At 51.4% G+C, this 115,343-nt stretch carries 105 protein-coding genes, 1 pseudogene and 1 riboswitch (1 of these 107 running past the window's edge); of the genes and pseudogenes, 18 read left to right on the forward strand and 88 right to left on the reverse strand.

Annotated elements, in window-relative coordinates:
* Positions 1-365: 365 nt before the first annotated feature.
* On the reverse strand, positions 366-1,247 hold the full coding sequence (locus RSX24_RS23890; RefSeq protein ID WP_236420579.1) for a nucleotidyltransferase-like protein: 882 nt from the start codon (positions 1,245-1,247) through the stop codon (positions 366-368).
* Positions 1,248-1,368: 121 nt separating this feature from the next.
* Between RSX24_RS23890 and RSX24_RS23895 the strand changes: the two genes are divergently transcribed.
* Positions 1,369-1,764 carry a DUF2614 family zinc ribbon-containing protein gene (locus RSX24_RS23895; RefSeq protein WP_236420578.1) on the forward strand — a complete coding sequence of 132 codons (396 nt, stop codon included), beginning with the start codon at positions 1,369-1,371 and terminating at the stop codon, positions 1,762-1,764.
* Between the two features lie 150 nt (positions 1,765-1,914).
* On the opposite strand, the gene RSX24_RS23900 is transcribed toward RSX24_RS23895, so the two are convergent.
* The 17 genes from RSX24_RS23900 to uptA all read right to left on the reverse strand — a co-directional run bounded on the left by RSX24_RS23900 (position 1,915) and on the right by uptA (position 15,405).
* Positions 1,915-3,675, reverse strand: a complete 1,761-nt coding sequence (locus RSX24_RS23900) for a glycosyl hydrolase family 18 protein (RefSeq protein ID WP_438286880.1) — start codon at positions 3,673-3,675, stop codon at positions 1,915-1,917.
* 87 nt (positions 3,676-3,762) lie between these two features.
* The gene (gene perR, locus RSX24_RS23905) at positions 3,763-4,188 is read right to left on the reverse strand and encodes a peroxide-responsive transcriptional repressor PerR (RefSeq protein ID WP_236420576.1); all 426 of its coding nucleotides are present in this window, start codon (positions 4,186-4,188) and stop codon (positions 3,763-3,765) included.
* Between the two features lie 165 nt (positions 4,189-4,353).
* On the reverse strand, positions 4,354-5,766 hold the full coding sequence (locus RSX24_RS23910; RefSeq protein WP_236420575.1) for a DUF4097 family beta strand repeat-containing protein: 1,413 nt from the start codon (positions 5,764-5,766) through the stop codon (positions 4,354-4,356).
* 24 nt (positions 5,767-5,790) lie between these two features.
* The gene (locus RSX24_RS23915; RefSeq protein WP_236420574.1) at positions 5,791-6,384 is read right to left on the reverse strand and encodes a hypothetical protein; all 594 of its coding nucleotides are present in this window, start codon (positions 6,382-6,384) and stop codon (positions 5,791-5,793) included.
* A gap of 153 nt (positions 6,385-6,537) precedes the next feature.
* On the reverse strand, positions 6,538-7,248 hold the full coding sequence (locus RSX24_RS23920; RefSeq protein WP_236420573.1) for an MgtC/SapB family protein: 711 nt from the start codon (positions 7,246-7,248) through the stop codon (positions 6,538-6,540).
* 30 nt (positions 7,249-7,278) lie between these two features.
* Complete coding sequence (locus tag RSX24_RS23925; protein WP_236420572.1) at positions 7,279-7,746, reverse strand: GNAT family N-acetyltransferase; 468 nt, start codon at positions 7,744-7,746, stop codon at positions 7,279-7,281.
* 104 nt (positions 7,747-7,850) lie between these two features.
* Positions 7,851-9,290, reverse strand: a complete 1,440-nt coding sequence (gene gatB, locus RSX24_RS23930; protein WP_236420571.1) for an Asp-tRNA(Asn)/Glu-tRNA(Gln) amidotransferase subunit GatB — start codon at positions 9,288-9,290, stop codon at positions 7,851-7,853.
* 26 nt (positions 9,291-9,316) lie between these two features.
* Positions 9,317-10,774 carry an Asp-tRNA(Asn)/Glu-tRNA(Gln) amidotransferase subunit GatA gene (gene gatA / locus RSX24_RS23935; RefSeq protein ID WP_236420570.1) on the reverse strand — a complete coding sequence of 486 codons (1,458 nt, stop codon included), beginning with the start codon at positions 10,772-10,774 and terminating at the stop codon, positions 9,317-9,319.
* Positions 10,775-10,802: 28 nt separating this feature from the next.
* Entirely contained in the window at positions 10,803-11,090 is a 288-nt protein-coding gene (gatC, locus tag RSX24_RS23940; protein WP_236420569.1) for an Asp-tRNA(Asn)/Glu-tRNA(Gln) amidotransferase subunit GatC, read from the reverse strand.
* Positions 11,091-11,266: 176 nt separating this feature from the next.
* On the reverse strand, positions 11,267-11,650 hold the full coding sequence (locus RSX24_RS23945; protein ID WP_236420568.1) for an ATPase: 384 nt from the start codon (positions 11,648-11,650) through the stop codon (positions 11,267-11,269).
* A gap of 149 nt (positions 11,651-11,799) precedes the next feature.
* Positions 11,800-12,018, reverse strand: a complete 219-nt coding sequence (locus tag RSX24_RS23950) for a sigmaY antisigma factor component (protein ID WP_236420567.1) — start codon at positions 12,016-12,018, stop codon at positions 11,800-11,802.
* Positions 12,011-12,352, reverse strand: coding sequence for a YxlC family protein (locus tag RSX24_RS23955; protein ID WP_236420566.1), 342 nt, complete (start codon positions 12,350-12,352; stop codon positions 12,011-12,013). The genes RSX24_RS23950 and RSX24_RS23955 overlap by 8 nt, the downstream gene beginning before the upstream one ends.
* Positions 12,349-12,882 carry an RNA polymerase sigma factor SigY gene (sigY, locus tag RSX24_RS23960; protein WP_236420565.1) on the reverse strand — a complete coding sequence of 178 codons (534 nt, stop codon included), beginning with the start codon at positions 12,880-12,882 and terminating at the stop codon, positions 12,349-12,351. The genes RSX24_RS23955 and sigY overlap by 4 nt, the downstream gene beginning before the upstream one ends.
* Positions 12,883-13,025: 143 nt before the next feature.
* Positions 13,026-13,289: a hypothetical protein gene (locus RSX24_RS23965; RefSeq protein ID WP_236420564.1), complete on the reverse strand. Its 264-nt coding sequence runs from the start codon at positions 13,287-13,289 to the stop codon at positions 13,026-13,028.
* A 291-nt stretch (positions 13,290-13,580) separates the two neighbouring features.
* Entirely contained in the window at positions 13,581-14,213 is a 633-nt protein-coding gene (locus RSX24_RS23970; RefSeq protein WP_236420563.1) for an MBL fold metallo-hydrolase, read from the reverse strand.
* 6 nt (positions 14,214-14,219) lie between these two features.
* The gene (locus tag RSX24_RS23975) at positions 14,220-14,789 is read right to left on the reverse strand and encodes a thioredoxin family protein (protein ID WP_236420562.1); all 570 of its coding nucleotides are present in this window, start codon (positions 14,787-14,789) and stop codon (positions 14,220-14,222) included.
* A gap of 1 nt (position 14,790) precedes the next feature.
* Positions 14,791-15,405 (reverse strand): undecaprenyl phosphate transporter UptA, encoded by a 615-nt coding sequence (uptA, locus tag RSX24_RS23980; protein ID WP_236420561.1) that lies wholly within the window; start codon positions 15,403-15,405, stop codon positions 14,791-14,793.
* A gap of 161 nt (positions 15,406-15,566) precedes the next feature.
* Here uptA and RSX24_RS23985 point away from each other — a divergent pair, with 161 nt between their 5' ends.
* Positions 15,567-15,914, forward strand: a complete 348-nt coding sequence (locus RSX24_RS23985) for a dehydrogenase (RefSeq protein WP_236420560.1) — start codon at positions 15,567-15,569, stop codon at positions 15,912-15,914.
* Positions 15,915-16,168: 254 nt separating this feature from the next.
* Here RSX24_RS23985 and RSX24_RS23990 read toward each other — a convergent pair whose 3' ends face one another.
* The 5 genes from RSX24_RS23990 to yyaC form a co-directional block, all read right to left on the reverse strand.
* Positions 16,169-18,502 (reverse strand): O-antigen ligase family protein, encoded by a 2,334-nt coding sequence (locus RSX24_RS23990; protein WP_236420559.1) that lies wholly within the window; start codon positions 18,500-18,502, stop codon positions 16,169-16,171.
* 187 nt (positions 18,503-18,689) lie between these two features.
* The gene (locus tag RSX24_RS23995) at positions 18,690-19,946 is read right to left on the reverse strand and encodes a class I SAM-dependent methyltransferase (protein ID WP_236420558.1); all 1,257 of its coding nucleotides are present in this window, start codon (positions 19,944-19,946) and stop codon (positions 18,690-18,692) included.
* Between the two features lie 210 nt (positions 19,947-20,156).
* On the reverse strand, positions 20,157-20,846 hold the full coding sequence (locus RSX24_RS24000) for a DUF6483 family protein (RefSeq protein ID WP_236420557.1): 690 nt from the start codon (positions 20,844-20,846) through the stop codon (positions 20,157-20,159).
* A gap of 153 nt (positions 20,847-20,999) precedes the next feature.
* Positions 21,000-21,791 carry an alpha/beta fold hydrolase gene (locus RSX24_RS24005; protein ID WP_236420556.1) on the reverse strand — a complete coding sequence of 264 codons (792 nt, stop codon included), beginning with the start codon at positions 21,789-21,791 and terminating at the stop codon, positions 21,000-21,002.
* 107 nt (positions 21,792-21,898) lie between these two features.
* Positions 21,899-22,441, reverse strand: coding sequence for a spore protease YyaC (yyaC, locus tag RSX24_RS24010; RefSeq protein ID WP_343261989.1), 543 nt, complete (start codon positions 22,439-22,441; stop codon positions 21,899-21,901).
* 154 nt (positions 22,442-22,595) lie between these two features.
* Here yyaC and RSX24_RS24015 point away from each other — a divergent pair, with 154 nt between their 5' ends.
* Positions 22,596-22,820: a DUF1128 domain-containing protein gene (locus RSX24_RS24015; protein WP_236420554.1), complete on the forward strand. Its 225-nt coding sequence runs from the start codon at positions 22,596-22,598 to the stop codon at positions 22,818-22,820.
* A 187-nt stretch (positions 22,821-23,007) separates the two neighbouring features.
* Here RSX24_RS24015 and RSX24_RS24020 read toward each other — a convergent pair whose 3' ends face one another.
* Complete coding sequence (locus RSX24_RS24020; RefSeq protein WP_343261990.1) at positions 23,008-24,018, reverse strand: asparaginase; 1,011 nt, start codon at positions 24,016-24,018, stop codon at positions 23,008-23,010.
* Positions 24,019-24,186: 168 nt separating this feature from the next.
* On the opposite strand from RSX24_RS24020, the gene RSX24_RS24025 reads away from it, so the two are divergent.
* The 3 genes from RSX24_RS24025 (at position 24,187) to RSX24_RS24035 (ending at position 25,932) form a co-directional block, all read left to right on the forward strand.
* Positions 24,187-24,870 carry a phosphatase PAP2 family protein gene (locus RSX24_RS24025; protein ID WP_236420552.1) on the forward strand — a complete coding sequence of 228 codons (684 nt, stop codon included), beginning with the start codon at positions 24,187-24,189 and terminating at the stop codon, positions 24,868-24,870.
* Positions 24,871-25,049: 179 nt separating this feature from the next.
* Positions 25,050-25,457, forward strand: coding sequence for a YtxH domain-containing protein (locus RSX24_RS24030; protein ID WP_236420551.1), 408 nt, complete (start codon positions 25,050-25,052; stop codon positions 25,455-25,457).
* 103 nt (positions 25,458-25,560) lie between these two features.
* Positions 25,561-25,932 (forward strand): DUF5665 domain-containing protein, encoded by a 372-nt coding sequence (locus RSX24_RS24035; protein ID WP_236420550.1) that lies wholly within the window; start codon positions 25,561-25,563, stop codon positions 25,930-25,932.
* Between the two features lie 26 nt (positions 25,933-25,958).
* Here the strand turns inward: RSX24_RS24035 and RSX24_RS24040 are convergent, their stop codons facing one another.
* The 11 genes from RSX24_RS24040 to RSX24_RS24090 all read right to left on the reverse strand — a co-directional run bounded on the left by RSX24_RS24040 (position 25,959) and on the right by RSX24_RS24090 (position 38,415).
* Positions 25,959-26,969, reverse strand: a complete 1,011-nt coding sequence (locus RSX24_RS24040) for a magnesium transporter CorA family protein (RefSeq protein WP_236420549.1) — start codon at positions 26,967-26,969, stop codon at positions 25,959-25,961.
* A 129-nt stretch (positions 26,970-27,098) separates the two neighbouring features.
* Positions 27,099-27,869, reverse strand: a complete 771-nt coding sequence (locus RSX24_RS24045; RefSeq protein WP_236420548.1) for a sigma-70 family RNA polymerase sigma factor — start codon at positions 27,867-27,869, stop codon at positions 27,099-27,101.
* On the reverse strand, positions 27,866-28,318 hold the full coding sequence (gene rsbW, locus RSX24_RS24050; protein WP_236420547.1) for an anti-sigma B factor RsbW: 453 nt from the start codon (positions 28,316-28,318) through the stop codon (positions 27,866-27,868). Before rsbW ends, RSX24_RS24045 begins: the two co-directional genes overlap by 4 nt.
* An 18-nt stretch (positions 28,319-28,336) precedes the next feature.
* Positions 28,337-28,672, reverse strand: coding sequence for an STAS domain-containing protein (locus RSX24_RS24055; RefSeq protein ID WP_236420546.1), 336 nt, complete (start codon positions 28,670-28,672; stop codon positions 28,337-28,339).
* Positions 28,673-28,757: 85 nt separating this feature from the next.
* Positions 28,758-30,434 (reverse strand): hybrid sensor histidine kinase/response regulator, encoded by a 1,677-nt coding sequence (locus RSX24_RS24060; protein ID WP_236420592.1) that lies wholly within the window; start codon positions 30,432-30,434, stop codon positions 28,758-28,760.
* Between the two features lie 17 nt (positions 30,435-30,451).
* On the reverse strand, positions 30,452-31,324 hold the full coding sequence (locus RSX24_RS24065) for a CheR family methyltransferase (protein ID WP_236420545.1): 873 nt from the start codon (positions 31,322-31,324) through the stop codon (positions 30,452-30,454).
* A 73-nt stretch (positions 31,325-31,397) separates the two neighbouring features.
* Positions 31,398-35,138, reverse strand: a complete 3,741-nt coding sequence (locus tag RSX24_RS24070; protein ID WP_343261991.1) for a response regulator — start codon at positions 35,136-35,138, stop codon at positions 31,398-31,400.
* The gene (locus tag RSX24_RS24075) at positions 35,135-36,307 is read right to left on the reverse strand and encodes a PP2C family protein-serine/threonine phosphatase (RefSeq protein ID WP_236420543.1); all 1,173 of its coding nucleotides are present in this window, start codon (positions 36,305-36,307) and stop codon (positions 35,135-35,137) included. Before RSX24_RS24075 ends, RSX24_RS24070 begins: the two co-directional genes overlap by 4 nt.
* Before the next feature lie 376 nt (positions 36,308-36,683).
* The gene (locus RSX24_RS24080; protein ID WP_236420542.1) at positions 36,684-37,028 is read right to left on the reverse strand and encodes a YflT domain-containing protein; all 345 of its coding nucleotides are present in this window, start codon (positions 37,026-37,028) and stop codon (positions 36,684-36,686) included.
* A gap of 280 nt (positions 37,029-37,308) precedes the next feature.
* A complete protein-coding gene (locus tag RSX24_RS24085; protein WP_343261992.1) occupies positions 37,309-37,845 on the reverse strand; it encodes a hypothetical protein in 537 nt (178 codons plus the stop codon).
* A gap of 63 nt (positions 37,846-37,908) precedes the next feature.
* Positions 37,909-38,415, reverse strand: coding sequence for a DUF948 domain-containing protein (locus RSX24_RS24090; protein WP_339274662.1), 507 nt, complete (start codon positions 38,413-38,415; stop codon positions 37,909-37,911).
* Between the two features lie 218 nt (positions 38,416-38,633).
* Between RSX24_RS24090 and RSX24_RS24095 the strand changes: the two genes are divergently transcribed.
* Positions 38,634-38,804, forward strand: a complete 171-nt coding sequence (locus RSX24_RS24095; RefSeq protein WP_236420539.1) for a DUF1328 domain-containing protein — start codon at positions 38,634-38,636, stop codon at positions 38,802-38,804.
* Positions 38,805-39,146: 342 nt separating this feature from the next.
* Positions 39,147-39,659 (forward strand): hypothetical protein, encoded by a 513-nt coding sequence (locus tag RSX24_RS24100; protein WP_236420538.1) that lies wholly within the window; start codon positions 39,147-39,149, stop codon positions 39,657-39,659.
* 133 nt (positions 39,660-39,792) lie between these two features.
* On the opposite strand, the gene RSX24_RS24105 is transcribed toward RSX24_RS24100, so the two are convergent.
* Positions 39,793-40,680 (reverse strand): cation diffusion facilitator family transporter, encoded by an 888-nt coding sequence (locus RSX24_RS24105; RefSeq protein WP_236420591.1) that lies wholly within the window; start codon positions 40,678-40,680, stop codon positions 39,793-39,795.
* Positions 40,681-40,977: 297 nt separating this feature from the next.
* Here RSX24_RS24105 and RSX24_RS24110 point away from each other — a divergent pair, with 297 nt between their 5' ends.
* Positions 40,978-41,169 carry a hypothetical protein gene (locus RSX24_RS24110; RefSeq protein WP_236420537.1) on the forward strand — a complete coding sequence of 64 codons (192 nt, stop codon included), beginning with the start codon at positions 40,978-40,980 and terminating at the stop codon, positions 41,167-41,169.
* 127 nt (positions 41,170-41,296) lie between these two features.
* Here the strand turns inward: RSX24_RS24110 and RSX24_RS24115 are convergent, their stop codons facing one another.
* The 6 genes from RSX24_RS24115 to RSX24_RS24140 all read right to left on the reverse strand — a co-directional run bounded on the left by RSX24_RS24115 (position 41,297) and on the right by RSX24_RS24140 (position 50,031).
* Entirely contained in the window at positions 41,297-42,922 is a 1,626-nt protein-coding gene (locus RSX24_RS24115; protein ID WP_339274664.1) for an ABC-F family ATP-binding cassette domain-containing protein, read from the reverse strand.
* 219 nt (positions 42,923-43,141) lie between these two features.
* A complete protein-coding gene (locus tag RSX24_RS24120; protein WP_343261993.1) occupies positions 43,142-44,239 on the reverse strand; it encodes an MBL fold metallo-hydrolase in 1,098 nt (365 codons plus the stop codon).
* Positions 44,240-44,296: 57 nt separating this feature from the next.
* Positions 44,297-44,458 carry a cytochrome bd oxidase small subunit CydS family protein gene (gene cydS / locus RSX24_RS24125; RefSeq protein ID WP_236420534.1) on the reverse strand — a complete coding sequence of 54 codons (162 nt, stop codon included), beginning with the start codon at positions 44,456-44,458 and terminating at the stop codon, positions 44,297-44,299.
* Positions 44,455-45,489 carry a cytochrome d ubiquinol oxidase subunit II gene (locus RSX24_RS24130; RefSeq protein ID WP_236420533.1) on the reverse strand — a complete coding sequence of 345 codons (1,035 nt, stop codon included), beginning with the start codon at positions 45,487-45,489 and terminating at the stop codon, positions 44,455-44,457. The genes cydS and RSX24_RS24130 overlap by 4 nt, the downstream gene beginning before the upstream one ends.
* The gene (locus RSX24_RS24135; RefSeq protein WP_343261994.1) at positions 45,486-46,832 is read right to left on the reverse strand and encodes a cytochrome ubiquinol oxidase subunit I; all 1,347 of its coding nucleotides are present in this window, start codon (positions 46,830-46,832) and stop codon (positions 45,486-45,488) included. The genes RSX24_RS24130 and RSX24_RS24135 overlap by 4 nt, the downstream gene beginning before the upstream one ends.
* A gap of 352 nt (positions 46,833-47,184) precedes the next feature.
* The gene (locus RSX24_RS24140; protein WP_343262051.1) at positions 47,185-50,031 is read right to left on the reverse strand and encodes an ATP-binding protein; all 2,847 of its coding nucleotides are present in this window, start codon (positions 50,029-50,031) and stop codon (positions 47,185-47,187) included.
* 417 nt (positions 50,032-50,448) lie between these two features.
* On the opposite strand from RSX24_RS24140, the gene RSX24_RS24145 reads away from it, so the two are divergent.
* Complete coding sequence (locus RSX24_RS24145) at positions 50,449-51,153, forward strand: response regulator transcription factor (protein WP_236420531.1); 705 nt, start codon at positions 50,449-50,451, stop codon at positions 51,151-51,153.
* Between the two features lie 27 nt (positions 51,154-51,180).
* Here the strand turns inward: RSX24_RS24145 and RSX24_RS24150 are convergent, their stop codons facing one another.
* The gene (locus RSX24_RS24150) at positions 51,181-51,588 is read right to left on the reverse strand and encodes a hypothetical protein (RefSeq protein ID WP_343261995.1); all 408 of its coding nucleotides are present in this window, start codon (positions 51,586-51,588) and stop codon (positions 51,181-51,183) included.
* 207 nt (positions 51,589-51,795) lie between these two features.
* Here RSX24_RS24150 and RSX24_RS24155 point away from each other — a divergent pair, with 207 nt between their 5' ends.
* Both RSX24_RS24155 and RSX24_RS24160 read left to right on the forward strand, forming a co-directional pair.
* Positions 51,796-52,938 (forward strand): virulence factor, encoded by a 1,143-nt coding sequence (locus tag RSX24_RS24155; protein ID WP_343261996.1) that lies wholly within the window; start codon positions 51,796-51,798, stop codon positions 52,936-52,938.
* 140 nt (positions 52,939-53,078) lie between these two features.
* Positions 53,079-53,294: riboswitch (Lysine riboswitch) on the forward strand.
* 114 nt (positions 53,295-53,408) lie between these two features.
* Positions 53,409-54,881 (forward strand): amino acid permease, encoded by a 1,473-nt coding sequence (locus tag RSX24_RS24160; protein ID WP_438286882.1) that lies wholly within the window; start codon positions 53,409-53,411, stop codon positions 54,879-54,881.
* A gap of 89 nt (positions 54,882-54,970) precedes the next feature.
* Here RSX24_RS24160 and RSX24_RS24165 read toward each other — a convergent pair whose 3' ends face one another.
* From RSX24_RS24165 to xylA, 6 genes are all read right to left on the reverse strand, one after another.
* The gene (locus tag RSX24_RS24165) at positions 54,971-56,098 is read right to left on the reverse strand and encodes a transglutaminase domain-containing protein (protein ID WP_343261997.1); all 1,128 of its coding nucleotides are present in this window, start codon (positions 56,096-56,098) and stop codon (positions 54,971-54,973) included.
* A gap of 144 nt (positions 56,099-56,242) precedes the next feature.
* On the reverse strand, positions 56,243-58,651 hold the full coding sequence (locus RSX24_RS24170) for a YcdB/YcdC domain-containing protein (protein ID WP_343261998.1): 2,409 nt from the start codon (positions 58,649-58,651) through the stop codon (positions 56,243-56,245).
* 182 nt (positions 58,652-58,833) lie between these two features.
* Positions 58,834-59,799, reverse strand: a complete 966-nt coding sequence (locus tag RSX24_RS24175) for an alpha/beta hydrolase (RefSeq protein ID WP_343261999.1) — start codon at positions 59,797-59,799, stop codon at positions 58,834-58,836.
* Between the two features lie 83 nt (positions 59,800-59,882).
* Positions 59,883-60,521 carry a bifunctional 4-hydroxy-2-oxoglutarate aldolase/2-dehydro-3-deoxy-phosphogluconate aldolase gene (locus tag RSX24_RS24180; RefSeq protein WP_343262000.1) on the reverse strand — a complete coding sequence of 213 codons (639 nt, stop codon included), beginning with the start codon at positions 60,519-60,521 and terminating at the stop codon, positions 59,883-59,885.
* Between the two features lie 319 nt (positions 60,522-60,840).
* Entirely contained in the window at positions 60,841-62,334 is a 1,494-nt protein-coding gene (xylB, locus tag RSX24_RS24185) for a xylulokinase (RefSeq protein ID WP_236420525.1), read from the reverse strand.
* A gap of 79 nt (positions 62,335-62,413) precedes the next feature.
* The gene (gene xylA, locus RSX24_RS24190) at positions 62,414-63,730 is read right to left on the reverse strand and encodes a xylose isomerase (protein WP_236420524.1); all 1,317 of its coding nucleotides are present in this window, start codon (positions 63,728-63,730) and stop codon (positions 62,414-62,416) included.
* 197 nt (positions 63,731-63,927) lie between these two features.
* Between xylA and RSX24_RS24195 the strand changes: the two genes are divergently transcribed.
* Both RSX24_RS24195 and RSX24_RS24200 read left to right on the forward strand, forming a co-directional pair.
* Entirely contained in the window at positions 63,928-65,094 is a 1,167-nt protein-coding gene (locus tag RSX24_RS24195; RefSeq protein WP_339274680.1) for an ROK family transcriptional regulator, read from the forward strand.
* Positions 65,095-65,239: 145 nt separating this feature from the next.
* On the forward strand, positions 65,240-65,437 hold the full coding sequence (locus tag RSX24_RS24200; RefSeq protein ID WP_236420522.1) for a hypothetical protein: 198 nt from the start codon (positions 65,240-65,242) through the stop codon (positions 65,435-65,437).
* A gap of 136 nt (positions 65,438-65,573) precedes the next feature.
* On the opposite strand, the gene RSX24_RS24205 is transcribed toward RSX24_RS24200, so the two are convergent.
* Both RSX24_RS24205 and trxB read right to left on the reverse strand, forming a co-directional pair.
* On the reverse strand, positions 65,574-65,804 hold the full coding sequence (locus RSX24_RS24205; protein ID WP_236420521.1) for a glutaredoxin family protein: 231 nt from the start codon (positions 65,802-65,804) through the stop codon (positions 65,574-65,576).
* An 86-nt stretch (positions 65,805-65,890) separates the two neighbouring features.
* Entirely contained in the window at positions 65,891-66,832 is a 942-nt protein-coding gene (trxB, locus tag RSX24_RS24210) for a thioredoxin-disulfide reductase (protein WP_236420520.1), read from the reverse strand.
* A gap of 260 nt (positions 66,833-67,092) precedes the next feature.
* Here trxB and RSX24_RS24215 point away from each other — a divergent pair, with 260 nt between their 5' ends.
* Positions 67,093-67,824 (forward strand): ZIP family metal transporter, encoded by a 732-nt coding sequence (locus tag RSX24_RS24215; protein WP_236420519.1) that lies wholly within the window; start codon positions 67,093-67,095, stop codon positions 67,822-67,824.
* Between the two features lie 133 nt (positions 67,825-67,957).
* Here the strand turns inward: RSX24_RS24215 and RSX24_RS24220 are convergent, their stop codons facing one another.
* The 26 genes from RSX24_RS24220 to RSX24_RS24345 form a co-directional block, all read right to left on the reverse strand.
* Entirely contained in the window at positions 67,958-69,904 is a 1,947-nt protein-coding gene (locus tag RSX24_RS24220; RefSeq protein ID WP_343262002.1) for a heavy metal translocating P-type ATPase, read from the reverse strand.
* Positions 69,905-70,256: 352 nt separating this feature from the next.
* Complete coding sequence (locus RSX24_RS24225) at positions 70,257-71,564, reverse strand: homocysteine synthase (protein ID WP_339274686.1); 1,308 nt, start codon at positions 71,562-71,564, stop codon at positions 70,257-70,259.
* Positions 71,565-71,818: 254 nt separating this feature from the next.
* Positions 71,819-72,664 (reverse strand): sugar phosphate isomerase/epimerase family protein, encoded by an 846-nt coding sequence (locus tag RSX24_RS24230; RefSeq protein ID WP_339274687.1) that lies wholly within the window; start codon positions 72,662-72,664, stop codon positions 71,819-71,821.
* Positions 72,665-72,709: 45 nt separating this feature from the next.
* A complete protein-coding gene (gene kduD / locus RSX24_RS24235; RefSeq protein WP_290371493.1) occupies positions 72,710-73,462 on the reverse strand; it encodes a 2-dehydro-3-deoxy-D-gluconate 5-dehydrogenase KduD in 753 nt (250 codons plus the stop codon).
* A 97-nt stretch (positions 73,463-73,559) separates the two neighbouring features.
* Positions 73,560-74,318, reverse strand: coding sequence for a DeoR/GlpR family DNA-binding transcription regulator (locus RSX24_RS24240; protein ID WP_236420515.1), 759 nt, complete (start codon positions 74,316-74,318; stop codon positions 73,560-73,562).
* Between the two features lie 60 nt (positions 74,319-74,378).
* Positions 74,379-75,218, reverse strand: a complete 840-nt coding sequence (gene kduI / locus RSX24_RS24245) for a 5-dehydro-4-deoxy-D-glucuronate isomerase (RefSeq protein ID WP_343262003.1) — start codon at positions 75,216-75,218, stop codon at positions 74,379-74,381.
* Between the two features lie 145 nt (positions 75,219-75,363).
* Positions 75,364-75,693, reverse strand: coding sequence for a cytochrome o ubiquinol oxidase subunit IV (cyoD, locus tag RSX24_RS24250; protein WP_236420513.1), 330 nt, complete (start codon positions 75,691-75,693; stop codon positions 75,364-75,366).
* Between the two features lies 1 nt (position 75,694).
* The gene (gene cyoC, locus RSX24_RS24255) at positions 75,695-76,315 is read right to left on the reverse strand and encodes a cytochrome o ubiquinol oxidase subunit III (RefSeq protein WP_236420512.1); all 621 of its coding nucleotides are present in this window, start codon (positions 76,313-76,315) and stop codon (positions 75,695-75,697) included.
* Positions 76,315-78,288 carry a cbb3-type cytochrome c oxidase subunit I gene (locus RSX24_RS24260; RefSeq protein ID WP_343262004.1) on the reverse strand — a complete coding sequence of 658 codons (1,974 nt, stop codon included), beginning with the start codon at positions 78,286-78,288 and terminating at the stop codon, positions 76,315-76,317. Before RSX24_RS24260 ends, cyoC begins: the two co-directional genes overlap by 1 nt.
* A gap of 21 nt (positions 78,289-78,309) precedes the next feature.
* Complete coding sequence (cyoA, locus tag RSX24_RS24265; protein ID WP_236420510.1) at positions 78,310-79,299, reverse strand: ubiquinol oxidase subunit II; 990 nt, start codon at positions 79,297-79,299, stop codon at positions 78,310-78,312.
* Positions 79,300-79,663: 364 nt separating this feature from the next.
* Positions 79,664-79,927: a hypothetical protein gene (locus RSX24_RS24270; protein WP_339274692.1), complete on the reverse strand. Its 264-nt coding sequence runs from the start codon at positions 79,925-79,927 to the stop codon at positions 79,664-79,666.
* Between the two features lie 324 nt (positions 79,928-80,251).
* Positions 80,252-81,595: a GH1 family beta-glucosidase gene (locus RSX24_RS24275; RefSeq protein ID WP_343262005.1), complete on the reverse strand. Its 1,344-nt coding sequence runs from the start codon at positions 81,593-81,595 to the stop codon at positions 80,252-80,254.
* The gene (locus RSX24_RS24280) at positions 81,592-83,994 is read right to left on the reverse strand and encodes a glycoside hydrolase family 95 protein (protein WP_343262006.1); all 2,403 of its coding nucleotides are present in this window, start codon (positions 83,992-83,994) and stop codon (positions 81,592-81,594) included. Before RSX24_RS24280 ends, RSX24_RS24275 begins: the two co-directional genes overlap by 4 nt.
* A 286-nt stretch (positions 83,995-84,280) precedes the next feature.
* Positions 84,281-85,987 carry an ABC transporter substrate-binding protein gene (locus RSX24_RS24285; protein ID WP_438286883.1) on the reverse strand — a complete coding sequence of 569 codons (1,707 nt, stop codon included), beginning with the start codon at positions 85,985-85,987 and terminating at the stop codon, positions 84,281-84,283.
* A 327-nt stretch (positions 85,988-86,314) separates the two neighbouring features.
* Positions 86,315-88,015, reverse strand: a complete 1,701-nt coding sequence (locus RSX24_RS24290; RefSeq protein ID WP_343262007.1) for an ABC transporter substrate-binding protein — start codon at positions 88,013-88,015, stop codon at positions 86,315-86,317.
* Positions 88,016-88,401: 386 nt separating this feature from the next.
* Positions 88,402-90,087, reverse strand: a complete 1,686-nt coding sequence (locus tag RSX24_RS24295) for an ABC transporter substrate-binding protein (protein WP_343262008.1) — start codon at positions 90,085-90,087, stop codon at positions 88,402-88,404.
* Between the two features lie 219 nt (positions 90,088-90,306).
* Positions 90,307-91,209 carry a carbohydrate ABC transporter permease gene (locus RSX24_RS24300; RefSeq protein WP_236420504.1) on the reverse strand — a complete coding sequence of 301 codons (903 nt, stop codon included), beginning with the start codon at positions 91,207-91,209 and terminating at the stop codon, positions 90,307-90,309.
* A 15-nt stretch (positions 91,210-91,224) separates the two neighbouring features.
* Positions 91,225-92,205: an ABC transporter permease gene (locus RSX24_RS24305; protein WP_339274695.1), complete on the reverse strand. Its 981-nt coding sequence runs from the start codon at positions 92,203-92,205 to the stop codon at positions 91,225-91,227.
* Between the two features lie 381 nt (positions 92,206-92,586).
* Positions 92,587-95,481 carry a glycoside hydrolase family 2 protein gene (locus RSX24_RS24310; RefSeq protein ID WP_343262009.1) on the reverse strand — a complete coding sequence of 965 codons (2,895 nt, stop codon included), beginning with the start codon at positions 95,479-95,481 and terminating at the stop codon, positions 92,587-92,589.
* A gap of 262 nt (positions 95,482-95,743) precedes the next feature.
* The gene (locus RSX24_RS24315) at positions 95,744-97,315 is read right to left on the reverse strand and encodes a response regulator transcription factor (RefSeq protein WP_343262010.1); all 1,572 of its coding nucleotides are present in this window, start codon (positions 97,313-97,315) and stop codon (positions 95,744-95,746) included.
* Positions 97,308-99,098 carry a sensor histidine kinase gene (locus RSX24_RS24320; RefSeq protein WP_343262011.1) on the reverse strand — a complete coding sequence of 597 codons (1,791 nt, stop codon included), beginning with the start codon at positions 99,096-99,098 and terminating at the stop codon, positions 97,308-97,310. Before RSX24_RS24320 ends, RSX24_RS24315 begins: the two co-directional genes overlap by 8 nt.
* Before the next feature lie 154 nt (positions 99,099-99,252).
* The gene (locus RSX24_RS24325; protein WP_236420499.1) at positions 99,253-99,675 is read right to left on the reverse strand and encodes an OsmC family protein; all 423 of its coding nucleotides are present in this window, start codon (positions 99,673-99,675) and stop codon (positions 99,253-99,255) included.
* 33 nt (positions 99,676-99,708) lie between these two features.
* On the reverse strand, positions 99,709-100,455 hold the full coding sequence (locus RSX24_RS24330; RefSeq protein WP_236420498.1) for an amino acid ABC transporter ATP-binding protein: 747 nt from the start codon (positions 100,453-100,455) through the stop codon (positions 99,709-99,711).
* A gap of 14 nt (positions 100,456-100,469) precedes the next feature.
* On the reverse strand, positions 100,470-101,114 hold the full coding sequence (locus RSX24_RS24335; protein WP_236420497.1) for an amino acid ABC transporter permease: 645 nt from the start codon (positions 101,112-101,114) through the stop codon (positions 100,470-100,472).
* 30 nt (positions 101,115-101,144) lie between these two features.
* Positions 101,145-101,981 carry a substrate-binding periplasmic protein gene (locus RSX24_RS24340; protein ID WP_236420585.1) on the reverse strand — a complete coding sequence of 279 codons (837 nt, stop codon included), beginning with the start codon at positions 101,979-101,981 and terminating at the stop codon, positions 101,145-101,147.
* Between the two features lie 168 nt (positions 101,982-102,149).
* Entirely contained in the window at positions 102,150-102,782 is a 633-nt protein-coding gene (locus tag RSX24_RS24345; RefSeq protein ID WP_343262012.1) for a TetR/AcrR family transcriptional regulator, read from the reverse strand.
* 189 nt (positions 102,783-102,971) lie between these two features.
* Between RSX24_RS24345 and bacA the strand changes: the two genes are divergently transcribed.
* Complete coding sequence (gene bacA, locus RSX24_RS24350; protein WP_236420495.1) at positions 102,972-103,814, forward strand: undecaprenyl-diphosphate phosphatase; 843 nt, start codon at positions 102,972-102,974, stop codon at positions 103,812-103,814.
* 84 nt (positions 103,815-103,898) lie between these two features.
* Here bacA and RSX24_RS24355 read toward each other — a convergent pair whose 3' ends face one another.
* The 5 genes from RSX24_RS24355 to RSX24_RS24375 all read right to left on the reverse strand — a co-directional run bounded on the left by RSX24_RS24355 (position 103,899) and on the right by RSX24_RS24375 (position 107,403).
* Entirely contained in the window at positions 103,899-104,081 is a 183-nt protein-coding gene (locus RSX24_RS24355) for a hypothetical protein (protein ID WP_339274704.1), read from the reverse strand.
* Between the two features lie 173 nt (positions 104,082-104,254).
* Positions 104,255-104,581 (reverse strand): thioredoxin family protein, encoded by a 327-nt coding sequence (locus tag RSX24_RS24360; protein WP_236420493.1) that lies wholly within the window; start codon positions 104,579-104,581, stop codon positions 104,255-104,257.
* 94 nt (positions 104,582-104,675) lie between these two features.
* Positions 104,676-105,584, reverse strand: coding sequence for an aldo/keto reductase (locus RSX24_RS24365; RefSeq protein WP_236420492.1), 909 nt, complete (start codon positions 105,582-105,584; stop codon positions 104,676-104,678).
* Between the two features lie 419 nt (positions 105,585-106,003).
* Complete coding sequence (gene gpmA / locus RSX24_RS24370) at positions 106,004-106,747, reverse strand: 2,3-diphosphoglycerate-dependent phosphoglycerate mutase (RefSeq protein WP_236420491.1); 744 nt, start codon at positions 106,745-106,747, stop codon at positions 106,004-106,006.
* 71 nt (positions 106,748-106,818) lie between these two features.
* The gene (locus RSX24_RS24375; RefSeq protein WP_343262013.1) at positions 106,819-107,403 is read right to left on the reverse strand and encodes a DUF420 domain-containing protein; all 585 of its coding nucleotides are present in this window, start codon (positions 107,401-107,403) and stop codon (positions 106,819-106,821) included.
* A 376-nt stretch (positions 107,404-107,779) separates the two neighbouring features.
* Between RSX24_RS24375 and RSX24_RS24380 the strand changes: the two genes are divergently transcribed.
* Together RSX24_RS24380 and RSX24_RS24385 are read left to right on the forward strand one after the other, a co-directional pair.
* The gene (locus RSX24_RS24380; RefSeq protein WP_236420489.1) at positions 107,780-108,976 is read left to right on the forward strand and encodes a cation:proton antiporter; all 1,197 of its coding nucleotides are present in this window, start codon (positions 107,780-107,782) and stop codon (positions 108,974-108,976) included.
* A 315-nt stretch (positions 108,977-109,291) separates the two neighbouring features.
* Positions 109,292-109,944: pseudogene (locus tag RSX24_RS24385) on the forward strand (transcriptional regulator).
* Between the two features lie 294 nt (positions 109,945-110,238).
* On the opposite strand, the gene RSX24_RS24390 reads toward RSX24_RS24385, so the two are convergent.
* From RSX24_RS24390 to RSX24_RS24415, 6 genes are all read right to left on the reverse strand, one after another.
* The gene (locus tag RSX24_RS24390) at positions 110,239-110,724 is read right to left on the reverse strand and encodes a DedA family protein (protein ID WP_339274710.1); all 486 of its coding nucleotides are present in this window, start codon (positions 110,722-110,724) and stop codon (positions 110,239-110,241) included.
* Between the two features lie 13 nt (positions 110,725-110,737).
* A complete protein-coding gene (gene pssA / locus RSX24_RS24395; protein WP_236420487.1) occupies positions 110,738-111,292 on the reverse strand; it encodes a CDP-diacylglycerol--serine O-phosphatidyltransferase in 555 nt (184 codons plus the stop codon).
* Between the two features lie 19 nt (positions 111,293-111,311).
* Positions 111,312-113,075, reverse strand: a complete 1,764-nt coding sequence (locus tag RSX24_RS24400) for a sensor histidine kinase (RefSeq protein ID WP_236420486.1) — start codon at positions 113,073-113,075, stop codon at positions 111,312-111,314.
* Entirely contained in the window at positions 113,072-113,752 is a 681-nt protein-coding gene (locus RSX24_RS24405; protein ID WP_236420485.1) for a response regulator transcription factor, read from the reverse strand. The genes RSX24_RS24400 and RSX24_RS24405 overlap by 4 nt, the downstream gene beginning before the upstream one ends.
* A 227-nt stretch (positions 113,753-113,979) precedes the next feature.
* Positions 113,980-114,795: a bifunctional hydroxymethylpyrimidine kinase/phosphomethylpyrimidine kinase gene (gene thiD / locus RSX24_RS24410; protein WP_236420484.1), complete on the reverse strand. Its 816-nt coding sequence runs from the start codon at positions 114,793-114,795 to the stop codon at positions 113,980-113,982.
* 104 nt (positions 114,796-114,899) lie between these two features.
* On the reverse strand, positions 114,900-115,343 hold the 3' portion of the coding sequence (locus tag RSX24_RS24415; RefSeq protein ID WP_236420483.1) for an ABC transporter permease. The gene runs 255 nt beyond the window's last position; only the last 444 of its 699 coding nucleotides appear in the window; its start codon lies beyond the right edge, outside the window — the gene reads right to left on this strand; it ends in the stop codon at positions 114,900-114,902.

Here is a 115,343-nt window from a genome sequence, read left to right on the forward strand (position 1 = left end):
CGGTTTTCATACAGTCATACGACATGTACCAAAAACCTTCGCATTACTCACTCGTTGTTCAGTTTTCAAAGATCAAATCATTGATATGTTTCTCATTTTCCTCACCGCTCATTTTCGGCGGCGACTTAAATAATATATCATATCTTCTGTTTTTTTGTCAACAACTTTTTTTTCAGGAGTTGTTTTTTGATTCTGTTTCGCTCACTTGTTTTCAGATACAAGCTTTTAGCGGAACGAGATATAATGTATCATATCCGACTAATTTGAGTCAATACTTTTTATTAAAATATTTAACCACGTGTAAAACATACAAAAAAGGAAGGGTCTCCCCTTCCTTTTCATACGTTATGCAGTCCGGTAAACGATCAAGTTTCGACCCAATAACGAATCTCCCGACCATTGCCTTCAACGATCGAAGGCCATCCGGCCGACTCTTTGACCATGGACCGGAACACGAGCTTGCGCAAAATTAACGGAAGGTCCTCAGCTACAAATTTAAGTTCCGGGTGATGCAGCAGCTCATCCATGCACCAGGGTTCCCTGCGGCTTCGCAGTACCCGCAAAAGCAAAGCCGAACAATCCATCATTTTGGACATGACGGAAAATTCGCACGCCAGCAAAGCCAACTCCACACGTTGCTCCAGCGTTTCAGAGCTGACCGTCATTTCCTCATACAGTTTCCAAAGAGCCCGATCCAGATTGCGGACTTGCGTCCATACCGCATGGTCAGGATACAACCCTTGTTCAATCAGCACGATTCTGGCCCAGTTACCAAGAGCTTCAAGGACGTTATAATACGCATCAACCACATGACCTTCCTGAATGTACCGTTTGGCTTCAACATACATCCGTAAAAAACAGGCGAACTCATGAAGCAGCTTCTGCTCCTGTAGTTTCGGACCGAAAGCCAATAATTCCTCCCTTAATGCACTCAATGTACCGTCCGATTCCCAAATGATGTCTCCATCAGTCAAACATTTCAGCAGATTGTTGTTCTCTCCCGTAATGATACTGCTTTTAAGTTCATGCAGCCCTGCATATACGATTTGGTAACGAAGATCCCCCGATTTGTAATGGCCGATTCTGGAAGCAATCTCTTCCGTATCGCACACAACCAATACTACCAATTCGAAATCCTGAATCAGGGAGCCGTGGAATCGCTCTCCCGAGCGTGAATAGGCGATGGCCCCCACTGCTGCCGTCCCTTCCGATTGACCGGACAATAAATCCATGTTCTTTAATTCCACGATTCCCTCCATACATTCATGGCGGACTAGCGCCAAGTCAGTTATAATGTAATTCTACATCCAGACTGAAGTTTCCTTCTTTTCCAGGTACGATACTACTCATACGATGGGAGCATTTTTTATGGTTTTTAAAACGGCTAAAATTAATGCTTTTCGCACTTGGGGGCTGCTGCTTACCATGTTAGGCATGGGACTAATGGTACTGGGAACCGCCGGCATCGTATTCTGGGGACATGCAGGCAAAATCGTGGCAGCCGTGGGTCTCGTCATCGGGCTTGTTGCGATGGTTGCGAGCGTGGCCATCTACTTTTGGGCAGGAATGCTCTCCACAAGCGCCGTTCAATTGGAATGTCCCGAATGCGGCAAACTTACCAAAATGCTTGGCAAGACGGATCGGTGCATGTTTTGCCACACCATCCTCACACTCGATCCGGCGAAGGCCAATACTCACCCAGTACTGAAAGCGCCTTCCACAATGAGCTCAGGCAGCCATTCCCACACGGAGCCACACACCTGAGCCGTCCGATTTCCAATCAGCTGACAACTTAGATATGCATACAAAAAGCCCGGCTGTTATGCCGGGCCTTCCTTTTTCTCATGCCGCAACTCTGCCAAGCGGCGCAGTACATCTCGGTTCAGATTAAATGATAAATGATTCCAACAGACTTTATTTCGTATAACCCGCCTTTTGAAGGGTCTCCCAAGCCGATGCATTTGCAAAACTTCGGTTCCATGCAGCCACGCCGCCAAGCTTCAGTTCGGCAATCAAATCCACCCGGGCCTGAAGGGAAACTTGATCCTCGATCCATATTTTCTTGGTTGCATCCTCTTCTTGATACTCCACATAGTTCTGCCCGCTCTCTTTGTCGAGCTTAGGTTTAAGCTTCTTTTCCTTGATCAGTTCCTGCACGGTATCCATGCCAACAGCCTTGGACGAAACTTTAACCTCTCCGTTCTCGTCCTTCTCCTCGGTCCAAATGCGCGTATATAAAGGAACTGCCATAATCAGTTTTTTCGAAGGAACTTCGTCTTCTTCAAGAATGCGTCGCATCGAGGCTTCCGTCCACGGAAGCGAAGCAACTGAACCTGCCTCCGGACTTGCAGCCCAATGCTCGTCATAGGCCATAACGACAATGTAATCCGCGTATGCGCCAAGCGCACGGCGATCCAGGAAGGCAGACCACATTTCGCTATTGGATTTTGGCGTTACGTCGACGGACAGCATCAACCCATGAATTCGAGCCATCGCTTTGATTTCCCTTACGAACTGGGTCACGTTAGGTCCGTCCACCGTCTGCACGTTTTCAAAATCGATGTTGATTCCATCAAGGTGATACGTTTGCGCGTATTCCAACATTTGCTTAATGATATGAGTGCGTGTCTCGTACGTGGCCAGAGCCTTTTTCGTGATCTCGGGGTCAAAGCTGTTGTCCATCAATCCCCATACTTCCATCCCTGACCGGTGAGCCCAGTTGACATAGGTCTTGTCCGCTTTGCTGCTTACGCTGCCTTCGCCATCCGTAATATGGAACCATGTCGGACTGACCACATTAACCCCCTGCATCCTGCCGATCGAGCCAACGTCAGGTTGGCGATTGTACACTGCTTCCCACACCAAATTGACGGGTTTGGTCTTCCACTTTTTCTCCGCCGCCGTCGGAGTTGACTTCGGCTCATCCACCGTCTTTTTCTCCGTTAGCGAGACATGATCATTATCGACATATCCGGCATATCCATTATCCGTTTGTACAAAGCTCTGTTCTGTTCCGGTGCGCCATACGCGCACGCGAATGCCGTTCTGCAGATCCGCAATGATCGGAGATCGCTCTTCATCGCGTTTGTACATCGGAACCGTTGGGTCTGCCTTGGACGACTTTGCATCGATCGTGGCATATTGGATCGTTTCTCCTCCACGCATCAGCAGTACCGCACCAGTGGAGGAATCCTCCTGCACAGCAATGCCGTACACTTCCTTCAATGGTTTTAGCGGAATATACACTTCATTACCTTCCGCCTCCGGAGCAACCGTCAGGGGGTAGTTTTTGTGGTTCAGCTCCGCCTGAGTGCTGCCTTCCTTCATATGCAGAACGCGTTCTGGCGATGCAATGATGATATCTCCCGTGTCCGCTTCGTAACGAATGCCCGGATCCACAGCTTCCTGCAGAACCGTGAGCGGCAGCTTGAGCTGATCTCCCGCACCCGAAGCCTCTTCATCCATCAGCTGCCCTTCGACAAATATAGGCTGCTTCATGCCGACCCAATCCGGATCTTCGTGAAGCTGATTTAACCATAGATTTGTAATCAACCAATATGCGCCTCCAGCGACCAAACAAATCCCCAACAAAACAGGCAAGACTGAGCCCCGCCTTTTTCGACGTGTATAGCTGTTTCTTCTACTCAAACGTTTACCTCCGTTAGTGTAACTCATTCCTATGTCATGCATGAATCGTCCGTGAACAAACAAAAAACGTGTAGAATCCAATCGAATTCTGCACGTTCATATTGTAATTCATCTCTATTGTGCCCTGCAACTCTTACAAACCCCATATACTTCCAGCCGATGCCCGTGGACTTCAAATCCCGTGCTGGCTTCAGCCTGACGCTCGACACTGTCCAGATATGGATGGCTGAAATCTTCTATCTTGCCGCATTTATCGCAGATGACATGGTAATGATCCGTCACGTTGGCATCAAAGCGACTTGAATTGTCGCCGTATGTCAACTCTCGGACCATGCCCGCTTCCAAAAACATCTTCAAATTATTATATACAGTCGCCACGCTCATACTGGGAAATTGGGGTTCAAGCGCACGGTAAATTTCATCGGCTGTCGGATGCCCCATCGATTCCATCAAATAATTCAATATGGCATGACGCTGGGGTGTAATACGGACACCGGTCGTTTTCAGATGCTCCAACGCATGTTGGACTCGTGTTCCCATAAAACCCACCGCCTTACCTTTCGTTCTCTCAGAGAGAAACGAATTTCGCCGTTTCCTCATTCAGAGTTGATTCTTGGCCAGTTGAACGGCCACGATCTCTCCAGCCATGTTAACTTGCCTTATTTTCATTGTACGGCGATACCAAGTTTATTGTCAACGCGACGGTTACAGAACTTCGGACGAATCACCTTGGGAATTTTGCCCGTTTTCCCCGTTCGAATGGCCTTCGTTATCCGAGGTATCCTCTCCTCCGAGATCAGGCTCATCTTCTCCCGGCAATGGAAGACTAGGGTTACGATTAATGGCGAGGTCGCTATTGCCCTCGATTTTGACCGTATATTCCCCTTCGCCAAGCTGCCCTTCAATCGTCTTGTTCCGCACCTTGAACGGCAGGTCTGTCCGTAATTCTCCATAGCTGCTTGATCCGCTAAGGCTGTAATCGCCTTGATGAGGCAGCAGAATATTGATGGCCCCCACCGCGCTGTAAACGTCCCAATCCCCGCCGATCTTCGTCGAAACGATATTGATGCTGCCGTTCAGCGATTGCGCTTTGACGCCCAGATTGGCCCCGTCCATCGTGATGTTCCCGTTCCGAGTATCCGCGATAAAGCTGCCCGTTGAATTCGTGATGCTAATGCTCCCGACTTGCGTGGTCAAGTCCACGTCCCCCGTAATGTCGCGGGCCTTCATGTCCCCCCGGTTGCTGTCCAGATCGACATTGCCGATGGCTCCTGCCACGATCACGTCCCCATTCAATGTTTTTCCGGAAATATCGCCTACTGCGTTGTTAATACGAATTCGACCATTCCCCGTTTCGGCCGAAATGGTGCTGATGGCTTCCGCACGGTTCAACAATATCGCCCCGTTGGATGTCCGGATATCCAGATTGAATCTCCGATCTTCCGGAATCGTAACGGTCAAGTTCATTCGCGGCTGGGTCTTTTCGTTCTCTCCATAAGCTTTCCCCGTTGCCGTAATATGAATAACCTGTGTACCTTCCGCCGTGACGAAAGAAGCATCGGCCACCGCCTTGGCCTGTACCTCCGTCGTTTGATCGACCCAAACTACCGTGCGAATTTCGATCGAATCGGTATCGCCCCGCTGCAGCGAAATATCCCCGTTCACGCCTTGAACGACGACATCGGACGTCTCCATGCCTACCGGGACCCGGATGGTCCCTTTATCCTGCATATACCCTGCTGCAGCGCTGTAATCCATGGAAGCCGCTCCCAGGTTCAGGCTGACCCTGTTCCACAAATGCATGTAATGGTCCTGCTCAGTAACGATGAACACCACTGCAGCCAAAAGCAGCGACGACAAAATACCCTTCGCATCCGGCCGAAACCGCATTTTGGCCTTCACTGCATTCTCCGCGCCCGACACGGATCGGCTTCGTCCCCGCATAAGCAAAAACAGCAGTATGTATTCTAAGCCTAAGGCCACCAGCAGCAGCGGCCACCAGTCTACCATGCCGTAGAGATAATCCGTTCCCGATTGTTTATCCATAATCAGCAGTACGCCCACGACAATGAGCAAAGCGGCGGCCGTATAGCGGCCGACCCGAATTTTGCGGTTCATTTCATTCCCTCCTTGCCCTGCCTGCTACAATTTCTTTCTCTGCAGCGTGGTCCAGATCTCGCGCCCAAACAGATTCAGCCCGGTCACGATCATCAATACGGCAAATGCATACCCACCGTACATGCCAATCAAATCTTGAAACCAGCGAGGCCTGCGAAAAAACATGACCATAAGCGCGCCGCCAACGACCAGCAGCAGGCCAAACGATATGCCTTTTTCCCACATCATCAATGCTTCGACTGCGGTTCGCTCCTTACTCCCGGCTTGGTCCAAATCCGGCGGGACACTTCCCTTGCGCTTGCGTAACATCACCCGATCCGCAGACTGCAGCACGTCAAACACGTTGTAGAAGTAAAGGACGGGAATGAAGAGCGCGAGCAGAATCAGCAGAGGAACATTGATTTGTATGCCGACGGACGAAAAATACACCAGCGCCGACAGGTCGAGCATCACCAGCATCATATACGTCAGTCCCCTTAAATAGAGCCGCAAATACAAATGGCCCAGTCCTGGAACGATTGCACTCATCAGTCCGGCCACAAATTTGTGGGTTCTCACCCGAACCGCTCTTGTCGGCCGTCTTTTAAGCACCATTTTTGCCCGATGCTTTTTCTTCAAACGATCTAGCTCCTTTCGCGATGGAGTGTCCGGTTTCTTTTTTCAAGCGTTTGGTTAGATAGTACCCTAAACCGACATTCGAGTAACTGGCAAAAATATGGATGAATCCCAAAAACCCCTGTGCCCATAAGGCCTGAAGGGGTTCGATTTTATTTATTCCACGGAAACTTTGGTCATATGTTCCCACCGTCTCAGTTTCGTCACCAGCTGCACCGTATCCAAATCATGCGGCATGTAAACATGCAGCACAATTTCGATTTTGCGCTCCACCGATACCACCTCGGAAAAGGCCAGCTCCTGCTCATTGACCGTGATCTTGCGTATTTTGATTTTTTCCTGTTCCAAGAACGAGGAAATCTGCTCGAGGCATCCGGGCTCGGATAAAGTATGGAGCGTAATGACATGCAGCTTGTTTCCCCGAATATACCTGAGCTCCAACTTGTTAAATACCCAAAGGTTCAACAACACCAGAACCGTGGAAATGATGGAGGCAAAAAAGAAGCCCGCTCCCGCAGCCAGCCCGATGGCTGCCACGACCCAAATCGAAGCTGCCGTGGTCAGACCGGTAATGGACTTACCGGTAAACAGGATCGTTCCCGCTCCCAGAAAACCGACGCCCGTAATCACGGCCGTTGCCAAACGCGCCGGATCGATGCGCACGTTTATTTCATTCGCAAAATCTTTAAAGCCATAAATGGAAAGCATCATAATCAGCGCCGATCCGAGGCAAACTAAAATATGAGTTCGCAGGCCGGCGGCATGATTGGAGCGCTCGCGTTCCAATCCGACGAGGCCGCCCAGCAGCATGGCAAGCAGCAGCCTCAGCAAAATGTGCCATTCGTCAATAATCCAGGGATTGCCCAAAAGCGATAGTCCTCCTCCATGTCATTAATGTCATTCATCTTTATTCCTGTGAAAGGTCTTTAATTCCACGCCTGGGGCAAGCTGTACACGATCCACGGGGACAAAACCAAACTTGCTGTACAGCTGCACCGCAGGTTCATTCAACGTTCCGGTAGATACGATGTAGCGCGGATATTCCGGATACGTTTCAAAAATATGCGCAATCAGGGCAGAGGCGATTCCTTTGCGAAAATAATCCGGATGAACCATCATCCGCGTAATCGTAAGGGCATCTTTTTCCTCCTCGGCCACAGCGATCGCCCCGATCAACTCCCCATCGGAATCCATGTATCCGTAAAAACTCTCCCCACACTGCTGCAGCGTTTCAAGCGTATCCATTAACGGCGGAATTTCCTTAAATCCGATCATTTCCGCTTCCAGCCGGTAAGCCACATGCTGTAAACGCCATAACTGACCCAACTTGTCCGGGTCATTCAATGATATCGATTCGATGGTCATGTGAAGCTTCTCCTTTCGCATTAACGAGTGAGCGATGCCTGCAATACAAAAAAAGAAGGCTGTCACAGGGACGAGCCTCCTTCTGTTTGACCTCTCCCGAAGGATTAACGGTTCAGTACGTCTGTAAGCAGTTTGTTCGCCAAGCCAGGGTTGGCTTTGCCCTTGCTCTCTTTCATGACCTGTCCGACCAGGAAGCCGATGGCCTTCTGTTTGCCGGCCTTATAGTCCTCTACCGATTGGGGATTATTCGCAACGACCTGTTCCACGATGGCAAGAATAGCACCTTCGTCGCTGATCTGCACGAGCCCTTTCTCTTCAACGATTTGCTGTGGAAGCTTGCCGCTTTCCAGCATTTCCTTGAATACGGTTTTGGCAATTTTGCTGCTGATCGTGCCCTTTTCCAGCAAGCCGATCATTTCTCCGAGCCCTTGGCCCGTAAGCGGGACCTGGGATAACTCCAGATTGTTCGTGTTCAGGTAACCGAGCAGATCGCCCATGATCCAGTTCGAAACGGATTTGGCGTCTTTGGTGTAGTTAAGGCTGTCTTCGAACAAGTCCGCAACCGCTTTGGACGAGGTAATGACCTCAGCATCGTAGCTCGGCAAACCGTAATCTGCCGCATAACGCGCTTTGCGTTGGTCCGGCAATTCGGGAATCGAAGCCCGGATGCGCTCTTTCCACGCTTCGTCGATGTGTATTTTCACCAAATCCGGGTCCGGGAAGTAGCGATAATCATGCGCTTCTTCTTTGCCGCGCATGGTCAGCGTTTTTCCTTGGGCTTCGTCCCAACGGCGAGTCTCCTGCACCACTTCGCCGCCATCGTCCAAAATTTCCGCCTGGCGGTATTCTTCGTATTCCAACCCGCGCTGCACGCCTCGGAAGGAGTTCATGTTTTTCAATTCCGCACGGGTTCCCAATTTTTCCTGACCGTGAGGGCGCAAACTGATGTTGGCGTCGCAACGCATGGACCCCTCTTCCATTTTCACGTCGGACACTTCGCAATATTGCATGATTGCACGCAGTTTCTCCAAATACGCGCGCGCTTCTTCCGGGGAAGAAATTTCAGGCTCGGAAACGATCTCGACGAGCGGGGTTCCCACGCGGTTGAAGTCGACCAACGATGCATAACCGCCGTCCACGTGGGTCAATTTGCCTGCATCTTCTTCCAGATGGAGACGCGTGATGCCGATTCGTTTCGTTTCGCCGTTCACTTCGATATCGATCCACCCGTTCTCGCCAATCGGCTGATCGAATTGGGAAATTTGATACGCCTTCGGCGAATCGGGATAGAAATAGTTTTTGCGGTCGAATTTGCTGACATCGGCAATGGTGCAGTTCAGCGCCATCGCTGCTTTCATCGCATAGTCGACCGCCTGGCGGTTCAGCACAGGCAATACGCCTGGATGTCCGAGACACACCGGACAGGTGTGCGTATTCGGCGGAGCCCCGAATTCCGTGGAGCAGCCGCAAAAAATTTTGGATTGCGTGTGCAATTCTACGTGGACTTCAAGTCCAATGACGGTTTCGTATTTTGATGCGGGCATTTCTCTATTCCTCCGTTCCGGTCAGTCTACAGCTGCGGACGCTGTTTGTGATATTCCGTATGTTGTTCAAACGCATGTGCAACGCGCAAAACGGTCGTTTCGTCAAACGCTTTGCCGATGATCTGCAATCCAACAGGCAGCCCCTCGGAGAAGCCGCATGGGATGCTGACGGCAGGCACGCCAGCCAGGCTGACAGGAATGGTCAAAATGTCGTTGAGGTACATGGTCAACGGGTCGTCCACCTGGGTACCCAGTTTGAACGCCGGCGTAGGAGCCGTAGGTCCGATCACGACGTCGTATTTTTCGAACACGTTGTCGAAATCCTGTTTGATCAGGGTACGCACCTTTTGCGCCTTCAAATAATACGCATCGTAATAGCCGGAGCTGAGCGCATACGTGCCCAACATAATCCGGCGCTTCACTTCCGGACCGAAGCCTTGGCTGCGGGATTGGTGGTACAGGTCCAGCAGGTTGTCCGGATTGTCGGCGCGAACGCCATAGCGAACGCCGTCGAACCGCGCCAGGTTGGAGGAAGCCTCGGAGGAAGCCAGCAAATAATACGTGGCTACCGCATATTCGGTATGAGGCAGCGATACCTCTTCCCAAGTTGCGCCGAGCCCTTCCAGCACCTTCAACGCCTCAAGCACGCGTTCCTTGACGTCAGGGCTTACGCCTTCGCCGATGTATTCTTTCGGCACCGCGATGCGCAAACCTTTAACGTCGCCGGTCAAGGCGCTCAAATAGTCGGGAATGTCCACGTTCGCGGAGGTTGAATCTTTCGGGTCATACCCCGCAATCGCTTGGAGCACATAAGCGGAATCCTCGACGTTTTTGGTGATCGGTCCGATCTGGTCCAGCGATGAAGCAAACGCCACCAGCCCGAAACGGGATACCAGCCCATAGGTAGGCTTCAATCCGACCACGCCGCAATACGATGCAGGCTGACGGATGGAGCCGCCGGTGTCCGACCCCAGCGTAAAGTAGGCTTCTCCCGCAGCCACGGCAGCAGCCGATCCGCCGCTGGAACCGCCGGGCACGCGATCCAGCGCCCACGGATTGCGCACAGGAGCGAAGCTGGAGTTTTCGTTGGAACCTCCCATGGCGAATTCGTCCATGTTCAATTTTCCGAGCGTTACGGTGTCGGCCGCTCTCAATTTTTCGACAACGGTCGCGTCATATACCGGGTCGAAATTGCGCAGGAATTGGCTGGCACACGTCGTGCGCAGTCCGTTCGTCACGATGTTGTCCTTGATGCCCACAGGCAAGCCAAACAGCAGACCTCTTTCCCCGCCGCTGACGAGTTGATCGTCCAGCTGGCGTGCACGGGAGCGAGCGCGCTCTTCGTCCAGCGTCAGGTATGCCTTGACCTTTTCGTCATGGGCACCGATGTTTTGATAAGCCTGTTCTACCAGATCGCTGACGGACAACTCTTTCGCGTTCAGCTTGTTATGTATTTCAGGCAACGATTGTTGAAATAAACTCACGTCATTTTTCCTCCTTCCGGTTTATCCGCTATTCCATCACGGCAGGCACTTTGAATTGCCCGTCTTCTTCCTCAGGTGCGTTGTGCATAACCTTCTCGATCGGCAAGCTACCCTGCACCTCATCTTCGCGCATCACATTGCTGACATGCAGAACGTGGGTTGTTGGTTCAATGTTGTCCGTATCCAACTCATTCAGCTTCTCCGCATATTTCAAGATGGCATTCAGCTGTCCTGTCAGCAGCTGTTCTTCTTCTGCCGTCAAGTTAAGCCGGGCCAATCTGGCCACATGCTGAACGTCGTTATTCGAGATACTCATGTTTCGGATGCCTCCTTCATTCGCTCAACTTTCCGGAACCGCCGATGCGGCTCGCCCGTTTAACGGGCTAAAGTCCCGTGATAACTTTTTTCATTATAGGTGAGTTGGTTCGACAATTCAATGCAAATGCCCGGACTTTGGAGCTAATCAAAAAAGAGCCAGCTTTCGCCGGCTCCTTAAATCCATGCACGCAGGTTAACCTGCTTTATAAAATCCGCCTGTGACATCGTTTCCTTCGCGGTTTCTTCTTCCTCTTCCACAGCTTGAACGTCTCCGTTCATCAAATAACGGAACAGCTTCTCGTTGTGTGTCGCAAGGGCGTAATCGATCAACGCTTCACGCTCAACCTTCTCCGCTTCCTGTTTCAGCAGAACTTCTTCCAGATCTACGTCGCCGGAAGGAACGAAAAAGTTCCGGTTCACCTGAGGCACGCGAAGCACGTAGTCAAACGCATTGTCCGGGTTCCGGTCATAAGCGATGATGAATCCATATTCCCCCACAGGAAGATTTTGCTCAAACGTATCCGCGACAATGATTACCTTTTCTCCCAATCGCAGCATCGTCTAACCTCCTGGTAGTCTATCTTTATATATTGTGGTCTGTCTAGTCTACTAGAAAAGAATAGCGATGTCTACGATTAACGGCATGAAACAAATCATTTGTGTAAAATCAATATGCTTCCTTTGTTACCGTGCAAACCATAACCATGTCATCTTTTACGTGTTTTCTCTTTCCGGACAACCACAAACCAGTAAACAACAAGCGGGGTCGGAACCCCCGTAATCCCCCACAATCCCCACAGCCACGGGAAACGTCCCCGTTTCCTTGCATCGGTGAACATCCACGTGCCCTGAAGCAGCAAAACCAAACCAATCAGGCCAAGCCATATTGGCGGCACTTCGTTCAATGAATAATGCAGATCATTCATGACGCATCTCCTTCCGTTGTCGGCGCACAGCCCAGATGATGACGATCCCGATAGCCAAACCCGTTCCGACAGCCTGAATGCCCAGATAGAAAATCGGTGCGGATTGGAACAACATGACCCCGGCAGCAAGTACAAGCAATGCCAAGATCCAGAACATGATCAACTCCAGCCGGTTTGCCCGTTTTCTCATTTGTCGCCGTTCCTTGACCTGAGCTGCCAACGAGGCGATTGAGGGAATATTCGTAGGCTCATATGCATCATCCAATATTTTCAACTGCTGCTGCAGCTGCTGCACCAGTTCGAGCTCTTCCTTTTCACTCGATCCACTGCTCATGATCCCTCCATCTCCTTCCTCAATTGACGAAGTCCGTAAGCTGTACGCGACTTGGCCGTCCCAGACGGAATACCCAGCATATCCCCGATTTCATCGTATCCGTACCCGTAATAGTGCTTCAACAGCACGGCGATCCGATGCTCCGGCGATAACCGGGTCATCGCTTCCATGACATCCGTCCACGTCTCGTTACGACTCTCGAACTGCCATCGCAATTGTCTCGCAACCTGGTCTTTGGCCAATTTCAGCCAGTTCTTCTCCCTTTCCCTGCGCCTCGCCTTGTCGATATAAATCCGGGTGGCAATCGTAATCATCCAGGATGAAAAGGCTGACGTACCATCATAACGATGAATGTTTTCCATGCAACGAATCATCGTATCCTGAACCACTTCTTCTGCCGCATGCGGATCCATCGTCACTTTGATGATATATTTGTACACAAATGCATAGTGGCGCTGCAATAGTGACGCAAGGGCAGCGTCATCGCCTTGTGCGGCTCGGAGCGCTTCCTCCAGTTCCGCTGTTTTCATCCGGCATTTCACCTGCTTCCCGTTCAATCTGAAAGATAATACGATGGACGTACTCCAAACGTTCAAATGAAAAAAACTCCATGCCGCATCAAAATAAAGCGGAAGAAGGTCATCATGCGACAATTTCCCGGGCAATCAGACGGCTATCTCCTGTGCTGCTGCAGCCTGTCGAACCACGGCTGACCGTGCGCTCCTTTATGCAGCAATCGACTTTTCCAAATATTATGTCTGAATTCAAAATGCTCATTCTCTTTCTGAATACGCTCAAGGTTATGTAAGGATGTTGTTTCTAAATATGCCTGTCTCTCGATATTTTCCATACGCCTTTGATCGACGGTCTGCCGCTTGCCCTTGAACTCCAACCGTTCTTCTCCATTGGACGACGGAATGAAACGTATGATCTCCACCTCCCGCTCCCTCCCCTTGCTCATTTTTGAATGAATGCAAATGATTGCTGCCCCGGATACCGACTCTAAGTCTCCCCAAAAATCGCCATAAACAAAAAAAGAACGCAAACCGGGTAAAAACCACAGTCTGCGTGCTTCGCGAGTTAGGGTGCTGCATATTCAAATACTTCAGTGAAGTGATGCCTTAACGCTTGTAACAACTAATAGCTATTCTAATGAAAAACATGTCGTTTGTCCAGACTTTCTTGCCTATTTTGTCCGATTTTTTTCAAACGGTACAAAACAATCCTTTCATCTTGCGGACACGTAAGGATTAAGCTGTTTCTCGTATCCGATCGTCGTTTTGGGACCATGGCCGGGAAATACGACAACCTCATCGGGAAGGGTGTACAGCTTGTTCTGGATGGAATCGATCAGGTCCCTCTCACGCCCGCCGGTCAGGTCGGTTCTGCCAACGCCCATTCGGAAGAGCGCGTCTCCGGCAAACAGGTCATTACCGCACAACAGGCTGACACTGCCGGGCGAATGGCCAGGCGTGTGATACACCCGGAACGTATGGCCAATCAGTTTCAATTGCTGGCCCTCAGCCAGTGCGTATTCAGCAGGCTCTGCAGAAATGGGCGGCGTGACCTGCGGCCAATTCAGTGATCCGTTTAATTTCGGAGTCGTCAGCCACTCGCTCTCCAAGTCGTGCAAATAAACCGGGCAGCCCTTCGCTTGGCGAATCTCTTCCACGCCGCCGATATGGTCGAAATGTGCATGCGTCAGCAAAATGGCTTCAATTTCAAGATCCTTGATCGCTTTGACCAAGGGAGCAGGATTCATGCCGGGATCAATGATGACCGCCTTCTGCGGATCTTCTCCCTGCAACAAATAGGCATTGGTCTGGAGCGGACCAAGGTTAAATGTACGGATGTTTAACATATCGGCTCAGAAACCCGAAATCAGTTCACGCAGCTCACGCAAAATGGCTGGGTGCGACTCCGATCCTTCCCCGTAACGTTTGACCATTTCCTGACGGGCCACGGCCATCTTCTCCTGGTAATCCGCCGCTTCGCGATCCGGATTGTTGCGTTTGAACTCCACCATCACTTCTTGAACATGCTGCGGGCGGGGACCCCACTGTCCGAGCACATGCCCACCGGTATCGGCAAAAATGACCACAGGCACGGATCGGCCGCCCATCGTCAGAAATTCGTCCATCACTTCCGGATGGTTTTCCATAATCAGCACCTCGGTCGGCACGCCGGAAATTTCGAGCGCCCTGAAAACGACCGGAATGTTGCGAACGACGTCACCGCACCAATCCGCGGCCAAAATCAATACACGAAGATCGTCCCGATGGTTGAGACTTTCAAAAAACTCGCGGTCCTCCTCGCTCGGCCATGCAAAATGGTCGTAATTCGCCTGGAATTCGCTTTGATTCTTGGTCATTGCGTCAATGAACTCCTGAGGTGACAGGCCTTTGCCAAACTTGTGAGACAGGTTAGGTTTTGCCATGTTAGACACTTCCTTTCTTTTTGCGTGTATTCATCCATTTGATCAGGAAATAAACAATCATAAGACCCAGGGCAACGAGCAGAATTGGAGTCACATAAGGCGCTGCCGTTTCATCGATATCCTTCCATTTGTCGCCAAGGACCATTCCCAAATATATAAACAGTACGGACCAAGGTATAACAGCCAGCGTGGTGAGCAGGATAAATTTGCCGACCGGCATTTTCGATATGCCTGCCGGAATGGAGATCGCATGTCGTACGACAGGCACAAACCTTGCCGTAAAGATCACGCCCGTGCCGTACTTGCGGAACCATTCCTCGGAATGGTCGATGTGTTTTTTCTGAATCAGTATGTATTTGCCATAGCGTTCAAGTACGGGTCTACCGCCATAACGACCGATCCAGTAGATAAACAGCTGTGCCACCACGCCGCCAACCGTGCCAAAAATGACGGCTCCCAGGAAATTGATTTGCCCCTGCGACACGAGGAATCCCCCGTAGGCCAGAACGATTTCGCTCGGGATGACTTCCAGCATCAGCCCCAGCATGATTCCGAAATATCCAAGACCTTGAATCCAGTCGAATAATTGACCGACAATGTTATGAATTACGTCCATCTCGACCCTCTTTCTTTATTCAGTATGGCGGTGCCTCAGACACCATGAACGACTCGTTCCTATCTTATCACAGGGTCGTGTCCTCTTGCCATATTGCCGGCTGCCGGTTGTGTCCCATGAGGAACGATCCGCATATGGTATCGTGAAAGGAGCGTGGAGCGATGCAAGCCAGAACGAAACCCGGACATCCGCCTGTCAAACATCGTACACCCGGCAAGCAGCTGCCTTCCGCAAGAGGAATCCGCAGAGCATGCAGCAAAGAGCTGTACCGGACCGCCAAACGGTTGAAAACATATATCTCTCCCGATCTGATGCAGCAGGCCGAAGAACTCTACTACAAAAAGGTCATCGAGAATTTGCTGTGGATCGGAGAAAACAAGGATAACCGCAAATTGTTATGCGAGTGGTGGAATGAAAACGTCTGCCCCGATATCGCCGCCCTATGGGAAACGGAGGAGGCGCCGCTGCAGGAAGCCTTTCGCCAGGCATTCGGAGGATATCGCCTATAAGCGATACACACAGCCAAAAAAACTTGCGGGTGTTGCGAACCGCACTTCGCATTCCCGCAAGTCAGTTAAAGAGAGCACTTCGTGATCATGTCTTTGCCGTCAAAAACAAAACTTGCATCGTTGATAGAGTACACTTACATAAGCTTTCAATTTCTATCCATAGGGGCTCAGGAAGAAGTAACTGCCCCACTCTCGCTAATTTGGAAACGTTCGATCCAGCGTTCTGATGCTCTTTATGGCAACGACGATAATACCTAGCGCATGTCTGCCATTTTCCAAGTCGAATATTGATTCGCTGCCAGCTGCCGCAGCTGCTCTCCATACATCCGCGCGACTGGTGTCACTGCGAACGAGCGATCGTTTCGTCCTCCTTTTTCCTTCACCTTCTCGACCTGCCATAGATAATGCTCGTACATTCGAACCCCCATGGCCGCACTGTGCCTTGAACGATCCTCCAGACCCAGTGCACGTTCCTGCTTTGCGGCCTGATCCATCCAACGCAAAGCGGATGTCCGAAGCACGGAATCGTACCGGTTGTTTGCAATGGCCCGGGCGAAAAACGAAGCTGCCCTTTCCCCCTCCCCGGAAACAGCGGCGCATCTCCCTAACTCGTAAAGCAGCCGCCAGTCGCCCGAAGCATGGGACAGGCTGTATTGCAGTATATCTTCTGCCTGGCGGACTGGAACGCTTCTGGCCAGCTCCAGGGCAAGATCCGGCATGAACGGGTTAAGGCGCAATGCCGAGAGCAGCGCCTCCCGGCGCATCCCCGCATCGTCTTGGTCCAGTGAAGACCATGCTTGACGATACTGCTGCCCGGCCGAGATATGCCGACCGACAAGCATGCCCGTACCGCCAAGCCACAGCAGCAAGGCGAGCAAGGACGCGACCGCCGGCAACAACGGCTGGCCTGTGCCTGGTCGTCCGCTAACGCTCCGAGACTGCCCGTTTCTCATATCTGGCGCTGCGCTCTTGCGTTCAGCTGCACTCGCCCAAGCCCCAAGCCAAATAAACAGCATCCAGGGCAGCGCATAACTCCAGTCGAAGTCCATGGCTCCATGCAGGATAAAGACCATGAAGGGCGGCACCCAACGGGCCGCGCTGCCCCGAACGCTGCGCAGGGTAAGGCATATCCAGCCGAACACGAGCAGCAGTCCGATCAAGCCCGTGTCGAGGGCAAGATCCAGGGGACCGCTATGCACCTCGCCGCCCACGTACGGCGAGGTCTGGATGGCGCGATATCCGTAGCGCCACGTCTCTCCGCCGTGGCCGGCCCAAGGGGCCGCGGCCCAGTGTTTCAGGGCATCCCGCCACATTTCCAGGCGGGACAAGCCCGTGCCCGCGCCGGCGGCGAATCGCCCGGCGACGGAGCCTGCGGCCAGCGCTGCGGCGGATGCGCACGCCAGCGCCGTGGCCGCCAAGGCGGCAGCGCGCGCCCGTGCGCCGCTATGCCGCAGGCGGTGCAGCAGCAGCGTGCCCAGCAGCGCTGCCGCCCACGCCCCGGCCAGCGCGAGCAGGCCGGGCAAAGGCGCAGGCGCCAGCTGCGCGGCAGCCAGCTGGCGGTACAGCCAGGCCGCGCACGCGAAGGGCGCGGCTGCGGCCAGCAGCAGCGGCAGGCGGGCACCGCGCCGCTGCAGCCCCCAGGCGGCGACCGCGGCGCAGCCGGTCGCCAGCCAGGCGCCGCGCGACTCGCTCAGCAGGAGCGCGAGCAGCGCGGGCATAAGCGGCAGCGCTGCCGCGAGAAGCCGCCCGGCCCGGACAGGCCGGGCGAGCACCGCAGCGGCGGCAGCCAGCCGCTCAAGCGCGTACATGCCGACGACGGCACCGTACGCGTTCGGGTACTGCAGCAATCCGCCGAGCCGGGCGCCGGCGAAGCTTAGTTCGGGGTCAGCGGTGCGCATGACCCCGCCGGGCAGCGGCAGCATGCCGCACACGGCCAACAGGCCGCTTAGCACAAGCACGCCGCCTGCCAGCTGCCAGCCGCAGGCAAACCAGCGCGCGCCGTGCGGCTGTCTGGCCAACATGGCGGCCAGCAGCGCAAAGGCGGCCAGCAGGCTCCAACGGAACATCTCTTCCACGCTCCCCTGCCTGTTTCCGGGGCCTAACCATGCGTGCAGCCCGAACAGCATCGCCAACGCCAGCGGCCAGAGAGAAGTGCGCAGTTCCGCAGAATACATCCACGCCATGCACTGCTGAGCAAATGCAGTCCATTTCAGCTTGCGTCCAGTCCGCTGTCCGCAGCGTCGCATTTTTATCATGCCTTCGTTCACCGAAGTGGCAGCCATGCAAATGATCGTGCCGGCAAGTATAACGATCAACAGCTCATTCACATCTGCCGAAAAAAACAATCCATGCTTCAGGCAAGCAGCCACCAATATTGCGCAGGTCATCCCTCCCAGCAACCATAGGTTAAAATGCTGCAGCACTCCCCGATCCCGTCCCATAAAGAGCCTTCTTCTCTCATCAGCCCCCGGCCGCATCCCCGTCACCTCCTTTTCTGCCCTCATCCAACGCCTGCTCCAAAACCAAAAAGGCGGAAGCCCTGATACAGGGTCTCCCGCCTTATGTCGATAAGATTTTGCTGCGTCCATAAGACGCGTCTGCTTTAACATGCCAGATGGCCAACAAACGATGCTCATTTTTCGCGATGCAGGACCCTTTTCCCAAGTATGCCCGCATTATCGCCGCGATAGACGATGACCGATAAGATTCACCGCTTCTCCATCCTCGCCCCGGCTCATTCCAATGAGATTCCAATCGGCCGAATGCCTTGATGGTCTAACAGTGGTCGCAGCTTCCCGCCTCGGGTTTGCGCTTGCCGGATTCCGCGTCGTCCGTAATCTTTCCCGGTTTATTCCCACCGTCACCGGGCAACAAATCGGCGCAGGCACGCTCCAAATACGGGTCTGCATGAATGAAATCGCGGAATGCCGTATACTCGCTCCACAACGCCTCCGTCTGGCCGGCTTGTCCGCGGACGGCGCGAATCAAGATGTTTTTCGGCGTATGCTCCATATCGATGAATTCGAGCAGCTGCGTTTTGTACCCAAGCAGGTCGAGCAGTTTGGCCCGAATGGCATCAGTCGCCAGCGCCGAGAAACGTTCCTTCAGGATGCCATGCGACAGCAGCGGCTCCATAACGGGAGCTTCGATCTGGTTAAACAATTCATGCTGGCAGCAAGGCACCGACAGAATGACTGAAGCGCCCCAGCGAACCGCCTTTTCGAGCGCAGCATCCGTAGCCGTGTCGCAGGCATGGAGCGTGACGACCATATCGACTTCCTGCAGTTCGTCATAGTCGGCAATATCGCCCACCAGAAACTTCAAATCGCCGTAATGCAGACGTTTGGCCAAATCATTGCAGTGCTCGATTACGTCCGCTTTCAAGTCGAGGCCGATGATGCGCAGCGACCTGCGCTGCTGAATCGACAGATAATGGTACAGCGCAAATGTCAGGTACGACTTGCCGCAGCCGAAATCGACGATCGTCAGCGGCCGTCCTTCCGGCAGATGCTGGATCACGTCCTGCACCATTTCGAGAAAACGGTTGATCTGCCGGAACTTGTCATACTTGCGGGCCAGCACGCGCCCTTCTTCGTTCATGATGCCAAGCTCCACCAGGAACGAAACGGGAATGCCTTCCTCCAGCACATACTGTTTCTTTCGGTTATGCGACAGGTTCGCCGCTGTTTTGGACGGGGATTTGGTCAAAATGGATACCTTATATTTTTTGCTGATCAAAATCTGATAGTCCGCCTCCACCGTGCAGAGCATCCCTTGGCGGAACGTCTCCTCGCACAGTTGAATCATGCGTTCCTCCGCCTCGTCCGGCGTCAAATTTTCATGCAGCACTTTATTGCTATGATGAAATGCGAATTGATAATGCAGCTGATTTTTAATCGACACCGGCTTGACCTGCACTTTGGTAAACGACACGTTGTCTCGTCTGCGCAGCTGGCTCCAGGTCGCCGTGATCAGCGAATTCTGCTCAAAGATGTCATGTATTAGATTTCGCAACGAATCCACGGGGTACATCTCACTTTCGGTTTGGTTTGGTCAACCGTTACCATACCATAATTCCGTTTCCTCTCCAAGTGAAGACCGCTAACAGCCCGCCATGGCAAAGCATTCCGTTTCATCAAGGATGCTCAGGGCGCCATGAACGGTTGTATAGCTCGGGTCGGCCCGTTTCAAGCTCGCTTGATCCAACTTGGGCAGTCGTTCATTTCTCCCGCATAACCTTCCTTACTTGTGCAGCTCGGCGAGTCCCTCTTCCACTTCGTCCCGCGGCAAACCTCCGTTCGCCAATTGTTCATCCTCAAGCTGAATCAAGCGCTCATAAAATGCGATCACGTCGCCACGATAATCCTGCGGCAGTTGTTCCTGGGAACGAAGAATGCGATACCAGCTGTTCTCGGCCAGATCAAACTTTCCCTGATGTTCCCGATATAATGCCAACTGTTTTTCTGTCTTTGGCGGAAGTGCATATTCCTTCGTTTGCTCCAGAATGGCCTCAACCCGTTCAGGTGCGTCCAGCAGCTTTTTGTCCGCACCATGATTCAAGGCATACAGATAAAAATGGAGAACTTTCATGAAACGGATCCATTGTTCATCCTCCGCATCCCGCCGCTCCTGATCATCGATGCCCTCCACTTTGGCCTTTTCCCCGAAAATATGGGCTTCTTCTTCGATCAGCCGTGCCGCTTGTTGCAAATTATCGACTTCTATGACACCGCGAAAGCGGAACATTTCGATCACGTCATCCACCGGAAGGGAGTTCAGCAGCGAAGAGTTCATGCCAAACTGCCTCCGCAGCAATTCATCCAGTTCGGTCAATGCCTCCGTATGTTTGCGCTGTTGTCTAAGCGTAAATGCTTTGCCGATTGCCTCGGTCATTTCCTCCATCATACGGAGCAGATAGTCTTTCCTGAACATCGCGCAGCCCCCTCGTCCATCCCTTGTTCATAATCCGAACCCGACAGGATCGGTCCTTGGTCATTATTGTAATTCATGATTTGCCAAAAAGCCAAAGCCCCCGCAAACCCTTCAAGGGGCTGCGGGGGCTAAGTCAAGCAAATAGTTGCTATTTTATCGGGAAAGCCCTGACATAAATTGTTTAATGACCTGAATCAATGATTCGGGGGCTTCGTACATGCTCATGTGCCCGGCTTCGGCAATGACGTGCTGAACGATATTAGGCTTATCGCTCGTAAACATCCGCTCGGGCGGAACGACGGCATCCTTCTCGCCGGCGACCAGCAATACCGGAAGCGACGCAGCCGACAGCACATCCCTTCGGTCCGGACGCTCCCTCATCGCCATCGCGGCTCCGGCTGCGCCTTGGGGAGGGGTTCGATAACCGATTTCTTTAACGCGCTGAACTTTCTCCGCAAACGACTTGACGTGCTCTGGCGCAAAGAGCCCGGGAACAAGCCCGTCCACGAAGCTTACAATCCCGTCGTTCCGAATCGTCGAGACGGCGCGCAGCCGCTTCTCTTTGGCCTCTTCCCCGTCCGGATATGCGGTGGAATGAACCAGCCCGAAGGCTTGCAGCCTCTCCGGATGCTGCTCGGCAATGGCCAAGGTGACATAACCGCCCATGGAATGGCCAAGCAGGACCGCTTTCTCAATATGCAGCTCGTCCATCAGGCCAAGTACATCGTTACCCATTTGTTCAATCGTATAGGGCCCTTCGGGAGCATCGGTTGCGCCATGTCCACGAAGATCGGGTACAATACAACGATATTGGCGTGCCAGCTCGGGCACCACTTCTTCCCAATAGGATGAGCTGCCGCAGAAGCCGTGCAGCAAAATAAGAGCCTCGCCTTCTCCCTGATCGGCATAACTTATCTTCGTCCCATGACATATCACTTGTTCCAATGTTCGTTCCTCTCCTTCTGCGCGTATCGTTTATGACATCCATTATAACCCATTTCCATGTATTCAAGCTGTTAATCATTAAGCCCCTGAAGGAACGGATGAAACAGCTAACGCCGTCTCGCAGCATCGGCTGCCGCTTCGGCAATCATTTGGGCCATGCCCATGACCAGGTGAAGCGAAGTCATCTGCAGAATTGAATAGGGCCTGGGACCATTCGCATTGACGACGGCCGCAATGCTGTATTGCCCAACCGGTGGCAGCTTTCCGCCAACCGACTCGGCCGGAAGCAGCGGTTGATCCGAAAGAAAATAGGTATTTATCGCCTCTCTTGGTCCCAAGCAGGCGTCAATCGCAACGATGGCATGATTGGCCGGAATCAGAGCCAGTCTTTTTTCCAGCGTATCGGCATCACAAGGAGATGCCAACGTTCCCACGACATGAGCCATCCCGCGTTCGGCGAGATAGGTTCCGGTCAACGGCCCGAGAGCATCCCCTGTGGAACGATCGGTTCCGATGCACGCAAAAGTGACCTCATCCGGTGGATGCTGCTTATAAATATCGCTGAAAAAGAAGAACAGCTCGTTCCCGGGCACTCCCTTGCGGGGATTCCGGCCCTGTCCGCGAATCCATTCCCTTTTATACGTAGGCACTACGCTTCTCTCCTTTGCACATGCATGTTCCGCGATGTTTGTTCTGCCATCCATTGTAACCGAAGCCCGGTTTCGCCGCAAAAGCATTGGCCTCCGTCAGCACGTCATGATACAATGACAAGAGCTTTCGATACGGAAGGGATGAACAATAACGATGGATCTGACGCAAGCGAGTGCGGAAAATATCGAATATATGATTGAAGCGATCAAAAACAAACTGCGGATGGCCAGCGGAGCTGCCATGCAGGCCTCTGCCTTCCCGCTGGACAAGTATGAAGATTTGTTTGACCTGTACGAAATGGTCATGGGCAAGGAGCATTTGAGCATCTCCGAAGTGGAGGCCGTTGCGTCCGAGCTCGGAAAACTCCGCAAAGCCTGATCGTACCGCACCATTTTCTCACACGATCACAAAATGAGGACCTGTTCGCCCCTTTTATGGGCAAACAGGTCCTCTTGGCATGCAGCGGGGTGCTCAAAAGCAGGAGCATGCTGCTGCGATCAGCAAAAATTTGAACGTTCGTCCGGTGTTTCAACCCTCCCCGCCAAGCCAGCTTTCGATTCTTGCCTTATTTCAGGCCAGTCAGCACAAACTCGGCTTCCGCTCTGCCAACGATAGTCCCGGCGTCATTGCGGATGTCTAATGGGTATGCTTCTGACAGACGGTCGAGCAGCTTAGTGTTGGCATAGCCGATTTGCCGCAGGATGGACTGGACAATCCATGCCCATTCTTCCTCGGAGCCGTCCAGCACCTTAAACGTGATGCCCAGTCTCTCCTTCTTAAGCGCAAAGCCAAATACGCCTTTGAATCCGCCCTTGGCTACGATGTTCTCGTCTTCCAGCAGTACCGAATCCACGCGATCGGTTCCACCCACCATCAATGGATGCTGGTGCATGGCCAACGTGATGGTTTCCACGGCGCGCCGGGTCGCTTCATCCTTGATCAGGTCGGGACAGGCCAGCTTCAAGTATGCTTGGCCGAGTGCCGACAGCGGCAGCGAAAATACCGGAAAGCCGCAGCCATCCGTCCCCAATTTGATGTCATGCTGTTCAATGCCGGCCAACTCGGACAGCGTCTGCAAAATTTCGCGCTGCACAGGATGTTCGGGCTCGGCATAGGTGCCCAGATCCACTTGTTTCATCTGGCTGTACCCCAGAATTCCCAAATGCTTGCCTGAGCAATTATGCAAAATCCGCCGTTTTTCTCCCTGATTCCGCAACCATTGATTCCGGCTCTCTTCATTCAATGGATAGCTTGGGGCGCAAATCAGGCATTCCTCGCCCAGACCGATTTTGTGCGACAATTGCCCCAACACCTGGATGTGTTCAGGCTCTGAGCGATGGGAAGATGCCATGATGGCGATCTCGCGGCCACTCAGCCCATAGTGTTCGGCCATTCCCGCCCGGATTCCCGGAATCGCCTGAAACGGCTTCGCCGACGAACGGGTAAATGCTCTGAAATGAGGATCGCCCGCCGAGTAAACGACCCGGCCATTCTCATCCGTGATGCTTATGTGTCCATAATGGGCGCATTCCATGACGCCGGCCCGATATTCTTTAATCAACAAAGCACTCTCCATGCGAGTCTCTCCTTTATGCTTTCGTTTCATCTCTGCTTTGCGTCTAAACGCCGCATGGGATATCTTTAGATAGTATAGTACAAATGCGCCGTTTTTACAGTTTTTTTGCGATACCGCACCCCGGTGCCGGGTAACATTTCTCCATTCGACATCAAAGGAGGCGTCACCATGCTCCGCAAAATGTATGCATTTCCGTCAGGCTCTTCGTTTCCGCTGCTTCTATGGGGCGTTTACGCCATTGCTGCCAGCTCGCTGTCCGTCATCTTGATCGCCGCGATCGGAGCCTTGTTGGGAACCGAAACCATTATGAGCTGGGACAATCGCATCCAGCAGCTTTTGTACTTGCATTCGGAATCCCGCCTGCGGCTGCTTCCAACGATTTCGTTGATCAGTTCCCTTGGTTCATTCAAGATCACGACCGTGATCGCAATCGTGTTATTTCTGCTGTTCTTTGGAAAACGCACAGCCCGGTTCCTCATTTATGGATATGCGGTGTTAGGCAGCTTTGCGATGATGTGGATTTTAAATACGGGGCTCAAGTCCATATTTCGGAAAGACAGGCCGGAGCTTGAACATCTGTCGACCGTAACCGGATTCAGCTTTCCGAGCGGACATGCCATGATCGCCATGGGATTTTACGGCATGCTGTTCATCATCTGGGCCATTGAACGCCAGAGGCAGTCCAAAAGCATCCTCCTGCCCATCGCCTGCGGAACGACCTTCATTGCATTGCTTGGATGTAGCCGGATTATGCTGGGTGTTCATTTTCCGACAGACATCATGGCCGGTTATGCTGCCGGACTGGCATGGATGTTGTGCATGACGCAAGGGATCAAGCGGTCACTGTCCTAATCCATTTCGCGGAGGAAGCCTATTTCAGGTAAAGGAGACTCCCTCCGGCTGTTTCATCCCGCCTTCCCCGTGTTTATATACGAGTAAGCCAACGTTGATAGACGATTCGTTGCAATGTCAGACAAGATTGGTTCGTCCCTTTAACGTTATCGTTCAATTTCGAAGAAGGAGTGATTGACATGAATAAAGCTGAAGAACAATATCCTGTACAGAGCGGTTCGACCTTTGCCAAAGGTTTGTTCATCGGGGGCCTGTTGGGCGCGGCGGCTGCGCTCCTGTTCGCGCCAAAACCAGGACGCGAGCTGCGCGGCGAACTCAGCGAAAAAGTCGGTATCGTGACCGACCGTACGAAGGAAGTTGCCGCGGTTGTCAGCGACAAGGCAACCGAGCTGGCCAAAACCGTTTCTTCCAAAACGTCGGACTTGGCCAAAACGGTCAGCCAAGGACGCGACGAGGTCATGGACTCCGTTCGCAAGGCTTCTGCCGACGTTGCCGAGGAAGCAACCAAAGCTACCAGCCAGGTGGCAGCCGCTGCGGAGGATGCGAAGGAAGATACGCGCAAGGAGCTTAATTCGACCAGCATGTAATAATCCTGGAACGAAAGCTACCTCAGCCAGCTGGACTCCAGCTGGCTTATTTCCGTTGCGGAATGCGAAGAAACGATTCGTTGTAGGATGAGGAGGATTAGCGATGAACAAAGTTACGATTAACGGAAAGGCTCCTCGCCATCAGGAGCCAGGCAACGCGCCACGGCTGTATGACACGGCAGATCACCCCTTTGAGCTGAGACATGAAGTCAAGAAGCTGAACACACGGTTGGACCAAATTGCGGACAGTCTCGAAAAGTCCCAGATCAAAGATATCATTGAAAACTACTCCAATCCGAAAAAACGCATCATCACCAATTTTACCGCCGGTTTATCCCGGGGGCTCGGGCTTACGCTCGGCACGTTTGTGTTTCTGGGTCTGCTTGGCTTGATCCTGAGCCAGTTTGTGAACATGCCGATTATCGGGCAATACATTGCCGATCTTCTCAGTTACATCGACGATTACAAAAAGTAATTGCAAACCTCCTGCTCCTCCCGACCTTAACGGCGTTTATCGGTATCCTCCGCCGTGGGCCGGGAGGATTCCCCTTTCAGCAAATCTCCCGTCCATCCTCTCATCATCATCCATCCGTACATCCCTGCCATGCTCGCCAAAATGAGCGCAATGATCAGAACGACTCCCCAAGTTTTATCGATGAAAGGCAAATTTTCAAAGTTCATGCCCCACACAGCTCCCGCTACGGTTGCCGGCGTGCAAACCGAAGTCACGATCGTCAGCGTTTTCATAATTTCATTTCCGCGTATGCCTGAAGCCGCATTGTCGATGGAAATCAAGGTGTCTATCTCCTTTTCGTAATGCTTGAACAGGCCATCCATTCGTTCGACCCGGTATGCCAATTGGCGAAAGAATCGACTCTCTTCCAGCTCCTCCAGAAAGGCCTCCCTGGATGCAGCGATCAACTCCGCAAAAGGGATAAAATGGTTGCTCCAATATAGCAGCTCAAAACGGGCAGCAAGGATCTGGTCCATTAAAGTTCGGTTGTTGCGCGATTCCATTTTGCGTTCCAACCCGCGCAGGTTCATTTCGAATTGATCCATCCCGACATGGTAATAATGCAGGATCGCCCTGAACAAAATGAACATGCCTTCCCGTGCATCCTTGGCTTGCTGCAGCATCGCTGCACGTTCGCCGGTGCACATGATTCCCCTGGTGTTATCGTCCAAATTGAGCGTAAACAGCCTGCCCCGATCCATATAAAAATACATTTGGTACTCCTGACGCTCGCTGGCTCTCTCATTCTTGACCGCATACAACAACGATCCGAAAATGACCGGTACTGTTCCATTCATGAAACGGACGGACAAATAGTTGGATTTTACTTCGGGAATTTTGCGCAGCCAGTGCTGCATCTCGGGATATATTTCAATGAGATCGTCCAATGCATCCCGCAAGCCGTCCTCGTCAGTAGCAACCCAATCCCACCACTCCCAGTTGTTCGAAAAAAATTGCCTGTCCCGCCTGAATTCCGGCTTTGCCTTCTCCTTGTTCATACAATCACTCCCGTATCGCATTCCTGTTCGTTCATCGGTTCCCAGCTCCAAAAAGGACACGCTTCCATGATGCGGAATGACGTGTCCTTTTTTATACCCTCCATCTCGCCAACTGTGCAAACGCTCTGGTCACAGCGGTGTGTTGGACATGATTTGTTTTAATTTTTCGGTCGCCCTCTTCTGGATCCGAGAGACGCTCATCTGGGATACACCCAGCTTCTGCGCAATGGCCCGCTGCGACTGTCCATCCTGGAATGCCAATATCAATACTTTCTGCTCCTGCTCTTTCAGTTGTCCCAGTGCCTGCTGCAGGTCCATGCGTTTCTCCACGGAATCGAAGTCATTGGCATCCGTGCTGATCAGTTCGCCCAACGTTGCCGCGCTCTCGTCTTGGGACAACGGGGAATCGAGAGATACATAGTGGTAACATTCCCGGCCTGCCAACACTTCGATGGTTTCCTCGGGAGACAAATCGAGATACTCCGCAATTTCCTCCACGCTTGGCGATCGCTCCATCTTGACGGTCAACTCATCGATTGCATGTTGGACCAAGGCACCTTTCTCCTTAATCCGCCTTGGAACCTGGATGTACCACGACTTGTCCCGCAAATAGTTTTTCATGTGCCCGATCATGCTCTTCATGGCATACGGTTCGAAAGGCACGCCCAAATTGATATCGTATTGCTGCAGCAACCGAATTAAAGCCATTTGTCCCGTCTGATACAGATCCTCATACAGATCAGGGCGGTTTCGCGCGATTTTTCCGGCCGCCATTTTGACCATCGGTTCGTATTTGCGGACAAGGACGGTTGCGATCTCGTTATCCTTGGTCTGCTGATATTCCCAGATCAAACCGACGGATTCAGACATGGACTCTGGAGGAGTCACTTTTTCGCTCATACTTTCTCCTCACTTCTTGCAAGGCGTTTGACAAGGATGACCTTGGTGCCTTTCCCCGCTTCGCTTTCCACGCTTACGTCATCCATTAGGGCCTGCATCAAATAAAAGCCGAGGCCCCCTACCTGAGCATCCTCCAGATGCGTGTTGTGAAGGCCTGCGCGCGAAACAGCCGGGTTTACGTGAGTAAAGCTTTCTCCTTCGTCTTTGACCGTTATGGCCAGCTTTTCCTGATCCACTTCAAACACAACTTCGACCATGCCGCCCTCATGCGCGTAGGCATACAATACGGAATTGTTGCACGCCTCGGATACGGCTACCTTCATATCTTCAATATCCTCGTACGAGAAACCCATTTTGGACGCCACGCCATAAAGATTCAACCTTACGATATCAACATACTCAGCCGTCGCAGGCAAATTTAAAGTAATTCTCTGAACTTCTGCATTCATTCCTTTTTCGATCCTTTCCTATTGGAGATTCTTCTGGGAAACAAAGAACTTGGCAATGCCCGTCATATCGAACAGCTTCTGAATCTGCGTCGGAACGTCCCGTACCTCGAAACAACCTTTGCCGTGCCGTGCCTTCAATACCGATAACAGGATACCGATCCCCGTACTGTCGATGTAGTTCAAATCTTTCATGTTGATGATCAAGTCCTGATCCTGGTTCACGACCAGCGGTTCCATCACCAGGCGAAATTCAGGAGCAACCGACAAATCCAGTTCACCCGTCAAATAAACGGTGCATACGCCATCCTGTATCTCGGTTCTTGCATTAAATTTCTCGTTTTTATTTGTATTCATTAGACATCTCTCTCCTGATTAATGGTTTCCTTACCTAATAACCGAATTGCGGCCGGATGAAACAACCTGTCCAATGGAAAACAATTCAATTCGCTTGGTTCATCGCCGATGCGGCTGTTTCGATCTTCAAACGTTGTTCCTGAAATCGGGACAGCTTCGTTCTCACGCTCCCCAGTTTGACAGGCTTGCTGATATAATCGTCCATGCCGGCATTGAAACAGCGCTGCTGAACTCCTTCCATCACGTTGGCCGTCATGGCAATGATGATCGGCTGTTTATCCCGTGGCACCGTTTCCCGGATCCTTCGGGTGCATTCCAGCCCGTCCATAACAGGCATCTGCAGATCCATGAAAACGTAGTCGTATCGGGGAGAAGCCTGAATCATGTCCAGCGCCTTCTGCCCATTCTCGGCCACTTCGGATCGCAGGCCTATTTTACTGAGCATAACGGACATCAACTTCAAATTGATCGGATGGTCGTCGACGATGAGCACAGCGGGATGCATCTCATCCTTTCGTACATCTTCCATCCGGTCTTCGCCGCCTGCCACGAACGATTCGTCTTCTTCATAACGACGCGCGCTAATCGTGAATACGAACGTAGCTCCCCGTTTCTCGGCCGTGTCCAGATAGCGGATGCTGCCGCCCATCATTTCTACCAGCGTTTTGCAAATGGCAAGGCCAAGTCCCGTCCCCCCATATTTGCGCGTCATAGACGTATCCAGCTGCGAAAAAGGTTGGAAGAGCAGCTCGGCCTTATTCGGTGCTATGCCGATTCCAGTATCCTTCACTGCAAACTCCAGCGTAATCCCTTGGTCTGACTCTTCATTGACTGACACGATGAGGTAGATGCCGCCTTGATCGGTGAATTTGACCGCATTGGCGATGAGATTCATCAACACCTGGCGAAGCCGGGCCATATCGCCTTGAATCAGTTTGGGTACGGCGTCGTCTATGAAGTAATCCAGCTCCAGATTTTTTTTGCCGGCTTCCGCAGTGAAAAATTCAAACACTTCGCGCACGCAGGAAAGCAGCTCGAACGGGTGCTCCTCCAGCTCCATTTTGCCGGAATCCATTTTCGTAAAATCAAGAATGTCATTGATGACGGTGACGAGGGTGTCGGCGCTGCGCCGTATAATCCCCGCATATTCCTTCTGATCTTCCTTCAACTCGGTTTCCATCAACAGATCCACCATGCCAATGACTCCGTTCATGGGGGTGCGAATTTCATGGCTCATCATCGCGAGGAATTCCGTTTTGGCTTTCGCGGCGATTTCAGCCTCCTCTTTGGCGCGAACCAGCTCTTGGTTCATTTGTTCGAGTTCCATCGTTTTCTGGTGCAGCAGCATCGTCTGTGTTTTCAACCTTTTGTTCGAAATGAACATTTCTACGAATCCGTCAATTTTGGACTTCAAAATTTGCGGGATGAACGGCTTCACCATGTAATCGATCGCTCCGGCAGAGTACCCTGCAAACAGATGCTCGGCTTCCCTGCTGTTGGCGGAAATGAAAATAATCGGCACATCCTTGGATTTATCCCTGGCTTTAATCAGCCGGGCCGTCTCGATCCCGTCCATCCCAGGCATCTGCACATCGAGCACGATGACCGCGAATTCGTCCTTTAGCAAGCAGCGAAGGGCTTCTTCTCCGGAAGTTGCCTTAACCAGGCTATACCGCTCCGACTCCAGAACCGCCTCCAGCGCGAGCAAATTCTCGGGGCGGTCATCTACCAATAAGATATGGATTGGTTCTTTGAGCCCCATCGTCAAAACCTAACCCCCTATTTTATCTTCCGATATATTTTTTCTGTTCGGTCCAACGGCTCGTAGGCCTCGCTGAATTCCGTGAAATGCACGGACTCCTTGGAACCCAAAACAAGAATGCCGAAATGGCTCAGGCTTTCGTGAAACAACCCGTGCACGCGATTCCGCAATTCATCGTTGAAGTAGATCATGACGTTCCGGCAAAAAATGACGTTAAACTCGTTAAACGAGCGGTCCGTCGCCAAGTTGTGTTCGGCGAATATGATGTTTTTCCGCAAGAACGGGTGGAACATGACCGAATTGTATTTGGCCGTATAATACTCGGAGAAAACCCCTGTCCCGCCGGCCTCCAAATAATTCGTCGTATACAGCTTCATTTTTTCAATCCCGTATACTCCTTCCTTAGCCTGCTGCAAGGAGCGGTCGTTCATGTCCGTAGCATAAATTCTGGCCTTGTCGTACAGTCCTTCCTCATGCAGCATGATGGCCATGGAATATACTTCTTCTCCCGTCGAACACCCCGCATGCCATATCCGGATATATGGATACGTGCGCAGCACGGGAATGATCTGTTCGCGGAACAGCCGGAACAATGACGGATCTCGAAACATTTCGGTTACAGGAATGGACAGGGTATGGACGAACCGATCGAACGAGGAACGGTCATGGAGAATGCGTTCCTGCAACCCCGATATCGTTCCGACGCCCTCGGCATGGGCATAATGCCATATTCTTCGTTTGAGGGATGGCAGCGCGTAATTTCTGAAATCGTATCCGTACAATCGGTGCATCCCTTCCAGCAGCAGCTGGATTTCGATCAGTTCCCGCTCTTCTTCCTGAGGCATATTTGAAGGGCCCGTTTCCTTCTCCCTTGATTCCCACGATGTCATAATTTTTCTCCACTTCTATGTTTATGGTTGCACGTCATGGTACTGTTGTTTCTTCATTACCCCGTCCTGAGGCCTACGAATACAACCATACCCGCATTAATGACAATAATTGATCGGTCTGGATCGGTTTTTTCACATAATCGGAAGCCCCTGCCTCGATGCATTTGCCGCGGTCGTCCTTCATGGCTTTGGCCGTAAGGGCAATGATCGGCAGCTTCTCGAATCTCGGCATCTGGCGGATTCGCGTCATCGCTTCATAGCCGTCCATTTCCGGCATCATCATGTCCATCAGGACCAGGTCGATGTCTGGATTGGCTTCCAGAATGTCCAAGGCCTCCCGTCCGTTTTCGGCGAAAATGACCTCCATCCGATAGCCTTCGAGAACGCTGGAAAGCGCGAACACATTGCGGATATCGTCATCGACCAGCAATATTTTTTTGCCTTCGAACAATGTCTCCTTGTTATGCAGCTTCTGCAGAATCTTGCGTTTGTCTTCCGGCAGATTGGCCTCGACCCGATGCAAGAACAGCGTTGTCTCATCCAACAGCCGTTCCGGCGATTTCACGTCCTTGATAATAATCGATTCGGCGTATTTGCGAAGTCTCGTCTCTTCTTTGGTATCCAGATCTTTTCCCGTATAAATAATGATCGGCAGGTCATTCAGACCTTCATCGTCCCGAATTCGATCCAGCAGCTCAAAGCCGGTCATGTCGGTCAGCATCAAATCAAGCACCATGCAGTCGTACCGTTGACCATGGAGTTCATTCAACGCATCCTGCCCGGTGGAAACGGCCGTGATCGCTACATCGTCATGACCGATCAGCTCGATGATTGACTTCCGCTGCACCTCGTCGTCCTCAACGATCAGCAATCGTTTCAATTGTTGTTCCGTATAGGATTCAATATGGGAAAAAGCTTTATCCAGCGCTTCCTTGCTCGAAGGTTTTCGCAGGTAAGCAATGGCTCCCATCATTAAACCTTGTTTGACATCATCGATGACGGAAATGACATGTACCGGAATATGTCTTGTTGCGGAATTGCTTTTCAGCTCTCCCAGAATGGACCAGCCGTCCATAATCGGCAATTGTATGTCCAGAATGATGGCGTCCGGCAAATAGTGACGGGCCATTTCGAGCCCTTTGTCCCCCTGCAGCGCGACGATCGCCTTGAATCCGCGTCCTCTCGCCATATCCATCAAAATATGAGCAAATTTCACATCATCCTCGATGATCAGCAATACCTTGTCGCCTGCCGTGATATGCTGTTGATCATCGTCGATGGCCGTCTCGGCTGGCGGGTGTGGAACGTTCCTGCTGATGACAGGGCTTCCTTGTGTCCCCATCAGGCGGTTGTCCACGTTGTTCATCGCGGAGGTCCGGTGCTCGAAAAGCCTTGTTTCGCTTTCCCCCGCCTCCTGTAACGCACTCTCGGCGGAAGGCGCTGCCTCAGCCAATGCCCGATGATCAATCGACTCTGCATTGTTGTCGGGAAGATACAGCGTAAAGGCGCTGCCAACGCCTTCCGCAGATTCCACCTTGATGGCTCCGCCCAGCAAACGCGCCAGTTCCCGGCTGATGGATAGCCCAAGTCCCGTGCCGCCGTATTTGCGGCTTGTAGTGCCGTCCACTTGCTGGAAAGCTTCGAAGATCAGGTCGGTCTTGTCCGGTGCGATGCCGATCCCTGTATCCTGCACGGTGAAGCTGACGTAATCTTGGTTCGCGTTCAAATATTCCGGAATTTCTCCGGCTTTCAGTTTTTTGGCGATCAGACTGACTTGGCCGCGATTGGTGAACTTGAAGGCATTCGACAGCAGATTCCGCAAAATTTGTTTCACGCGATGGCCGTCCGTATAAATCCAATCCGGCAGATTGGCGTCGAATTCGACGTTCAATCCGAGTTCCTTTTTGCTCGCGACCGGCCCGAAATTTTGTTTGGTGAACAGGGCCAAATCCTCCATGTGGACGGTCTCGTAGTTGATATCCATTTTGCCGGCATCCACTTTGGACAGATCCAGTATTTCATCGATCATCTTGAGCAAGTCCGCACCGGACATGTATATCGTATGTGCATATTCCCGCTGCTTTTCGGTCAGATTGCCGTCCTTGTTCTCGGACAACAACTGCGACAAGATGAGCAAACTGTTTAACGGGGTGCGAAGCTCGTGCGACATGTTTGCCAAAAACTCGGATTTGTACTTGCTTGTCATCGACAATTGCATCGCTTGCTGCTCCAGCTGCACCTTGGTCTGTTCGATCTCGTCGTTTTTCTCTTCCACTTCCCGAACCTGCTCTTCCAGCGCGCGCGTCTTGGCAATCAGTTCGGTATTAAAGTGCTCCAGCTCTTCCTGCTGCCGCTGCAGCAGCTCCTCCGAACGTTTCAGCGCGGCCGCCTGTTCCTCCAGGTTTTCGTTCGATCGGCGCAATTCCTCTTGCTGGGTCTGCAATTCCTCGGATTGCACCTGCAGTTCCTCGGTCAACGCCTGGGACTCGCGCAGCAGTTCTTCGACCCGCAGCCTTCTGCGGACGTTATTCAGGATAACTCCCAGATTGGAAACGAGCTGCGTGAACAGATTTTTTTGAAGGTCGCTAAAACCGTTAAAGGAAGCCAGTTCCACCACCCCGATCAATTCATCCTCAAACACGATGGGATGGATCATGATGCTTGTTGCTTGGGAATGGCCGGTCGCCGACGTGATGCGCACGTAATCCCCCGGGGCTTCTTCAAGCTGGATCGGCCGTTCGTCCAAAGCCACCTGACCAATGAGCCCTTCGCCGATCCGGTACGCTTTTTTGCCTGCTTCGCTCGTTTCTTCAAGCGCATAGACTCCGTAACGCCGGATTTCGTCGGGATGTTTCTCCTCGTCTATCAAATAAACGGCACCTGCCTGGGCACCGAGAACCGGGGCGAATTCGCTGATAAACATCTGCGAGATCTGGCGGATGGATCCGATGCCGCGCAGCAGCTCGGGAACCCTCGCGATGTTTGAGTTCGTCCAGTTCAAATCCTTCTGGGCCTGTAAATAGGCTTTCTCCACTTCCAGCTTCTCTTCCAGATCGCCGGATACGGCCTTGAGCACTTCGGCGACCTGGCCGATCTCGTCGCTGGATTTCACCCGAATGCGCCGGACCGTCCGGTAATGCCCCTTGCCCAAACTGGCGATCATCATATTAACGGTATTGAGGCCTTTGGTTATGCTGGGCAGCACCCAAAGGATAACTCCCAGAGCCAGCAGCAAACCGGCGATCGTAATCCCCGACGTGATCTGGACCGCGCGGGTATACTGTTCATTGGCCTGCGTAATTTGCGTATCAATCTCCTGATCCTGGTACCGGGAGAGGGCATTCATGCTGTCCATTGCTTCTTGCTGGACCTGCAGCCCGGTCGTATTGCGATATTGGTTCGCTTCCTCCACGCGTCCTTGGGACAACAGGTTGATCTGCCTTTCGGCGTACTTCTCGAACGCGTTCCAAGCCTCCTCCACCCGGTCGACCAGTTGGTGCTCATACGCACTGCCTGCCCGTTCACGCACTTGCGCAAGAAACCGTTCGGCGTCCTCCACCATTCCACCCAGCTGATTGTTGGCCGTACTAACCGAATTGCTAGGGTTGAGCAGCAAATTCGCCAGCACTTTGGCCACTTCGTTCACTTCGCCTCTTATCCCGGTCGAATACCTTACTTTCAGATAACGCTCTTGGTACATCTGGTCCAACTGCTGGTTGCTGTTGTGCAACCGTTCATAACTGACAAACGTCAACACGATCAAAATGGCCATAAGAGCGGTGAATCCGATCAGCAATTTGTTCCTGATTTTCATTCTGTCTCCGCTCCTTTATTTTTCAATGTGATCCATACCAGGCATTTGTCGTCGTCCCGCTCGGGCGGAGCTTCGGTTTCGAAAAACAAGGATTGCATGGCCGGCTCATCCCATTGGTGCGCACCCTTTAGGCGGGTTTTGAGAAACTCAAGCTGTGTGTCCTGGTCTCCCTGTACCGTCTCCAGCAGCCCGTCCGTATATAAAGCGATATGCCCTTCCCCCTCGTAATGGACCGTCTGCGGGTCAATTTCCATCTTGTCGAACAAGCCCACAGGGCAGCATACGCTGTCGAACGTATCCACAGTCCCGTCTTCCCGGAAAAAAAGCGCCGGCGGATGCCCTGCATTCACGTAATCGATCCGCTTCATCCGCGTATCCACGACCAGATAGATCGCGGTAAAATAGTACTGCACAAGCTGTTTTTCCAAATGCAGTTGATTGAATCTTCGGTTCAGCTCTTGAATGACTTTTTCCGGATCCACATACGTCGTTACGGTATCTTTTAACACGGATGCGATAAACATCGTAAACAAGGACGATGAGATGCCGTGCCCCATCATGTCCAGAAGCAGCACGCCGTAACGTCCTTCTCCCAACGGGTACCAGGAGTACAAATCTCCCGCCAGCTCGAACGAAGGTTTGTAGATCGCATTGACGTGAAATAAAGGATCTTCGATCGCAGGGCTCAAAACAGCATTCTGGACCATCGCTGCCAGCTTCAGCTCATCCTGAATTCGCTGATCGCGCTCCTTGTGCCAGTCCTTCTCCTGCTTCAACCGCAGCGCAAGCCGGATGCGGGCCATCAATTCGACTTTGTTAATAGGCTTGGTTACATAGTCGGACGCCCCGGCGTCAAGCGCTTCGGCCAGCTTTTTGGAATCGCCGATCGCGGTGACCATAATAATCGGAATATCTTTCAGATTATCGTATTTTTGCATGATCCGGCATGCCTCGATGCCATCGATCTCGGGCATCATCATATCCAGCAAAATCAGGTCGATATCCGATGGTTTGGAACGAATCTCGCCTCTCTCTTCGCCAATTCCCAGCACGTCGAACATTTCCATGGCGGAACTTGCGGCAACGACGTCACGATAATTCTCTTTTTTCAAAATCTCTCGAATGATGATGATATTTGTCGGATTGTCGTCAACAATAAGTATGCTCATTAGGATCTCCTTATCTGTGGCGTTCCGTATTTGTCGTTTCGAATCAGGTTATGCAAAGGTCCAAAACATGCATGATTCCACATTTTTCGGGATGGTCAACATAACATTTCCTACTATAACCATAAGCCAAAATGAAGGAAAGTGCATGGAGTGAAACGTTGCCAATCAACATTTTCCAGTCAAAAGAGTGCTTCTATGGAGCAGCTCTTCTCTCTCTATTAATGATATTTTGCGCTATCATGGGCCGCAACCCATATACTCGCAAAAACATAGCTAAGGAATGAGGATACCCCCATTCCTTAGCTATGTTTTTGATAAAGTCCGCTGCAATACCGCTAACAAACTTATGTTTACGTATCGATGCGGCAGAGCGATCCTACTCTTCCTTTTTAGCGATGACGAGCACCTTGCCTTTGTCCAGCTCGCTCTCGTAGAAGTCGGCCTCTGCTTGGGTGAAGCCCATCGACTCGATTTTCGCTCGAAGTTCATCGCCCCGGGATCTGAACAGATTGGCAATGGAGTCAAACAGACCTTCTTGCTTCATGCCGATTTCTTTGGCGTCCGCCGTATCGGCAATGCGGTCCGTGCGGTCCTCTTCATGGGCGAGAACGAAGATTTGATCAGCAAGGTAGCCGGCGCGCTGCAGTTCTTTCACTGCTTCTACCGCTTGAACTCCGTTTTCCACCACTTTGGCATATGCTTTTGCGTTGGTTGAATTCATCGTTTCCACTCTCCTCTGAACATCTTCATTTTCGGCCTCTAAGTTGAACCAATGATTTTTACACGGAGTTACTACGTGGTCAGAACCATCTTCCGATCGCTGTTATCCCCAGATTTTTTGAATCCCCTTATTTAAGGGGAACATCCGGTGATAAATGCGAACGCTTTGCTTCTCCAGATTCTTTTTGCCCTCTCCGTTAACGTGTAAATGTCTAGTTCAACATATATAGTATATAAACATGCCATCTTGTATTGAAACATATCATTCGATTCCAAAAAAATCAGGTAACGGATTCATCAAATAAATCAATGCCCATGATGCGTTCAGTTCCGGGAGCCATATACACTTTTAACGCCCGGTCTCCCCGCACAAACACCTCGCCGTCCTGCGCCTTGAAATAGGGCTGCCCCAGAGCATTCCGAATGGAGTCGATATCCATGTCAATCCATTGTTGATTTAGCATGAAGCGCTTCATGCGGCCTTCGACATGGATGTATTGAATGACATCCTCGTCCTGGCACACCCCGATGCGGGCATCCTCAAAATCAAATTCCGGGCAACCCAGATAAGGATCGTCCAAGCGTTTCAGCGGTTGTCCCTTTCGGGCCATGACGTCGGCCAGTCCGTAATCCAGCGAGATGCCGTTCAACGTCCTGAACGACCCGAACTGCCCGGACCTTTCATCCGCAACGGTAACAACCTCTGTCACCTGCGGCTCCACTGCCGTCCATGACGTTTCGGGGGCAACCGGAAGAGCTGCCACCTGAACGGAAAAGGGAGAAATCACGCCAAACATCAGAAGCATCAGTTTCATCATTATTCTCACCCTCCATCGGTTTCGCTGGTTCACCGTCCTGACGAGTTACCCGAAATCAAAAATTTATTTTCTTATGCGCTGCCATATGCTTGCTGCAAGGTCGACGTATTTGAGCCACTCCTTACCGCCCTTTGCCCCTTGGTTATATGTAGCATCATAACTGTTCACCGTCCGGTCGACAGGCGTTGATGGCTGCTGGGCGGGATGCACGACGGACTTTTGTTCCCGTTCCTTCTCTGCGCGCTTGGTTTGAAACCGCGAAATCATCGTGGTCGACACCTGCTTTGCCGCAGCACTGACTTCATTCAATACGTCTCCCAGGTTTTGCACCGACTCCATGACCGGATCGATCTGCTTCATTTTGTGCTGTACGTCCGCAGTGATGTCATTGGCATGCCTTACCGTTTGTTTTACCTCGTAGCTCAACTCATCAATCGTTGTTCGTACCTCTTGCAGCGTTTGCGAGACATTGTCAAGCGAAGCCTGAGCGGACTTCAATGTACGAATCAGAAAAAACACAAGCACAGCAAATGCCACGGCAATGATCGCCACGCTAATTTGGTAGATCATAATCCAACCTCTCTTTCCTAATTGCATATCGATTTGTTAATGCTTTAGTTACCCGGCCGTTTCTGCGGCGAAACAATGGCATACGGCCGTTTCTTATCACATCTGCCGCTGCTCGCGTCGTGTGATTCAAGCGCTCTGGGCCCGGTTAAAGACAACTACACAAGGGCAGGGAGAGACTAAACGGCCCTTCCCATTCCAAAATGAAAGGATGATGACTTATGCTGAAATGGTCGGTCGTTTTTCTGATTATTGCTCTGATTGCAGGCATTTTCGGTTTCTTCGGCATCGTTGAAGCTGCAGCTTCCATTGCCAAGGTCCTGTTCTTCGTTTTCGTGGTATTGTTCATCATTTCCCTGATTACGGGACGAAGCGGCATGCGACGAAGCTAAACGGAATACCCGTTTCACTCGCTGTTCATTGTACGCACAAGGCCTGCCATGCTTGGAAAAGCGGCAGGCTTTTGCTGTGCTGCTTCATATGTATTTCCCTCCTTTTCGCTCTATTCCGCTGCCGCTGACCCCATTTGCAAATAGGACCTTTTTGTCATAGCCATCCCGGTTTTATGCCTCTCTGGTACGATAAAGATTCGGACCCACTTCTACCCAAATTTGACCAAAATGACTCTAGAGAATAAAAGAAAGTATTGCTAAAATTGTGATTCACAGGTGACCTTGCTTGGTTACTTTTATCACAGACAACATACTACATATCTAACCGAGGAGGAGTAACAAATGAAAAAAATCGTAAGTTTCGCTGCTGCCCTGACGCTGATGGGTTCCATGGCTGCCGCTGCGGGTGCCGAGGAAGCGGTTACCGGCACAACGACTCCGACAAGTTCCGAAGCAACGACTTCCCCTGCGATTGAGGTGAATGCCCCTGTCGTGGAAACGATCCAAGGCACCGTCGAAACGGCTCCGGGCTCACAAACCGCTTCCGAAGAAAGCGAGGGTGTAACCGGCCAAACTGCGGAGGGTACAACAACGGAAGCATCCACGTCTACGACAGACAAAATGTTCGACGAACCACTTGTTAAACCCGGCGACGAGGTTCAAGCGCCTACGATGCTGCTGAAGCTTCTGGAGCGCACATGGTTCTATGACGCCCCTAATGGCAAGCCGATCGGAGCGTTGGGCACCCAAATTGTCGACACCACAGGCGAAGTCGTGAATGGGTTCGACGGCGGCGAATGGGTTCAGATTTACACATGGAAAGGAAAAGGCTGGATTCACGTCTCCATTCAATAGTATCGTATTATCGTTGGAACGATAAGTCAAAAAGAGGATAGCCGCGAATGCGGCTATCCTCTTTTTTCATCATGTATGCGAACCCCATGAAAAAGGGGTTTCAGTTATAGTAAACATCGCTTTGGAATGCCGGTTAGGTTCCCTGGGGAAGATTGTCCATTTTGGGTTCTACATGCACGTGAACATGCATGATATTATGCTTGTGTTTCAGACGTTCCTCGACCCGGTCACAGATTTGATGGCCTTCGATCAAACTGAGCCCGCCGTCCACTTCAATGACGACATCCACGAGCACATGGCTTCCATGAACGCGCGCCTTGACGTCCTTGATCAATTCCACGCCCGGCACGCGCGATACCGTCGTGCGAAGGTCTGTGAGCTGGTCTTGATCGAATCCGTCGGTCAGGCTATGCGTCGCATCCCTGAAAATATCCCATGCGGTTTTGCATATCATTAAACCAACCACGATGGCGGCGACCTTATCGAGCCATGGCAAGCCGAATTGCGCGCCGACGATGCCCACGGCGGCCCCGATGCTGACCAGGGCGTCCGAGCGATTATCCTGGGCGGCAGCCAAGAGCGCCTGGCTGTTGATTTGCCGGGATAACCGGTAGTTGTAGCGATACACGCCCATCATCACCAGCGCACACACTGCCGCCACTCCGGCGGCCCACAGATTAGGCGCGGTGAACTCCCCCTGATACCAGGACCGAACCGCTTCGAAGAGTACTTGCAGGCCGACCATGGCCATGATGAAGGAAGCAATCAGTGCGGCAACCGTTTCTGCGCGAAAATGACCGTAAGCATGGTCGGAATCGGGCGGCTTTTGGGATATGCGCAATCCGATCAATACAGCCACGGAGGCCACGATATCGGTAAGGTTGTTGAAACCGTCCGCGAGCAAGGCGCTGGAAGCAAATATATATCCACAGATCAGCTTGAAAGTGGACAGCACGAGATAAGCAGCGATGCTAACCCAGGCTCCCCGCTCTCCCTTGCGTATTTCATCATAAGCGTTCAACTTCAACGACACTCCTTTAACTTTCATAATACGTTGTTCCATGTTATCAAACGAAACTCGTGTGGGTCTACAGAAACAGTGTTGCCAAGCCGCAGTGCTGTAGGGATACCGAAAAAAAGTTGCAAAGCGTCATGGCTGTAAGCTTTGAGAAACAAAGTTTCATTAAGGAAAAATGGACACGTTCCGAATGATCACGCATTTTAACAGGTTGCCCTTGTACAGGCTTCGCAAAACGTATAAAATGGGAGCATCCCGTCCTTATTCGGACGGCTTATTGCAAGACCGGGAGGGATTCACATGAGCGACAATACGAACGAACCGCGCAAGATCAGTTTGCAGGATGCCATACGCCAAAAGCTGGCACAAAAAAAGGAGCAGGCCAAGAACGGCAATCAGGCCGGAGCTTACTTCGAGGGCGGAACCAAAACATTGAAAAGCCAAAACAACAAAAAGCCGAACAATCAGCGCCGCCGGACAGGCGGGTCCTAGCCTCAAAATTCACATTGAACGTTGCTTTTATGGCAAACAAAAAGAAGCGCCATTCTCCTTTCGGAGATTTGGCGCTTCTTTTATTATAAGGCAGAACAGAAATCAATTCCGTTGAAAGACCGATTGTTTACGCTTCGGCAGGGTACAGCTTTTGACGAAGCTCTTTGATTTCATCGCTTTCCAGATACTCGTCATAGCTCATTTGACGGTCAATAATGCCATTCGGCGTAATTTCGATAATGCGGTTCGCGATCGTCTGAATGAACTGATGGTCATGGGACGTAAACAGCATCGTGCCGTCGAAATCGATCAATCCGTTGTTCAATGCCGTGATCGATTCGAGATCCAAGTGGTTCGTAGGCTCATCAAGAATCAGCACGTTTGCGCCGGTTTGCATCATTTTCGCCAACATGCAGCGAACTTTCTCGCCCCCGGACAATACGTTTGCTTTTTTCAGCGCCTCTTCGCCGGAGAACAGCATGCGACCAAGGAAACCGCGCAGATACGTTTCATCCTGATCCTTCGAATACTGACGCAGCCAGTCCACCAAGCTCAATTCCACGCCATCGAAATACTTGGAGTTGTCTTTCGGGAAATAGGCTTGGGAAGTCGTAACGCCCCATGTATACTCGCCGCTGTCCGCTTCCGTTTCGCCCATCAAGATATCGAAAAGAAGGGATTTCGGAAGGCCGTTGGGTCCAACAAACGCAATTTTGTCGCCTTTGTTCACTACAAAGCTTACATCGTTCAACAATGGCTCGCCTTCCACCGCTTTGCTGATGCGATCGACGGTGAGCAGCTGCTTCCCGGCTTCGCGTTCCGGCTTGAAGTTGATGAACGGATATTTACGGTTCGACGGACGGATGTCGTCCAGCGTAATTTTATCGAGCTGTTTCTTCCGGGAAGTGGCCTGCTTCGATTTCGAAGCGTTCGCGGAGAAACGCTGGATGAATGCCTGCAATTCCTTGATTTTTTCTTCTTTCTTCTTGTTCGCGTCGCGTTGCAGGGCGATCGCCAACTGGCTGGACTCGTACCAGAAGTCATAGTTTCCTACGTACAACTGGATTTTGCCGAAATCGATATCCGCGATATGCGTACACACTTTGTTCAGGAAGTGACGATCGTGGGATACCACGATAACGGTGCCTTCATAATCCATCAGGAAGTTCTCGAGCCATTGGATGGACTCCAGATCCAAGTGGTTGGTAGGCTCATCGAGCAACAGGTTGTTCGGACGGCCGAACAGCGCCTGAGCCAGCAGGACACGGACTTTTTCGTTACCGCTCAGCTCTGCCATTTTTTTGTCATGCATGTCGCGGTCAATGCCAAGGCCAATCAGGAGTGCAGCCGCATCCGGCTCGGCATCCCAGCCGTTCAATTCCGCGAATTCACCTTCCAGTTCACCCGCACGCAAGCCGTCTTCCTCAGTGAAGTCCGCTTTGGCGTAAAGCGCATCTTTTTCCTTCATGATGGAGTACAGACGGCTATGACCCATGATTACCGTTTCAAGAACCGGGTACTCATCGTATTCGAAGTGGTTTTGCTTCAATACGGCCATGCGCTCGCCTGGGGTGATGTGCACCTCTCCCTGGTTTGCTTCGATTTCGCCTGACAAAATTTTGAGGAACGTTGATTTGCCGGCCCCGTTGGCGCCGATCAGGCCATAGCAGTTGCCTGGCGTGAATTTGATGTTCACGTCTTCAAAAAGTGCACGTTTTCCGTAGCGGAGCGTGATGCCGCTTGTACTGATCATTAAGCATTACCATCCTTTTTATTTGTTAATCTGCATATTGCATGAATAGCAGCTCGTATACTTATGGATTCAATGACCCTAAGCCTATTCCGGCACCATATTATAACACAAAAAAACGGCTAATTCGAAGATTGGCCGCTTTTTTACGCATTAAATATTTGGCATGGGACTGTTTCCGGTTCAGATGAACCATAAATCCATGTTGATGTGGAAAGAAAATCAGGTTTGCTCCTCCTCGCCATGGCGAATGCGCAGCGTCTCGCCGTGACCGAGAACCTGAATGCGCTCGGCGGCGATGCCAAGGCGCTGCCGTTCGGCTTCCAGGCGATCCAGCGCCTCCCGCGGCGTATCGTCTGCCAGCCTGAACGTGCCGTAATGCATCGGCACCATCAGTTCGGAACCCGTTTCAACGAACCCCTGCAGCGCTTCTTCCGGCGTCACGTGCTGGGACGTCATGAACCATTCGGGTTCATAGGCCCCGATCGGCATAAGAGTGATGTCGATGTCGAAACGTTCTCCGATCGTTCGAAAACCGGGGAAATATCCGGTATCCCCGACGAAATAAACGGTGGGCGGAGATACGGAAAAGTGGTGGGCCGCTCCGCCTTCCGGTTTGCGAATGCCGCCTTTATTCCGGTGCTCTCTTGAACCCGATCCCGCTGACGTTCGAGGGCTCCCCTCATTCGAAGCTTTAGCAATCGCGCTTTCCGCTGCTGCAGGCGAAACCGTCGCAGCGCTCTCCAGAACATACCCGCCCCAATGGGAAGTATTCGTGTCGAACAACGTGCGGCGCGTCCAGTGCTGGGCAGGCACAAACGTAATTTTCACGCCGCCGACGGACAGATGCTCCCACCATTTCAGTTCGTGGCAGCGGTGAAACCCCTTGCGCACCATTTTTCTTTTGAGTCCGTCCGGCACGATCAGCAGCGTTTTGGCGGACACCAGTTTGCGCAAGGATGCCAAATGCAGGTGATCATAATGAGAATGGGAGATCAGCACCACATCCAGCGGCGGAATGTCCCGGATCGGAATGCCCGGAGGTCCAAGCCGACGCTGGAACCCCATCTTTTCGGCCCAAACCGGATCGGTGACGATGTTCAGACCGTTATATTGAATGAAAAAGGTGGAATGCCCCACCCACGTCACCGTTGTCTCTTCCCGGTTGGCATGCAGGAAATCCAGGTCAGGCGGGTGATGCGGCACCTTGAACGTATAATCCTTCGACTTTCTGCGCCGTTCCTCCCTCCACTGCCTGAATTCCTTCAACGTTTTGTCTGTGCTTACATTATCCAGATTGTTATAGCGGATTTTAGGCATGAAAGGACCTCCTCCCTTCACCTATTTTAACCCATATTTCGCCGAATTGAAAAAAGGCTAGTCCTTCGGATTGCCGCTTGCCGCCATATAGATGAACAAAAAAGCGATCGCTGCGACGATAATAAGCGGCGGAGCGTACATGATCGTGAACGTTTCGAAAAAACTTAATCCCGTTACGCCCGGAATGCCGGATACGCCTTCTGCATACATCGTATTCATCCTTTCTTTTTCCCCGCTCGGCCTCGTACATAATCGGCATCGAACAGGAACAATCTCATGATCAGCACCAGCGACGGAATCAGCACCAACAGCCCCAGACTGAACGCGGTAATCAGCGCGATTCCCATCGTGCGGTTCGTGAAGCTGTCGTAAATGTTAACGTACGGATACAGGATGTAGGGCAAATGCGAGCGGCCATACCCGTACCAGGCAAAAGCAAACTGCAGCATGACAGCTACGAAGCACCACCCCATGTACTTGCGTTTCCATACGAGTGATACCGCAATGACGAAGCAGACGAAGGAGGCAATAAACATCCATGAAATGCCCAGCATGTTCTGAAAATGCTGCGGGTTCTGCTTGTTGATTTGCAAAAACGCCAGAAAGCTGGCAAAGATGGTAGGCAGGCTCCATAGCAAGGCATATTCCCTCAATACTTCAAACGCTGTCTCATCTTCCGCTCTCTTGGCGTAGTAGGACAGGAACATGGCGGAAATATAAAGCACGCTCACCAATGCCAACAGCACGACAGACCATGTGTAAGGATTGGTCAAAAATTCGCCCCAGCTAAACAAAACCCTCTCTCCCGACTGCTCGATAATGCCCCCTTCGGAGATCGCCAAAATGGTGGAGAACACGGCGGGAATCAGCAGCCCTGTCGCCCCATACAAGGCCATGTATATCCGGCTGTTCTGGCCGTTGTTTCCATAGGTGTTATAGGCGTAATATACGCCGCGAATCGCAAGCAGCACGATGGCAAGCGAGCCGGGCACCAGCAGCGCAGTTCCATAGTAAAACGCGCTGTCCGGATAAAATCCGACCAATCCGACCACGAAAAAGATGAGAAAGACGTTCGTCACTTCCCACACCGGCGAGAGATAGCGCTGTATGATGTTGTGGATTTTATTCTCATGCCCGGAGAGCACACTGTAAAAGCTGAAGAACCCTGCGCCAAAATCGATCGACGCAACGATCAGGTATCCGAACAGAAACGTCCACAAAATCGCAATGCCCGCAATTTCAAAGCTCAATGCACGATCCCTCCCTCAAGCCCGAGCGACTCCAGCTCTTTCTCCGCTTCCTTGTTGCGAAACAGCTTGCTGAGGACACGGATGCAAGAGAAACAAAGGACCAGATACAGCAAAATGAACAGAACAAGCATCCAGCCTACGGAAGTGGACGTCGTGGCAGCCTCGGATACCTTCATGTATCCGCGCAAAATCCACGGTTGGCGTCCAACCTCCGCGAACATCCAGCCGAGCTCGATCGCAATCATCGCTAGCGGTCCCAGAAACACGATGCCCATGAGCAGCCAATTCGGATACGGTTTGCGTCCCGGAAGCCAGCGCCGAAACACGTACAGGACAGGAATCAGGAAAATGATCACTCCTGTCGTCACCTTCAAATCGAACATATAGTGAATCGACAGCGGCGGCCTCAGATCGGCCGGATACTCCTCAAGCCCCTTCACTTCGGTATCCGGCCGATTTCCGGCAAGGATGCTTAGCGCGTAGGGAATTTCAAGCGCATACTTGACTTCGTTGTTCTCGTCCAATATGCCTCCATATACGAGCGGCGCTTCTTTCATCGTTTTGAAATGCCATTCGGCCGCGGCCAGCTTCTCCGGTTGGTATTTGGCCAGAAATTTGCCGGAGGAATCCCCGAGCATAATAGTGCTGACGGCAAATACAAGTGCGCTGACGGTCGTCAGTTTCAATGCCTTTTTATAATAAACATGGCCCCTGCCCCGCAGCATGCTGAAAGCGGCGATGCCTGCAAGCAAACCCGCGCTGAGCGTATAGGAGGATGCAAGCACATGGGTTACCTTGGTTGGCGTAGCGGGATTCAGCATGGCCGCTATAGGATGAATGTCCTTCATGATGCCATCGATCAGGGTGAAGCCCTGCGGCTGGTTCATGAACGAATTGACGGTAGTGATAAAAATGGCCGATGCCGACGAACCGAGCGCAACCGGGATGAGCAGCAGCATGTGCGTGTATTTATTTTTGAAACGATCCCAGGTGTACAGGTATATGCCAAGGAATATCGCCTCTATGAAAAAGGCGAACGTCTCCATGAACAGCGGTAGGGCAATCGCCTGTCCCGCCACCCGCATGAACATGGGCCATAACAAGCTGAGCTGCAATCCAATCGAGGTGCCGGTTACTACGCCGACCGCTACGGTGATGACAAAGCCTCGCGCCCACCTGCGGGCAAGCAGGGTGTAGTGCACGTCGTTCTTGCGCAATCCGCGCCACTCCGCAAGAGCGATCATGAGCGGCACGCCAACGCCGATCGATGCAAAGATAATATGTACAAACAGGGTTAATCCGGTCAATATCCGGCTTAGCAGAACAGGGTCCAGCGTTGTCATCAGGGTGACACTCCTCACTGTTAGTCAATGATAGGTTCCGGGCATCGCCCTTCTTCCTTCGAACAACTAATAATTCATGATGCGAATGATGCTCTTCACCACGGCGTAAAGTACGACGACCGCGGCAACCAGACAAACGATCACAAGCGTTTTCTCTTCTTTGCGAAACATATCACGCCTCCTCCCTTTAACGGATGCGAATGTCGTTTACCTATACCGTTTGCAAAAGATTCCTTTTTTATCCGCTTTTATCCGCGAATGTGAAAACTGACACAAAGAAGCCTTAACCGCTACTTGAATGCGATGCATCCAGTAGGGTTAAGGCTTTATTATCCCGTCAGCCGTCAATTATTCATACGAGCGCCTCTTGTTTGGGAAGCCGGACCTTGAACGTGCTCCCCTTGCCTGGCGCAGACATCACCGTCAGCTTCCCATGGTGATCTTCCACGATTTTACGCGAAATATATAACCCCAGACCCGTTCCGCCAATCTGGCGATGGTCCGAATTGTCCACCCGGTAAAACTTCGTAAACAGCATGTCCTGCACCTCTTCGGCAATGCCGATGCCGTAATCCCTTACATCGATGCATAACCACTTCTTCTCTTCCCATAACGTAATATCGATGCGATCGGCACCAGGCGAGTATTTGACCGCATTGCCAACGAGGTTGTGCAGCACCTGTGCCATCCGGTTCTGATCGGCATAAGCGAAGAAGTCCCCGTTAAAGGCATGCACATATATGCGTTGTACTGATTTGATGTTCCACTGTTCGGCCACGCCCTCCACCAGTTCCAGCATAGGAACATAGGTCATGTGGTAGGTCAAGCTTCCGTTATCCAATCGTTGGATATCCAGCACGTCATCCAGCAAACTGCTGAGCCGGGCCCCCTCGGACGTAATTTTCCCTAAAAATTCAAGGCGCTGCGAGGCGGGAAGATCATACAGCATCATCAGTTCCACATACCCCATAATAGTGGCGACTGGCGTGCGAAGTTCATGTGAAACAACGCTGATCAGCTCGTGCTTCATGCGGTTAAGATGTTCTTCTTCCGTCCTGTCCCGGAACACCAGCAGGAAGCCATGGTTTCTGCCGGGTACGTCAATCTGTTTCATATATAGAGAAAAAACACTTTTGGACGCATTATCCAGAACAAATTCGGTTTCCGCAAAAGCCTGCTCGCCTTTCAGAAACGCGCGCGTCTGATCGAGCAGGTTGAAATTATCCGTGAGCACGGACCGCTCAATGGACAGGGCCAGATCTTCGATGGAGCGTCCAAGGAAATCCCCCAAACCAAACATCTCCTCAATGCGGCGATTGACGATCGTGATCGTTCCAGACCGGTCGGACATGACCAAGCCTTCGCGGACCGATTCAATGAACTGCTCGCTGATGTCGCGCTGTTCCTGAATGGCCTGTTTCTCGCGCACCAATTCGGCGTTCAGCTGTTCCAGCGCAAGCGCATCGCGCACGCGGTCCTCTTCAGCTCTTGTTCGCTCGGTAATATCCTTGATAAACAGATTGTATAATGACTCTTTGTTGCCTAAGCGAATCTCGACAATTTTGTATTCGATCGGAAAAACGGATCCGTCGCGCCTGATGCCGTAAATTTCCTCGATGTGGGTATGCCGCTTGCCTGTATTAAACTCGCGACGTTCAAGCTTTTGCTTGATTTCATCGCAAGTGGCTCCCTGAAACAGGGAAGGGGCATTTTTCTGATATACCACGTCTTCCCTTCGCAGCCCAAACATGCGCTCGGCCTCGGGATTGAACTCAATGATTTTTCCGCATGCATCGACAGCAATGATGCCCTCGATGGATGAATCTACGATGGCCCGCTTGATTTCTTCGCTGTTTCTCAGTTCCTTGGTACGCTCCCTTACACGGTCCTCCAGCGTTAACTTGTCCTGGCGAATCTGCTCGAACTGCTCAAGCAGCACGTCGGACATTTTGCGCAAGTTGCCGATCAAAATCTGGACTTCCGTTACATGGCTTATCGGCCATTTCATTTCCCCTTGTCGAATCAGCAGTCTGGAGAGTGCACTCGTCATAAGCGTAATCCGCTTCAATGGGCTTACGACTTTTTTGCTGATCGGCGCGGCAATGATCATGGATACCAAAATAATGACCAACAGGGATTGGATCGTGGTCAGATAGATTGATGCAATATGAGGATAAAACTTGGAAGGGCTTGACAGTACGATAAGACGATAGCCCTCGGCCGGCGCCTGCCATTTCTCATTGATGAAAACCGCCTGCCTCCAGTAATCCAAAATATCGCTGGATGCCACGGCATCCGAGAGTAACAAGGGGGCGCCCCCTGCCTGCAAAACGTGTTCCTGCTTCGCTGGCAATGCTGCACCAACCGGGTAAAGCTCGGAGGACGAACCCACCACACGATCGTCTGATCCCAAAATGATGATGCCGACATCCATAAATTCGCTATATTGCCTCAGGGTTGATTGCAATTGTCCCGAGGGAACCACTGGAACCCCCACTTTCTTGTCAATCAGATCGGTAGCATGTCTTAGGCTGGTCACAATGGCATCCCGAATTTGATCCAGCTGTCTGCGGCTATCCGCCGACAGCAGTACAAGTGAAACGGATACAACAAAGGCAACCACGTATTTAAACGCGATTCTGTGAAGAGGGATCGCGCCCGCACGCTTCATTGGATGCTCGCTGTGCGTAATCCAGAAGTCGACGACGATTCCCGCCAATAGCGCATTCACCATACCAACCAGAGCGGCATGCATATACGCAAATCTCAAATCATCCATTTCCATACCAAAGACAAAGTGGCCGAGACCGACAATCGGCAAAAACAATACTAGCCAAAACGTGGCGTTGGCCGTCATCATGCTGCCGTTTTTCCAACGCTTTTGCCACGCCAGCATCCAGATGAATTCCAAAGCATGGATTGCTGCACCGACCCAAATGCTGTAAGGCATGTCTAAGAGGAGACATTTTAAACCGAAAATGCCCACCAAAGCCATGCCGCCATACTTTCCGCCATGCAGGCGCAAGGCAACAAGCACTGCCGCACCGCCGAGCATCAATTGAACGCCGTAGAACATCGTGATGGCGTATACGCTGCCCAATGTACCCAGCACAACGAGCACCATCGTGGCGATCCAGGGAATGCGCAGCCGCGACAGCGTCCAATCCAGCACCGTTTTTCCAATTTTTGTACGAATCATAGGCAATGTTTGGCCCAACCTATCATTTTACGTCTATTTTTTAGCAACTTCGTTTCCTCCCCATGCAAACAAACTGTTTCATTAACGCCCTATTTGACGAAAATACGTTAGGCTTCCGAATTGCGCTTGATTTGTCGAGTGTTTTTCAGAGTTCCCTTTTCTTCTCCAAATCGTTCTGATCCATTATACTGTAAATATGACATGGCATAGTTTTGGTAAATGTTGATGGATTTGCAAAAACTTCATACATGATAAAATGTTGAATTTGCGGTGCGTGGAATTGGGACAAGTCATCATATATACATGTACATGGGATGACCAAAACCGATCCGTACTCCATGCTTCGGCAATCTCTAACAAACTACATCCATTGGATTCCGTGTTTCTTTATAAATTTCCACCAGGAGTGTGACCTCTATGTCTATCAAAGTACTTCTTATAGAAGATGAAAAAAATCTTGCCGACATGATTGCTTTCTTTCTTGAGGAGGAAGGATACATTACAGAACGGGTTCATCATGCCCGCGAGGCACTTCAGCTTTTCCCCCGATTCCAGCCGGATATCGTCGTGACGGATCTGATGCTGCCCGAAACGGACGGAAATGCGCTGGTGGATGCGTTTCGTCAGCATTCGACCGTTCCGATTCTCATGATTTCGGCCAGCACGATGCTGAATGACCGTCTCAAGGCGCTTCATAACGGTGCCGATGACTTCCTGTGCAAACCGTTCAGCCTTAAAGAGCTGGATGCGCGGATCAAGGCACTCTTGCGCAGGTCTGCTCTCTCTTATTCGGGGAAAACGGTTCAAGACAGCAAGGAAGACACGCCAACGAATGCCGGTCATGTCAGTGTGAACGAGTATAGCCGAACGCTGTTTGTGGACGGAGAAGAAATCGAGGTTACGCACATCGAGTTTGAAATCATGAAAGAGCTGTATAAAAATCCTGGCAAAGTATTTACCCGCAATGAGCTGATGGACCGGATCAAAGGTTCGGAACGGGCATATCTGGACCGAACCATTGATGTCCACATTTCAAGCCTGCGCAAAAAAATCGAGCCTGATCCCAAAAAGCCCCGTTACATCAAAACGGTGTGGGGCACGGGATACAAATATGTCATATAGCCCGTTTGTTGAAAGAGCCTGTTTGATTCATTTCGCTCTGGCATTCCCATGTTCTTGCGAAAGGTTCTGTCTGTTTACGGATTCAAGCCATTTCCGCATCTCTGACGCCATTTGCTGAGGATGTTGCACGTCCCAAAGAAACATTTTCATCGGTCCCGCACCCGTGATTTGCTGAAGATGGCGCTTGCGAATCATGGATTGAAAATCCGTAACGATCAACAATGGAACGTCCGGCATAAAAGCCCTGATCGCATTGGATGCCGAAACGGCCTGACCCGACTCCTGATAATCAATGATACAATAACGAGTCGTGTCCCACCCGGAGTCAGGACTCTCATGCGAGTCCTCTCCTTCCATCCAGTTCTCAAGCTGTTCCATGATGTCGTCAAACGCAATACCGCGACTTTCGTCGGAGAGCACTGTAATGGATCCCATCGATTCATAACCTCCCGTAAAGATATTACACTATTGTGTCATGGTTGGTTTAAAAATGTTTGTGCATGATCATGAAAGAAGTGTTAACAAAATTCGCAATCTTCACATATTTCGCAGTTTGCACCCATTCATGTAAAATAGAGATATCCCTTTTTTGGGACAGGCATTTTTAAATCATTACCACACGGTACAGGAGGTTTATACCCTATGAATATTGTGTCTGTTGAACCGACACCAAGTCCGAATACAATGATGCTTCGTCTGGACGAACGTCTGGAGGACGGTATCCGCCGAACGTACACGCTGGATAATGAGCGCTCGGCGCCTGCCTTCATCCGGCAAATGCTTCACATTCCCGGCGTGAAAAGCGTTTTTCATACAACTGATTTCGTGGCCCTGGACCGTAAAGGCAATGCCGATTGGGCCGCCATTCTGGGCGAAGTGCAGAGCCGTCTTGGCCAGGAAGGGCTTGATCTGGAATGGATCGAATCCGAAGACGCAACCGGCGAACATTATGGCGAGGCCCAGGTATTTGTACAGTTTTTCCGGGGAGTCCCTATGCAAATCCGCGTAAAAGCCGGTGCGAAGGAGGAGCGCATCTCGCTCTCTGACCGATTCGTGCAAGCCGTGACCGAAGTAGCCAGTGCCACACTGATCAAAGAACGCAAATTGACGGACTATGGCGTTCGTTACGGCGAGCTGCCGGATATTGCCCGTGAAGTGGAACAGGAGATTGAAGCGGCATATCCGCCGGAACGGCTGAACCAAGTCATTAAACAAGCGATCGAGCATGGCACCAAAACGGAGGAGTTCGTTGAACGTCGCCGGCAGCTCGAGGGCGCAGAACTTGAACAAGCGCTGCTGGACGAAAACTGGAACGTTCGTTATGCCGCATTGGACGGCATGGAACCTACACCGGAGCGGCTTCCACTTATCGCACAGGCACTTGAGGACAGCAAAATGCAGATTCGCCGCCTGGCTGTCGTATATCTCGGCGATATTCGCACCCCTGAAGCCATGGAACTGCTGTACAAGGCGCTGAAAGACAGCTCCCCGGCAGTTCGCCGCACGGCGGGAGACACGTTATCCGATATCGGCGACCCTGCGGCGACTCCGGCCATGACGGCCACCCTTACCGACAGCAGCAAGCTGGTCCGATGGCGCGCCGCCCGTTTCCTGTATGAAGTGGGTACGGAGGAAGCGGAAGAGGCACTGCGCAAAGCTGCCGATGATCCGGAATTCGAAGTCAGCCTGCAAGCCAAAATGGCACTGGAGCGCATCGAATCGGGAGAACAGGCCGCAGGCACCGTATGGCAGCAAATGGCCGGACGCCACCGGAAAACCGAATAGTTTGTGCCCATTCCAACTTTTGTTATTGCGCTCGAAATCGATGAGCGTTATACTGAATGTCTGTTTGGATTATAGAACATCGTCTGTCATGTTCTGTTGTCAATAATTGCATACACATGTAGATACGCCTCATCCATGAATGGTGAGGTAGAGGTCGCGGATGCAATCAGTAAGCTGAGCGAGGCGTCAGGAAACCGCCGATGAACTCAGCCGAAAGGTGCATCCGCCGAAGCTTGCCGGACGTTTCCGTTCGAGATCCGGCAGAGCTGGGGCTGTCGCCGAAAGGCACAGAACTGTCACGGAACGATTATTATGCCGCATTGGCATGAATTGTTCCGTGTTGAGCTATCTTAAACATCAGGGACAAGGTGGATTTTGGACGATATAAGACCGCCGGCTCAGAGCCTGTGGTCTTTTTTCATGTATTTGCGCCATTGATTCAGTTCATTATCAGTACGCGAAATGAAGGAGTGTTTTCATTGCAAGACCGCGACAAACAAGGTGCGGCCGGTTCTTCCTTGAAGAAAGGGTTGCGCGCAAGACATATGACCATGATCGCCCTTGGGGGCTCTATCGGTACGGGGCTGTTCCTGGCCAGCGGTACAGCGATCTCAACTGCAGGACCTGGCGGAGCGTTAGTCGCGTACGCGGCTGTGGGCATCATGGTGTATTTCCTGATGACCAGTCTGGGAGAACTCGCCACGTTTATGCCGGATTCCGGCTCATTCAATACGTATGCTGCCAAGTTCGTCGATCCCGCCCTCGGCTTTGCCATGGGATGGAACTTCTGGTACAACTGGGCGGTCACGATCGCTGCGGAGCTCGCAGCGGCGACGGTGCTCATTAAATATTGGTTCCCTGACAGCAATTCCATGCTGTGGAGCCTGTTGTTTCTCGTCCTGATCTTCGCACTTAACGTTTTATCGGTCAAAGGTTACGGAGAATCCGAGTACTGGTTTGCCATCATCAAGGTTGCCACGGTTATCATTTTCCTAACGGTAGGCGTGCTTATGATATTCGGCATTCTGGGCGGAGAAGCGGTCGGATTTTCCAACTTCACCGTAGGAGATGCTCCATTTAGCGGCGGTTTCTTTGCCGTTTTGGGGGTGTTCATGGCTGCCGGCTTTTCCTTCCAAGGCACGGAACTGATCGGGGTTGCCGCCGGAGAGAGCGACAATCCGCGCCAAAACGTGCCCCGCGCCATTCGCCAGGTATTCTGGCGCATCTTGATATTTTATATTTTGGCAATCACCGTGATCAGCCTGATCATTCCGTACACACATCCCAATCTGCTCAAAAGCGATCTGGAAAACATCGGAGTCAGCCCGTTCACGCTTGTGTTCGAAAAAGCAGGCCTTGCCATCGCCGCTTCGGTGATGAACGCCGTTATATTGACCTCCGTGTTGTCGGCAGGCAACTCGGGCATGTATGCTTCGAGTCGAGTGCTTTATGCCTTGGCACGGGATGGCAAAGCCCCGAAGTTTCTAGGCCGGTTGAACAAAAGAGGCATTCCAATGAATGCGCTCCTGGTTACGACCGCGGTCGGAATGCTCGCTTTTCTCGCCTCGCTGTTCGGTGACGGCATCGTGTACACTTGGCTGCTTAACGCATCGGGCATGTGCGGGTTCATAACATGGCTGGGTATCGCCATCAGCCATTACCGCTTCCGGCGGGCTTATGTGGCTCAAGGCAGAGACTTGAATGACCTGCCATATCGTGCGCGCTGGTTCCCGTTCGGTCCGATTTTTGCGTTTGTGCTGTGCATCATCGTCATTTTGGGACAGAACTACCAGGCCTTTACGGGTGATCGGATCGACTGGAACGGAGCGCTCGTGGCTTACCTGAGCTTGCCGCTTTTCCTGATCCTATGGCTGGGGTATAAATGGATCAAGAAAACCAAAGTGGTTCCGCTTCAGGAATGCGACTTCACTTCCAACGATTAAGATCATCGTAGCGCAGCTTGAACGGCTGCTCTAATAAAATACAGGCAGCATCCTCTCTGACTGGAGAGAATGCTGCCTGTTTATTTTGCTTATAAAGTCCAATTGATTCTGACGCGCAGATCGGCCGTATCCTCCATCTTGGAAATATAGTAGGAGATCGTCTTCATCCCGAGCTGGTACAGATCCTGCAAATCCTCCACTAACCCTTCCTCGGTTCCCTTATACCTGAACGTCAGCGTAGTACTGCCCTCTTTCAACACGTTTTGAACTTTCTCCAATAAAGCCTTATCGCTGCTGATGGCGTCCTTCTCATCATACAAGGAGTACTCCAGGGAGTGGTACAGCTTCCGGTATGTTTCCGCTTTCCCCCCGTCCGATTGCGCCAGATTAAACAAGGCTTGGCGATAGGGTTCGGGCGCAGCCGGGTAATTGTTGTTGTTCGTCCAAATATGATCCCGCGCCATCTCATCATCGCTAAGCAAATAGTATCGATGGCTCACCTTCCCTTTGCGATCCGGCGTGGGATCGTCCCAAGTCGTGTCCAGATGGTACCACTTCCCGTCCAAATTCACCAGATTCCAGGCATGAAGCTGCTCACCGGCCGTGCCTTCCACGATCCGATTTTTAATGCCCGCTTGTTCAAGCATCCGATAAGCCAACAGCGTATATCCCTGACATACCGTACTGCCGGTAACGAGTCCGTCATATGCCGTATATTTTTGCAGCGTTGTATCGTACGAAAGGTGGAGCACGATCCAGTCGTGAATGGCCTTTACTTTCTCATGGTCCGTCATGCCCGGTTCAATGATCCGATCCAGCACCTCGGTCGCTTTCCTGTTAACGTATTCCGTTTGCTCCTTCGTCTCCCGATACGTCAGTTTGACATGAACGTTTGCTGTGATGTTTGAGCCTTTGTAGTTAAATGCATAGCTTTTGACGGTATATTGGATGTAGGGATCGCTTTTCATGGCTGCATCGATGGAGATCTGCAGCTGCTGTTTGAGGTCCTTCACATTGCCCCGGTACGTAAAATCAAGCTCTTCCGTTCGCTCAGCCATCGCGTCAAGCAACGTCTGCTGCAAATTCGAATTCGTGGTCGTGATTGACGTTTCCGATGCGGCAACCAACTGGTTTAAATCAACCGTGCGCGGAAGGGCTACGGCAATCAGGCAGCCTGCCAGCAGAATGGTAATGATGCGTCCTCCATTTTTGCCCATGAAAGGATACCACCTCTCTTCGCCAATATCTATTGACTCATTGTATCATAAAAGCCGTCCATTGCCGGGTTCTAGTTTTGTCGAAAAACAGGAAAGGGACCTCCCCCGGAAGGTCCCATAACCATATTGAAATTACAGCAAAATTCAGTACAGGCGGCTGCCGTCCATAAACGTATCCGTCTTACCTTGAAGCTTGGCCAACCGCTCCAGCACCTGAGCCGCTTCGGCCACCGTAACCTTGCGAGCAGGCATGAAACGGCCCTCGATGGAAGGCAACAGCCCCAATTTCAGACTGAGGGACGCTGCCCCCTTATTGGTAATGGATCCCGCATCGGCAATGTTCGGAAGGTCTGACGGCAAGGTATAAAATCCGGCCAGCTTCTCATAGCGCAAAATGCGTACGAGCAGAACAGCCAGTTCCTCCCGCGTCAGCTCCTCGTCGGGCTTCAAGCTGATTTCCGGATCTGAACCCGCAATCCAGCGTTGGTCGATCAGTACACGTATGGCTTGATAATATGGACTTTCCGGCGTGACATCCGCAAATAGATTGCTTCCATCTCCGCTATGATAAATATCGAGATTCGGCTGAAGCGCTCGCGCCAAAACCGTGAACCATTCCCCGCGCGTAATCACACGGTCCGGCATCACCCGGCCCTGATCATCCGGAATGATCACTCCATGCTGCAGCATATTCCGGATCGAAGCCTCTGCCGCGTGTCCCTCGATATCACTCGCTTCTGCCTTCCCTGTGGAAGCATCGCTGCCGTACTGTTTCTTCCACTCACCCGTATTGGCATCCAAAACATCCATCAGAGGGGAGATGGATGTTTCACTGCTGGAAGGAACATAAGCAAGTTTGACCCCGAAAGGTACGGACTCTGCTCCTCCCAAAGAGTATCCTCCGTATCGGGAGAAAGCCAGAACTAAATGGAGTTGCTCAAGGTAGCTTGCCTTGGCCTTTTCATAAGAAATGGCCGGCTTCGTGTCTGTCGGCAATTGCTCCGGAGCAGCCAGCGCTCTGGTGTAGAATTCGCTGATCGTCCCATCCTCCAGAACCTGCAATTGGACCATATCATCCTGCACGACAATGTCTCCTACGTATCGATGGAAAACGAAGGTTGTCGCTCCCTCCAGTTCAAGCACCTGGGACAACTTGAATTCTTTTGCGGCATTCGGAACAAGCTCGATGACCTTATTCATCGCCAGCTGCTCGGCTGCCTCCTGATCCATCGTCTTGCCCGCCGCTTCCTCTGCCTGCTGTTCTTCCTTGATGCCCGTCATGTTACGCTGGTATACGTTGTAGCTATAAATCTGTCCCGTTGCAGCATCCACCTGTGCAGAAATGTCCCGCATGAACATATAAGACGCACTCGCATTACGATTGCTCCAGCTCAAGCTCCACACCTGACCGTTTGGATTCATATATTGGCTTTTATTTAGTTGGCTGTACTCCAGCTGGTAATTTTCAGGAATGTCAAAATGTTCTCTAACCCGTTCCTCCGCCTGCTTGGCAGTCAATTTCTCCCCGCTGTGGGCGGCAAAAGCATTGGCGATGCCTTTCAAAGGCCGGTCTTTACGGGTCGATTCCTTGGTCGATGCCTTGCCTGTCATAGCATTGATGTGCTCGAGCGTACTCGCATCCATCGGAGTAAGGGTCATCCCTGCGGGAACATAGCCCAGAACGTATTTTTGCCCTGCGCGGGAAGAATACCGTTCTTTCGGAATGTATGCAAGCTGTACGTCAAATTGTTTCTCAAACTGCCGTCTCGCTTCTTCGGCGGTTGCTCCCGGTTTCGAAGACGGGTATTCCTTGCCGAGCGTTGATCTGGAAAATCCGGTAATGCTGCCCCGACTGTCCACGCTGACGTTGGCCGTCTCGGCATCGGATAGCAAACCGTCGCGTTTCAACTGGTAACTGTAATGATATTCGGTTCTACCGAAAAGCGCTTGCGGCGAGACAGAAACGTAGCTCTCCTGAACGGGGACGTAATCTGTTTCTTTCAGCCCTGGAATGGCTTTGTACAGAAACTGTTCAGCCAACTTGTCCGCCTCGTCCGAAGTCAGGTCGTTCCCCGGTTCGCCATGCTGTCTGCTTAACAGCTCCGAAGGCAGATGGGCGCTGAGTACTTCGCCTGTCACGGCGTGCACGGTAGCACTGAAGCCCAGCGTATGATTACCCTCCGTAACCGAAAAGCCGATTTCCCATGTCTTGTACTCCGGCTGGGGGTATACGTGGCTTGAACCGAATTGCACGGATGCAATGGTTGCCCTTTTCAACACAGGGAATAGCTCAAGTATATGGTTTCTGGCCTGTTCCGAGGAAATCTTGGCTCCTTCAGGCACTTCATTGCTCGTTGAATCGGAACCTACCGTCGCCTGTACGGCAACGTCTGTTACTGGTTCCGCTTTAGCTGCAGACACGCTGCCGGCAAATCCCGGAGCTTGCGTCGCCAATAGCCATGCCGCCATCGTTGCGGCAGCTGCTTTGGCCGTCCCCCTTCTCAAACGGTCGTTCAAAAACAATGCTGGACCTCTCCCTTCAATTTCAGGCAAGTACAGGACATGCCTCCCTAAAAACTCGCACGAATATTGACAGTCTACTCTATGATACCATAAGCTTCCTTTTAGAAGGTCGTTTTCCCAAAAAGTTTACAAATGTTCATTTTCTGAGAACGCTCTGCACAACAAAAAAAAACGCCAACCAGCCAGGTTGGCGTCTATCGCTCGGCCTCATACTATGTAAATGCAGGCCGTTCCGAAGCCCCACATTCCATCTCCTGTGGGTTAACTGGATCTGAAGCAGACTCCTTTTGAACCCGGACATGGCTTTGAATAAACGGTATTACCGCTGCCCAAAATGCGGGATCTTCTTCAGAGCAACTGTGCCCGTCACTGTTAACCCAGAGATGCTCGACGGGTGGATCGGCTTTGGAAAGAAAGTACTCCAGCTCGCTTGGCGGAATAAAACGGTCCCCCTTGGAATGCACCATAAGGATCGGCAGCTGCATCATTCTGCGCCGTTCGTTCAGCAACAAAATCGGATCGTGCTGACGGTAGGTTTTGAGAGATTCGCCGAGCCGCCAAAACCAGATTCGGGGAATCACCTGAGCGAGCGGAAACTGGGGCAACCTCCGCCTGCGCAGCTCTGAGCTGACGATGACCTCGAACTGGGCAGGCATGGAATCCGTAATGACTGCCGCCACCGGAATTCCTTCCGTGAGGGCCATGATCGTTCCAAGGCCTCCCAGCGAATGTCCCAGCACTCCGATGGCTTGGGGATCAATTTCCGTTCTGGCGCAGGCATACCGCACTGCAGCCAGCAGATCATCCCTGAACAAATAAGCCGACGCGGCCTTGACCGGATCGCTGGCACCATGGCTTCTCACATCGTACATGAGCAGCGCATACCCCGCTTCCCAAATCGGCCGGGCGTAGCGCAGCACCCGCGATCTGTTGGAACCCCAGCCATGGGCAATAATAACCAATGGCCAAGGTTGAGGCACCGAAGCATCTGCCGGTATAAACCATCCATGCACGTTGCCGTCGCCGCTCTTAAAGGTGACGTCTTCGAACGGCATGGGTGGTTTCAGCGTAATGGGTATTTTCTTCGGCGTCTGGCTTTTCACCGCTGCTCTCCATAACCCTCCGGCAGTGACCGCAGCAACCGCGATCATTCCGCCAATCATCGTTTTGGCCTTCATGGGCACGCTCCTCTCCGGCTATTGCTTACGTTCAGCATACGAAAGTATCATCATCGCTCTTTAAAGCAAAGCATCATTTTATGTCAATCCTCTCGATCGCCCGCCGCTGCCCGGACAAAGGCTTTGGCCTGTTTCGCGATCTGCTCGCTGTTCCCGGCGGTCAAAGCCTGCTTGGGAAGCAATGCACTGCCAAGTCCAACCGCGGCCGCACCTGCTTCATAATACTGGGCGATATTGTCCAGATTGGCTCCGCCTGTCGCTAACAGTGGAATATGATTCAAAGGAGCTTTGACCTCTTTCAGGTAAGAGAGCCCCAAACTGGCCATCGGAAACAGCTTCACGACCCGGGCTCCTGCTTCGTGCGCCGCGACGATTTCGGTGGGCGTCATGGCGCCAGGCCAAATGTCTATCCCTTGTTCTACAGCATATTCAATGACGGAGAGATCGACATTGGGAGACACCAGAAATTGCGCTCCCGCCGCCACTGCCTCTTTGGCCATCTGCACATTAAGCACCGTGCCGGCGCCGATGTAAGCCTGTCCTTCATGGCGTGCTCGCCAGTCGGCAATGATGTGCTGCGCACCTGGCGTGTTCAAGGTAACCTCCATCAAGCGGATTCCGCCATCGACCATTCCTTTTCCAGCGGTTACCGCTTCTTCACGGCTGATGCCGCGCACAATCGCTACAAGCCTGGATTCAATCAATACCTCTGATAAATTCATCATATCTACCCCTTAGTATGTAAATTTGGCACCAGAATTCATGCATGCTTCGAAAATCCGGTGATAAGTTATTGCTTCCGACGCCGCTTTCTTTCAGAAAAGCTTTTAAGCGAACACTTCGCTTCTTCAAATTGGTTCTGCCTCTCTGTTAACATGTATTTGTTCATTACGGCTTGTATAGATTCATTGTAAAACATCTGCTTGCCCTATTGGAAATTTTTCGTCAAACCGCAGCATTGGCAAAATGCAAAAAGGCATCCGCCAAGGCGGAAGCCTGCTGCATGAATCTCTTCATTTAGTATAATAGCGAAGCCACGAATCAACGATATTGCGCCAAACGATCATTCAGACTGCGGGTTTGGCCGTATACTTCCTGATACAGCGCAAACAATTCATCGTATACCGCAACCGTCTCCGGATTCGGCTCATACGACTTCGCAGGACGGATAAATGCTGCCGCGCATTCCTGCAACGATGGGAACCAGCCGCAGCCGTAAGCCGCAAGCATCGCTGCACCCATTGCCGGGCCCTGCTCGCTTTCCAGCTTCACCACTTTGGCGTTGAATACGTCAGCCTGCATTTGAAGCCAAGCTTCGTTCTTCGCGCCGCCGCCGATGGAGATGACTTCTTTGACGTCTTTGCCTGCGCCACGCAAAATGTCGATCGACTCGCGCAGCGAGAACGTAATGCCCTCCAGCACCGCGCGTCCGAAATGCTCCAGCTTGTGTCCTGCGTCCATGCCGATGAAGCTGCCGCGAATGTTCGCATCCGGATGCGGCGTGCGCTCTCCGACGATGTACGGCGTGAACAACAGCCCGTTGCTTCCGGCCGGAATGGCATCAATGCCCTGCAGCAACAGATCAAAGGACTTATCCGCAGCAAATGTATCTTTAAACCAAGAAAGGCTGTAACCTGCAGCCAGCGTCACGCCCATAATATAGAAGGCATCTTTCTCGCCGTGATTGAAAAAGTGGACTTTGCCCTCGAAATCGAGATCCTTGCGCTCCTCGTAGGAAAGCACTACCCCGGACGTACCGATGCTGCACATGGTCTGTCCTTCGCTCAGAATGCCTGCGCCAATGGCACCGCATGCGTTGTCCGCGCCGCCGCCGAACACTTTCGTGCTCGCTTGCAGACCCGTCTGGTCGGCGATTTCCGGCAGCAATGTGCCCACTTCCTCGAACGACTCAACCAGTCGCGGACAGAGCGAGAACGGCAAATCAAAAGCGTCCGCAATCTCTTTGCTCCACTGTTTGCCCGCAACGTCCAGCAAAAGCGTACCTGCTGCATCCGAGTAATCCATGGCGTAATCGCCGGTGAGGCGATACCGAACGTAATCCTTTGGCAGCAGGAACAGCGCTGCCTGCTTCAGCAGCTCCGGCTCATTCTCTTGCACCCACAAAATTTTCGGCAGCGTAAAACCTTCCAAGGCACGGTTGCGTGCAATGCTTAACAATTGTCCGCCCAGCACCTTTTCGATGCGGCGGCATTGCGCCGTCGTGCGCGTATCGTTCCACAGGATGGCATTGCGCAGCGGTTTGCCTTCGCGATCCACCAAGACGAGGCCATGCATCTGTCCGGAAAAGCTCAGTCCTTCGATTTCGGATGGGTGAACACCGGAGACTTCAAGCAGCTTACGCAGGGACACAATGGTTTGCTCTACCCAATCCTCCGGATTTTGCTCACTGTATCCGGCTTTTGGCTGGTACAGCGGATAAGCCTCGGAAGCTTCAAACGCCACTTTTCCTTCGCGGTTGACCAGCACGGTCTTGACCGCACTTGTCCCCAGATCGACACCAATTACATAACTCATTACGATATGCTCCTCTCTAATCCAAAAACCGTCCCCGCCTTCCCAGGGGAAAGTCGGGGACGGTCCGAATGTCCTGTAATTAGTCAGCCAAGATGTACTGGTTCAGTTTTGCTCTCAGCAATTCTTGACGTCCGGATTGGTTTTTGCGTGGGCTTTCGTTGTTCAATGCATATTCAGCCAGGGAAGCAAGCGTAGCTTTGCCTGCGACAACGTCAGCACCGATGCCTTCTTTGAAGCTGCTGTAACGTTGCTCGATGAAGTCGTCGAATACACGATCCTCGATCAATTTTGCAGCGACTTTCAGACCTTTGGCATACGTGTCCATACCAGCGATATGTGCCAGGAACAGATCTTCAGGCTCGAAGGAACCACGGCGAACTTTTGCATCGAAGTTGACGCCGCCACGGCCAAGACCGCCGTTTTTCAGCACTTCATACATGGTCAGTGTAGCATCGTACATATCAACCGGGAACTCGTCTGTATCCCAACCGATCAACAGGTCGCCTTGGTTCGCGTCCAGGGAACCGAGCATGCCGTTGATGCGTGCAACGCGGATTTCATGATCGAACGTATGGCCTGCCAGTGTAGCATGGTTCGCTTCAAGGTTCAGTTTGAAATGTTTGTCCAAACCGTATTTTTGCAGGAACGCAATGGATGTTGCCGCATCAAAGTCGTATTGGTGTTTCGTTGGCTCTTTTGGTTTAGGCTCGATCAGGAATTGGGCGTCAAAGCCGATTTCCTTCGCGTAATCTACAGCCATGTGGAACATGCGGGCGATGTTGTCTTGCTCCAGCTGCATGTCTGTATTGAGCAATGTGTCGTATCCTTCACGACCGCCCCAGAATACGTAGTTTTCCGCGCCAAGGCGTTTACCGACTTCAAGGCCTTTTTTGATTTGTGCCGCAGCGTGAGCGTACACGTCAGCGTTGCATGTGGAAGCCGCGCCGAACATGAAACGTGGGTTGGAGAACATGTTCGCCGTGTTCCAGAGCAGTTTCTTGCCGCTGGACTTCATGTGCTCTTCGAGCAAATCAACGATGGTGTCGATGTTGCTGTAGAATTCGCGCAGCGTTGCGCCTTCCGGAGCGATATCCACATCATGGAAGCAGTAGTAAGGCAGGTTCATTTTTTCCATGAATTCGAAAGCCGCTTCTACGCGAACTTTCGCTTTGTCCAGACCGGAATAGCTATCCCAGGAACGTACAGCTGTTTCTGCGCCGAACGGGTCGCTGCCGCCTGCAGTCAATGTATGCCAATATGCCATGCCGAAACGGAAATGCTCTTCCATCGTTTTGCCGGCTACAACTTCTTGAGGGTTATAGTGTTTAAACGCAAACGGGTTCGTGGAATCTTTGCCTTCAAATGCAATTTTATTAACGGATTCAAAATAGGCCATGTAAAATGCCTCCTCGGTAGTTTTAAAGAAATCGTTTACACCGATATCCTACCACATCGCATTCACTTTGTCTATTGGTTAAACAAAGTAAAAATAAAAATGTTTTTTCGTTGGAAGTTTGCGCTATAATAGTCGAATAGCTTGCGCTCGGATGTTATGTTAACCCCTTTATACAAAGAATAGGAGTGCCTTTACATATGAAAATTACCGGAGACCAGATGCTGGTCAAAAAAATAAACAAGTCCATCGTGCTGGACACGATTCGGCGCAATGCCCCTCTCTCCCGCGCCCGGGTATCCGAAGTGACAGGCCTTAACAAAGCAACGGTATCCAACCTCGTCGCTGAACTGATTCAGGATGAACTGGTGCAGGAAATCGGTCCCGGCGAGTCCAGCGGAGGCCGCAAACCATTAATGCTGTTATTTCGGGCTACCGCCGGATATGCCGTGGGCCTGGAATTGAGCGTCTCGCATTTGAAGGGTGTGCTTACCGATCTGGAAGGAAACGTCGTCGCCGAATCTACGGCGAAGCTGGAAGCCCATGATGTGCCTGCCGTCTTCGGTCAGCTGAAGCTGGCTGCATCGGAGCTGATTCAAGCTGCTCCCGCCTCGCCCCACGGCGTCATCGGGATCGGAATCGGCGTGCCGGGTATGGTCGACGAGGACGGCACCGTTCTGTTCGCGCCCAACCTTGGTTGGGAAGGCGTTCCGCTCCGTTCCATGCTGGAAGAAGCGTTCAACGTGCCGGTCACGATCGACAACGAAGCCAATGCCGGCGCTCATGGCGAACTGAATTTCGGAGCGGGCGTCGGTGTGCGCCACCTGATCTATATCAGCGCAGGCATCGGGATCGGGTCAGGCATTATGGTCGATGGCGAACTATACAAAGGCGCTTGGGGATATGCTGGCGAAACCGGCCACATGTCCATCGAAGCGGAAGGCCGTGCCTGCTCTTGTGGAAACCGCGGTTGCTGGGAGCTATATGCTTCGGAAAAAGCCTACGATCACCCCGAGCAGAAACTTAACCTGCCTGCCCATACGACGCGAGAACTGATCGAGTACGCCAAACTGGGGAACAGCTCCGTGCTGGCTCTCTATGAAGGAATCGGACGCAAGCTTGGCATCGGCATTACCAACATCGTCAACAGTTTCAACCCGGAACGGATCATCATCGGCGGCCCGTTGTCCGAAGCCGGTCCCTGGATCGAATCTTCCTTGAAACAGGTGGTGGAGGAGCGCACGCTGCCGTACCACCGCCGCAGCCTGCAAATCGAATGGGCCGGGCTTGGCAGCCGTTCGACCCGGATCGGAGCCGCGTATTCGGCAATATCCCAATTTTTAGGAAAAATAAAAGTGTCTGTGTAATACAGGATGAAAATTGACAACATTTCGCCCCATTTTCTCCCTTTTTGCCAGAGAATTAGACGAGTATAATGGGAATATGTGATTTTTGTCATGGCAACATCATCGTTGCTGTGTTATACCCCTAACGAAACGGAGTTGAACACCTGTGACCTACGTGGATACATCAGATATCTCGGCGCAAATGTTTGTCACCGTACTCCTGTTCCTGATCGTCATCGCGCCTTTGTTCAGCCTTGGCATCCTGCGCCTGTTCCAGAGCAAAAAGAAGGCTGGTTTCATGTACATGCTGTCAGGCGTAGCGGTATACGTTGTGTTTCAGACCTTTATGAGCGTTGTATTTTAGCCTTTGCAAGTGAACATCCCGTAATATACACAAAGAACCGTACCATCGATGGTACGGTTCTTCCATATACAAACGGCTCGCGCGGGCCGGAAAGTTTCATGGTTCGCTTGTCGATCCAATCCCGTTATGGGGAGGATTAAGCGTCCAGCACTTTTGCGAATTGCGTTTTGTTCATGCCCAGGATGCGGTGCTCGCCGATCACTGTTAGAGGTACTGCACGCACGCCCATATCCCATACTTGTTGCGCGAATTCATCGTTTGTTTCGATGTTGCGCTCTTCGTAAGAGATGCCTTTCTCAGCCAAAAACGTTTTAACCGATTTGCAGTTCGGGCAGTTGGTCGATGTATATACAATTACGTTTTCCATGTTCTCGTCACCTCATATTGTTTTTTGGATTTTCAATGTGTATCCCATTGGAGACCGGTGTTGCCGGCCTCCGAGGGGTTTTATCATTATTTGGTTACTGCAGCGTGCTCCAGACTTTCAATAAATTTCTCCACGTCCATGGCTGCCATACATCCGCTGCCTGCTGCGGTGATCGCTTGTTTGTAACGAGTATCCTGCACGTCTCCGCAAGCGAATACACCCGGAATGTTCGTTTCGGAAGTGCCTGGAGTCGTCAGGATGTATCCATGATCATCCGTAGTTACTTGTCCATTAAGGAAACCGGTGTTAGGCGTATGGCCGATAGCCACAAACACGCCGCTCGCCGTAATAATTTCCTCTTCGCCTGTTTCGTTGTTGCGGACTTTCAATCCGGTCACACCCGCGTCTCCGGCAATGACCTCCAGTGGCGTGCGGTTCAATGCCCAGTCCACTTTTTCGTTGCTGCGTGCGCGATCCTGCATGATTTTGGAAGCGCGCAGTTCGTCACGACGGTGTACCAACGTTACTTTGGACGCAAAACGTGTCAGGAAGTTCGCTTCCTCCAGCGCAGAGTCCCCGCCGCCAACAACGATGATTTCTTTGTTGCGGAAGAAGAATCCATCGCAAGTGGCACATGTGCTGACGCCGCGGCCCACGTTGTTTTCCTCGCCAGGAATGCCGAGATATTTCGCGGAAGCGCCTGTGGACAACACGACTGTTTCGGATACCAGTTCACCCATGCCTTCAACGGTCAGTTTGAATGGACGCTCGCTCAGGTCGATGCTGTTTACCCAGCCTGTGCGGAATTCCGCACCGAAGCGCTCTGCTTGTTTACGCATGTTGTCCATCAGTTCAGGTCCCATGATGCCTTCAGGGAAGCCCGGGAAGTTCTCCACTTCGGTTGTCGTTGTCAACTGGCCGCCTGGCTGCGGGCCTTCAATGACGAGTGGGTTCAGGTTGGCGCGTGCCAGGTAAATTGCTGCTGTCAGCCCCGCAGGGCCTGTTCCGATAATAATGGATTTATACATGTATAGTTCCTCCCCTGTCTTCTGCAAAAAGGTCATGCTCCATAAGGCATCAAATGTAAATGACTCAGCATACACTAAAGCGGAAAGTCCACCGTCATGTCCACTAAACCTGCCTATAGGATAACCAATGCCCTATGCAGAAATGGAAATGTAATTTATAATCATTCTAATCTGTTGTTCATTATGATCTGTTTTCTGAAAGGTGTCAATGCTCGGCAGCGATTATGAAGAAGTCTTCATCAGGAGGGAATAATGAAAGCATGAACGATGCACTCATAGGCAGCATTATCTCGGCCATGTCCACGGGCCTTGGTGCCGTACCCATTTTGTTTATGCGCAAAGTCACGCACCGTCTGCGCGATATTTTGCTTGCATACGCGGCAGGCATCATGACCTCGGCTTCTATGTACAATCTCATTCCGGAAGCGCTTGGCCAATCGAACTTATTCGTATTAACGCTTGGCGTATTGCTTGGCAGCATGGTGCTGTTAGTGTTGGAGATGAAAATTCCGCACGTCGATCTGGAAAATCCGGAGAAAATGCCTTTCAAGATCGAAGCGAAGGCTTTCATGATCATCGCGGCCATCACGATGCACAATTTGCCGGAAGGCCTCTCGGTCGGCGTCAGTTACGCCAGCACGGATGGTAACCTCGGCAACTTGATCGCCTTTTCCATCGGTTTGCAGAATGCGCCGGAAGGGTTTCTGGTTGCCCTCTTTCTCGTAAACCAGAATATCGGGCGTTTCAAAGCGCTCGGCATCGCTACGTTAACCGGTGCGGTGGAGATTGTGACCAGCATGATCGGATACAGTCTCAGCAGCCTGGTTGCGGGCCTGGTTCCTTACGGGCTGGCGTTTGCGGCCGGCGCGATGATGTTCATCGTTTACAAGGAGCTCATTCCCGAAAGCCATGGCGACGGCAATGCCCGCGTTGCGACCGTCTCCTTTTTACTCGGACTGATTACGATGATTGGATTGACCGAGTTGTTCTAAGCAGGGGCGGAGAACCCCTGAACGTATGTTTAAGAACCCGGACGGACGGCGAACACGCCGCAGCCTTCCGGGTTCTTTTTTTGTTCACATATGAAGATTGCATGAAATAAATGGAGGTAAATCAAACCACCTCTCAACGCAGCAGGCGCAGCCCGTTCAAAATGACCAAAATGGTGCTGCCCTCATGCCCGACAACGCCAAACGGCAGTGCCACGTTCTGCAGAAAATTGGCTCCGATCAGAACCGCAATGACCGAAATCGCAAAAGCCATGTTTTGTTTCATCGTGCGCTGCGCACGGCGCGATTGTCGGATCGCCCAGGCGATCTCCTCGATGTTGTCGTTCATCAGCACCACGTCGGCCACGTCCAGTGCCGTGCCGCTTCCCGACATGCCCATGCCCATACCAACCGTGGCCGCCGCCAATGCAGGGGCATCGTTAACGCCGTCCCCCACCATCAGCACTGCCCCGTAACGTTCACGAAGCTCCTTCACCTGTGCAACCTTGTCTTCGGGAAGCAAGCCCGCATGGACATCGCATACCCCTGTCTCCCGTGCAATGACCGCGGCCGTTTCAGGACGGTCCCCCGTCAGCATCACCACTCGGACACCCATCGCTTCAAGTTTGCGTACTGCGGCGGCAGCCTGTGGCCGAACCTCATCCCGCATGGCGATCAGACCCGCAGGTTGACCATCCGCATTCACCACGGATATCGTTTTTCCCTGCTGCTGCAGCCGGTGGATGGCATCCTTCCAACCGGAAAGATCCGGAAGGTCATTCGCCTCAAGTTTGCCTACGCTCCAGTTCACTCCATTTACGCAGCCCTCAATGCCTGAGCCAGTCAAAGCCTGCACCTGCCCGGCATCCGGCAAGGCTAGCCCTTCCATCCTGGCATGATCTACAATCGCGCGCGCCAAGGGGTGCATCGACTGATTTTCGATCGCAGCCGCCGCTGCAAGCACCTCATCACGTTCATAGCCATCCGCAATCAGCATATCCGTAACTTGCGGCGTACCCATCGTCAGCGTACCTGTTTTGTCGAAAGCAACGACACGGGTTTGAGCCAGGTTTTCGACGTGTGCCCCGCCCTTGAACAGAATGCCTCTGCGCGCACTGCTCGACATCGTTGATAACATGACGGGCATAATGGAGGATACCAAAGCGCACGGCGATGCAACGACCAGGAAAACCATCGCTTTGTAAAACGCCTCTCCCCACGACCAGCCTAACAGGATCGGCGCCCCGCCAATGACCAGCAGCGTGGCCGCGACGACAACGCGGGCGTAGATTCCCTCAAAGCGTTCAATGAACCGTTGGGACGCCGGAACATCAGCCTGCGCTTCCTCTATCAATTTGATGATTTTACCGAATACCGAGCCTTCTGCCGACCGGGTAACTTCTATATATAAGGCTCCTTCCCCGTTCACCGTACCCGCATACACTTCGTCTCCATGGGATTTATCCACGGGCATCGGCTCCCCGGTAATGGATGCCTGATGTACGAACGAGCTTCCGCGGCAGACGATCCCATCCGCCGGAATAAGTTCGCCCGGCTTGACGAGCAGCAAGTCTCCCTGTTCAAGTTCATCAATGGTTACGCGGTTCAACTGACCGTCTTCCATGCGCAGAGCCGTCTCCGGTTTGAGTGCCAACAAGGATGAAATATCCTTGTGGCTGCGTTCCGTCGCGTAGCTTTCCAATGCACCGCTCAGGGCAAATATGAAGATGAGCATAGCCCCTTCGTTCCAATAACCAATCGCGGCCGCGCCAAGCGACGCAGCAATCATAAGCAAATTGACGTCCAAGTCCCGCTCCTTGACCAGTGTTTCTACGCCTTCCTTCGCTTTGGTCCATCCCCCCATAACATAAGCCGCGATATATAAAACCACGGACAGCACGCTTGACCACGAGGATATTCCCCACGCGAAGAGCATTAACAACCCGCTGCCAAGTGCAGCCTGCATTTCCTTATTTCGAAGCATGGCCCGGAAGTTCGGCCGACGGCCCCGGTTCGGTCCGGTAGAATTTGCCGGTCTACGTTCGTTTGCTTTGGTTTGTAAAGGCTGATGTACAGCTTGCATAAGGATCACGTTCCTTTCGTATGAAAAAATGTGTCGCCGTATTGAGAATGAGAGCCATTGTTACTGCCCCTAAAATGACACATGCTGCTGCGGGAATCCCGCAGCAGCATGCTGGTCAAAATGAGAATGATAATCATTTTTGTACTTATGCAATTATTTTTACTCAATACAACTTTTCTATATTATATGCCTGATCTTCCCCATTTGTAAATGGTCCCCATGCAAAAACTCCAACATCTGCCTCCGCAGACCAAAAACCGCCATCCAGCGGATGACGGTTCCATATGCAAAAACGTTGAAGTTGCAAACACCATGCCAGCTTCATATCAAGGATTGCCCTGCGTTATCCCTGTTACGCGCCAACGCTCGCCCCCTGGCTTGCCTTGATGGCTTGTTCCAGGTCATGCAGAATATCCTGAATGTTCTCGGTTCCGATAGAAAGGCGGATCAATTCCGGATTGACCCCGGCGGCACGCTGCTCCTCCTCGCTTAGTTGCTGGTGTGTCGTGCTCGCCGGGTGAATGATCAACGACTTGGAATCGCCGACATTCGCCAGGTGAGAGAACAGCTTGACGTTTTCGATCAGCTTGCGGCCTGCTTCAAGGCCGCCCTTGATACCAAATGTGAGGATCGCGCCCTGTCCTTTCGGCAAATATTTTTGCGCGAGTTCATAAGATGGGTGACTTGGCAAACCGGCATAGCTCACCCACTGCACGTCCTCATGTTTCTCCAGATATTCGGCTACCGCCAAAGCATTGCTGCTGTGGCGTTCCACCCGCAGGTGCAGCGTCTCCAGTCCCTGCAGCAGCAACCAGGAGTTAAACGGAGAAATGGTCGCTCCAAGGTCGCGAAGCAGTTGTACGCGGGCTTTGATAATGTATGCAATCGGCCCAACCGCTTCCGTGTACACGACCCCGTGATAGCTCGGGTCCGGCTCGGTCAGCCCCGGGAACTTGCCGCTGGCTTTCCAATCGAATTTCCCGCTGTCTACGATCACGCCGCCGATGGAGGTACCGTGCCCGCCGATGAATTTGGTCGCCGAATGCACCACGATATCGGCTCCGTGTTCGATTGGACGAAGCAGGTACGGACTCGGAAACGTATTATCAACGATCAGCGGAATTTGATGTTCATGCGCAATGGCGGCCACGGCTTCGATATCAAGCACATTGCCTTGCGGATTGCCAATCGTCTCGGCATACAGCGCTTTGGTTTTGTCCGTAATGGCTGCTCGGAAATTTTCGGGATCGCTCGAATCCACGAATTTCACGTTCAATCCAAGCTTCGGCAGCGTGGTGGAGAACAGATTATACGTGCCTCCGTACAAGCTGGCGGAAGACACGATCTCGTCCCCGGCCCCGGCGATGTTCAGCAGCGAAAATGTGATGGCTGCCTGACCAGAGGCGGTAGCCAATGCCCCAGCGCCTCCTTCCAACGCGGCAATGCGTTGCTCGAATACGTCGGTGGTCGGATTCATCAGACGTGTATAGATATTGCCAAACTCTTTCAGGCCAAACAGGTTGGCGGCATGGTCCGTATCCCGAAATCCATACGATGTTGTTTGATAAAGGGGTACTGCGCGTGCATTGGTGGTCGGGTCAATCTGCTGACCGGCATGAATGGCCAATGTTTCGAATGAAAGTTCACGTTCGTTTGACATATAATCGAAATCCTCCCTTGGCATAAGGCTTGAGATCCATGGTGTCTTCGCGTGTTGTCGCCTGTTTTTTCATATTCTCTCACAAGATGTGGCATTTGGAAAGAGATATTTCCGATTTTTCCGATGAGAAATATATTTTTTTCAATTATCGACGCTACACATTGATCATGGACATACCATTCCATAGCTACCAAAAAAGCCTTTGCAGAAGCAAAGGCTTTCGGTGGCTTCATATGGGCAACGAATCGGAACCACTATACATGTACGCCGCCCCATACTTCCCGTAAATGCTTGGCAGCCGGAACGGCCTGCTCTGCCGTCACGCCCTCGAGGGAAATGTCGATGTGCGGCTTATAGGTTTTCAGCAATTCGAAGAACAAAGGATAATCCAGAATGCCTTCGCCAGGCACCGGATTGAATTTTTCGCCTTGTGCATTGAAGGCCACGTCTTTGGCGTGGATCACGATAATGCGCTGATAGAGCGTCTCCATGACTTCTTTCAGAAATCCTGCCTGATCGGCTGCATGCTCCTGTTTAATCAGATTGCATGGGTCAAATAACATGCCAAGATTGGAAGACGGGATCTCCTCGAAAAGTCGAACCATATGCTCCCGCGTATGCAGCGTGTGTGTGGATACAGGCTCGATCGCGGCATGCACGCCCCATTTCTCCGCTTCCTCCGTCAGTTCTTCCAACGTTGCTTTCAATATTCCCCACGCATGCTCTTCATAATGATCGGGATGTGTGGTTTGGTACGTATCCAGACCCCCGGTCTCCGTAGCTACCATGCTGCAGCCGAAATCGCGCGCATAGCGCAAATGCTCCTTGAAACGGTCAATGTCCGCTCTCCGGCGAACCGGATCGGGATCGATCGGGTTAATGTAACAGCCGAGAACCGCAATCTTGACGCCCCGCCGGTCGAATTGTTCCCCGATTTCGTTCGCCAGCCCCGGGCTCAGCTTGCCGTTAGCCGAATCAACGTCGGACAGCGCCTTGGCGAGCGCCAGCTGCACGGAGTTGAAGCCATGGTCCGCTACGGTTTGTGCAAGCTGCGCTGTCGGCAGCTTTCCGAACGTATGCGCAAGTATGCCGAGCTTCATCGTATCGTCCTCCTCATGCATCAGAATCATTGCCAAACGTACGGACTAGCGGGCCATCCAGCCCCCGTCAACGTTAAGCACATGTCCATTCAAGTAATCCGAGGCTGCGGAAGCAAGGAATACGACCGGACCTTTCAAATCCTCCGGCGTTCCCCAGCGGCCGGCCGGAATACGTGCCGTAATGTCGTTGTAGCGCTGCTCATCGGCGCGAATCTGGCTTGTATTGTCCGTCACCATGTATCCAGGCGCAATCGCGTTAACCTGCACGCCTTTGCCTGCCCATTCATTCGCAAATGCTTTGGTCAGGCCCGCTACGCCATGTTTGCTTGCCGTGTATCCCGGCACGTTGATTCCGCCCTGATAGGACAGCATCGACGCGATGTTGATGATTTTCCCGCTGCCGCGTTCCATCATATGTCTGCCTGCCAATTGGCTCAGGAAAAAGACCGTGTTCAGGTTCAAACCAATAACATCATGCCAGTCCTGCTTGGCATGGTCCGCAGCCGGCGTCCGGCGAATGATACCGGCATTGTTGACCAAAATGTCGATCTTGCCTTGAAAGGACAATGCTTTTTCGAAAACATCCGCAAGCTCGTCCTCACGGCTCAAATCGGCTTTAAGCAAATAAGCCTTACGTCCAAGCGCCTCTATGGCGCGGGCTGTCTCCTCGGACGACGAATAGGAGGCCAGCACGACGTCCGCTCCCGCTTCGGCAAGCCCGATCGCCATCCCTTGTCCTAAACCTCCTGTAGTACCGGTAACCATTGCCACTTTTCCATTCAAATCAAATGGGTTCATGATGGATTCCTCCGCATGTTATAAGATGCAAATCAAATGGTTGAACGTTCTAGCTGCAGGCGAACATGCCGCGCAGCAGCTTCGAACAAAGAGATCGTCAACTGCCATTGTCCACGCGGACGCCGCTCTGCTCATACAAGGCCGCCGTATCGGCATCCAGCCGGCTGTCGGTGATGATGCAATCCAGTTCCGAACAATGCGCAAACGTGCGCAAGGCGAACTGCCCGAATTTGTGATGGTCAACGACGCCATAAACCTGCTGGGAAGCCGAGATCATCGCTTTCTTTAACGGAACCAGATCTCCCGTATAGATGGACAGGCCAAACTCCGGATGAACTGCCGTTGTGGAAATAAACGCTTTATGAATGTTAAGCCCCGATATAAAAGCCGCCGTATCGTCCCCCACCAGCATGTTTCTGACCCGGGCCCCGCCCGGAACGACAAGACGAATCTGTTCCTTCTTGGTGAGCTCGGCAATGATGAACAGATCGTTCGTGATGACCGTCAGCGGCTGGTTGTCCAACCGCTTGGCCATTTCGAGCGTTGTGCTCCCCCCATCGAGAGCGATGATATCGCCCATCTGGATATAACCAAGCGCCCGCTCGGCAATCTCCGATTTTTCCGGTTGATGCTTTTCGTTTACGCTGCGCATGTTGAGAATGCCATACTGGTCATTCTGGGCCAACATGGCACCCCCGTGCACCCGCACAAGCAAGCCCATGCTCTCCAGTTTGTCCAGGTCTTCCCGCACCGTTTTGCCGGTCACCTGCAGCAGGTCGCTCAGATCGCTAACGGTCACTTCCTGGCGCTCCAGCAGTGCTTCCATAATTTTTTCATGTCTTTTCAATGAGTTCATATCGATCAACTTCCTATGCAAACATAATAATTTCGGATTCGGGCCGAAGCGGAAGCTGTCCTATTTCAGATCTTTCATCGCCACGCCGTCCATGTCTTCGAACGTTTGGTTCTCGCCGGCCATCGCCCAACAGAACGTATAGCTGCTCGTACCGACGCCGCTGTGAATGGACCAGCTTGGAGAAATGATCGCCTGACGGTCCCGTACGACCAAATGCCGCGTCTCTTGCGGTTCTCCCATCATGTGGAATACCACCGCGTCTTCCGGCAGGTTAAAGTACAAGTATACTTCAGAACGGCGATTGTGGGTATGCGCAGGCATCGTGTTCCACATGTTGCCCTTGTCGAGTTCCGTAATGCCCATCACCAGCTGACAGCTCTTGATCCCGCCCTCACCTTGGTGGATGTAGCGGTAGATTGTGCGTTCGTTGGAACTCTCGATGCTGCCCAGATGGTTCGGCTGTGCCTGCTCTTGCGTCGCTTTTGTGGTCGGATACGTATGGTGTGCAGGCGTGGACACAAAATAAAACTGCGCCGCATCTTCTTGCCCGTTGCTTTTGAACACGACTTCCTTAACGCCCCGGCCGATGTACAAGCATTCCTTCGCTCCGAGCTCATAACCCTGGCCATCCGCCGTAACCGTGCCATGTCCACCCACGTTGATGATACCGATCTCGCGGCGTTCCAGGAAAAAGTCTGTACCAATATCCTTCAGGTTAACTTCAAGCGTAATATCTTTTGATTTCGGGACAGCGCTTCCAACAATATAACGATCAACATGAGAATACACCGTAACGAGCTCATCGACAGCAAACAGCTGCTCCATCAGAAACTCTTCTCTCAATCTGGACGTGTCGTATTGCTTTACTTCATTCGGATGAGCTGCATAACGATTTTGCATGAAAACCATTCCCTTCATCTCATTAATAAGTTCGTATATGTTCATTTTAGTTCATTTCGTATCGTTTGTGTACCTTTTTTTGAATGTTGAAATAAAAAAAGAAACCCTGCCTCCTCTTTCGAGGTAGACAGGGTTTCTGCATTCATTAATGCGCTACAACGTTGTTCAGCATGATCCAAACGGATCCGACCACGATCGTCAGCATGATCAGCAATCCGAAGATCAGACCCATGACGTTCCAACGAGGCGACTTCTCTTCACGGATATGCATGAAGAAGAAGAGCTGCACGATGAATTGAAGTGCTGCCGTTACCAGTACGACAACCAACGTTCCGGTTTTGCCCATCATGTCGTTGAGTACAACCACCAGTGGGATGATTGTCAGGACGATGGACAGGATAAAACCGATGACATAAGACTTGAGCGAACCATGTTGCTCATGTCCATGGGCATCATGCGAGTTGTGCTGTGCCATCTTACATCACCCCCATCAGGTAGACGACCGACAGGAGGAAAATCCATACGACGTCCAAAAAGTGCCAGTACAAGCTGATCACGTTGACTTTACCACGCGTAACGTCGGTAATGCCGCGTTTCTTCAGCTGGAACATCAAACCGATCATCCAGATCAGACCAAGCGAAACGTGAAGTCCGTGCGTACCCACAAGGGTAAAGAACGCGCCGGAAGCTGCGCTAGTCGTGTAGTTGAAACCTTCGTGGATCATTTCGATAAACTCGGTAACCTCAAGCGCGATAAACCCTGCGCCGAGAAGGGCCGTAACGACCAACCAGCTGATCAACTGTTTCACTTTGCCTTGGTTCATGGCCAGAACGGCCAAACCGCTGGTAAACGAACTTGTTAACAAGATAAACGTTTCGGCGATAACCCCTGGCATTTTGATCAATTCTTCCAGCGTAGGACCGCCTGCCGTATTGTGGCGCAATACGATGAACGTTGCGAACAATACGGAGAACAGGATTACGTCGGAAATCAGGAAGAACCAGAAACCGAGTACTTTCAATTCTTGCGGGTCATGGTGACCGTGATCATGACCATGTGCATGGTCATGACCTTTCTTAGCGGCTGCTTGAGCCATTATACCGACCCCCTTAACGACGCCTCTTCGGTACGCTTAATTTCATCGACCGGAATGTAATAGTCCGTATCGTAGGAGAATGAACGGGCAATCATGCAGATTCCGACGCCTGCGAGTCCAAGGATCGCCATCCACAACCATCCGAATACAAAACCGAAACCGGCGATGAACCAGAATACGGATTTGATGAAAGGAATGGCAGAGTTTTTAGGCATATGAATCGGCTCAAGCTTAGGCGCTGGCGGATTGATGCCTTTGCCGCGGCGTTGCTTCTCTTCCCACCATTCGTCCAGATCATTCACTTGCGGAGTTACCGCAAAGTTATATTCAGGCGCTGGCGATGGAATCGACCATTCGAGCGTACGGCCATCCCATGGATCGCCGGAAGCTTTGAGCGATTTGTATTTGCGAATGCCGTCTGCGATTTGAGCAACCTGGAACAGGAAGCCTGCACCCATCAGGAACGCACCGATCGTGGAAACGAAGTTGAGTTCCCACCAGCCGGTATCCCATCCGTATGTGCTCAGACGACGTGTCATCCCCATCAGACCGACAGCATACTGCGGCATGAAGCAGATGTAGAAACCGATGTTCCAGAACCAGAATGCCCATTTGCCCAGTTTCTCTTCGAGTTTGAAACCGAACATTTTTGGCCACCAGTAGTACAGACCAGCGAAGTAACCGAAGGCAACGCCACCGATCAACACTTGGTGGAAGTGGGCAATCAAGAAATAACTGTTGTGGAACTGGAAGTCAGCAGGAGCAACGGACAAGAGAACCCCCGTCATACCGCCGACGATAAAACAAGGAATAAATGCGATGGTCCACAACATCGGGGTAGCCATCTTGATTCTTCCTTTGTACAGCGTGAAGAGCCAGTTGAAAATCTTGACCCCCGTAGGGATCGCAATAAGCATTGTTGTTACCGCGAAGAACGCGTTGACATCGGCGCCCGAACCCATCGTGAAGAAGTGATGCGCCCACGTAAAGAAGGACAGGAACGCGATAATCAACATGGCGAATACCATGGATTTGTATCCAAACAGTTTTTTCTTCGCAAACGTACTTACGATCTCGGAGAATACGCCGAATGCCGGCAGGACCACGATGTATACCTCAGGGTGACCCCACATCCAGATCAAGTTGATGTACATCATCGGGTTGCCGCCCAGATCAAGCGTGAAGAAGTGCGCCCCGCCGAAGCGGTCCAGGAAGAGCAGCGCAAGGGTCACGGTCAGGATCGGGAAAGCAAACAGGATGATGATACATGTGGAGAATACCGACCATGTAAACATCGGCATTTTCATCCAAGTCATGCCTGGCGCACGCATTTTGATGATGGTAACCAAGAAGTTGATACCGGTCGCCAGGGAACCGATACCGGATATCTGTATACCCCATATATAGAAGTTCTGTCCTACCCCCGGACTATGTGAAAGCTCCGATAGAGGCGGATAACTTAGCCATCCTGCGTCCGGCGAACCGCCGATAACGAAGGACAGGTTGAACAGCATCGCTCCCAGGAAGAACAACCAGAAGCTGAGTGCGTTCAGGAACGGAAATGCAACGTCCCTTGCCCCGATCTGGAGTGGAACGATGACGTTAAACAAACCAAACATAAATGGCATCGCCATGAAGAGGATCATGATCGTACCATGTGTTGTAAAGACTTGGTTATAGTGCTCGGGATGCAAGAAATCCATGTTTGGCATAGCCAGCTGAAGGCGCATCATCAACGCGTCCACGCCACCGCGGAACAACATGATGATCGAAGCAAGGATATACATGATACCGATCTTTTTATGATCGACAGTTGTTAACCAGTTACGCCAGAGCCAGCCCCATTTTTTGAAATAAGTCAGCACCGCAACAATCGAGATCGTCGTAATACCGATCGCTACGTCCGCACCATAGATCAGCGGGTCGCCGGTTACGAAAAACTCGGATGCAAACTCCTTAATTCTGTCTAACATTGGGGGCCTCCTTTCGAATCATTAGTTAGCACTTTTGCCCGGTGTAAGGGACGTATTCATGCTTTCGTGGTTCATTTTAGTCGTATTATCGCCGGCGCCTGCAGCTTCGTCCGAACTTCCATGATTGTGGGCGCCAGAGCCTTCGACGACATATTTGGTTACGATGTCTTGGAACAATCCTTCTGGGAAGGAGGAATAATAAGCCACATTGCTTGTTCCCGGTGTTGCCAGAGCATTGTATCCTTCTTGAGTGAGCGGCTGGGATTGCTGCTTCACTTCATTTACCCATTTGTCAAAGTCTTCGTCTGAAGTCGCATTGACGTCAAAACGCATCTTGCCAAAATGTTCGCCGGTGAAGTTGGCGCCGGAGCCCCAGTACTTCCCTTCATGGTCTGCCTGCAAATACAGGGTCATCGCCATGCCCGACATCGTGTAAATCTGTCCGCCCAATTGCGGAATCCAGAACGAGTTCATCGGTGAATCCGCAGTGAGTTCGAATTTCACAGGTCGATCTGTCGGAATATTCACGGTGTTCACCGTAGCAATCCCCTGCTCCGGATACATGAACAACCATTTCCAATCCAAGGAAGATACCTGAATCGTAACGGGCGCTTTTTCCGAAGCCAGCGGCTTGGAAGGCTCAAGATCATACGTGTAACGAACCGTTACGATGGCAAGCAAACCAATGATAACGATTGGAATGGTCCACCAAATGACCTCGGCTTTCGTGCTATGAGCCCAGTTCGGCTCATAAGCGTTTTTGTTGTCCGGTCTCTCGCGGTAACGCCATACGATTACAGCAGACATAATCAGTACAGGAACGATAACGATCGCACAAAGAATGGTCGAAATCACGATCAGATCCCGCTGAGATGCACCGATAGGTCCCTTCGGATCCAGAACAACGTACTGTCCGCCTGCCAGCATTGGCCAAACGATCAGTGCAATTGTAACCAACGTCAGGACAATCGGAATGATGACCCGGGTAAGCAACCTAGGTTTCTTGTTCATCTTGATCCCCTCTCCTTAAATTCGCTAATACTAAAAAATTAGTATACTACTCTCTTCCTTCTAAAGATATCAGAAATGAGCAGGTTTTTTGTTCTTGTTAACAAATTTGTCGATTTTACACCCCAAATGTGTGAATTTTTTCTCACAAATCGCTTGCATGCTTGATATTTCCTTACAGTAAGACTTCACATCCGAAGTTAAAATACGCCACGGGTGAGTCATTCTTGGTCAGGACGAGCCCATACAAAAATAAAACCCTTTGCAGTCCCGTTGAATCATTCAACGGATCCGCAAAGGGCTATTTGGGCTGGGATTCCGGAGACTCATCCAGCCTTATTATGTTCAAATCATTGAAGAATTATAATCAATCGGCACCTTCATCTTCTTTTCGTGAGTGAACCAAACCAATCGATTTGGCAATAACGTAAATGAACACACTGCCTACAAGAAAACCGATCCCTACCATCAAGCCAAGGTTGCGGTCGTTAAATTCGTTCAAGTTGATCAGGCACATGACTACTCCCGCAATCAATGCCACCCAGGCCAAAACGGTCATCGTCAACACTGCGCGCCGCATGTTTCTGTCTTTGCGCTCCAACTGGCTTACCATTGCTGTCTTCGATGCCATAGTAAACACTTCCTTTTCCATTTTTGTAAGTGCTTCCTTTTCATCAATATACCACATCAATATGAGTTTTAGTCATAAAATGTTCAAATTATTTTCGTTTTTTGGACACTTTATTTCTTGTCGAACTATTGACAAATAAGATAGCCCCTGAAATATTTATAACCCAAAAACCATCTCTTCATAACAACTTACGTTCCCTGGTCCTTGTCCAATTATGGAAAAGCGCTGAGCAAGCATGCCAAAAAAGGCAGAACCGCGGACGAACCGGATCCTGCCTCATGGCGAGACATGTGCTGTATAACATCCATTAACGCAATTCCAGCATTAACGGATTTCCAGCCAATTGTTTTTAATTACGTTCTGGTACCAGTAGTAGCTCTCTTTGGGCGTGCGTTTCAATGTGCGGTAATCCACATGGATGAGCCCGAAACGCATGCGATACCCTTCTGCCCACTCAAAATTGTCCATAAGCGACCACGCCATGTACCCTTTGAGGTTGATCCCGTCGCTGATGATCCGGTGAATCTGGGCCAAATGCTGCTCATAATACGAGATGCGGCGCTCGTCGTTGACGATGCCATTCTCGGGCTGATCGTTGATGCATGCACCGTTCTCGGTGATATACACTTCCACGTTTCCGTATTTTTGCAAATAGTGCATGAACTCGTACAAGCCGCGCGATTCGATCGGCCAGCCAATATCGGTACGCGTCAGACCCATGTTGAGTTCTTCCGATTGCAGCACGCCTGCTTCAGGGTTATACCGATTGATGCCCATGGTGTAATAATTAATGCCCAGCAGGTCAATCGGCTGCGAAATGATCTCCATGTCCCCATCCTCGATCGGTACCGTCGCCCCGGCTTGCTCGAACCAGTCCACCATGAATTGCGGGTAGGAGCCTTTATAGATCGGGTCAAGGAACCAGTCCGTGTTCAGCGCGATGGAGCGATCACAGGCAGCCTGGTCTTCTGGCGTTTTGCTGTAAGGCTCGGCCCAGCATACGTTCGGAGCGATCCCGATTTTGCCTGTCGTGCCGAGACGACGGAACGATTGGACGGCTTTGCCGTGCGCAACGAGCAGGCCGTGGGCAACGTTCAGCGACGTTTGCAGGTCTTTGTTGCCCGGTGCGTGCACGCCCAGCAGATTGGACAGGAACGCGATACACCATGGCTCGTTGAACGTCAGCCAGAAGTTGATTTTGCCGGAGAACTCTTTGAAGATGACTTCCGCATATTTCACGAAAGCATCTACCGTTCTGCGGTTGCCCCAACCGCCGATGTCTTCGAGCACTTGCGGCAAATCCCAGTGATAGAGGGTGCAGAACGGTTCGATTCCCGCTTCAAGCAATTTATCGACGAACCGATGGTAGAAGTCCAGCCCTTCACGGTTGATCTCTCCATCCCCGTCCGGAATGATGCGCGGCCAAGCGATGGAGAAGCGATACGTATTGATGCCCAGTTTCTTCATTAACTCAATGTCTTCTTCATAACGATGGTAACCGTCGCATGCGATATCCCCGTTATCCCCGTTGAATACTTTACCCGGTGTACGCGCAAACGTATCCCAGATGGATACACCGCGTCCTCCCTCTTGTGCTGCGCCCTCTACTTGGTACGAAGCCGTAGCCGTCCCCCAGCGAAAGTCTTTCGGAAATTGAAAAATGGTCATTGTACTCTCTCCCTGTCTTCGGCTGACACGCGGATCGTTTGTCCCGCGCCCACCATTATATTCAATACATAATCTCCTTGCGGCGATTGCTCCGCTTGTACTTCCTGCTGACCTTCCGCCAAAAGGGGTACTGCGCAGCGGATCGTCAACGTACCGCTGCGATCAGCCTGGATGTTGGCCACAACCAAACGGCCATCGGCCCATTCCATGTCCACGGTGAAGCTGCCTCTCGCACGCAGGCCGCTGACGCTGCCTTCTTTCCAGGCTTCCGGGAGCGAAGGCAACAGATGCAGCTCGCCCAAGTGGCTCTGCAGCAGCATTTCCGCAATACCGGCCGTGCCGCCGAAGTTGCCGTCAATCTGAAACGGCGGATGATCGTCGAACAGGTTCGGATGCGTCGATCTGGACAGCAGCGTGCGCACGAACCGATATGAATTGTCGGCATCCAGCAAACGTGCATGCAGATTGATCAGCCAAGCGCAGCTCCAGCCCGTATGCCCGCCCCCTTGGGAGATGCGGCGCTCCAGCGTAACGCGGGCCGCTTCCACAAGTTCAGGCGTACTGAGCCGATTGATCTGGTCTCCAGGGTATAAGCCATACAGATGGGATACATGGCGATGTCCCGGTTCGGACTCGGGGAAATCCTTGAACCATTCCTGCAGCTGGCCTTCTTTGCCGATCAGGAACGGATACAGCTTGCTGCGGGACTCACGAAGCTCCGTCACCAGCTCGTCATCCACGCCAAGCACGCCCGCTGCCTCGATGCAGCGGTCGAACAGCTCGCGAATCAGCGTCATGTCCATCGTGGACGCCATCGATACGCTGCGGGCCGTTCCGTCCTCTGCCACAAACTTGTTTTCAGGCGACGTGGACGGCGACGTCACCAAATATCCGTCCGGACCTTCCACCAGCCAATCCAGGCAGAACAAAGCGGCCTCCTTCATGATGGGATAAGCTTTCTCCGCCAGAAACGCCTCATCCCTCGTAAAGCTGTAGCGCTCCCAAAGATGCGCCGTCATCCATACGCCGCCCATCGGCCAGAATGCCCAGCTGGCATCCCCTCCGGTTGGCGTCGATTGCCGCCAGATGTCCACGTTATGATGCGTCGTCCAACCGCGTGCACCGTAAAGGATACGCGCAGCTCTGCGCCCGGTATGGCTAAGATCCTCGAGCATGGCAAACAAGGGGTCATGGCATTCGCTCAGGTTGCACACCTCTGCTGGCCAATAGTTCATTTCGACATTGATATTGGTCGTATAATCGCTGAACCATGGCGGCTCCACCTGATGGTTCCATATGCCTTGCAGGTTGGCAGGCTGCGTGCCAGGACGGGAACTGCCCATGAGCAGGTATCTTCCGTACTGGAAATACAAAGCCTCCAGCCCCGGATCGGCGGCGCCCCCTTGATACGCTGCCAAACGTTCGTCGGTTGGCAGCTCCGCATTGGCGGACGAGCCAAGGTCGATCGACATACGTGCGAACAACGAGCCATGGTCTGACACGTGCCGCTCACGAAGCTGCTCCAACCCGGTTTGGAGAGCCTGTCGCAGGATGGCATCGCATGTTTGTTCCAGTTCTGCGGCTTCCTTAACCGGCATCACATCATAGCCGGCAAATGCTGTTGCCGCAGTCAAGCACAACAGCACTCGGTCAGCGCCCTGAATGAGCAATGTGCCTTCGTCAGCGGAGATCACGGCTTTTTCGCCCAACGCTTGGACAGACAGTTTGGCGGCATATGCCATTCCGCGATCTTCTTCATAAACGACCGATTCCGGATGATCGCGGAAATAGTTCGACTCCACATGGCTCGGACATCGGCTGTACATCACGACGCTGTCACCGCTGGCCTGCACGGTATAGGGATGCGGGCTGTCCAACGTCAGACTGACGTTGACGGCCCCTGCACGATCCGCGGACAGGGACAGTACGATGACATCATCAGGCGCACTTGCATATATTTCGCGTGTATAGCGAATTCCTTCATATTGATAGCGGGTTGCGGCAATTCCCGTTTCCAGGTCGAGCTCGCGTTCGAAATGCTCAAGTTCAGCACGTTCCAATCCATTCTGCCGGAGCAATAAATGGCCCATGGGTTGATAGGCTTCCACGTCGTGCCCCAACATTTCGCGGTTCAGCAAATCTTCGGCTTCGCTGTACTGTCCGGCCGCGATCAATTCACGCGTGCGTTTCAAATATCTCTGGCTGCTGTAGTTCACCGTATCGCGCGGGAATCCGGACCACAGCGTATCTTCATTTAATTGGATGCGTTCTTCCGCCGCACCGCCGTAAACCATGCCGCCAAGGCGACCGTTCCCGATCGGCAGCGCTTCTTCCCATTTTGCCGCCGGTTGACGATACCACAAGCGATTCATGCCTGTTGTTCCATTCGTTTGGCCCATATTCCGACTCCTGTTCATTGAGTATCGTTCTAAACATAAAACGTTTTCGTAATATCCAAAAAAATATAAAACTCACTTTTCCATAAGTCTTTTTTTGCTTTCATCCTACCGTCTCTGATACCGATCAGCTGAAAGTGCTTACACCTGAAAATTATATTGGATTTCGAAAAAAGCGTCAATGGAAAGCATCACAACCGAAGCAAAATATATAATAACGAAAAAGAGGCTCCATTGCTGGAGCCCCTCTCCGATTCATCATGTATCTTTACGTATATGGCTGAACGTATTATTGTACGTCTTTGCCCGTCCACAACGACACGCGGTCTTTGACCCAAGTCGTATATTGTTTTTCCATCTCCACCGCGCCTGCTTTGTCCAGCTCGGCAAGGAAATCGTCATACACTTTGTCGAAGTTCTCCGGCGTTGTCAGAACAGCCTCTGGAATCCGTTTACGAACGATGTCCTGTGTTTTTTGGAAAGTGACGTTATAGTCTGTATCAGAAGGAACCGGCATGTTGTATGCTGCTCCCCACTCTTTCAATGGAAGGTCTTCTTCCGCAGGGAAGAATTCTTTCCATGTCGTAATGCCGTAAGCTTTCAATGTTTCTTTCTCTGCCGGCGTGTAACCTGCCACGATCTGCTCAGGGAAGTTCGTAGTGTAATAGTTACCCGTAGAGTCTTTCACGCCATCGCCGTATCTTGCGCTGAAAATGTTGTACATGCCGATTCCTGTTTCTTTGGAGAAGGCAGAGTTGTCATTCGTTTTGCGGTCCTGGATTTCGTCAGGAATGACGCGTTTTCCATCTTCCACTTTATAGTGTTCGCCTTCGATACCCCAGTTTCTGAGCACTTGTCCTTCATCCGAAGCAAGCCAGTCCATAAACTTGATGATGCGAACCGGATCTTCGGCGGAAGTTGTAATCCCGATACCGTAACCGTCAAAACCGGTTGGTTGGAACGAATGGTCGACGATCTGGTCGTTCAGGGATACTGAGAAGTGAGCATAAGTGCTGTCGTCTTTACCCGCAGCTTTCAGCGCGTTCTCAGCCTCTTGATAGTTCCACTCTTGGTCGATCAGACCAAGTACGCGGCCGCTGGCGATTTTGGATTTGTATTGGTCGTCTTTTTGCACGAAGGTGTCTTTATCAAGCAGTCCTTCATTGTACATTTTGTTCAACCAACGGAAATATTCTTTCTCTTCCGGACGTTTGTAGTGAAGCATCGCTTCGTATGTTTCCGGATTGATGTAGTACTCGCCGTCATCCGGTGCTCCCGTAGCTTGGAAAGCCGGGTTCGTTACGGTGATCATGATTTTCCAGTCGTCGGCATTCAGCGTCAGCGGAATCGTCGGCTGTCCGTCGATCGTCGGATGTTTTTCTTTATATGCTTTCAGCACGTTTTCGAAATCTTCAAGCGTTTTCACTTCAGGATATCCAAGCTCCTTCAGCACTTTCTGCTGAATCTCGAATCCACCTGTTGCGTCAAACGTCACATTATCTACACCCATGTTGGTTGGGATCGTATAAATCGCTGGATCTTCCTTGCTGTATTTCAGACGGTTCATCTGATCACCATAGATTTTCTTCAGGTTGGGAGCATGCTCCTCGATCAGATCCGTCAGGTCAAGCATTGCACCGGCATCAACGAGCTTGGACAAGTTTCCTTTCGGGAAAATAATGTCCGGGTAGTCGCCGCTCGCTGCCATCAGGGAAATTTTTTGCTCGCCGCCATTGTTGACGTCGAATTCGGCTTCAATGGTAACGCCCGTTTTTTCGGTAATCTTCTTGCCTACGGCATCCTGCATTTTGTTCCAGACCGGATTCGGATCGGCGCCAAAGAACGAAATCGTGATCGGCTCTGTTCCGGATGATTCACCGGATGAAGCGGATTCCTTGCTTCCCGAATTTCCGCAACCAGCAGTAACGAGCAACGCACTTGCAAGCAGCAGCATTGCAAAAGTCTTGGGTGTATTACCTTTCATTTTGCCTTTCATTGTCTAGTTCCCCCTATTTATGAAGGTTTTATCTGTATAACAGGCCAAGCCTGAAAATACCAAAGCATTTGGATCAACGATTCAAAGCAAATGAATGCGCTTTAAATTATGCGTGATACAGGTGTAACTGCCTCGATCCATCTGGGACAGAAAACTTCGCACTACACATAAGATAAAACGTTTTCGAAATTCACTTTAAAACGCTTACTGAAAGTGCTTACACGTAGATTATATGCTATATTTCGCCATCGGTCAATAGAAAAAAAGGGCTTCCGACGGAAACCCTTTTTCAAGAAATTCAGCAGCTTATTTGCGCTGTCCCTTCTTTTATTGAACGTCTTTGCCGGTCCATAGCGATACGCGGTCTTTGATCCAACCGGTGTATTGTTTTTCCATCTCCACCGCGCCTGCTTTGTCCAGCTCGGCCAGCATGTCGTCATACACCTTGTCGAAGTTTTCCGGTTTGGCAAGAATGGCTTCCGGGATCCGTTTGCGAACGATATCCTGCGTTTTTTGGAAAGCTACATTATAATCCGTATCGGAAGGAACCGGCATGTTGTATGCTGCTCCCCAATCCTTCATAGGCAGTTCATCTTCCGATGGGAAAAATTCCTTCCATGTCGTGATGCCATACGCTTTCAATGTTTCTTTCTCTGCCGGCGTGTAGCCCGCTACGATTTGCTCAGGGAAGTTCGTGGTGTAATAGTTGCCTGTGGAATCTTTCACGCCATCGCCATATCTTGCACTGAAGATGTTGTACATACCGATCCCTGTTTCTTTGGTGAACGCCGAGTTGTCATTCGTTTTGCGGTCCTGGATTTCGTCAGGAATGATGCGTTTGCCGTTTTCCACTTTGTAATGCTCGCCTTCAATCCCCCAGTTTCTGAGCACTTGCCCTTCATCCGAAGCAAGCCAATCCATGAACTTGATAATGCGAACCGGGTCTTTGGCGGAAGTCGTGATTCCGATGCCGTAACCGTCAAAGCCGGTTGGCTGGAAGGTATGATCCACGATCTGGTCATTCAAGGATACCGAGAAGTGTGCATACGTGCTGTCATCCTTACCGGCTGATTTGAGAGCGTTCTCAGCTTCTCCATAGTTCCATTCCTGGTCGATCAGACCAAGAACGCGCCCGCTGGCGATTTTGGCCTTATACTGGTCATCCTTCTGTACAAAGGTATCTTTATCAAGCAGTCCTTCATTATACATTTTGTTCAGCCAACGGAAATATTCTTTTTCCTCCGGACGTTTGTAGTGAAGCATCGCTTCATACGTTTCCGGGTTGATATAATATTCCCCGTCATCCGGCCCGCCTGTTGCTTGGAAAGCCGGGTTTGTAACCGTAATCATGATCTTCCAGTCGTCGGCATTCAATGTCAGCGGAATCGTCGGTTGGCCATCGATCGTTGGATGTTTCTCATAATAAGCTCTTAATACGTTTTCGTAATCCTCAAGCGTTTTTACTTCAGGGTAGCCCAGCTCTTTCAGCACTTTTTGCTGGATTTCGAATCCGCCCGTGGCATCAAACGCTACATTGTCTACACCCATGTTGGTCGGGATGGTATAGATCGCCTGGTCTTCCTTGCTGTATTTCAAGCGGTTCATTTGGTCGCCGTAAATTTTCTTCAGGTTGGGAGCGTGCTCCTCAATCAAATCGGTCAGGTCAATCATTGCGCCTGCATCAACCAGTTTGGACAGATTTCCTTTAGGATAAATGATATCAGGGTAATCACCACTGGCAGCCATCAAAGGTATTTTCTGATCTCCGCCATTATTCACGTCATACTCGGCTTCAATGGTCACGCCTGTTTTTTCGGTGATCTTCTTGCCTACCGCATCCTGCATCTTGTTCCAGTTTGGACTTGCATCTGCGCCGAAGAACGTAAACGTTACCGGACTTGTCGTATCATCCGTTTCACCAGGCTTTTCCGAGGCCGTACTTCCTCCTGTGCTTCCGCATCCTGCCGTAATGGCAAGCGCGCTTGCGAGAAGAAGCATTGCGAACGTTTTTGGTGTTTTCCCCTTCATGTGTAATCCCCCTTATGGATATAATGAAGCTTTATAGTGTATAACAGGCTGGCCTGTAGATACCATGGACTGGCGAAAAACCTTGCACTTTTTTTGCTTAAATGCAATTAAAAGCGTTTTCTTTAATGAATTCGACGATTCATCCTCGCCTCAATTCAAGTACAAGTTGCCATCAAAAAGACGTTTACATCGGTACAAGGATCCATGCTCAACTGAAATGTAAGTGCTTTCATACCTGAATAATAATACCTTGCATAACCCCTTGTCAATAACCAATTTCAAAAAATGAAAACGGTTTTGGGAAAACGTTTTAGGCACAAAAAAAAGACCCAAATCAATGGGTCCTTTCTTTTTTAAACTTGACTTGCCGCTCAAACGAAAAGATCTTACTGGCCATTCCACAGTTTTACGCGGTTTTGAATAAGCTCTGTATATTGTTGTTCCATTTTCGTAGCTCCTGCTGTCTCCAAATCAGCCAGCATCGTATCATACACACTGTCAAACTTGTCGACCGGACTCAGGATCGCTTCCGGAATGCGTTTGCGGATAATGTCCTGTGTCTTCTGGTAGATGACGTTATAATCCGAGTCGCCAGGAGTTGGCAAGTTGTATGCAGCGCCCCACGCTTTGACCGGGAACTCATCCTCTTTCGGATACAGATCCTTCCATGTTGTTGCACCATAAGCCTTGAGGGTTTCTTTCTCGGCATCGGAATAAGACGCTACGATTTGTTCAGGGAAGTTCGTTGTATAGTAGTTGCCTGTCGAATCCTTCACGCCATCGCCGTAGTGACCCGTCATGTTGGTGTACAGACCGATCCCTGTTTCCTTCTGGAAAGCCGCTGCATTGTTTACTTTTTGGTCCAATACATCTGCAGGGATAACGCGTTTCCCGTCCTTCACTTCATAGTGTTTGCCTTCAATTCCCCAGTTTATCAATACTTGGCCTTCCTCGGACGCCAAATAATCAAAGAACTTAATCGTACGTACCGGATCCGGATTCGAAGTGGTGATGCCTACACCCCAGCCAGATACAAAGCCCGGATCTTGGAAAGAATGGTCTTTGATGTCGCTGGACAGCGTTACAGGGAAGTGGGAATATGTTGCTTCATCCTTGCCTGCCGATTTCAGTGCGTTCTTTGCATCAGCATAACCCCAATCCTGATCGATTACGCCGAGTACGCGGCCGCTGGCGATTTTCGATTTGTACTGGTCCGTTTTTTGCACAAAGCTGTCTTGATCAAGCAATCCCTCATTGTACATTTTGTTCAACCAACGGAAGTATTCTCTTTCCTCCGGACGTTTGTAATGAAGCATCGCTTCATACGTTTCCGGGTTGATGTAATATTCTCCATCATCCGGAGCGCCTGTGGACAAGAAAGCCGGATTCGTTACGGTAATCATGATTCTCCAGTCATCCGCATCCAGCGACAGCGGGATGGTTGGCTGCCCATCAATGGTTGGATGTTTTTCTTTGTAAGCTTTCAACACATTCTCAAAATCCTCAAGCGTCTTCACTTCAGGGTAACCGAGTTCTTTCAATACACGGTGTTGAATACCGAAACCGCCGCCTGCGTCAAAATATTGCTGATCTACCGCGTAATACGACGGCAGCACATAAATGGCCTGGTCTTCGTTGCTGTATTTCAGCCGGTCCATGTAATCACCATACAGCTTTTTCAAATTAGGAGCATATTGATCGATCAGATCCGTCAGATCTATCATTGCACCGGCATCCACAAGCTTGCTGAGTTCACCTTTCGGTGAAACAATGTCGGGATAGTCTCCGCTTGCTGCCATCAAAGAAATTTTGTCCTGGCCGCCGCTTACCGCGAATTCTCCGTTAAGGGTAACCCCGGTTTTCTCTGTGATCACCTGGCCTACTTCGTCTTTCATACTGTTCCAGTTGGAACTTGGGTCAACGCTGAAAAAACTGAACGTAATTGGAGACGTATCCCCGCTTGTGTCCTCGTATGCTCCATTGCTGCTGTCACCGGCTCCGCCACCGCAGCCTGCGAGTAAAGACATCGCAAGCACGGGAGCCAGTGCGGCTTTCATTTTGAAATTCGCCATGATGGTAATTCCTCCCTAATCCATATGTCTATCTTGTGCGGGACTTTTTTGTCCCTGTCTATAGCTTCATGGATGCCGTCGCCGCAGCCCTATACGGTGAAACGCCAACCGAGGTTGGCATTTCGGGCATCCCGAGCTTTTTTATTATACTGTTTCTCTTTAAAGTTATCTTTATCTCTGTATTTTCTGTGACTTTCTTATATCTGTGTTGACCAAGTCTTATGATTTTACAGCACCCAGCGTCATACCGCCCACAAAGTATCTTTGCAGGAACGGATACACGATCAGGATTGGAACCGTAACAACGATGGTAATCGCCATTTTGATGGACTCAGGAGAAACCTGTGCCATCTGCTGTGCCAAGTCGTTGACATTACGCCCTGCACCAGAGCCTTGTTGGGTACTTTGCAGTACCTTCATCAGCTCGTACTGGAGCGTAGTGAGATGCGCTTTCGAACCGTTGTACAGGTACGTATCGAGCCATGAGTTCCATTGCCCTACAGCCAGGAACAATGCGATCGTTGCCAGTACCGGCTTACAGAGCGGCAGGATGATTTTGTAGTAGATCGTGAAGTCATTCGCACCGTCCAGCTTCGCGGATTCCTGCAAGGCGTACGGCAGGCCGTCGATGAAGGAACGGATAACGAAGACGTTGAACGCACTGATCATGCCCGGCAATACGTAAACCCAGAACGTGCCGATCAGGTGCAGGTCGCGCATCAGGATGTATATCGGAATCAGACCGCCAGTGAAATACATCGTAATCGCCAGCGTAGTAGAAACGAATTTTCTCAATTTGAAATCAGGTCTGCTGAGCGTAAAGGCAATCATCGAAGAACTGATCAAACCGAGCAATGTACCTACAATCGTACGGAGAATAGAGATTTGCAAACCTTGAAGCAAGCTGTCATATTGAAAAATCGTTTTATAGTTTTCCAGCGTAAATTCCCGAGGCCATAAGTAAATTCCGCCACGCACCGTGTCCATCGAATCGTTCAATGAGATCGCGAGTACGTTCAGGAACGGATACAGCGTTACGATCAGCACCAGGGCCAGCACGAGAACATTGAATAGATCGAACAGTTTATCGCCACGAGTTGCATTGAATGATTTGTTCGCCATATGGTCTCCCCCTCCCTACATGATGCTTTCTTTCGTGAATTTTTTGAACAATCCGTTCGCCGTGAACAAGAGAATGATACTTACGACGGAGTTGAATATCCCGATTGCCGTACCGTATGAGAATCGTCCCAAGTTCAAACCATAGTTCAGCGCATATAGATCAAGGACTTCCATATAGTCGGTGACGAGGCTGTTGCCCAGCAGCATCTGTTTCTCGAACCCGTTGCTGACCAAGTGACCGATGGACATGATGAACAATACGGAAATGGTTGTCCGGATACCAGGCAGCGTAATGTGCCACATCTGTCTCCAGCGGTTTGCACCGTCAACCCGGGAAGCTTCGTACAGCTCTTGGTCGATCCCCGTGATGGCCGCCAAGTAAATGATCGCGTTCCAGCCGCTTTCTTTCCACATGTCTGAAGCGGTTACAATGTACCAAAACAAGTTGCCTTTCGCCATGAACTGGATGGGTTGATCAATTAAATGCAGGCCCATCAAAATGTCGTTGACAATACCGCCGTCCGTCGAGAGCATTTTGGTAATAATCCCTGCAACAACGACCCAGGATACAAAGTGAGGCAAGTATGATACCGTTTGCACCGTACGTTTAAAGAATTTGCCTTTAAGTTCGTTCAGCAAGATCGCAAGGAAAATCGGCACAACGAAACCGACAATCAGTCCCATAAAACTCATTGCCAGCGTATTTCTAAGTACCAGATAGAATCGTTCGTCACTGAACAGCTCTGCAAAATGCTTGAAACCAACCCACTGCTGTTCCGAGAAACTTCTGGCCGGTTTATAATTTTGGAAAGCCATCGTCCATCCCCATAGTGGCAGATAGTTGAATACAAAAACCCAAACTACGAATGGCAATGACATGAGATAAAGAAACTTTTGTTGCTTGATACTCTCCCAAATTGCATTCCGCCGATTTGTGGGCGGTTTGGGGTCACTGCTCTTTTTCGCGGAAGCGGATTGTTTTGTCAGCGTTTCCATCTCCGTTCCCCCTCCTCTAATTTATAGATTAATCATACCTGATAGAGCGTTTTCAAAATACCAGCTTGATTTTAGAGAAAATCATATAAAAATTAGATATGGACCAGGTCAATGAGACATTTTGCATGCAAAATCAGTCATTATTCAGCCTTTTAATTTAATAAAATGAAACATTTTGGTAATTATAATTTGAAATGGAAAATGACGAAAACGTTTTTGGAAATCGTTTACCCGTGCTAAGTCAAACGCACGTATTCATGTATTTCTCTCCACATTTCATTAGGAAGCCCTTCCCGTCTCTATATAAGCAGAAAGGCTTGATCCCTTTTTAGGAATTTCTGCAGGGAAGCAAAAAAAGAAGCCTTTGCAGGCTCCTTCAATCTATAACGCGAAACGAATGGGCTGCAGCTTCACCAGACCTAGCAGCTGCCCTGCCGAAATGGACGATTCCGGCCTAAATTCGTCCCCCAGCAGATAAGCAAGCATTTCTTGAAACAGAAAGCTCGCTTCCGGACGTTTCATCATCGCAATATCGGAAAAAGGAAATGTCGATAAGAGCAGTTTGCCCTTGCCTACGTTGGCCTCAAAAGCGTAGGCCAGCCGTTTCGCTCTGTGAAAGTGATCGATCACTTCAATTAAAGGCTGTACCCCTGCCAATGTGTCCAAACAGATCGCTGGCGTGCCCTGAATGAGATGATACCAATGCCAGTCGGACGCTTGATCATGGGGAAACCTTCCCAGCAATGGCAATCGATCAGGCAGGCATAGTCCCATGGTTGCGCCATGCTGGGTGGCAAACATAAGATAGTTCCAGAAGACGGGCAGGTATTTGGTCTCTACCGCATCATACAAACCCTCGGCATTCGTCTGGAGCCAAACACTTCCCCCATTGACCAAAACATCGAGTACATTGGGGGTCAAAGATGGCGTAATGATCAGGCCGGTACGATCTTCACGCAGCAAATGATGCCCGTTCAGATCATCCAACTTTCCTTCGTGAGCCCCCAGCAGGTAAGGCTGCAATTCGCTGATACTGTTCCAGATCCGGTGGCTCTGTTCATGGACCTGATACCGCGGGAATGACCACCCGTGCCAAACATTTGCAGCTATTACCTCTCCACGGGTTGACCTGATCTCCGCTTCGATGCAAAATCCGGTTGCCCCCTCCCGCGGGGCATTTACGTTCAACGTTCCCAGAGATCGGACAGATCCGCAAGCCACGTCATCGCAGCTCCATCCTCCTTCGCTTATCGTTTCGCCATCGCGGACCAAACGCCACTGCACCGATACGTTCTGAAGGGGCTCCGTTCCGTAATGCGATACGCTGACCTGGGCTTGAATGGCCTCCCCGCCAAAGAATGTGCGCTGATCGCAGCCCAGCAGCAGAACGGTTCCGGCATTGCACCGCCGGAATTCCTCGGGCTCAATCATGCCTTTGCTCTCCCAGAACACATCCAGGATGCCTGTCGTGGCATGTCCCTGCCCGGGAAAATCGCGAATATCAAGCAGCTGCAAGCCTGCTGCATCCGACGTCCGGCGCACCCGCTCCATGGCCTCCTTGAGCGAACGGACCAAATGCCGGCCGCTTGCCTGCTGATAACGCTCCAGAATGTCGCCGTTCATCCCTTGGCGAGATAGCGATTCTTCGATCGGCTCCAGCCAGCTTGGCCGAAGAACGCCCGTGTATTTACCCTTCTCTTGAGGACGCACGTACATGGTGAACTGCGCGTGTTCATGCCCGATGACCGGACGATCGGACAGCCGGGTCACCGCACGGTAATCAAGCGTGGTGTCAGGTACAGCGGACCATTCCGACTCCAACGGCGGATGCCAATTCAACGACTGGATATAAAAATCCGCCATTCTGCCTTGGGCCGGCAATTGCCCGAACCCCGTGTTGTCCGTGTACAGCCGCGTTGAATCCATGCTGCGGGCATGCTCTACAAGCTCGTTCAGCTCGGGATGGCCATTCGGCCCGATGAGCTCGTTGCCCAGCGAAAAGAGCACGAACGATGGATGCTTCTGCAAAGCGTCAAGCAGCCCGTCCAGTTCGCGCTTCAGAAAAGAGAGGACATCTTTCGGAGCGGCCTGTTCCCGATTCTCGAACCATCTCGACCAATGCGGGAGCTCGGCCTGCACCAGCATCCCCTCTTCATCCGCGGCTTGCCAGAACGGTTCCGGCGCACTCCAGCCGTGCAAACGAACATGATTGAATCCGTATGACTTGGCCGTCCGGAACTGTGAAATGTATTGCTCCTTGTCCCATACCGGATACCCTGTAAGCGGGAAAATGCAGCAGTCCACGTACCCTCGCAGGAACACAGGCTGTCCGTTCAAAAGAAACCGGGTTCCGCTCGCCTCGAAGGAGCGCATACCAAAGGTCAGTTCAACCCGGTCCAACTCCTGTTCTCCGCTCTGCAAGCGAACAATCGCCTTATACAACTGTGGAGAAACATCCGACCACAGGGCCACCTTTTTTTCCCGCCCCAGATCCAGCTCCCATGGCTGAAGCTGAACAGAACTACCAGCAAGCTCCGCCGGGTCATTCGCTTTTAAGATATCCGTGGTCACATCGTGTACTTTTTCCGTTAGCCATGTGCCATCAGGATGCTGAACCCGCACATGCAGCTTAAGTTCATCAAACACTTGCCGATGAGGAAGGTTCAATGAACCACGGAGCGCCATCGTACCTCGTTCGGGATCCTGGTCTGCCTTCAGGCTCTCGATATGGTACGGCGGCATCGCATCCAGCCATATTCCTCCCGTCACGCCGCCCCACGCCGTTGCAGTATGCAGGGAATGAATATGACTGCCGCCAAGCGGATATTTCATCGTGTTGTCTACGCGCAGCACCACTTCGTTAGAGGTCCCTTGTTTGACCAGTGAAGTAATGTCCCACGCATGCTTGCAAACGAGGCTTTCCTGCAGGCCTGCATGCTGGCCATTGATCCAGAGATCGGTCGTCCAGCGAACCCCGTGAACCCTAAGCACATAATGCATGCCAGGATAAGCCGGGATATGTACCTCGCGCGAATACCAAGCCGCTCCCTCATATTCCCGAACCTTGGTCCATGTGTCGATTCGCTGGTACGTTGGCGCTTCGCCATACCCCTGTTCCTCCCATGAACCCGGAACTTGAATCTCCCCCCAATCCAGGTCAGGTAAAGCCAATGTCTGTTCTGGAGTCTGTTCGCCAGAATCAGGATCCAACGCAAATTGCCATATGCCATTCAAATCCATCGTTTGCCGGGCCGTCCTCACTTCCAAAAAGGTCATCAATGTTCTCCTCCTCGCTCAAGGCCTACAAAGTACATCCAGTTTACGTTGGTTCTTCCAAGATCACCATTGCTTATCCATTGTTCTCGATGGACGATTTCATGAAAATCCGTCGTTCCCCCATTTCATGTACCAAGACCAAAAACCACCAACCCTTTTATGGCTGGCGGTTTTCATGTTTATATAGATCATGACCAAGATAACCGAAAACGTTTTATTTTATGAAGACGAAGGTGGATCGTCCGGAGGATTCGACAACAGATTATTCTCCTCCGGACTCCCCGGATTGACCTTTGGATTGCGAACGTGCCTGTTTATAGGCCGAAGGTGACTCACCCACGTATTTCTTGAATTTTCCGTGGAAATAGTCCACATTGGCATAACCGACTCTGGCTGCCACCTGATGGACCTTCAGCCCTTCGTCGAGCAATTCCTTCGCCTTTTCCATCCGCACCTTGTCCAAAAACGCATTGAAATACTCTCCCGTGTGGTTTTTGAACAATTTACCCAAATAGCTGCTGTTATAATTAAACACTTCGGCTAACACTTCCAGCTTGAGATTCTCTCCGGGATTACGCCGGATGAAATCAATCATCTGCTTCAGCACCGTATCTTTGCTGCCGCCGCCCATACGCCCGATCAATCCGGTAAGATGGCCTTCCGCCATGATTTTCAAATCGGACAAGGTTTGCTGATGGTATACTTCCGTAATCAACATGGAATGCTCCTGCATAATCGGCTGCATATGCTCGTTCGCTGCAGCAAGCTTGTTCAGGGCAAGGGAAAAAATTTGCGAAAACGCCGTTTTGATGGCCTGTTCTGACCGGTGATAGGGAACGATGCGCTCCTCCATCTCCGACAATACGCGCATAACCGATTCGCTGCTGCGAATGTCGAGCGCGTAGTAGAGCTTGTCTGCCAGCTCAGACTCGTCGGGCGCGCTCATTTCTTCCGCAGGCAAAGACGTGCCCCGGTTCAACTCGTCGCTCCACAGCATCACCCTTTTCTTCGCAAACAGAAAACGGTCGTTCAGCACCGCATTGGCTTGCTCGTAGGACAACGCCATGTCATGGACGGAATGCACGGGTTGGCCGGCGGCCGCATACATGCGGATCTCCCACTCTCCAAGCAATTGGCTCCATTCTTCGTACAGCCCCTTGGCCGCTTCCTCGGTCGTCAGCGGTTCCCTGCACAGCAATCCCAATCCGGAATGGAAGGAAAAAACAATCCCCCTGTCCTTGTGGTCAAAGGCATCCACCAGTTTCCGTTTCACTGCATTGCTCCGCTGCACGTCCGGAGCCGCATGCAATTCGAACAGCACGATCTGGTACATCGGCCACCGCAGCCCGAGCGTGTCCGCTTCCCCGCGGCCCTCGAGATGATCGAACAGCAATGCTTCGATTTGATGTTCACGGTACGCCGTATCTTCGCCGACATGCCGGGTCAACGCTTCGCGCTCACGTTCAAACACCCCTGCAATACGCTGCAATTCGGCAATCATCTCTTCCTCGTCAACCGGTTTAAGCAGGTAACCGTCTACGCCGAAGCTGATTGCTTTCTTGGCATAATCGAAATCCGCATAACCGCTCAGGATCAAGAAATGCGATTCGGGATACTGCTTGCGGATCTCTTCAATGACGTCCAGTCCGGTCATGCCGGGCATGCGGATGTCGATGATCGTCAGATCGGGGCGGAGCTCCGGAAAAAGCGAGATGGCTTCCCTCCCGCTGCCAGCCGTTCCCGCAATTTCAAATCCGTATTGTTCCCAATCGATAATGGTGGTGAGTCCTTCGCGTATGCTCGGTTCGTCATCCACCAAAAACACTCTATACATGCTCGTCCCCTCCTGCAGGCAAGGTAAACGTAATTTCGGTCCCTTCCCCATACTCGCTTGAAATCTGTAATCCATGCTCCTCACCATAGGTCAGCGTCAGCCGCTGATGCACGTTCCTCAAACCGATTCTGCTCTTCTCCTGTTCCTCCGGCCCGCTGACGAATTGCAACACCTCAGCCAACCGTTCTTCCGTGATTCCGGCACCATCATCGCGTACGCGGACCTGAACCATGCCCCGTACCGGGCGAATGTCTACTTCGACATGAACCGTGCCTTCCTTATTTTCCAGGCCATGCACGATGGCGTTTTCAACCAAAGGCTGAATGATCAATGGTGGAATGTACATCTTTTCCAAGCCCGCATCGACGTGAATCCGGAACGCCAGGCGGTCAACGTACCTGAATTTCTGAATCTCCAGGTAAGAGCGCACCATTTCAAGCTCGGCCTGAAGGGTTGTTTTATCGCTTCCGATCTCTAGGCTTTTCCGCATCAGCTTGCCCAACAGCCGAACGATATTGGCAATCTCCGCTTCGCCTTGAATATGCGCTTTCATGCGAATCGACTCCAGCGCGTTGAATAAAAAGTGCGGATTGATCTGGCTTGCCATCATTTTAAGTTTAATCTCTTTTTGGGCAATTTCCAATTGGTTGTTCTGCTCCGTGGTCTCCACGACCTGAACCATCAGTTCGTTGATGCTCTTCACCATGTAGTTGAACTGGCGGGACAGCTGTCCGATTTCGTCATTGCCGTCGATGCGCGAGGTCACATTCAAATCGCCCAGCGCAAGCTTGTTTAATTGTTTGCTCAGCCGCAAAAGCCGATTCGAAGTCAGAAACGAAATAATGTATACCAATAACAGGGCAATCATAAGCACAAGGATAATGAAAATAAGGCCGATCATGCTGATCATATTCGCATCTTTCACAATGTCCTTGGTTTCGAAAACCGAAATGATCTTGAGGCTGTTTATGCTCGAACCCGGCCGGAGCTCGTCAATGACGATATTGGACGGTTCACCCCGAAAGTCGGCTTCCAGCGTTCCCTTCGCCTGGTTCTGCAAATCGACGCCGAAATCGAGCTCATTGAGCGTTTTGCCGACCCAATTCGTATTTTTGGCTGCGATGACATATCCCTGCTCATCCGTAATCAACGTTTCGAAAGGCTCCTGCCGTAACAGCTCATTAAGCTCGTCCTGATTGATTTCGATCATCAGCACCCCTCGCGAACGATATTCGGGAAAAGGTACTTTTCGAACCAGGCTGAGCTTGTGCACCGGATTGTCTCCCTTGTCGGGAATGTAAAACCAGCCGATGCTGGTGGAGGTCAACGCCTTTTTGTACCAATAACTATCCCTGGTCTGCTCATCCACCGGAATAAACTCCAGATTGTTGATCAACGTCGGGTTGGTGGAATAGAAACGAATGCCCGCCACTTCGCGGTAAAGGCGCTTGTATTCCTGAAAATCCTTGTAGGCCAGATAGGCGCTGGTCAGTTCGACCACGCTCTCATAACGTTTGTTCACGATTTCCTTCAGGTCCTCGTTAAACATAAGAATGTTGGAAATGTCCGTAGGCACGCGCAGCAGCGTCGTCGTTTGGGTCTTCACTTTCTCCACGTTATTTACCGTCTGCTCGATGGCATTGTTCAATGCCTGCTGCCGGAAATAGGCCGTCACCGCCAGTCCGATAATTAAAACGGGAACCATCACGACAAGCACGTACGATATAAGCAATTTATGCTTCAATTTGAGATTGTTGGAGATCCGTATCAGCCTTCTCAGCATATTCTGCACCTTCTTCGTTGGTCTAAGCGCTTACAAATAAGGTACAGGATCACGGCCATCCTGCCCTTCTGAACTATCATACCATATCCTGAAAGCAAAGAGGCCGCCACTGCCATGGCGACCTCGTTATGCATTTATTTATTGCCCCTACACATTATGGGCGCGGCGTTTCCACGCCGTTCAAAATGAGGATGGGATGAATGTCCGCGCTGAGGGACGCGGAGACCGCGCAATATTTTTCTTCGGCCATTTGGATCGCTTTCCAAATCCGGTAGTCCGGAATATCTCCATCCACGCGGAAAATCAGGTCGATCGACGTAAACCCTTTGGGCATGCCTTCACTGCGCGTGCCTTGTGCTTCGATCTCGATGGATGAAATTTTGTCGAGGAAGGCATCCAGAATCATCGTGATGTCGATGCCCATGCAGCCGCCCAGGCCCGCAAGCAGCAATTCCATAGGGGTGGCTCCTTTTCCGTCGCCGCCGTATGCAGCCGTGGCATCCAAACCTACGGGGTAACCTGAAGGTCCTTCCGAGACGAAGGCGCGTTTGCCTTTCCATACCGTTGTTACGTTCATGTTGTTGTCCTTCTTTCCCTATTTATAATAAATTCAAAATTCCGTCATCTGTTGTAAAAATCGGCGCGTGCGCTCCTGCTGCGGACGTTCGAAGAAATCCTTTGGGTTCGCTTCTTCCACAATGACGCCATCGGCCATGAACACGATTTTGTTCGCGACGTTGCGGGCGAACTTCAATTCATGAGTCACGACAAGCATGGTCATGCCTTCCTGCGCCAGCTCCTTCATGACGGATAACACTTCGCCGACAAGCTCGGGGTCAAGCGCCGAGGTCGGTTCGTCGAACAGCATGACTTCCGGCTCCATCGCCAGCGCCCTGGCAATCGCCACGCGCTGCTGCTGCCCGCCGGACAATCGCGAAGGATAGGCATCCTGCTTCTCAAGCAGGCCTACCCGATCCAGCAGCATGCGCGCACGGGCGGCCGCTTCGTCGCGTTTCACTTTTTTCACCGTGACGAGCCCTTCCATGACGTTGCCAAGCACAGTTTTATGCGGGTACAGATTGAATTGCTGAAACACCATGCCTGTACGGCGCCGGATATCCTGCACGCGGGCGCGCTGGGTTTTCGGCGCATCCTTGCTGTCCACAACGATGCCGCTGACTTCGATCCGCCCGCCGGTCGGCTGTTCAAGGCCGTTGATGCAGCGCAGCAATGTGCTCTTGCCCGAGCCGCTCGGTCCCAGCAGCACGACGATGTCTTTGGCATTGACATGCATGTTAATATTTTTGAGCACTTCATTTTGATTAAAGTGCTTGCTTAATCCCGTTATGTTAATCACCGGTACTCCCCCATTCAGTAAGCCCGGGCCAACCGGCGCTCCACCTGTTCCAAGATGGCCGAGAAACCGATGCTCATTATCCAATAAATTACGCCGATCGCCAAATAGAACGGCATGTTCACATAGTACTGCGATACGAGCAGCTGCGCGGAGCGAAGCAATTCGGTGACGCCGATGGCGGCCACGAGCGACGTTTCCTTCAGCATGCCGATGAAGGTATTCCCCATCGGCGGGATCGCGATGCGGACCGCCTGCGGAAACACGATCCTCCACATCGTTTGGGATCTCGACATGCCGGTAGCATAAGCCGCCTCGCTTTGCCCTTTAGGGACAGCCTGAATGGCACCCCGGAACGTTTCAGACAGGAAGGCCCCCGCGTTCAGACTGATAGCAAGACAAGCCGCCGTAAGTGATCCCAGCGTGACGCCGTAATCCACCAACCCGTAATATATGACGAATAATTGCACCAGCAGCGGGGTTCCCCGCATGATGGATACATAGAAGCGGGCGATCAGCCTGAGCCACACCGGACCTTTCAAGCGGGCGATGGCTACTAATATCCCGATAAAGAAGGCAAAGAACATCGATATTACCGTGACGTACAGCGTGTAATACGCCCCCTTCAGAAAGAAGGGGATATTTTCAAATACCAGTTCCATGGATCAAACTTCCCTTCGTCCTGCATGTTTTTACTTCGCAGGCTCTTCCCCGAACCATTTTTTGAAAATGGTCTTGTACGTGCCGTCATCCTTCATGGCTTTCAGAGCTTCGTTCACTGCAGCTACCAGTTCCGGATTGTTTTTGCGGACCGCGATGCCGGCCTGATCGCTTTTAATCGCTTCCCCTACCGCTTTGATCTGGAATCCGTTCTCGTCCACGATCGGTTTGAGGGCGTACATGTTGTTGATGGTTGCATCGATTCGGCCTGCATCAAGATCCTTCAAGGAAGTGATGACGTCATCGTAGGTTTTGATCGTGAAGTCTCCGACTTTCGGCAGCACTTCATTGCGCAGATACGATTCATCGTTGGTGCCAAGTCCGACCCCGATCGTTTTCCCTTTGAAATCCTCCAGCTTGGCGATGTCGTTGTTCGTCTTTTTCACGATGATTTTAACTTCGTTCGTAATGTATGGATCGCTGAAATCCAGCGCTTTCTTGCGTTCATCCGTAATCGTCATTTGGCTGACGATGGCATCCAGCTTTTTGGATTGCAGGCTTGGGATCAGTCCAGAGAATTCCTGGGAAACAAACTCGACCTTAACGCCGATGCGTTTGGCTACCTCGCGCGCGATATCCGCGTCGAAACCGTCCATTTCCTTTTTATCGTTCAAGAAGTTGTACGGAGGGTATGTACCCATCATGCCTACCTTCATGACACCGGCCGATTTGATCTGCTCCAGTTCATTGGCGGCTTTGGCCTCGTTGCCGGTTCCGCTGTTGGACGTTTTGCTGCCACATGCGCTAAGTACAAGCACGGTCAACAGCAGCAGGGTCGTCGTCAGTGTCCAGCCTTTGCGATGTTTGATTCCATCGGATTTCGTACGAATATTCATGGGATTAACTTCCTCTCATTCATGTTGTTAATGATCTTGGGCCAAGTTCATTTGGCCATCAAAGGTGACGGGACGGGACATTAGCATTATTCCCCTTGCCCGGCTGAATCATGTAAACCTTGGAACGTTGCATACGTCCCGCTATGAACCGAGCAAACCGTAGAACTCAAAACTTGCCGCCTCGGAAGCTAGAGCTTCCGGGCTAATTTGCCCTACATCTGTGTGCAGTTCATCGGAGCCGAATAACCACCGTGTAATCATGCCTTCAATCATGCTTACAAGCAGCGCCGCCCTGACGGGAACATTCATCGTCTTTGGCAGCATGCCAAGTTCGATCGCACGTTCCATATTGTGTCGAAATGCCTTTTCCACCGCTCCACGTGTATCTTCCACAAGATGGCTGACCGATTCTTCTCTCACAATGCCGCGCAAGAGCAGTTCCATAAAATAACGATTTTCTGCGGCAAACGTAAACAAATCGATGAACAGACGTTCGGATGCCTTCACCATGTCTTCGATGCTTCCCGCATCCTTGCGGTATCCTTGGCCTATGGCCTCTAGCAGTTTCTCCCGCCCGGTCAGAACGATCTCCTCTGCGATGGCTGCCTTGCTCTTGAAATGCCAATAGAACGTTCCTTGAGCGACGCCGGCTTCGCGCACAATATCCGATATTTTGGTCTGTTGGTATCCCTGTACGGCAAAACGCTCTGTGGCAATTCGAATAATCTGGTCGCGGCGTTCTTCGCCCGGTTCCATTGGGTTGAGTTTGGACATTTGAAATCCTCCCGATTGATCAGTCAGTCAATAGTAATATCCTATTGGATAACTGGGTTTTTGTCAATATGGTTTTAATTTCATAATTTCCTGCATATGTTGAAGTTAGAGGCGTTTCTGATCATAATAGATGTTAGTCTGGTTCAGCATGCGATTTCTGGACTGGCATTGTCAAGCAGGACAGGCTTTATGCCGTCGTCTGCATTTCAAGGAGGAAGAGCATTGGATATTTTATCATCGATTATTATGGGCATTATCGAAGGTTTGACTGAGTTTTTGCCCGTGTCCTCGACCGGACACATGATTCTGACTGCCCACCTGTTGGGCTTATCGGAGGACAACGAGTCAGTCAAAACGTTTGAGGTGGTGGTTCAACTCGGGGCCGTGCTTGCTGTAGTGGTGTTATATTGGAACAAATTCATCGATATGTTCCGCTTCACCGGGGGCAAGCGAAGTTATGGCAATCGTCTGAATCTCCTCCACATCTTCTTGGCAATGGTTCCTGCGGTGGTGATCGGTCTGGTCTTCCGGGATTGGATCAAGGCTCACCTGTTTGGACCGCAAACGGTCTTGTACAGCCTTGTTATCGGCGGGATCCTGATGATCGTGGCAGAGCTTTGGAGCAAACGCAGCCGCCGAATTACGACGCATGACGTCGATGATATTACCTATACCCAGGCATTTGTTGTAGGCCTATTTCAAATTTTGGCCCTGTGGCCGGGCTTTTCCCGCTCCGGATCGACCATCTCGGGCGGTTTGTTCGCCGGAATAAGCCGGGTCGCCGCAGCCGAATTCACCTTTCTCGTATCCGTGCCGATTATGTTCGGTGCCACAGGTTATGATCTATACAAGAGTATGGACCATTTGGCCACGACGGATTTCCCGGTGTTTGCCGTTGGTTTTATCGCCGCATTCATCGTAGCCATGCTGGCCATCAAAACGTTCCTTTCCGTTCTGAAGCGTTTGAGCCTTTCCGTATTCGCGGCGTATCGCTTCGTGCTTGCAGCAGTCTTTTTCTTCATCTTGATGTAACGCAAATGGCGGCCTTCGTTCCTTTCGGAACGCGGCCGCTATTTCATTGTTCTCCTATAGCTACAAATATATGTATACGACAAATTACGACCACTTCTTGGCTTGAACTTCCTTTCTCGACTTGCGGTACTCCAACCTTCGAAGCAGATTAAAGCGGTTCCGCTTCCTCTCCTCCAACATTTGCCTCATGCCTCGAATCAACAAACGGTATCTCAGATCGTCTTCATGGCTCAACTGATGCATTTCTTGAAAAAAAACTTTATTCATCATTGTCTCTCCCACTCCACAATTCTGTCTATACTCTATTCATTATATAGATACGTACTAAACAAAATCTCAACATAGCTCGTTTCTTGTCGAGAACTGCCTTTTTGAGTCGGAAAATAAAAAAACAAAAACCGCCTGAATGTAACTTTCGGGCGGTTTTTGTTGTCGCATGATTATACTTTGGATTCCAGTGTCTCCAAATACTCTGAAATTTGTGCCGGGGTTTTTGCCCATTTGCTGTGAAGGTGAGCAAGCTTTTGTCCATCCTTGAACACCAGCAGGCTCGGGATGCCCCGTACGCCGTTTTCTTCAGCGATCGGCTGGAATTTCTCCGCATCCATGGCATAGAACGTTTTGTCTGCATGCTGATCGATGACGTCACCGATAAAACGGTCGAGGTTTTTGCAATCCGGGCACCAGGTCGTGTCGAATTTGATGACGGTCAGGCCGTCTCCTTGAATCAATTCCTGATATTGTTGTTCGCTTTGAATACGTTCCATAGGTTCTTCACTCCTTGATCGGTTTTTCTGATTTTAGGGTGCTGCCTTCTCATTGTACCTCTTTTGGTTACAATTGAAAACAGGCCTGCGTTGATCATCGATGCTGCGTGTACCGATTCGCCGGACGAATCGCTTGAATCTCTTCGATTTCGGCCGACGTAAGCGGTGCTGCATCCGCTGCCGCAATGTTGTGCAGCAGCTGTTCCCTTGAACTTGCACCCGGCACCACTGCAGCAACTGCCGGGTGAGCCAGCGCATACCGTATGGCCGTCTGGGCCATGCTCCGCTGTTCGCTTACAAACCGGGCGAGTCCTTCGCGAATGGCGAGCAGCTCTGCTGGCGTGTAGTCCAAGTACCCTTTTTCCACTTTGGTTGCCCCAGAATCGGCAAGCACGCCGCTGGCAACCGGACCGCGCGCAATCACGCTGATCCCGTTCTGCTTCAACAGGGGCAATACTTCTTCTTCGGCACGGCGGTCTGCCACGCTGTACTGATTCATTACGCTCGCAATGGATGCTCTGCGCACATATTCCCGAATCACGTTGGGACGTATGGAGGAGATGCCGTAATAACGGATTACGCCTTCCTGCTTCAACTCCTCGAACGCCTCGATCGTCTCTTCGATCGGATCGTCGAGGGTTCCTCCGTGCAGTTGATACAAATCGATATAATCCGTCTTCAAACGCTTCAAGCTCTCATGAACCGCAGACTTGATATAAGCCTTGGACGGATCCCAAACCCAACCTTCTTTCCCGGGGTGACGCCGATTGCCTACCTTGGTAGCGACGATAACCCGATCGCGGCGGCCCTGGATGGCCTGTCCCACGATTTCTTCGTTCCGCCCGGCATCGTACAAATCCGCCGTATCCAGCAGGTTAACCCCACGATCCAACGCTTCATGGATAAGAGCCACCGCAGGCCCCATCTCGGTTCCGAGCGACATGCAGCCCAGGCCGATTTCTCCAACCATCAGCTCTGATGAACCCAATCGGTTTTGCTTCATTATGGTTCTTCCCTCCCATACGTTGCCTCATTTTGCACCATTCGATCCCATTCGATTTCTATAGAAACCCGCATTAATCAATTACACAAGGCCACTGCGAGTGCAGTACCATCTTCCGATCGCTGTTATCCCCAGATTTTTTTGAATCCCCTTACTAAGGGGAAAATCCGGTGATAAGCCTATGCTTCCGATGCAGCTTTCTTTCAGAAAGCTTTTAGGCGACCGCTTCGCTTCTCCAGATTGGTTCTGCCTCTCCGTTAACGTGTGTATGTTTTTTGCGGTTTATATAGCGGGATACTTTGTTGCTCTACAGGTAACCATTGTAACATTGTTCATTGCAAAAATCGCTTCATTCGAAACGAAAAAGCAGCCTGTCCGACGAATTGCCGGGCAAGCTGCGGTTATGTGTTCGTTTTCCATCAATCCGTCGGCGTGGCTGCATGGGTCATTTCTTCGTGTTTATAAGTGGAGCCGTCCGCAGTCAGGTAGAAATGACCTGTCGGATGAAGATCATCATCCAGCTCATATACGAGCGGAATGCCTGTCGGAATGTTCAAATCCATGACGTCCGCTTCCGACATCTGATCCAGATGCATGACCAAGGAGCGGAGCGTATTGCCGTGAGCGGAAACCAGCACTCTTTTGCCCGATGCCACTGCCGGTTTAATCTCATTTTCCCAATAGTCCAGTACCCGCTTGGACGTGTCCATCAGGTTTTCGGTACGCGGAATGGTGCAGCCCAGCCGGGAGTATTTGTCCTGATCCTGCAAATAACGCTCATCGTTACCATCCAAGGGCGGCGGGGAAACATGAACGGAACGTCTCCATTCCCGAACCTGATCTTCCCCGTATTTGAGCGCGGTTTCCTGTTTGTTGAGCCCTTGGAGAGCGCCATAATGACGCTCGTTGAGCTTCCACGTTTTGGTGATCGGAATCCACATCCGGTCCATCTCGTCCAGCGCGATATCCAGCGTTCGGATGGAACGTTTCAACACAGAGGCATACGCGCAATCGAAATCAAAGCCCTGCTGCTTCAAAATCCTTCCCGCCTTGCGGGCCTCACCGTAACCATCCTCGGTCAAATCCACATCGGTCCAGCCTGTAAACCGATTTTCGACGTTCCACATGCTCTGTCCATGACGAATCAAAACGATCCGGTGCATCGTCGCGTTCCCTCCTTCCGAGCCTCATCTTTCATTGACTTAAACTTTTGGTGTGGCAGTGTATCTCTCCATCAATAGTAAGGTGCCATCATCAGGTAAACAACGACTCCCGTGGAACTGACGTACAGCCAGATCGGCATCGTCCAACGGGCAATTTTGCGGTGCTTCTGCAATTGGTTCGTCCAGCCCCACACCAGCGTAAAGAGTGCAAGCGGAACGATAATGGCCGCAAGGACGCTGTGCGTGATCAGAATGAAGAAATAAATGGAACGAATGATACCCTCTCCACCATATTTGGACGTCTCTGGAGAGAGATAGTGGAAGCTCAGATACGTCACCAGGAATAATAACGTGGTCGAAAACGCGGCCAGAATAAAACGTTTGTGCAGCTTCACGTTCCGCTTGATGATGGTGATCAGCCCCGCAAGCAAGAAAATGAAGGTGAAACTGTTAAACACCGCATTGAAGCGCGGCAGCACCGTAATATCGAAGTTGATGTCACCCTTGTAACCGATCGACGGCGCAAAAAACAGCAATAAAATAATGACATTGGCAAGAATGGAAATCGTGATAATGATGCCTGCAAAGTTTTTGTTCGTTGTCGGGGCCGGGGTATTGGCCTTCTTGCTCGGGTCCCCTTGATCATATTTGCCCAATGCAAAATCCTCCTCATATGCTACATCTATGCTCTATGTCATTATATCTTGCCAATTGTCGACTGTTAAGTGACAACACTTCGAACAAACCAGGCGGTATCCAGCATTTAATCTGCCCTTTTCTAGCGAATTCCATCCAAAGGTGCACTGGCCGTTTTGCCTTTAGCATCGTTATATGGTATAATTGAATAAATCACATATGAGCGTTAGAACTGGAGGAGCCTGTCACCAAGGGCTTCTCTTTGTCTTTTTCAGGGCATGTAGAGGCACTCACTTGAGCGTCGTTTTACATGCTTTTTTTATTTGAGAGAAACGCGCAATGAATGCATGTCCTTGGTACAGGTTATTTTAATAACGCTGCAGGAAGGAGCATTTCATGGAATTCATTTTGGTATTGGCCCTTATTTTAATATTCACCAAACTTGCCGGCGATTTATCGGTGCGTCTTGGCCAGCCCTCTGTGTTGGGAAAATTGATCGTTGGCGTGATTCTTGGGCCTGCATTGCTTGGCTGGGTAGAGAACAGCGATTTCATTCATTACATGGCCGAAATCGGCGTTCTGCTGCTGATGTTCATTGCCGGTCTTGAAACAGACCTCGAACAGCTGAAGAAAAACTGGAAGGCCGCCTTTGCCGTTGCGGTTGGAGGCGTGATCCTTCCGTTCATCGGAGGTTATGGCTCCGCTCTTGCTTTCGGCATGACGCAAGCGCATGCCTTGTTCTTCGGCTTGCTCTTCTGCGCCACGTCGGTCAGCATTTCGGTGCAAACGTTGAAGGATATGAATCAGCTCGGCTCTCGCGAAGGAACGACGATACTCGGTGCGGCCGTGGTGGACGATGTGCTTGTTGTTGTTTTGCTTGCCGTCATGATGAGCCTATTGGGGACTGGGACAGGTGCCGAAGAGGTATCCATCGCGTTATTGATCGGCAAAAAGCTTTTGTTTTTCGTGGTGGTCATCGCCGCAAGCGTCTTCCTTGTCCCGCGCGTCATGAAATGGATGGCGCCGCTGCGCGTCACCGAAACCGTCATTACGGCAGGGTTGATTATTTGTTTCGGTTTTTCTTACTTTGCCGAATGGATGGGCGTAGCCGGAATTATCGGTGCATTTGCGGCAGGTATTGCCATCTCGCAAACCGGCTTCAAACAAGAGGTAGAGCATAAAATCGAGCCCATTGCCTACAGTATCTTCGTGCCCGTATTCTTTGTCAGCATTGGGCTTAACGTTACTTTTGAAGGTGTAGGTTCACAAATCGGCCTGATCGTCGTCATCAGCCTCGTCGCCATCGTCACGAAGCTGCTCGGGGGCGGTGCAGGCGCCTTATTAACCGGATTCGATCGGAAGTCGGCGCTGGCCATCGGTTCAGGCATGATTTCCCGGGGAGAGGTTGCCCTGATTATCGCATCGACGGGGCTTGCCTCCGGACTGCTGGACAGCCAGTATTTCACAAGCGTCGTCATTATGGTGATTGTGACCACTCTGGTAACGCCGCCGCTGTTGAAATTGACGTTTGCGAGGAAAATAGGGACGGATCGGATTGAAGAAGACGTTAAACAGTCCGGTGTTCACGGATAACTTTTAAGCGACTGCTTCGCTTCTTCCCCCCCGTATTAAGCATTCGCAATTGGACTCTGCTGAGAGACGATGTTATTGTCAATATGCTTTGTTACAGCTATACTGGATCTATCATATGATCCGGTCGTGAAGCACACGCCGCTTTGACATATATCCTTACCTTCATGGGTGAGGTGATTGTCGGAGCGGCTTTTTGCGTTCATGTTTATTGGCACGAGCGCTCGATGGTGCAGAACGCCGCAACCGTAGACGGTAGATGAGAGTGGAGTAGAACATCATACGATCCAAACCATATGAAGGAGTTGAACAAGTTCAATGGCCATTGGTTTTGAGGAAACCTATGAGAAATGGTTACAATCGTTGTTGGCCGGAGAGACCAACCCGAGAAGGAGGACAAGAATTGAAAACGGTCTGGAACATGACACGTTGGAGTTTTTAGCAATGTCTGGTTTCCGGCTGTTGGAAGCTTCAGACACTTGCAGCCTGAAGGGGAGGTACGCGACTTTCACAACGGTTATCGATATCTCGATTTGGTCTACCTGCCCGGTAACGGTGTCAAAGGGGGCATCGAAATCCAGGGAAATGGACCTCATGCCCGCGATCTGGACGTTCGCCGTTTTAAGGATTTATGCTGGAGGCATTGTCTGCTCACACTAGATGGTTGGACCTTTCTACCGATTGCGTATCTCTCCATTAAGGACGAACCTAAACGGTGCCAACAGCTGGTGCTGGCGTTTATCGGCAAATTTGCAGCGACCGAGGCGCCCTTGGCGCTGAATTGGGTCGAAGCAGAAAACGTGCGGTTTGCCAGACGTTTGCTGCGTCCCTTTACGCCGGCTGAGTTGGCTGCCCATTTGAGAGTGACCGACCAGCATGTGCGCCGAATTCTGCACAGTATGGTGGATCAACAGGTTCTGGAAGTAGCCAACGGCCAGGAAAGGTACCGTACCTATATGTTACGAACCTGAGACACCTTATTCCCTGCTTCTCGTGCAGGCTCATTTTCTAACGAACTTTAGACACGTTATTTGGGAGTTAAATGTATTTCTCTGGCCCAATACTCCAAATAGCGACGCTCAGGTTCGTTAGAAGTATTAGCGCCCCTAAAACATATAATTAAGACGCCTCATGTTCGTTAGGGTTTGGGTAGCTGATTCGCGTTCACACGGGTAGGTTTATATCAACTATAAACCGAAAACAAAAAAGACCACTCCGTATAAAAAGAGGTCTTTGTCCTTGCCGCATACATCAGCTTGTCCATATCAAGTAATGACGCCTACGTAAAATCCGATCGAAATAAACACCACGCACCATATGAACGCACCAATGCCGGATACGACAACGTATCTTCCAAAGGCCATACGGCTTATTCCCGAGAAACAGCACATCAAATGGCGAATGCCGGGAATGAAGTATCCAAGAATGATCGACCAGTATCCATATTTCTGAAACCAGGTCTCTACCCTGATCAAACGTTTGGGGTTAACGCCGATCCATTTGCCGTACTTTTCCACCAAGGGCCTGCCTGCTTTTTTGCCGATGGTGTAGCTGAGCAGCCCGCCGGTAAAGGCCCCTCCAAAGCTGACAACGATGGATGCGGAATAATTCAAGACCGAGATCGAGGCGAGATAACCGACAAAGGTCATCATCACCTCATCCGGGATTGGCATGCCGATGACGCCAAGGGCCAGCAGTCCGTAAATGGCAAAGTAGCCGTACTGGCCGATAAACTCTTTTGCTAACTCCATACTGTGTCGCTCCTTACCTCTTGCTTCGATTCCACGAGATCCTTCTCTCTTGCGGGGCTAACACCTGTTTCAATGATGGAAAACGAATTTGGCTAACCATTAGTGCGGATAAAACGACAATAACCAGGTAAGCGACACCATGCGTAAAATACGGACTCCAGAGGGCGAAAAAGGACATCAACCCGCCCGCAAACGTAATCGGCATGCCGACAAAACCGTTCGTTGCCGTCTTCTGGCAATTGTAACGCGCCAAACGAAGCGCACCGCATACCGGGAACAATGCCGTCAGTGCCATGCCCAGCACACCCACGCTGCCCATGGAATTCAAATATAAAATCAGCACCGGGGCTGTCCCGAAGGATACGACATCCGCCAGAGAATCCAGCGCTTTGCCGAAGTCGCCCTCACAATGCAGTTTACGTGCGGCAAAACCGTCAAACAGGTCAAAAAACATCGCAACCCAAATCATCGTAACCGCCAGCGCGAATTCGCCATGAATGGCCATGATGATCGCCAGCATGCCCGAAGCCAGATTGCCCAGCGTTAAAATGGACGGTAAAGCTTTCATAGACTAACTCCCTTTCGTACTAATCATTAGGAAAAATAATATAAAATCGAACTCCATCAGGCGTGTTTTCCACGCCGTAGCTGCATCCGTGCAGGTCAAGAATTTGCTTCGCAATGGCCAGACCCAGACCGGTCCCGCCCATTTTGCGATTGCGGGAGCGCTCCACGCGGTAGAACCTCTCCCAAATATATTGGCGATCGGCTTCCGAAATGCTTTCTCCTTTGTTCTCGATGGAAATGCGCACCCGGCCTTCAAGCCTGTTGATTTCAATCATAATATCGGTTTTCGGCACGGCATGGCGGATCGCGTTCATCAACATGTTGTATATGACTTGCTCCAGTTTGCCGCGATCCCCTTCCACCGTCTGTTCCGTTGTGGCAGCCAGCACCACGTCCAAATGTTTTTCTTTCAGCTGCGGGCCAAGCCGCCCGGCAATATCTTCAACCATGTCCACAAGGTCGACCGCTCCCATCGTTAACTTGATCGCTTGCGATTCCAGCCGAACGAGATCAAGCATCTCTTCCACCATCGTCTCCATCTTGGCGGCCTCATCGGCGATGATTTCGATGTAGCGTTCTTTTTTGCTTTCGCTCACACCATCCTTAAGGCCTTCAGAATACCCTTTGATGATGCTAAGCGGCGTTTTGAGCTCATGGGACGCATCGGCGAAAAATTCCCGCTGCCGCTTTTCGATACGCTGCTTCATTTCCATGTCCGATCGCATTTGGCTGTTGGCCTGCCGCAGTTCCTTAAGCGTCTGGTCCAGCGTTGTCGATAACGCGTTCAGACTATCGGACAGGCTGCCGATTTCATCGTTGCGCCGGATGGGCGACCGTACGGTGAAATCCAGCGTGGACATTTTTTTGGCCACATGGTTCAGCGAAAGCAGCGGTTTCGTAACAATCCGGGATAATAACAGGGACAGGAACACAATCAACACGACGGCTGCAATTCCGAAATAGGCATAGAACAACTGCGTTGCTTCGCCGGCCTCTCTCATTTCCTGCAAAGAGGTCAACGAAAACAACAATTGGTTTGGGGAACCGTTGCTGCTGTGCACGGCAGCGATGGTGATAACATTGCGCACGCCGCTCCAGCTGTCGGTCCATTCCTCACTGATCATTTTCCCATCTGCCAGGCTGAGCTGATCTTCCGTCGACAAGGGAAAGCGACTGTCCAGTGCCTGCACCAGCAAACCCTGCCGCTGACTCCAGGTGGACAGATTCGGAAGAACCACTTCCGTAATGACGCCTTTCCAATCTTGAACGGGCTCCCCCAATTCCTGAAAATCCTCAATCCCCCACACGGTGGAACTGTCATCCCTGATCTTGAAAGGATAGACCATCGTATCGTCCTGGGCGGCACTCGCCGGACCCGTCACGGTCAACGGCTTCCCGAATCTCAGGTGCGTGGCAATCCATCCGGCATTTTCGCTGTTGATGAACAACGACAAAGATACTTTGATCTTGCTCCCGTCTTCCAGTTGCAGGGTAACGTGAAAAGGATCGTTTACCAGTTTGCCGGTCTTCGTCAGGATGACGAGATGCGACTGGCTTTGTCGCATGAATCTCCCCGTTTCCTTTGCCAGCTGCATGTCGCTCCATCCGCCCGCTGCATATTGGCGTTCGAAGTTGGCGAGTTTTTTCTTGACGCTGCTGATCTTCTGATGCTGATAAAAATCGGGAAACCAGGCCAGTTGGGCAACCATCGTCGTTCCGTATAAAAGAATAAGAAAGCCCGCCATGATCAGAAACAGCTTGATCGTAATGCCGTTGCGTCTCATACCTCCGCCTCGAACCGGTATCCGGTGCCGATGACGGTCCGGATGCATCTCGCTTCGTCCCCAAGCTTGCTGCGCAGCTTCTTGATATGGGTATCCACCACCCGGGAATCGCCGTCGAAATCGAATCCCCATACCCGATTCAATATGGCGTCACGGGATAACACGATGCCTTGATTGCGTGCCATGTAGAGCAGCAATTCATATTCTTTGGGCGCAAGCTCGATCTCCGCCCCGTTCTTCTCCAGCCTTCTTGCCCATGGGTCCAACACGGCTTCGCCGAAACGAATGACGCCCTGCTCCCTGCTGAGCGCGCCTTCCACCCGTTTCATTAGCGTCTCTGCCCGTGCGACCAGCACGCGTGGGCTAAAAGGTTTAGTCACATAATCGTCCACGCCAAGATGGAAGCCATGAATTTTGTCATCATCCTCTGACTTTGCCGTCAGCATGATAATAGGTACGGTCGATTTGGAACGAATATGCCCGCATAACGTCCAACCGTCCATTTCCGGCATCAGTACGTCGAGAATGACAAGGTCCACCTGGTGAAGTTCAAACAATTCCGAAGCTTCAACGCCGTTCTCCGCTTCGATCACGTTCCATTGTTCTTTTATGAAATAATCGGCCACAATCTCGCGAATGCGGCTCTCGTCTTCCACCAGAAGCACTGTTCTGACCATGACCGACTCTCCTTTTATCTTTCTTTCATTAACATAACGAGTCCATGTGTCGTTCATGTGTCCTCTCCAATGAAGGAAGGTATAATGATGTATACGAATAATACATGTAAGAAGTTACTAATTTAACCAAGGCTCCGCACAAAAAAAGGTTGTCAACGAGCCTGCCTGCCCATTGACAACCACCACATTCGATCCCTTTTTCTCAGGTTTGCTTCTAATTACGGCGTCTATCCGTTCTGTTTATCCAAACGGTGCGCCATATGCAACGTCGGGCCGACAAAACGATTCAGCGGGAATCCTCCGGCAATCGCTTTGGTTACGAAGGCTTTTCCTTCGCGAACGGCGTCCTTCACGGACAATCCGCGTGCCAGGCCTGCGGTTATTGCCGCAGAAGTGGTGCAGCCCGCGCCATGCGTATAACCGGAGCCCACGACGTCGGCTTCAAACCATTCGTAGTTTTTACCGTCATAGAGAAGGTCCATCGCTTTTCCCGGATTGATCACGCCTCTGTCCTTAATCAGGACGTGCTTTGCTCCGTGATCGTGAATGGCGGCGGCAGCCTCCTCCATTTTCTCTTTGGAACGGATCGGACCACTCTTGGCCAATTGCGAAGCTTCGAACAGGTTCGGCGTCACCAGATCGGCGCCAGGCAGCAAAAATTCGATCATGGCTTCCGTATTTTCGGGTTGCAGCACTTCATCCGTGCCTTTGCACACCATAACAGGATCAATGACGATCTGCGGCAAACCGCTGCGGCGAACGTGTTTGGCCACAAGCTCGATAATATCGACGGAACCGAGCATGCCCGTTTTCATGGCATCAAAGCCGATGCCGTCCAGGACCGTGCGAAGCTGCGCTTCCACCACATTCAGCTCCACCGGGAAAACCTGGTGATCCCATGTCTCGGGTTCCATAGCTACAACCGTCGTCAGCACGGTCATGCCGTAAACGCCAAGCTCCTGGAATGTTTTTAAATCAGCTTGTATTCCTGCACCGCCACTCGTATCCGAGCCGGCAATAGTCAATGTTTTTGGAATTGTCATGATAGTCGCATTCTCCTTCGTGGTTCAGTTGACCTTATCCTATCCCTTGTAAGAGCGGATGTCAATGGCCTCAGAAGCCCGCTGGAGAAGGGGTTTCCCGGATTTCAATGCACGTCCTTCATCTCCAGGCGATGCATGGACATCGAGGCAATCCACAGCCCAACGAGGCCAAGCGCAACAGGAATCACGATGATCGTATTGATGGATACGGAAGGACCGTTAACGCCCGAGCACACGACGAAAACAAGCAGGACGGAAGCAACAATCGTCGATGTCGCCGAATGTTTGCGCATGCCGAAAAATAAAGGAATGAGGGCCATTGCCGCGGCCGAAAGCGAACTGATTGTGTATTTTACCAACAGCAGACCGATCTCTTCCATAGTTACCGAGTCGCCGATAAATGGATAATAATGATTGACCGTCATCAAGGCAGCCCCCATCAGCAGGTCGGTAAACAGGATCATGGCAAACGTGAAGGCAAAAACGATGATCAATTTGGCGGCAATCAGCTTATGGCGTTTAATTGGATAAGTAAACATCACGCTCAT

Source organism: Paenibacillus hubeiensis, from assembly GCF_032334105.1.
Classification (GTDB): Bacteria; Bacillota; Bacilli; order Paenibacillales; family Paenibacillaceae; genus Paenibacillus; species Paenibacillus hubeiensis.

Excerpts from the sequence above, each read along its gene's own strand:
- RSX24_RS23895 (WP_236420578.1), top strand. The coding sequence starts at position 1,369 with ATGGTTTTTAAAACGGCTAAAATTAATGCTTTTCGCACTTGGGGGCTG.
- RSX24_RS23900 (WP_438286880.1), bottom strand. The coding sequence starts at position 3,675 with ATGAGTTACACTAACGGAGGTAAACGTTTGAGTAGAAGAAACAGCTAT.
- perR (WP_236420576.1), bottom strand. The coding sequence starts at position 4,188 with ATGGGAACACGAGTCCAACATGCGTTGGAGCATCTGAAAACGACCGGT.
- RSX24_RS23910 (WP_236420575.1), bottom strand. The coding sequence starts at position 5,766 with ATGAACCGCAAAATTCGGGTCGGCCGCTATACGGCCGCCGCTTTGCTC.
- RSX24_RS23925 (WP_236420572.1), bottom strand. The coding sequence starts at position 7,746 with ATGACCATCGAATCGATATCATTGAATGACCCGGACAAGTTGGGTCAG.
- gatB (WP_236420571.1), bottom strand. The coding sequence starts at position 9,290 with ATGCCCGCATCAAAATACGAAACCGTCATTGGACTTGAAGTCCACGTA.
- gatC (WP_236420569.1), bottom strand. The coding sequence starts at position 11,090 with ATGAGTATCTCGAATAACGACGTTCAGCATGTGGCCAGATTGGCCCGG.
- RSX24_RS23945 (WP_236420568.1), bottom strand. The coding sequence starts at position 11,650 with ATGCTGCGATTGGGAGAAAAGGTAATCATTGTCGCGGATACGTTTGAG.
- RSX24_RS23950 (WP_236420567.1), bottom strand. The coding sequence starts at position 12,018 with ATGAATGATCTGCATTATTCATTGAACGAAGTGCCGCCAATATGGCTT.
- RSX24_RS23955 (WP_236420566.1), bottom strand. The coding sequence starts at position 12,352 with ATGAGCAGTGGATCGAGTGAAAAGGAAGAGCTCGAACTGGTGCAGCAG.
- sigY (WP_236420565.1), bottom strand. The coding sequence starts at position 12,882 with ATGAAAACAGCGGAACTGGAGGAAGCGCTCCGAGCCGCACAAGGCGAT.
- RSX24_RS23970 (WP_236420563.1), bottom strand. The coding sequence starts at position 14,213 with ATGTTAAACATCCGTACATTTAACCTTGGTCCGCTCCAGACCAATGCC.
- RSX24_RS23975 (WP_236420562.1), bottom strand. The coding sequence starts at position 14,789 with ATGGCAAAACCTAACCTGTCTCACAAGTTTGGCAAAGGCCTGTCACCT.
- uptA (WP_236420561.1), bottom strand. The coding sequence starts at position 15,405 with ATGGACGTAATTCATAACATTGTCGGTCAATTATTCGACTGGATTCAA.
- RSX24_RS23985 (WP_236420560.1), top strand. The coding sequence starts at position 15,567 with ATGCAAGCCAGAACGAAACCCGGACATCCGCCTGTCAAACATCGTACA.
- RSX24_RS23990 (WP_236420559.1), bottom strand. The coding sequence starts at position 18,502 with ATGGACGCAGCAAAATCTTATCGACATAAGGCGGGAGACCCTGTATCA.
- RSX24_RS23995 (WP_236420558.1), bottom strand. The coding sequence starts at position 19,946 with ATGTACCCCGTGGATTCGTTGCGAAATCTAATACATGACATCTTTGAG.
- RSX24_RS24000 (WP_236420557.1), bottom strand. The coding sequence starts at position 20,846 with ATGTTCAGGAAAGACTATCTGCTCCGTATGATGGAGGAAATGACCGAG.
- RSX24_RS24015 (WP_236420554.1), top strand. The coding sequence starts at position 22,596 with ATGGATCTGACGCAAGCGAGTGCGGAAAATATCGAATATATGATTGAA.
- RSX24_RS24020 (WP_343261990.1), bottom strand. The coding sequence starts at position 24,018 with ATGGAGAGTGCTTTGTTGATTAAAGAATATCGGGCCGGCGTCATGGAA.
- RSX24_RS24025 (WP_236420552.1), top strand. The coding sequence starts at position 24,187 with ATGCTCCGCAAAATGTATGCATTTCCGTCAGGCTCTTCGTTTCCGCTG.
- RSX24_RS24030 (WP_236420551.1), top strand. The coding sequence starts at position 25,050 with ATGAATAAAGCTGAAGAACAATATCCTGTACAGAGCGGTTCGACCTTT.
- RSX24_RS24035 (WP_236420550.1), top strand. The coding sequence starts at position 25,561 with ATGAACAAAGTTACGATTAACGGAAAGGCTCCTCGCCATCAGGAGCCA.
- RSX24_RS24040 (WP_236420549.1), bottom strand. The coding sequence starts at position 26,969 with ATGAACAAGGAGAAGGCAAAGCCGGAATTCAGGCGGGACAGGCAATTT.
- RSX24_RS24045 (WP_236420548.1), bottom strand. The coding sequence starts at position 27,869 with ATGAGCGAAAAAGTGACTCCTCCAGAGTCCATGTCTGAATCCGTCGGT.
- rsbW (WP_236420547.1), bottom strand. The coding sequence starts at position 28,318 with ATGAATGCAGAAGTTCAGAGAATTACTTTAAATTTGCCTGCGACGGCT.
- RSX24_RS24055 (WP_236420546.1), bottom strand. The coding sequence starts at position 28,672 with ATGAATACAAATAAAAACGAGAAATTTAATGCAAGAACCGAGATACAG.
- RSX24_RS24060 (WP_236420592.1), bottom strand. The coding sequence starts at position 30,434 with ATGGGGCTCAAAGAACCAATCCATATCTTATTGGTAGATGACCGCCCC.
- RSX24_RS24065 (WP_236420545.1), bottom strand. The coding sequence starts at position 31,324 with ATGACATCGTGGGAATCAAGGGAGAAGGAAACGGGCCCTTCAAATATG.
- RSX24_RS24070 (WP_343261991.1), bottom strand. The coding sequence starts at position 35,138 with ATGAAAATCAGGAACAAATTGCTGATCGGATTCACCGCTCTTATGGCC.
- RSX24_RS24075 (WP_236420543.1), bottom strand. The coding sequence starts at position 36,307 with ATGAGCATACTTATTGTTGACGACAATCCGACAAATATCATCATCATT.
- RSX24_RS24080 (WP_236420542.1), bottom strand. The coding sequence starts at position 37,028 with ATGAATTCAACCAACGCAAAAGCATATGCCAAAGTGGTGGAAAACGGA.
- RSX24_RS24085 (WP_343261992.1), bottom strand. The coding sequence starts at position 37,845 with ATGATGAAACTGATGCTTCTGATGTTTGGCGTGATTTCTCCCTTTTCC.
- RSX24_RS24090 (WP_339274662.1), bottom strand. The coding sequence starts at position 38,415 with ATGATCTACCAAATTAGCGTGGCGATCATTGCCGTGGCATTTGCTGTG.
- RSX24_RS24095 (WP_236420539.1), top strand. The coding sequence starts at position 38,634 with ATGCTGAAATGGTCGGTCGTTTTTCTGATTATTGCTCTGATTGCAGGC.
- RSX24_RS24100 (WP_236420538.1), top strand. The coding sequence starts at position 39,147 with ATGAAAAAAATCGTAAGTTTCGCTGCTGCCCTGACGCTGATGGGTTCC.
- RSX24_RS24110 (WP_236420537.1), top strand. The coding sequence starts at position 40,978 with ATGAGCGACAATACGAACGAACCGCGCAAGATCAGTTTGCAGGATGCC.
- RSX24_RS24115 (WP_339274664.1), bottom strand. The coding sequence starts at position 42,922 with ATGATCAGTACAAGCGGCATCACGCTCCGCTACGGAAAACGTGCACTT.
- RSX24_RS24120 (WP_343261993.1), bottom strand. The coding sequence starts at position 44,239 with ATGCCTAAAATCCGCTATAACAATCTGGATAATGTAAGCACAGACAAA.
- cydS (WP_236420534.1), bottom strand. The coding sequence starts at position 44,458 with ATGAATACGATGTATGCAGAAGGCGTATCCGGCATTCCGGGCGTAACG.
- RSX24_RS24135 (WP_343261994.1), bottom strand. The coding sequence starts at position 46,832 with ATGACAACGCTGGACCCTGTTCTGCTAAGCCGGATATTGACCGGATTA.
- RSX24_RS24140 (WP_343262051.1), bottom strand. The coding sequence starts at position 50,031 with ATGATTCGTACAAAAATTGGAAAAACGGTGCTGGATTGGACGCTGTCG.
- RSX24_RS24145 (WP_236420531.1), top strand. The coding sequence starts at position 50,449 with ATGTCTATCAAAGTACTTCTTATAGAAGATGAAAAAAATCTTGCCGAC.
- RSX24_RS24150 (WP_343261995.1), bottom strand. The coding sequence starts at position 51,588 with ATGGGATCCATTACAGTGCTCTCCGACGAAAGTCGCGGTATTGCGTTT.
- RSX24_RS24155 (WP_343261996.1), top strand. The coding sequence starts at position 51,796 with ATGAATATTGTGTCTGTTGAACCGACACCAAGTCCGAATACAATGATG.
- RSX24_RS24165 (WP_343261997.1), bottom strand. The coding sequence starts at position 56,098 with ATGGGCAAAAATGGAGGACGCATCATTACCATTCTGCTGGCAGGCTGC.
- RSX24_RS24175 (WP_343261999.1), bottom strand. The coding sequence starts at position 59,799 with ATGAAGGCCAAAACGATGATTGGCGGAATGATCGCGGTTGCTGCGGTC.
- RSX24_RS24180 (WP_343262000.1), bottom strand. The coding sequence starts at position 60,521 with ATGAATTTATCAGAGGTATTGATTGAATCCAGGCTTGTAGCGATTGTG.
- xylB (WP_236420525.1), bottom strand. The coding sequence starts at position 62,334 with ATGAGTTATGTAATTGGTGTCGATCTGGGGACAAGTGCGGTCAAGACC.
- xylA (WP_236420524.1), bottom strand. The coding sequence starts at position 63,730 with ATGGCCTATTTTGAATCCGTTAATAAAATTGCATTTGAAGGCAAAGAT.
- RSX24_RS24195 (WP_339274680.1), top strand. The coding sequence starts at position 63,928 with ATGAAAATTACCGGAGACCAGATGCTGGTCAAAAAAATAAACAAGTCC.
- RSX24_RS24205 (WP_236420521.1), bottom strand. The coding sequence starts at position 65,804 with ATGGAAAACGTAATTGTATATACATCGACCAACTGCCCGAACTGCAAA.
- trxB (WP_236420520.1), bottom strand. The coding sequence starts at position 66,832 with ATGTATAAATCCATTATTATCGGAACAGGCCCTGCGGGGCTGACAGCA.
- RSX24_RS24215 (WP_236420519.1), top strand. The coding sequence starts at position 67,093 with ATGAACGATGCACTCATAGGCAGCATTATCTCGGCCATGTCCACGGGC.
- RSX24_RS24220 (WP_343262002.1), bottom strand. The coding sequence starts at position 69,904 with ATGCAAGCTGTACATCAGCCTTTACAAACCAAAGCAAACGAACGTAGA.
- RSX24_RS24225 (WP_339274686.1), bottom strand. The coding sequence starts at position 71,564 with ATGTCAAACGAACGTGAACTTTCATTCGAAACATTGGCCATTCATGCC.
- RSX24_RS24230 (WP_339274687.1), bottom strand. The coding sequence starts at position 72,664 with ATGAAGCTCGGCATACTTGCGCATACGTTCGGAAAGCTGCCGACAGCG.
- kduD (WP_290371493.1), bottom strand. The coding sequence starts at position 73,462 with ATGAACCCATTTGATTTGAATGGAAAAGTGGCAATGGTTACCGGTACT.
- RSX24_RS24240 (WP_236420515.1), bottom strand. The coding sequence starts at position 74,318 with ATGAACTCATTGAAAAGACATGAAAAAATTATGGAAGCACTGCTGGAG.
- kduI (WP_343262003.1), bottom strand. The coding sequence starts at position 75,218 with ATGCAAAATCGTTATGCAGCTCATCCGAATGAAGTAAAGCAATACGAC.
- cyoD (WP_236420513.1), bottom strand. The coding sequence starts at position 75,693 with ATGGCACAGCACAACTCGCATGATGCCCATGGACATGAGCAACATGGT.
- cyoC (WP_236420512.1), bottom strand. The coding sequence starts at position 76,315 with ATGGCTCAAGCAGCCGCTAAGAAAGGTCATGACCATGCACATGGTCAT.
- RSX24_RS24260 (WP_343262004.1), bottom strand. The coding sequence starts at position 78,288 with ATGTTAGACAGAATTAAGGAGTTTGCATCCGAGTTTTTCGTAACCGGC.
- cyoA (WP_236420510.1), bottom strand. The coding sequence starts at position 79,299 with ATGAACAAGAAACCTAGGTTGCTTACCCGGGTCATCATTCCGATTGTC.
- RSX24_RS24270 (WP_339274692.1), bottom strand. The coding sequence starts at position 79,927 with ATGGCATCGAAGACAGCAATGGTAAGCCAGTTGGAGCGCAAAGACAGA.
- RSX24_RS24275 (WP_343262005.1), bottom strand. The coding sequence starts at position 81,595 with ATGACCATTTTTCAATTTCCGAAAGACTTTCGCTGGGGGACGGCTACG.
- RSX24_RS24280 (WP_343262006.1), bottom strand. The coding sequence starts at position 83,994 with ATGGGCCAAACGAATGGAACAACAGGCATGAATCGCTTGTGGTATCGT.
- RSX24_RS24285 (WP_438286883.1), bottom strand. The coding sequence starts at position 85,987 with ATGAAAGGCAAAATGAAAGGTAATACACCCAAGACTTTTGCAATGCTG.
- RSX24_RS24290 (WP_343262007.1), bottom strand. The coding sequence starts at position 88,015 with ATGAAGGGGAAAACACCAAAAACGTTCGCAATGCTTCTTCTCGCAAGC.
- RSX24_RS24295 (WP_343262008.1), bottom strand. The coding sequence starts at position 90,087 with ATGGCGAATTTCAAAATGAAAGCCGCACTGGCTCCCGTGCTTGCGATG.
- RSX24_RS24300 (WP_236420504.1), bottom strand. The coding sequence starts at position 91,209 with ATGGCGAACAAATCATTCAATGCAACTCGTGGCGATAAACTGTTCGAT.
- RSX24_RS24305 (WP_339274695.1), bottom strand. The coding sequence starts at position 92,205 with ATGGAAACGCTGACAAAACAATCCGCTTCCGCGAAAAAGAGCAGTGAC.
- RSX24_RS24310 (WP_343262009.1), bottom strand. The coding sequence starts at position 95,481 with ATGACCTTTTTGGAAGTGAGGACGGCCCGGCAAACGATGGATTTGAAT.
- RSX24_RS24315 (WP_343262010.1), bottom strand. The coding sequence starts at position 97,315 with ATGTATAGAGTGTTTTTGGTGGATGACGAACCGAGCATACGCGAAGGA.
- RSX24_RS24320 (WP_343262011.1), bottom strand. The coding sequence starts at position 99,098 with ATGCTGAGAAGGCTGATACGGATCTCCAACAATCTCAAATTGAAGCAT.
- RSX24_RS24325 (WP_236420499.1), bottom strand. The coding sequence starts at position 99,675 with ATGAACGTAACAACGGTATGGAAAGGCAAACGCGCCTTCGTCTCGGAA.
- RSX24_RS24335 (WP_236420497.1), bottom strand. The coding sequence starts at position 101,114 with ATGGAACTGGTATTTGAAAATATCCCCTTCTTTCTGAAGGGGGCGTAT.
- RSX24_RS24345 (WP_343262012.1), bottom strand. The coding sequence starts at position 102,782 with ATGTCCAAACTCAACCCAATGGAACCGGGCGAAGAACGCCGCGACCAG.
- bacA (WP_236420495.1), top strand. The coding sequence starts at position 102,972 with ATGCCGTCGTCTGCATTTCAAGGAGGAAGAGCATTGGATATTTTATCA.
- RSX24_RS24355 (WP_339274704.1), bottom strand. The coding sequence starts at position 104,081 with ATGAATAAAGTTTTTTTTCAAGAAATGCATCAGTTGAGCCATGAAGAC.
- RSX24_RS24360 (WP_236420493.1), bottom strand. The coding sequence starts at position 104,581 with ATGGAACGTATTCAAAGCGAACAACAATATCAGGAATTGATTCAAGGA.
- RSX24_RS24365 (WP_236420492.1), bottom strand. The coding sequence starts at position 105,584 with ATGAAGCAAAACCGATTGGGTTCATCAGAGCTGATGGTTGGAGAAATC.
- gpmA (WP_236420491.1), bottom strand. The coding sequence starts at position 106,747 with ATGCACCGGATCGTTTTGATTCGTCATGGACAGAGCATGTGGAACGTC.
- RSX24_RS24380 (WP_236420489.1), top strand. The coding sequence starts at position 107,780 with ATGGAATTCATTTTGGTATTGGCCCTTATTTTAATATTCACCAAACTT.
- RSX24_RS24390 (WP_339274710.1), bottom strand. The coding sequence starts at position 110,724 with ATGGAGTTAGCAAAAGAGTTTATCGGCCAGTACGGCTACTTTGCCATT.
- pssA (WP_236420487.1), bottom strand. The coding sequence starts at position 111,292 with ATGAAAGCTTTACCGTCCATTTTAACGCTGGGCAATCTGGCTTCGGGC.
- RSX24_RS24400 (WP_236420486.1), bottom strand. The coding sequence starts at position 113,075 with ATGAGACGCAACGGCATTACGATCAAGCTGTTTCTGATCATGGCGGGC.
- RSX24_RS24405 (WP_236420485.1), bottom strand. The coding sequence starts at position 113,752 with ATGGTCAGAACAGTGCTTCTGGTGGAAGACGAGAGCCGCATTCGCGAG.
- thiD (WP_236420484.1), bottom strand. The coding sequence starts at position 114,795 with ATGACAATTCCAAAAACATTGACTATTGCCGGCTCGGATACGAGTGGC.